The organism is Geodermatophilus sp. SYSU D00079 (genome assembly GCF_054050635.1).
This window is the reverse complement of sequence record NZ_JBJGZS010000011.1, coordinates 1-111,673: the sequence shown is the minus strand read 5'-3', so window position 1 is coordinate 111,673 and position 111,673 is coordinate 1. Positions and strand designations below refer to the sequence as shown.

Sequence of the window (111,673 nt, the reverse complement as noted above, 5' to 3'; positions counted from 1 at the left end):
CGCGACCAGGCCGAAGAGGCCGAGCTCCTCGCCGATGGCCGCGGCGATGAAGTCGCTCTTGGCGACCGGCACCTGGTCCGGGCGGCCGCCGCCGAGACCGGCGCCGAACAGACCGCCGGTGCCCAGCCCGAACAGCGACTGCACCAGCTGGTAGCCGGAGCCGTCGCGGTACTCGAAGGGGCTCAGCCAGACGTCGACGCGGGCCTGCACGTGGGTGAACACCTGGTAGGCGATCAGCGCCGCCCCGGCGAAGAGGCCGAGGCCGATGAGCAGCCAGCTGGCGCGCTCGGTGGCGACGTACAGCATCACCACGAAGATGCCGAACAGCAGCAGCGAGCTGCCGAGGTCGCGCTCGAAGACCAGTACGAGGATCGACAGCGCCCAGGCCACCAGCACCGGCCCGAGGTCACGGGCGCGCGGCAGCTCCAGGCCGGCCACCCGGCGGCTGGCCAGCGCGAGCACGTCGCGCTTGTCGACCAGGTAGGCGGCGAAGAAGACGATCAGGCAGATCTTGGCGAACTCGCCGGGCTGGATGCTGAAGCCGGCGAGCCGGATCCAGATCTTGGCGCCGTTGACCTCCGACAGCGACGACGGCAGCACCGCGGGGATCGCGAGCAGCACCAGCCCGACCAGGGCCAGGGTGTAGGCGAACCGGGACAGCACCCGGTGGTCGCGCAGCACGACCAGGACGGCGACGAACAGGGCGACGCCGAGGGTGGCCCACACCAGCTGGACGGGGGCGTCCTCGCGGGTGGCGCTGTCGACCTGCTCGGCGGCGAGGTCCAGCCGGTGGATCACCGACAGCCCCAGCCCGGTCAGCAGCGCCACCGCCGGCAGCAGCAGCGGGTCGGCGTAGGGCGCCAGCTTGCGGACCACGACGTGGACGACCGCCCACAGCGCGGCGAACCACCCGCCGAAGGTGAGCAGCTCCGGGCGCAGCGACCCGGTGATGGTCAGGTCGACGATGCCCTGCGCGACGAGGGTGATGAGGACGGCGAAGGCCAGCAGCGCCAGCTCGGTGTTCCGCCGCGTCGGCGGGGCGGCACCCGCCGCGTTCGCACGGGGGTCCGTGGACGGGCCGGTCGTCACTTCGCCTCCCGGCAGTCCACTCCGGGCTCGGGCGCCGGCGTCGACCGCTCGGACGCGGTGGCCTCGGAGGTCGTCTCCGCCGGGACCGTCGGCGGCACGAGCCCGCCGGGTGCCGGGACGCCGTCGGGAGCCGGGGTCGGAGTGGCGGTGGGCGAGGACGACGGCAGGGACCGCGCGCTGCCGTCGTCGTCCGCGCTCGGGCACACGGGCAGGCGCTGGGCGCGCAGCATGGCGACGATCCGGTCGGCGTGGTCGCCGTCGGTGGCGTCGATGCCCCGGCGCACCTTGCTCGCGTCGGCCTGGGTGAGGTCGCCGACGGCCAGGTCTGTCACGTCGGCCACCCGGTTGAGCTCGACGCCCAGCAGGGCGGTGTCGATGCCGCGGAAGACGGTGACCCGCTCGCCGGCGGAGGTGTCCTCGACGCCGACGAACCAGTTCGACAGCACCCACAGGTAGGCGCCCACCGCGAGGGCGGCCGCGAGCAGCAGCGCTCCCAGGCCCCACAGCAGCCGGCGCCGACGGCGCCCGGGCGGCGGGGCGGCGACGGCGCTGGCGCCCGCACCGGACGGCGGCGGGGGCGTCGGGGGCGGGTCGGCGAGGGCGGCCCGGCCGGCCGCCGAGCGGGGGTCGACCTCGCGCTGGCCGATGTTGTCGCCGGCGGCACCGTCGACCACGGGGTCCACCGGCGCGGTGCCGTGCCCGCCGTCCTCGACGACGTCGGCGACGATGACGGTGATGTTGTCCGGGCCGCCGCTGCGCAGGGCGAGCTCGATGAGCCGGTCGGCGGTGGCCTGCGGGTCCGGGTCCTGCAGGGCGGCGGCGAGGGTCTCCTCGCTCACCACGCCGGACAGGCCGTCGGAGCACAGCAGGTAGCGGTCGCCGGCGCGCGCCTCCCGCATCGACAGGTAGGGGTCGACCTCCTGCCCGTTCAGCGCGCGCAGCAGCAGCGAGCGCTGGGGGTGGTGGTTGGCCTCCTCCGGCGTGATCCGGCCGTCGTCGATCAGCGTCTGCACGAACGTGTCGTCGTGGGTGATCTGGGTGAGGACGCCGTCGCGCAGCAGGTAGGCGCGGGAGTCGCCGATGTGGCACAGGGCCAGCCGGCCACCGGCGAACAGGACGGCGGTCAGCGTCGTCCCCATGCCCTCCAGCTGCGGGGACTCGCGGATCACCTCGCGCAGGTGCTCGCTGCCGTCGAAGACGGCCTCGCGCATCGCCTGCAGCATGTCGCCGGACGGCGCGTCGTCGTCCAGGTGCTCCAGGGCGGCGATGACCACCTTGCTGGCGACGTCGCCGGCGGCGTGGCCACCCATGCCGTCGGCGACGGCCAGCAGCCGCGGGCCGGCGTACACCGAGTCCTGGTTGTTGCCGCGGACCAGGCCGCGGTCGGACCGGGCCGCGTAGCGCAGCACGAGGGTCATGAACGCAGCTCCAGGGCCGTCTGGCCGATGCGGATCGGCTGACCGGGGGCGACCAGCAGCGGGCCCTGCACGCGCTGCTGGTCGAGGTAGGTGCCGTTGGTGGAGCCGAGGTCCTCGACGTACCACTGGCCGCCGCGGTTGGTGAGCCGGGCGTGGCGGGAGCTGGCGAAGTCGTCGGTGAGCACGAGCGTGGAGTCGTCGGCCCGGCCGATGAGGATCGGCTGGTCACCCAGCGTGATCTTGGTGCCGGTGAGCGGCCCCGCGGTGACCACCAGCGTCTTGGGCCCGCGGTTCTTCTTCTGCTTGCCGGTGGCCGCGCGCGGGGGCACCGACGCCACCCGCCCGGCCCGGCCACCGAACAGGTCGGCGCGGACGACGCGGAAGGCGGCGAAGATGAACAGCCACAGCAGCAGCAGGAAGCCGAAGCGGAAGATCTGCAGCACGATCTCGGCCGTCATCGCAGAACCTGCTTCACGCGCCGTCCTGCCGGTACACCAGCACGGAGTGACCGATGCGGATCACGTCACCGTCGGACAGCGGCTGCCGGGTGATGCGGCGGCCGTTGACCAGGGTGCCGTTGGTCGAGCCGAGGTCCTCGGCGATCGCGGTGGCCCCGTCGAGCACGACGTCGACGTGCTTGCGGCTCACCCCGGTGTCCGGCAGTCGGATGTCGGCGTCGGTGCCGCGGCCGATGACGTTGCGCCCGGTGGTCAGCTCGTGCCGGGTGCCCGGGCCGTCGACCAGCAGGACGTGGGTGACGCCCGGCCGGGAGCCGGCCCGCCCGACCACCGAGGACGGCTGCTGCCGGCCGGTGTCGGTGGCCATCCGGCCCTGCAGCGGGGGCAGCGGCGGGACGCCGCCGGTGGGCAGGGGCGCCGGGACGTCGTCGGCACGGGTGCTGCCGCGTGCCGGGTCGGCCACGTGCGAGCTGACCTCGAAGACCCCGGTGGGCAGCGCGTCGTCGCGCTCGAGCCGCACCTGGACGGCGTCGAAGACCTGGTAGCCCTCGGCGTCGATGTGCTCGGAGACCATGTCGGCGAGCTGGGCGGCCAGCTGCTCGGACCACTCGGCGAGGTGGTCGTAGTCGGTGGGGCCGAGCCGGACGTCGTAGACGTTGGGCGCCAGCACCCGGCCCTCGCCCATGACCGAGCGCTGCTCGTCGGCCTCACGGGTCAGGGCCTTGGCGATCTCCGCGGGGTGCACCTTGCCCTTGAAGAGCCGGGCGAAGGCCAGCCCGACCATCCCCTCCAGCCGTCGCTCGAAGCGCTGCAGCACACCCACAGTCGCTCCCTTGCGCTCGCCCGGACGTCCGATCTGCCACCGTTGATCGTAGCCGGGTGCGCGGCCCCGGACCGGCCAGTGACCGTCCGACGCCCCGGACGCGCCGCGTCCGTGCGGGGTCCGGGTGCCCCCCTCCTCGGGTGTCCCCGGACGTGCTGCTAGGGTTCTTCCTCGCCAGGGCAAGTGGCGGAATGGCAGACGCGCACGGTTCAGGTCCGTGTGTCCGAGAGGACGTGGGGGTTCAACTCCCCCCTTGCCCACCGGCACGACGACGCGGCCCCGGGGTCCATGACCCCGGGGCCGCGTCGCGTCTGTGGACCGGTGGACGGTGGCGCTCAGGGGAGCCGGGGGCGGTCGTCCCCGGCGTCCCGGCGGTTGCTGGTGATCGTCTGCGCGAGCAGGACCGCACCCCACGGGCCGATGACCCAGATCGGCCACGGGTACAGCAGCTCGCCCGAGCCGATCGAGGTGGCCAGCCACACGGTCAGCACGATGACGGCGGTCGCCAGCCAGTTGCGCCACGCCGCCGCCTTCGACGGCCCGCCGGACCAGCCGCCCCACGAGCCGGCGTGGCTGATGCCGTGCCCCGTCGGCGCAGATGCCGGAGCGGCGGGCTCGGTGCGGCGCGCGACCGGTGCCGGCAGGTCGGCCGTGAGCTCGGCCAGCTCGCCGTACGTGCGGGCGGCGTAGGCGCGGGCCAGCCGGTCGTCGTACTCGTCCACCCTCAGCCGGCCGGCGGCCATGTGCTCGCCCAGTTGGGCGGCGACAGCCGCGCGGTCGGCGTCGGCGGCGCGCAGGTGCGGGTCGGGCATCGGTGACCTTCCTGTTCCGGGGGCTCCAGTCTCGTCCGCAGGCCCCCGCCCGGTCCACTGACGTCCGTCACCCGTTCCACGTGGAACCCGTCAGGTCCGCTCGGTGCGGGTCAGCCCGCGGCCGGCCCGCCACGACGAGATGACCAGCGCCGTCTTCTCGTCGTTGAGCGCGGTGAGCACCACCTGCTCCAGGTCGACGCGGAACAGCTCGAAGCTGCCCGGGCCGTCGGGGACCCCGGCCGCAGCGGTGTAGCGCTGCCACTCGTCGGCGTCGGTCACCTCGGTCGCCCGACCGGAGAGCTTCGCGTCGGCGGTGAAGGTGTCCGGCTCGTCGCTGCCGCTGTGCAGGGCGAAGCGTGGGTCGCGGCGCAGGTCGGCGAACTTCACCGACTGCGGCATGCCCGCCAGCCAGGGCTCGCCCAGCACGAACTGCATCTCGATGCCGCTCACCCTCGGTGCGCCGTCGGCCCGCAGCGTGGCGAGCACCTTGTGCCGGTGGGCGTCGAAGGTCGCGCGCACCCGGGCCGCGAACTCCGGTTCGGCTGCTGCCACGTCCGCGAAGGAGGCCATGCGCGGGATGGTGCACCCGGACGCCGACAGATGGGACGCCTGCACCGTCGAGATCCCGCGATCTCGCACCTCGCCGGGGCGACCGGCGTACGAGATCGCGGGATCTCGACCGGAGGGTGGGGCGGGCGCTCAGCCGGCGGGTGGGGCGGCCTCGGCGGCCAGGTGCCGGCCGATCACCATGCGCTGGATCTGGTTGGTGCCCTCGAAGATCTGCATGACCTTCGCCTCGCGCATGTACCGCTCCACGGGGAACTCGCGGGTGTACCCGGCGCCCCCGAGCACCTGGACGGCGTCGGTGGTGACCTTCATGGCCGCGTCGGTGGCCACGAGCTTGGCGATGCTGGCCTGGCGGGCGTAGGGCCGGCCGGCGTCCTTGCGGCGGGCCGCGACCAGGTAGGTGGCCCGGGCGGACTCGACGGCGGCGGCCATGTCGGCGAGGAGGAACGCCACGCCCTGGTGGTCGACGATCCGCCGGCCGAAGGCCTCGCGCTCCAGCGCGTAGCCGACGGCGACGTCCAGGGCGGACTGGGCCAGCCCGACGGCGACCGCGCTGACGCCCAGGCGGCCGGAGTCCAGCGCGGCGAGGGCGATGCCCAGGCCCCGGCCGCGCTCGCCGACCAGCCGGTCGGCCGGGATCGGGACGTCGTCCAGCCGGATCGCGGCCGTCGTCGACCCGGTCAGCCCCATCTTCTCCTCGGGGCGCGCGGCGGAGAACCCGGCGAGGTCGGGGGTGAGGTGGAAGCAGGAGATGCCGCGGTCCCCGTCGTCCGGCGTCCGGAGGAAGGTGGAGTAGAAGTCCGCGTGCCCGCCGTGGGTGACCCAGGCCTTCTCGCCCCGGGCCACCCACCCGTCGTCGGTGGTCTTCGCGGCGGCACGCATGGCGGCCGGGTCGGACCCGGCGTGCGCCTCCGACAGGCAGTAGGCCCCGAGCAGCCGCCCGCCGACCATCTCCGGCAGCAGGTCCCGGCGCTGGGCGTCGGTCCCGAAGCGGTCGACGGGGAAGCAGGACAGCGTGTGGACGCTGACGCCGAGGGCCACGCTCGCCCAGCGGGCGGCGAGCTCCTCCACCACCTGCAGGTAGACCTCGTAGGGCTGGCCGCCACCGCCGACGTCCTCCCCGAAGGGCAGGCCGAGCAGGCCGGCGTCACCGAGGACCCGGAACACCTCGCGCGGGAAGCGCTCCTCGCGCTCGTACTGCGCGGCCTTGGGCGCGAGCTCCGCGTCGGCGATCTCGCGGGTGAGGGCGAGGAGGTCGGCGGCCTCCTCGGTGGGCAGTTCGCGGTCGACCGGCACGGCGTCTCCTCCTCGGAGCTGTACTGACGTCGGTACGACAGTACTGTTCCGCGTCCAGGTGGATGCTGGCTCGCCGGGAGGTGTCATGGCGGTGGAGATCGCGGGCGCGCCGTCCGGCCGGCTGACCCGCCGGCAGGCCGAGCTGCTCGACCAGCTCGAGGAGCTGTTCCTCGCCGAGGGCTTCGCGGGGTTCACCCTCGAGAACCTCGCCGTCCGGCTGCACTGCTCCAAGAGCACGCTCTACGCGCTGGCCGGGAGCAAGGAGCAGCTGGCCTCCCGGGTGATCCGGCACTTCTTCCGCAAGGCCACCGCCGCCGTCGAGGCCGGGACGGCGACCGAGGAGGACCCCGCCCTGCGGGTGACCGCCTACCTGTCCGCCGTCGCGCGCGCCCTGGCACCGGCCGGCCCGGCCTTCTACCGCGACCTGGACGCCTTCGCCCCCGGCCGGGCGGTCTACGAGCAGAACACCGCCCGGGCCGCCGAGCGCGTCCAGGAGCTGATCGCCGAGGGCGTGGCGCAGGGCCGGTTCCGGGAGGTGCACCCGGCGCTGGTCGCCGACACCGTCTCCACCCTGGTGTTCCGCATCGGCCGCGGCGACACCGCCCGGGCCACCGGTCTGGACGACGCCGCCGCCTACCGGGAGCTGGCCGCCCTGCTGCTGCACGGCATCAGCCTGTGACGATCGACGGCGTGCAGATCGAGCGGGCGGTGTGGGACGACGAGGACGTGCAGCGGCTGACCGCTGCCCAGCAGGCGGAGCTCCGGGCGCGGTACGACGGGGCGGGGGAGCCCGGCACCCCGCCGTCGGCCGCTGACGTGAGCGTGGTGCTCGTGGCCCGGGACCCCGACGGGACGGCGGTCGGCTGCGGTGCGCTGCGGGCGCTGGAGACCGGGGTCGCCGAGCTCAAGCGGATGTACGTCGTGCCGGCGGCGCGCGGCCGGGGGGTGTCCCGGCGGCTGCTCGCCGCCCTCGAGGCCGAGGCGGGAGCCCGCGGCTGGAGGACGCTGCGGCTGGAGACCGGCCCCAGGCAGCCCGAGGCGATCGGGCTGTACGAGAGCGCCGGCTACCGGCCGATCGACGCCTTCGGCGGCTACCTGGACGCCGTCGACTCGCTGTTCTACGAGCGGGTGCTCCGACCGGCCTGACCGGTCGGTGGTCAGGCCGGGCGGTGGTCAGGCCGGGAGGAGGTCGTCGTCCTCGTCGGGCAGCGTCCACGCCAGGTGCCAGTAGGGCAGCAGCGAGGCGGTGAGCCACAGCAGGAAGCCGAGGCAGAGGGCGAGGGCGGTGTGCCCGGTGCCGGCGGCGAGGGCGATGCCCCCTGCCCAGGCGGTGAGGGTGAGCCCGTGCATCGGCCAGCCGACCCGGCTGTGTGAGTGCTCGCGCATGCCCCGCTGGTGCTCGTCGAGCGAGTGCCGCGCGCGGTCGAAGACCCCGCGGATGCCGAGGTTGAGCAGGGAGTGCAGCGGGATCAGCAGCAGCATCCCCGCCGTCCACGCCAGGTAGTAGGCCGTGGTCCAGCCCGCATCGGTGAGGGCGGCGGCGAGCGTGGCGGCGACGAGGGCGGTCATCAGTGCCGCCTCGGCCAGGACCGCGCGGTGCCGGGCCCGGCGGGTGCGGGTCCAGGCGTACCGCTCGTCCTCGAAGGCGCGGGCCAGGTGGGTCTGCTCGGGCGGGGTCGTCACGTCGTCCTCCGGGACAGCTCGGATCCGATCGGGGGCAGCGGGTCGAGGGAGAAGACGGCCTCGACCGGGAGGCCGAAGAAGCGGGCGATGCGCAGGGCCAGGGCCAGCGACGGGCTGTACTCCCCGCGCTCGAGGTAGCCGATGGTCTGCGGGTGGACCCCGACGCCGTCGGCCAGTTCCTTGCGGCTCACCCGGCGCTCCGCCCGGAGCACCGCGATGCGGTCGTGGACCTTGTCCGCCTCGGCGCGGGGTTGGCGACCCATGCTGCACTTCGTAGCAGTAATGCTATGAACAGTGCAAGTCCTGTACCGGTTCCTGCGACGACGCGGAGCTCTGTGGTGGGGTGACCGCCATGAGCGGGACGTGGCCGGCGATCGCGCCGGTCGAGGTGGAGATCGCGGCCGGCGCCGCGCGGCTGGCCGTCGACCTGCGCGGCGGGGGGCTGCGCGCGCTGACCGTCGGCGGCCGCGAGGTGCTCGACGGCTACCCGGCCGGCACGGTGCCGTCGGGACGACGCGGCGGCCTGCTGCTGCCGTGGCCCAACCGGCTGCGCGAGGGCCGCTGGAGCTGGGCGGGGCGGGAGCTCCAGCTCGACGTCGCGGCCCCCGGGACGCCGAACGCCGCGCACGGGCTGCTGTCCTGGCAGCCGTTCGCGGTGCTGTCCCGGCTCCCCGACGCCGTCACGGTGGGCACCGTGCTGGAGCCGCGGCCGGGTTACCCGTTCCGGCTCGCCGTCGCCGTCGACCACACGCTGCGGGCCGAGGGCCTGACGGTCACGGTCCGGGTCCACAACGTCTCCGCGGAGCCGGCGCCCCTCGGCGTCGGGATGCACCCCTACCTCGCCGTCGGCGCGCGGGAGGACGGCGGGGTCGCGGACGCCGAGCTGCACCTGCCCGCCCGCACGGAGCTCGTCGTCGACGAGGGCGGCCTGCCCACCGGCGAGCGGCGTCCCTTCGACGGCGCCGTCGGCCGGATCGGGGACCGGGCCATCGACACCCCCCTCACCGACCTGGAGCGGGACGCCGACGGCTGGGCCCGCGTCCGGCTGAGCGGCCCGGCCGGTGCGCTCGAGCTGGCCGTCGACCGCTCCTGGCCCTGGCTGCAGGTGTTCACCGGCGACTCGCTGCCGGCCGGCCAGCGGCGGCGCAGCGTGGCGGTCGAGCCGATGACCTGCCCGCCCAACGCCCTGGCCGACGGCGTCGACCTCGTCGTCCTGGAGCCCGGCGCGGACTGGGCCGGCACCTGGACCCTCACCTGGGAGGCCTGACGTGCGCGTCGCGGAGCTGTGGCGGTACCCGGTGAAGTCGCTGCAGGGCGAGCGTCTGGCCGCCGCCGACGTCGGCGCCGAGGGGCTGGCCGGGGACCGGCAGTGGGCGCTGTTCGACGTCGGGAGCGGTCTCGGGCTCACCGCCCGCCGGGTGCCCGACCTGCTCTTCGCGGCCGGCCGGCTGCGCGCCGACGGACAGGTGGAGGTCGTGCTGCCCGACGGCACCGTCACCGCCGAGGACGCCGTGCTGTCGGCCTGGCTGGGGCGCCCGGTGACGCTCCGGGCCGCGGCGGACGCCCCCGGCGACCGCCGGTACGAGAACCCCTTCGAGGTCGAGGACGACGGCGAGTACGGCTGGGACGCCTTCACCGGCGCCGGCGGGGCCTTCCACGACAGCTCCCGCATCCGCGTCTCGCTGGTGTCCACCGGCACGCTGGGCACCTGGGACCGGCGGCGGTTCCGCGCGAACGTCCTGCTGGACGGCGACGGGGAGGACGCGCTGGTGGGCCGGCGGGTGCGGCTGGGCGGGGCCGAGCTGGACGTCGGCGGGCACATCGACCGCTGCGTGATGGTGACCCGCCCGCAGCCCGGCGGCATCGGCCGGGACACGTCGGTGCTCAAGACGGTGCACCGGGAGCGCGGCGGCACCCTGGCGGTCGGGGCGCTGGTGGCCCGGCCGGGACGGGTGGCCGTCGGCGACGAGCTGCACCAGCTCGGGGGAGGATGACCGCCGTGCGCACCGTCGAGCTCCGTCCGGGCGAGGAGTCGATCCGGCTGGGGCAGCTGCTGAAGCTGGTCGACGCCGTCCCGACCGGCGCCCAGGTCAAGGACGTCCTGCTCACCGGTGGCGTGCGGGTCAACGGGGAGCCCGAGGAGCGCCGCGGCCGCCAGGTCCGCCGCGGTGACGTGGTGAGCATCGAGGGCATGGAGGACGTCGTCGTCGGCTGACGCCGCGGGGGCATCGCAGCGGGCGCCAGCGAGCGAGGAGCGGACCGTGGCGCGGGAGACGACAGCTGTCGTGGTGGGTCAGCGCGCGTTCCACGTGGAACTGCGAGGCTTGCGGCCATGACGCGCGTGCCCCACCTGTCGGCCCGCCTGCAGGGCTTCGGGACGACGGTCTTCGCCGAGATGAGCGCGCTCGCCGTCGCCACGGGGTCGATCAACCTCGGCCAGGGCTTCCCGGACTACCCCGGCCCGCCCGAGGTGCTCGACGTCGCCCGGGCCGCCATCGGCACCCCGCACGACCAGTACCCGCCCGGCCCGGGCATCCCCGAGCTGCGGGCGGCGATCGCCGACCACGTGGAGCGCTTCGGCGGGCACGCCTACGACCCGGCCGACGAGGTGCTGGTCACCGCGGGCGCCACCGAGGCGCTGTCGGCCGCGCTGCTGGCGCTGCTGGAGCCCGGCGACGAGGTCGTCCTGTTCGAGCCGATGTACGACTGCTACGCCGCGGGGATCGCGATGGCCGGCGGCGTGGCGCGGCCGGTGCCGCTGCGGCCGCCGGAGTCCGGCGCCGGCGCGTGGACGTTCGACCCCGCGGAGCTGCGCGCCGCGGTGACCCCGCGGGCGCGGCTGCTGCTGCTCAACACCCCGCACAACCCCACCGGCAAGGTCTTCACCCGCACGGAGCTCGGCACGCTGGCGGCGCTGGCGATGGAGCACGAGCTGCTGGTGCTCACCGACGAGGTCTACGAGCACCTGGTGTTCTCCGGCAGCCGGCACGCCTCGCTGGCCACCTTCCCCGGCATGCGGGAGCGGACCCTCGTGGTCAGCAGCGCCGGCAAGACGTTCAACGTCACCGGCTGGAAGGTGGGCTGGATCTGCGGGCCGGCGCCGCTGGTGTCCGCCGTCCGGACCGCCAAGCAGTTCCTCACCTACGTCAACGCCGGCCCCTTCCAGCCGGCGGTCGCGGCCGGGTTGCAGCTGCCGGACGAGTACTTCGAGCAGGTCGCGACCGACCTCGAGTACCGGCGCGACGTGCTGGTGCAGGGGCTGGCCGAGGCCGGGCTGCCGGTGGTCAGCCCCGAGGCGACCTACTTCGCGACCGTCGACGTCCGGCCGGTGCAGCCCGACGGGGACGGCGTGGCGTTCTGCCGGGCGCTCCCCGAGCGCGCGGGTGTCGTCGCCATCCCGACCGTGGTCTTCTACGACCCGGCGCACGCGCACCTGGGCCGCCACCTCGTGCGCTTCGCCTTCTGCAAGGGCGACGCCGTGCTCGGCGAGGCGGTGGAGCGGTTGGGGAGGATGAGGTCGTGAGGATCGCAGCGGTACAGCACGACATCGTCTGGGAGGACCGGGCGGCGAACTTCGCGCGGCTGGCCCCGCAGGTGGCCCGCGCGGTCGGGGCGGGCGCGGAGTTCGTGCTGCTCAGCGAGACGTTCTCGACCGGCTTCACGATGACGCCGGGCATCGGCGAACCCGAGGGCGGCCCGTCGTCGCAGTGGCTCGCCGAGCAGGCGGCGCGGCACGGGGTGTGGGTGGCCGGCAGCTGCCCGGAGGTCGCCCCGGACCCGGGCGGTGCGGGCGGGGGGACCGCGGAGCTGCCCTACAACTCGTTGGTGCTGGCAGGGCCCGACGGCACCGTGCACCGGTACCGGAAGCTGCACCCGTTCACCCACGGCGGCGAGCACGAGCGCTTCCGCGCCGGCGAGAAGCCGCTGACGGTGGAGATCGGTGGCCTGCGGATCACCCCGTTCATCTGCTACGACCTGCGCTTCGCCGACGTCTTCTGGGCCGCGGCGCTGGACACCGACGTCTACCTGGTGACGGCGAACTGGCCGGCCCGCCGCCGGCACCACTGGCAGACGCTGCTGCGGGCGCGGGCGATCGAGAACCAGGCCTACGTGGTCGGCTGCAACCGGGTGGGGGTGGCCGGCGACGGCACCGAGCACGCCGGCGACAGCGTGGTGGTCAGCCCGATGGGGGAGCTGCTGGCCACGGCCGCGGGGGTCGAGACGGTCGTCCTGGCCGACGTCGACCCCGCCGAGGTGGCCGCCACCCGCGACCAGCTCCGCTTCCTGCCCGACCGCCGCTCCTGAGCGGGGGCTGTGGGCGCAGGGGACCTGCGCCCACGGCCTCCGGTGCTCAGCGGACCCGCTCCTCGTCGACGACGATCTGCTCGCGCTGCACCTGCTCGGTGACCTGCTCCTGGCTGGTCACGACGTCGGTGCGCAGCCGCACCCGTTCGATCGGCACGACCTCGACCGAGACGACCGGCCGCTCGGCGTGCAGCACGATCTCGTCGGGCAGCCCGCCCGCGCCGCCGGACGACGCCGCCGCAGGGGCCGCCCGGTCCGGGTCGGCCGCCAGGGACTCCCCGGGCCCCGGGTCGGGGGCGTCGACGGGCACCTGCTCCACCCGGATCTCCTCGCGCCGGATCGGCACGGTGATCGTCACCTGCTCGGTGACCACGTACTTGACCAGGCGGGCCCGGGTGGTGGCCACGCGCTCGGTGCCGACCCGCAGCTGCTCCTCGCTGCGGGTCATCGCACCGTCGGCGGTGGCCGCGCCGGCGGGGGCGGGATCCGCAGCGGCACCGGGCACGGCGGCCGTGGCCGCGCCGGCGGGCGGCTGCACCGAGACCGCCCGCACCGTCTGCTCGTCCCGGCCCGCCCCGGGGACGGCGCCGCCCGCCCCGGGGACCCCGCCGCCGGCCGCGGGGACAGCGCCGCCGGCCGCGGGGACAGCGCCCTCGGCGGCCCCTGTGGCCCCGGCGCCGTCCCGCCCGGTGTCCTCCCAGCCGGCGGCGGGAGCGGCCGTGGTCCCGCCGGGCGTGGTCTGCTCGCCGGCCCTGGTCCGCTCGTCGGTCGTCGTGCCCTCCGCGGCACCCGCCTCGTAGTGCCGGCGCAGCAGGGCCTCGGCGTCGGGGTCGAGGTGCTCGTCGGAGACCTGCGGTGCGCTGCGGACGGCGTCCCGCGTGACGGGCAGCTGCAGGGCGCCGTCGGTGAACGTGGCCTCGGCGGCCGGGACGACGGAGTGCCGGGTGCCGAACAGGCCGGTGGACACCGCGACCCAGGTGGGGGCGCCCGTCCGGTCGTCGGTGAAGAAGTGCTCGACGGTGCCGATCTTCTGGCCGTCGGGGCCGTAGGCGGTGCTGCCGATGGCCGCGGACAGTTCTCGCTCGCTCAACATGGGCCGGCTCCCCTCGTCGGGAGGCCCGGCGCTGGGCGCTCCCACGAGCAGCGTGCCCAGCCGGGGCGTCCGGTGAACATCGGGACGGCGGACCGGCGCAGGCCCCCGACGCCGTGCTGACCAGGGCGGACCTGGCCTACCGTGGCGGCCGTGACCACCGAGCACCTGGAGATCGAGCGCAAGTTCGAGGCCGAGGAGTCCTTCGCGCTGCCCGACCTGGCCGGTGTCGGCGGGATCGCCTCGGTGGGTGAGCCGGAGAGCCACGAGCTCGAGGCCACCTACTACGACACCGCCGACCTGCGCCTGCTCCGCTCGCGGGTGACGCTGCGCCGCCGCACCGGTGGCCCGGACGCCGGCTGGCACGTGAAGCTCCCCGCGGGAGCCGGCGCCCGGCGGGAGCTGCACCAGCCGCTGGGCCGCGCCTCCCGCACGGTGCCCAGGGCCGTGCTGGCGCCCGTCCTCGGCCAGCTCGGCACGGCCGCCCCGGCACCGGTCGCCAGCCTGCGCACCCGCCGTGTGGTGCACCCCCTGCTCGACGGCGAGGGCCGGGTGCTGGCCGAGGTCGCCGACGACGTCGTCCTCGGCACCGCGCTGGCCACCGGCCCCGGTGAGCCGGCGACCGTCACGAGCTGGCGGGAGGTCGAGGTCGAGCTCGTCGACGGGGACGCCGCGCTGCTCGAGGCCGTCACCGAGCGGCTGCTCAGCGCCGGTGCGCGGGTGTCCGCGCTGCCCTCCAAGGTCGGCCGGGTGCTCGACGGCCGGCTCCCGGCGGCGGACGCGCCGGCCGTGCCGGACGAGGGCGGGAAGACGAAGAAGAAGAAGGACGGGAAGCGCGGGAAGGGCGGGAAGAGCCGGAAGGGCGGGGACGGGGCGGCGGAGGGGCCGACGGCCGGGGACGTCGTCCTCGCGGCGGTCGCCACCCAGCTGGCCGCGCTCCGCGAGGCCGACCTGGCCGTCCGCACCGGTCAGGAGGAGGGCGTCCACGACCTGCGCGTCGCCTGCCGGCGGCTGCGCAGCATCCTGGCCGCCTTCCGCCCCGTGCTGGACCGCGAGCGCACCGACCCGCTGCGCGACGAGCTGCGGTGGGTGGGGGAGCAGCTGTCCGCCGCGCGGGACGGCGAGGTGGCGCTGGCCCACCTGCGCGCGCTGGTCGCCGCCCAGCCGGTGGAGCTGGTGCTGGGCCCGGTCGCCGCCCGCCTCCAGCAGACGGCCGTCGCCGACCACGAGGCCGGCGCCCGGAAGGTCACCCGGGCCCTGACCGACCGCCGCTACCTGCGGCTGCTCGACGCCCTGGAGGGCCTGCAGACCGACCGGCCGCTCACCGCGGCGGCGGCCGACCCGGCGCCGCGTGTGGCGGCCGACGCCGTCCGGCGCACCGGCAAGCGGCTGCGGCGGGCGGTGGCGGCGGCGCGGGCGCTGGAGGGGGCGGAGCGGGAGCACGCGCTGCACGCGGTCCGCAAGGCCGCCAAGCGGGTGCGCTACACCGCGGAGGTCGCCGCCGAGGTGCTGGGGACGCCGGCGGAGGACCTCGTCGACAGCCTGAGGCAGGTCCAGGAGGCGCTGGGCACCGTCCAGGACACCGTCGTCACCCGCGCCTACTGCACCCGCCTCGGGCTGGCCGCGTTCGCGGCGGGTGAGAACGCCTGGACCCTCGGCCGGCTGCACGGTCTGGAGGAGGCGCGGGCGGCCCGCGCCGCGGACGAGTTCTGGGCGCTGGAGCCGTCACTGGCGACGGTGGTCCGCGCGGCGTCGCGGGCCGGCTGAGGTCCTCCCGCAGGATCGCGGTACCACCCACCCACGGATGAGCGAGGTCCGCACTGTCCATCCTCGGCCTGCTCGGCTTCGGCACGGTCGTGCTGCTCGCCCTGCTGATCCTGCACGGCTACCTGTGGTGGCGGCTGGTGCGCAGCACCACGCGGCCCGGCCGGGCTCGTCGGCGCCTCACCCTCGCCCTGCTGCTGCTGGCCGCGCTCCCGCTGCTGGCCGTCTTCCTCCGGGGGGACGGCGCCGGCGCGGTCGCCGCCGACTGGGTCGGCTTCGCGTGGCTGGGCGTGGCCTTCTACACGTTCCTGACGCTGCTCGCCCTCGAGCCGGTACGCCTGCTGCTGCGGCGGTGGACCGGCAGCCGGCGGGCGGACGTCGTCGCGACCCCGGTGGCGGTCGTGCCGGGCGGCGCCGCGCCCGAGCAGCCTGACCCCGACGACGCGGGGGTGGCCCCGGGCCGGCCGGCCGATGACGACGTCGTCGACCCGTCCCGGCGGCTGTTCGTCGCGCGCGGACTGGCGCTGACCGCCGGCGCGGTCGCGCTCGGCACCGCCGGCACGGGCGCCTACCTGGCCAACTCCGCGCCGGTCGTCCGCCGGGTGCCGGTGACGCTGGCCGGGCTGGACCCGGCCCTCGACGGCCTGCGGATCGTCACCTTCTCCGACGGCCACCTGTCCACGACCTACGGTGGCCGGCGCTTCGAGCGGCTGGTGGAGATCGTCAACGCCCAGCAGCCGGACGTCGTGGCCATCGTCGGTGACCTGGTCGACGACGAGGTCGACGACCTGCGCGAGGACGTCGCCCCGCTGGCCGACCTGGTCAGCGACCAGGGCGTCTACTTCGTGACCGGCAACCACGAGTACTTCGTCGACACCACGGCCTGGCTGCGGCACCTGCCCACCCTCGGGGTGCAGGTGCTGCGCAACGAACGGGTGGCGATCCGCCGCGGCAGCGCCTCCTTCGACCTGGCCGGGATCGACGACCGGACGGCGGACCGCTCCGGGCTGCCCGGCCACGGCGCCGACCTCGACGCCGCGCTCGACGGCCGCGACGACGGCACGCCGGTCGTCCTGCTCGCCCACCAGCCGGTGATGGTGGAGCAGGCCCGGGCGGCCGGCGTGGACCTGCAGCTGTCCGGGCACACCCACGGCGGCCAGCTGTGGCCCTTCGACTACGCCATCCGCCTGGACCAGCCGGCCGTGCAGGGGTACTCGCGGGTCGGCGACACCCAGCTCTACGTCACGCCGGGGGCGGGGTTCTGGGGGCCGCCCATGCGGATCGGCGCCCGCCCGGAGGTGTCGGTGATCGAGCTGCGGGCGCCGTAGGTCACAGCTCCCGGAGGGCGTCCAGCACCTGCTCGGCGACGTCCTCCAACGGCACCTTCCCCTCGCCCTCGGCCCAGCGGACCAGGATCTGGGTGTAGGCCGACAGGCTGGCGGTGACCACGATGCCGGGGACGATCGACCGGTCGTCGGGCTCGACGACGTCGAGCACCATCTCCGCGGTGGCCCGCTCGAACGTCGCCGCCCGGGTCTGCAGGCCCGGGGTGGTGACCACGATCCGCCAGCGCTCGAGCATCTCGTCGCGGTCCGGGCCCTGGATGCTGCCCAGCCAGCCGAGGATGCCCTGGCGCATCCGCTGGGCGAGCGGCAGCCCCTGGTCCTGCGCGCCCAGCGCCTGCTCGACCTCGCGGACGTCCGGCATCGGCAGGACGATGTGCTCCTTGCTCGGGAAGTGGTCGTAGAACGTCGGGACCGACACCTTCGCCGACGCCGCGATCTGGCCGACGGTCACCGCGTCGTAGCCGTGCTCGGCGAACAACCGCATGGCCGTGGTGTAGATCCGCCGGTGGGTCGCCTGGCGGCGGCGGGTGCGGGGGTCCTGCGGCTCGGTCACAAGCGACCATCCTCCGGTCACCCGGGTGCGGGATGCGCACGTACCCCCGCGGTCGGCCTCCCAACCTCGGCGTCGGCACACTGGGTCCCGTGCGGCTGACCATCCGGGTGCGGCCCGGCGCCGGCCGGACGGCGGTCGGGGGCAGCCACGACGGTGCACTCGTCGTCCGGGTGGCCGCCCGGCCCGTGGACGGGCAGGCCACCGAGGCGGCGCTGGCCGCGGTCGCCGGCGCGCTGGGTGTGCGGCGCCGGCAGGTGAGCCTGGTGAGCGGCGCCACCAGCCGCACCAAGGTGGTGGACGTCGACGGCGCCGACCCCGCCCGGCTGGCCGCGCTCATGACGCCCTCCCCCGACTGAGACAGACGTCTCAGACGACCAGACGTCTACTCGTCCAGTACCTTTGCGGCGTGACCAGCGCCGGATCGGGACCGAAGTACCTCGCGGTCCGCGAACACCTGCGCCGCCGGGTGTCCGCGCTGCCCGAGCACACCCTGCTGCCGCCCGAACCGCTGCTGTGCGCCGAGTACGGGGTCAGCCGGATCACCCTGCGCCGCGCCGTCGACGGGCTCGTGGCCGACGGGCACCTGGTGCGCGAGCAGGGCCGCGGCACCTACGTCACCCGCCCGCCGATCCGCCACGAGTACCGCGAGAGCTTCGTGCACCGGATCGCCGGGTTCAACTCGGTCATGACCGAGCAGGGCGCCCAGGTCGGCACCACCGTGCTGACCCAGCGGATCGTGCCCGTGCAGCCCCCGATCGCCGCCGAGCTGGGCCTGGAGCCGGCGACCGACGTGGTCGAGCTGGTCCGGCTGCGCAGCGTCGACGGCACCCCGAACCACGTCGCGCACAGCTTCATGGCGGCGTCGGTCTACCCGCGGGCCGCCGAGGAGGACTTCAGCGAGGGGTCGCTCTACGACTTCCTGCGGCGCGAGTACTCCGCCGACCTCGCCCACGCCCGCATCGTGGTCGACGTGGGCACCGCCGCCCCGGACGAGGCCGAGGTCCTGGGGGTGATCGCCGGCTCGCCGCTGCTCGTCGTCCGGACGACGGTGCGCGACAGTGCCGGTCACCCGCAGGTGCACAGCTACTCGCGGCTGCGTCCCGACGTCAGCCAGGTGGAGTTCGAGGTCTCCGTCGGCGGCCGCTGACGCGGACCCGTGCGGCGCTCCGGACCGGTTCGCCGCCGGCGGGCCCCTCGCCGGGGCCGACTACCGTCGGGCGGACGACCGGGCCGTTCCTGCCCGCGCCGAGCCACGTCCCGGAGGTCCCATGCCGCAACCGGTCACCGCCAGCGGCACCCGCGAGGTGCCCTACGACCGGAGCCGGGTGTGGCGGGCGCTCGCCGTCCTCGCGCCCTACTGCGCCGTGTGCGACGTCTCCTACCTCGTCGACGGCTCCGGGTCACCGGGCCGCGGGACGACGTTCGTCTGCGTGCCGGGCCGGCTGGCCGGCGACGCGCAGCCGCCGGCCGGGGCGCCCCGGGGGGAGATCGTCGACTGGGAGCCCGGACGGGCCGTGACGACCCGGCTGGAGCTCACGCCGGAGACCTGGACCACCCGCATCGAGCTCGCCGACGCCGGGGCGGCCGCCACCCGCGTGACGATCACCGTCACCCACGAGCCCAGGAGCGGCAACCGGCTCGTCCAGCGGCTGGTGCGCGGCGGCGTGCGGCAGATGGTCCAGCGCACCGTCGACGGGGAGCTGGACAAGCTGCCCGCGCACGTGGACCTGTTGTCCCGGGGCTGAGCGAGGGCCACGATCGGGTGACCGGCAGGTGTGCCGCAGTGATCTTGGGGTAGCCACCTCGCCGAATGGGTCCGCCGACTGGGGCGGGCCCGCGAGCGCAAGGGAGAGCACCATGATCTGGGACATCCTCGGGCTCATCGTCGTCGGCCTCATCATCGGAGCGCTGGCCCGCCTCCTCAAGCCGGGCAAGCAGCAGATGAGCATCCTCGCCACGATGGTGCTCGGTGTCATCGGCGCGCTGATCGGCGGCTTCATCGCCAGCCTGATCGGCACCGGCGACATCTTCGAGCTGAACATCCTCGGCTTCATCCTCGCCGTGGTGGCCGCCGTGATCCTGGTCGGCGTCTACGCGGGCATGTCGGGCGGCCGCAACCGCGCCGTCCGCTGACCCCCGGCCCCGGGGCCTCGGCCGACCCTCAGAGGTCGACCGAGTCCCCGGGGGCCAGCCGGCTGTAGGGGGTCGGCGTGCCCGGCCCCCGCTCGCCGAGCATCCCGCCCACGACACCCAGCCCGGTCTCGTTGAGCAGCCCGTCGTGCACGGCGAACGCCTGGTCGGCGTCCACGGCCCGGACGTAGTCGATGACCTCCGAGACCTTCGACCACGGCGCGTGCACCGGCAGCAGCAGGGTCGAGACCGGCTCCCCCGGCACCGTCAGCGCGTCGCCGGGGTGGAACACCTGACCCCCGACGAGGAACCCGACGTTCGGGATCCGCGGCAGGTCGGGGTGGATCACCGCGTGCAGCTCGCCGTGCACGGTCACGTCGAAGCCGGCCACCGTCACCGCGTCCCCGTCGCCCACGACGTGCACGCGCGTGCCCAGGCCCTCGAGCTGACCGGCCACCGACCGGTTCGTCCAGACCTCCAGCGCCGGATCGGCGTCCATCGCCGCGCGCAGGACGTCCGGGGCGAAGTGGTCGAAGTGCTCGTGGGTCACCAGCACCGCACTGGCTCCGTCGAGGGCCGAGGGGTCGGTGAAGGCCCCCGGGTCGATGACCAGCCGCCGGTCGTCCTCCCCGAGGACGACGCAGGCGTGGCCGTGCTTGGTCAGCTCCATGTCCCCACCTCCATGACCGCATCCTGCCCGGCGGGCGACCGACCGGCGATCGGGTGCCCCGTCTCACCCCTCCGGGGGAGACCGTGACGCCGGGCCGTGTCCCCGGTCCGCCGGTCTGCCGACCTCCTGGGCATGAGCACCCACACCCTCGCCCGGACCGTCGTCGCCGCCCGCAGCCGGGCCCACGGCCCCACCGCCGCCCTGTGGCACGCGGTGGAGCTGTACCGCCCGACCGCCGAGGTCGACGGCGCGTGCGAGCTGAGCCTGTGCGGGTCGCTGGCCCGGGTCGTGGTCGAGCAGCCCTGGCCGGCGACCACCCGCGACGTCTGCCCGGCCTGCGTCGTCCTCACCCGGTGAGGGCCTGCGGCGCCCCGTCGCCCGCGGGCCCGTGACGGGGTCCGGCAGGGGGTCGTCAGGCGCCGTCGGCCAGTTCCGCCCGCAGCCGGGCCAGCAGGTCCGACCGGCTGCTGGCGCCCAGCCGCTGCCGCATCCGCGACACGTGGTGCTCCACCGTCTTGGCCGAGATGTAGAGCCGCCCGCCGATCTCCCGGTAGGTCTGCCCCGCCACGACCAGCTGCGCCACCTCCCGCTCCCGCTCGCTGAGCACCCCGCCCGGCGCGGCCGGTGCGGGCGTCGGCGCGGGGGTCGGGTCGCCCGCCGCCCGCGGTGCGGGCACCGCCGGCCCGGCCTCGCACCCGGCGCTGTCGGCCAGTGACCGGGCGCAGCCCAGCAGCACCGCGCGGGCCTTCTGGTCCACCGTCCGCGCCGCGGCCTGCCCGGCCAGCCGGGAACCGTCCCAGCCCAGCCCGACCGCGGTGAGCTCCTCGGCCGCGGTCACCACGCTCGCCGCGTCCACGTCACCGGTCAGCACCCGCATCCACGACCGCCCCGCCCGGGCCAGCGTCGCCGCGTAGGGGCTGGTCCGCGCCGCGGCCACCAGCGCCGCCGCGTGCGGCCGGAGACCGTCCGGGTCGTCGGTGAGGATCGCCGCCTGCGCACCGCTCCAGTGCAGCGAGGTCGCCCACAGCTGCGGGTCCCCCAGCCGCGCCAGCAGGGCCTGTGCCTCCGCCAGGTGCGGACGCAGCCGGTCGCCGTCCTGCAGCCGGGCGGCGGCCACCACGAGCTCCCCCAGGGGCAGCAGCGTGAACAGGTCGACCGGGTGGCGGACCACCGCCTCCCGCGCCTTCACCCACGCCCGCACCAGCGCCGGCACGTCGCTGCTGCGGCGGGCCAGCCCCACCTCCAGGGCCTGCAGGAACACGTCGTCGCGCGGCTCGAGCTGTGCCGCCCCGTCACGGGCGGCGTCCATGTGCTCGCGGGCGCGGGTCATCCGGCCGGCCAGCATCGCGATCCAGGCCAGCAGCAGGCGGTGCCGCGGCCGGCACGGCGCCCCGCCCAGGTCGGCGTCCACGGCCCGCTGCAGCACCGACTCGGCCACCCCCAGCTCCCCGCTGTGCAGGGCGACCAGCGCGGCCAGGGCCGCCGGGGTGTCGACCAGCAGCGCGGTGCGGCCGACCGGCTCCAGCAGCGCCGCGGCACGGGTCAGCGTGGACAGCGCCGCGGCGATGTCGTCGGCGGCGTTCTCCCCGGTGCGCAGGGACTGCAGCACCCCCTGGGCCGTCAGCTCCTCGCTCACCGACAGCACGCTCGGCACCCCGGCGGCCACCCGCGCGCCGTCGAGGACGGCGGCCGCCTCCCCCGGTTCCCCGGTGGCGAGCAGGGCCAGCGCCGCCGAGCCCGCCCGGTCCGGTCCGGCCAGCCGGCACAGCGCGGCGGCCCGGGTCAGCAGCCCCCGCTGCGCCAGCACGGCCGCGGCCACCCCGGCGGCGCGGGCCCGGTCCGGCGCCGCCGGGTCGGTCAGCGCGGTGTCGGCCCACTGCAGGGCGCCGTCGAGGTCCCCGGCCAGCGCCGCGGCCTGGGCCCGCCGCGCGGCCAGTCCCGCCACCGGCGCGCCGGTGCGCGCGGCCGCCCCGAGCAGCTCGCCGGCCAGCGCGGGGTCGGCGGCCAGGGCGGCCTCCCCGTGCCGCTCCAGCAGCCGCGCGGCCTCCGTGTCGCGCACCCGGTCGGCGGCCAGGCGGCGGGCGAGCTCCACGGGCTCCTCACCGCGCTCGACCAGCAGCGCCAGGAGCTGCCGGCGGGTGCGGCGGGTGACGTCCGGTGGGGTCGCGTCCAGCAGCAGCTGGGCGACCAGGGGCACGACGGCGCCGCTGGGCAGCAGCAGGCCGCTGGCCCGGCCGGCGGTGACCAGCTCCGCCGCGTGACCGGGGAGCACGCCGAGCACCCCGCCGAGCACGTCGTCGTCCAGCGGTGCACCGGCGGCGACCGCGTGCAGCAGCGCCCGCGTCCCCTCGTCGACGGTGGCCAGCTGCGTCCGGACCCGGTCGGCGACCTCCTCCGGGACGGCGGTGCGCACCAGCCGGCCGTCCCCGCCGCCGCGGCGGGCCAGCGCGCGCAGCACCGGGTGCACCAGCGCGGGCAGCCCTCCGGTCCGGGCGAGGACGGCGTCCACCAGCTCGGGGGTCGCGGCCGCACCGAGCTGCTCGCGTGCCCAGCCCCGCACCGTGGCGCGGTCGGCGTGGCCGAGGACGACGGTGCGCCGGTCGGCACCGAGCTCGGTCAGCAGCGCGGTGAGCGGTGCCGGGCGGGGCCACGGCCGGTGGGCCAGCGCGATCCGCGCGCCGGGGCGGCCCCCGAGCGCGGCGAGCCCGGCCGCGGCCGGCCCGGACAGCCGGTGGGCGTCGTCGACGACGACGGCGAACTCCGCCGGCAGCCCGGTGGGGTCCTCCGGGACGCCGTCGAGCACCACGACCCCCGACCGCCGCCACGCGGTGGCCAGCTCGCCCAGGAGGTGGGTCTTCCCGGTGCCGCCGGGGCCCTGCACGGTCACCGTGGCCGGACCCGCCGCGACGAGACCGGGCACCGCGGCAGTCGCGGCGGGCAGGGTGCCCGTCGCGCAGACGTCGGCGATCACAGCAGGTCCGTGTCCAGCTCGATGATGCGCTCGGGCGCCGGCTCGGTGGCCGGCGGCGGGGTCGGGTCGGGCGCGGGGGCCGTCGGCTCGGGCTCCGGCTCCGGCTCCGGCTCCGGCTCCGGCTCGGGCGCCGGGTCGGTGACGGGGCCGGGGTCCGGGGTCGGGTCGGGCTCGGGGGTCGGGTCGGGCTCGGGGTCGGTGGTCGGCGGCGGCGTCGTGCCCGGTGCCGTCGTGCCCGGCGCGGTCGTGCCAGGGGCGCTCGTCCCCGGTGCCGTCGTGCCGGGGGTCGTCGTGCCGGGGGCCGTCGTGCCGGGGGCCACGGTGCCGGCCGGCGTCAGCGGCCCGGTGCTGCCGCCGGTCGACCCCGTCCCCGGGCGGGCCGGTGCGGGGGAGGGGGCGCCGGTCGTCCCGGCCGCGCTGCTCCGCGCGGCGGTGGTGATGGCCGCGACCAGGCTGGTCCGGGGCCGGGGGCTGTCGGCGGCGCCCGGGGTGCTGCCACCCGCCGCCGCCCCGCCGCGGCTGCCGGGGGCCGCCGGCGTCGCCGGCTGGGCCGCGGCCTCGGCGGACGGGGCGCTGTCGACCTCCGCGGTGCCGGTGGCGATCACCTGCCCGCCCCCGTCGCTCTCCTCCGCGGTCCGGGTGGGAGCGGGATCGGAGCCCAGGACGGCGGCCAGGGCCGGAGGCACGACCAGCAGCCCCAGCAGCGCGCCGCCGACCACCGCGCCGCGCCGCACCCGGGAGCTCCGCTGCGGTCGCGTCGTCCCACCGGGCCGGCGGGACGCCGGGCCCTGCGCGGTCGGGGGCCGCCGGTCCGCCCCGGGCGCCGGGACGTCCCCCGCGGGAGGCGTGGCGGCGGGCTCGGCCGGGACGGCCGCCATCAGCTCCTCGGCGACGAGGGCGTCGGCGGCCAGGGCGGCGGCGCCGAGCGCCACGGTGAGCGCCGGCTCCGCGGTGACGACCAGCGGCCGGTCCAGCTCGCCGGAGAGCACCTCGGCCACCAGCGGCACCCGCACCCCGCCGCCGGTCAGGACGACGGCGTCGAGGTCGGCCGGCTCGAGACCGGCGGCGGCCACGGCGTCCTGGAGTGTGGTCACCGACTCCCGCACGGGGCCGGCGAGGACCTCGTCGAGCTCCTCGCGGGTGAGCCGGACCGGTCCGTCCGACGCCTGGGTGGCCACGTCGACGGTGGTCCGGGCGGACAGCGCCTCCTTGGCCGCCGTGCAGGCCGCCCGGAGCCCGGCCGCCCCGGTCGCACCCGCCGGCGTCGCCCCGGAGCCGAGCACGTGGGCGAGGACCGCGTCGTCGACGTCGCGCCCGCCCCACGCCCGGGGCTCCGGGGGGAGGCCCCGGTGCCCCAGGGGCTCGTCGTCCGTGGGCCCGACGACGGCGGTGTCGAGCGTGCTCGCGCCCAGGTCGTAGACGGCCACGGTCGGCTCGGGCGCCAGGCCCCCGGTGACCACGTGGTGGTGGACGGCGGCGACGGCACTGGAGACGAGGGAGAAGCGCGGCACGCCGGCGGCCTCCAGGGCCCGGGCGAGCACGGCGCGGCGGTGCCGGCCCCAGGACGGCGGGACGGTGACCACCGTCCACGCGTCGGATCGCCCCTCCTGCCCGGCGGCCGCCTCGCGCACCCGCTGGACGACCTCGGCCGCGAGGTCGGCGGCGGGCACGGGCCGCTCCCCGGCGTACACCGGCTCCGGGGCACCCACCCGGGCCAGGACGTGGGCGACGGTGACCCCGCCGGGCACCGGCGCCAGCGCGACCTCGCCGTCGGGCCCGACCGCCACGTCGGCGGGCAGGGTGGTCCCGTGACCGCCGAGCGGCAGCGGCCGTGCCGTCGCCTCCCCCGTCGGGTCCTTGGCACACACCGCCGCCGAGATCGTCCCGTCGCCGATGTCGATGCCGAGCCCGTACTCGTCCTCGCGCACAGGTAGCCCCCTGGTTCCCCATCACGTCCCGGGGCCCCCGCGTTGGACCTCCCGGTCCAGCGAACGTATGGCCCGCCCACCCCATCTGTCTCATGCGGACCACCCGACGGACGAGTGCGGACCGTAAGTGGGGGGCGACACCCCGCAGCCCCTAACGGGGAGTCAGCGCACACCCCCCATTCGGGTGATGTGACGAGGGGGACATCCCCCGATGCCGGGGACGGCGGCCCGCGGCTGGACTGCGGTCGCCAGCCGGCCGAGATCGCGGACGGCTCGAGACCCAGGAGTGCCAGCCATGTCGACCCTCGCCAGCTCCCTGCTCGACTTCATCCTCGACCTCTTCCGCGACCCCGAGAAGGCGGCCGCGTACGAGGCCGCGCCGCAGGCCACGCTGGACGCCGCCGGCCTGACCGACGTCTCGCCCAGCGACGTCGCCGACCTGATGCCGATGGTCGCCGACTACTCGACCGTGGGCTGGAGCGGCGGCCGCGGCGACTCCTGCGACGGCGACGACCGGTCCGGGCTGGTCGCCGGCGCGTCGCACCGCCCCTCGCGGGACGAGGACGACGACGACCGGGGCTCCTACCGCCCGGTGCACGACCGGGACGAGGACCGCGACTCCGCCCGGGACGACGACGGCCCCGGCCACGGCGGCTCGCACGGCGGGCACCACGCCCCCGCCGCCGGGCAGGAGACGGTGGTCATCACCCACCTGCAGAACATCCAGTACACGAACCACGACACCCACGTGTCGGTCGACGCCTCGCACAACATCTGGGTGAGCGGCGACGCGCAGGCGATCTTCGGCGACGTCGAGGGCGACGTCTCGCAGATCGACAACTCCGGGGGCATCTACGTCGGCGACGACCTCGAGGTCGAGGACTCCGAGATCGTGGTGGACTCCAGCGACAACTCGGTGGAGGACTCCTACAACGAGAGCACCGACGTCTCCGGCGACGGCAACGCGGTGGGCACGGGCAACGACGTCGAGACCGACATCGACACCGACGTCGACGTCGAGAACTCCGGCAACACCCAGCACGGCGACGGCAACGTGTCCGGCAACGGCAACGCCACCGACAACTCCACGGACACCGACGTGGACCTCGAGGTGGAGGACTCGTTCAACGAGGACAACTCCGACAACTCCGACAACTCGACGAACACCGACGTGGACATCGACGGCTCGTTCAACGAGGACAACTCGGACAACTCGACGAACACCGACGTGGACGTCGAGATCGAGGACTCCTTCCAGGACAACTCCGACGACGACGGCTTCGACGTCGACGACTCGGGCAACGACAACTCGACCACCGACAACTCGGTGGAGGTCGAGGACTCCTTCACGGTGGAGGACTCCTTCACCGTCGAGGACTCCTTCCAGGCGGAGGAGAACGTCGAGATCCGTGAGGCCGAGGTCGACGACGTGACCGTCTGACCCCCGCACACCGCGCCCGGCCCGGGTGTCCTCCACGGACACCCGGGCCCGGTCGCGCTCCATCGCCGTCCCCGGTGGTAAGACCGGGTCCCAGGGAGGTGGCCGTGGTCACGTCAGCACAGGTGCTCGACCGGGCGCTGGCGCTCGCGCAGGTCTGCGAGCGGCCGGACCTGCACCGGCGGCTGGTCCAGGCGCGGGCGCGCAGCGAGACCCCGGGCGTGCGCGTCCTGGTCGTCGGCGAGCCCAAGCAGGGCAAGAGCTCGCTGGTCAACGCGCTGGTCGGGGCCCCCGTCTGCCCGGTGGCCGACGACGTGGCCACCGTCGTCCCCACGGTGGTGCGGGCGGGGGAGCAGCCACGGGCCACGCTCGTGCTCACCGCCGGGGCCGCGCCGGCCGGGCCGGTCGACGACGTGCCCACCGAGCGGGTGCCGGTGCCGATCGAGCAGGTGGCGGCCCGGGTGACCGGGGCGGGCACCGAGCGGCTGCTGCAGGCCGAGGTGGAGCTGCCGCGGCAGCTGCTGGCCGGCGGTCTGGAGCTGGTCGACACCGCGGGGGTCGGGGGGGTGGGGGTGGCCCGCGCGCTGCGCACGGTCGACCTGCTGCCCAGCGCGGACGCCGTCGTGCTGGTCACCGACGCCAGCCAGGAGTTCACCGCCCCGGAGATGGCCTTCCTCGAGCAGGCGCGGGCGCTGTGCCCGACCGTCGTGTGCGTCCTCACCAAGACCGACGCCTGCCCCGAGTGGCGGACCGTCGCCGAGCTGGACCGCGCCCACCTGGCCGGCCGGGGCATCGAGGCGCCGCTGTTCTGCGTCTCCTCCGCGCTCGCCCAGCTGGCGGTGCAGCACCGTGACCGCGAGCTGCACGAGGAGTCGGGCATCGCCGCTCTGGTCACCCACCTGCGCCGGGAGGTGGTCGACCGCGCCGAGACGCTGGCCCGCCGCTCCCTGGTCCACGACCTGGCGGCGGTCACCGAGCACCTGTCCCTCGCCGTCCGCTCGGAGCTGGCCGGGCTGCAGGACCCGGCCGGCCGGGAGGAGCTCGTGCGTGGCCTGGAGGAGGCCAAGGCGGCCGCCGACGACCTGCGCCGGCGCTCGGCCCGCTGGCAGCAGGTGCTCGGGGACGGCGTCACCGACCTCATGAGCGACATCGACTTCGACCTGCGCGACCGGTCCCGGGTGGTGACCCGCGAGGCCGAGGAGGCGATCGACGCCCAGGACCCCGGCCCGGCGTGGGGCGAGCTGGCCGAGTGGCTGGACCGCCGCGTCGCCGCCGCCGTCGCCGACAGCTACGTGTGGGCCGAGCAGCGCTCGGAGTGGCTGGCCGAGCGGGTCATCGAGCAGTTCGCCCGGGACGGCGGCGCCGCGGTCCCGGCCCTGTCGGTCGGGGCGGCCGGCGACGCGCTGGAGAGCCTGGTCGACCTGCCCGACATCGACGACGGGGCGATGACCCTGCGCGAGCGCACCCTGATCGGCCTGCGCGGCTCCTACACCGGCGTGCTCATGACCGGCCTGGTCACCAGCCTGGCCGGGATGGCGATCATCAACCCGGTCTCGCTGGCCGCGGGCGTGCTGCTCGGCCGCAAGGCCTACAACGACGACAAGAAGCAGCGGATCGCGCGCCGGCAGGCCGAGGCGAAGGCGGTGGTCCGCCGGCACCTGGACGAGGTGGTGTTCCAGGTCGGCAAGCAGCTCAAGGACCGGCTGCGCACCGTGCAGCGCACGCTGCGCGACCTCATCACCGACACCGCCGAGGAGATGTCGCGCTCCCTGGCCGACGCCGTGACCGCCGCCCAGCGGTCGACCAAGGAGGCCACCGCCGAGCGCGACGCCCGCATCCGGTCGCTGCGGCTGCGCCTCGAGCAGCTCGACCGGCTCGCCGCCGACGTCCGCCTGCTGGACCGGGTGGCGGTGCCCGCCGCATGAGCACGGTGGGGACGGCGGGGGTGGGCACGGTGCTCGACGACGTCCGGGGGCTCCTGGACGACGCGGTGGAGCGCTACCGCGACGTCCCTGCGGTGGCCGGGCGGCTGGCTGCCCAGCGGCGGCGGCTGGACGAGCCGCTGCGGCTGGCGCTGGTCGGCCGGGTCAAGTCGGGGAAGTCCACGCTGCTCAACGCGCTCGTGGGCGCGCGGGTGGCGCCCACCGACGCCGGTGAGTGCACCCGCGTCGTGACCCTCTACCGCCACGGCGCGACCCCGCGGGTGCAGCTGTGCGGCGTCGACGGCGCCGTGCGGGCTCTCCCGGTCCGCCGGGCCGACGGTGGCCTGCAGCTGGACCTGGGTGGCACCCCGGTCGAGGAGGTCGAGCACCTGCTCGTGGAGTGGCCGGCCGCCGACCTGCTGCCGGCGACCGTGGTCGACACCCCGGGGATCTCCTCGCTGTCGGCGGGCACCAGCGCGCGGACCCGCACCTTCCTGGACGCCGGGGAGGGGCCCTCGGGCGCCGACGCCGTCGTCTTCCTCACCCGGCAGCCGCAACCGGAGGACGTCGCCGTCCTCGCCGGCTTCCAGGAGGACTCCGGCGCCGCGGGCGCGCACACCACCACGATCACCGTGCTCTCGCGCGCCGACGAGGTCGGCGCCGGGCGGCTGGACGCCCTCCACGCCGCCGGGGCGGTCGCGCGCCGGATGTCGGAGGACCCCGCGCTGCAGGCGGTCAGCTCGGCGGTGGTGCCGGTCGCCGGTCTGCTGGCCCTGGCCGGGCGCACGCTGCGCCACGGGGACTTCGTCGCCCTGCGGACCCTCGCCGGCGCCGACCAGCAGCAGGTGGCGGGGATGCTGCTGACCGCCGACCGGTTCACCCGGCCGGAGGCGCCGGTCCCGCTGACGGCCGACGTCCGGGCCTCGCTGCTGGAGCGGCTGGGCCTGTTCGGGGTCCGGCTGTCGCTCACCCTCATCCGCGCCGGCGTCGCCGACGCCTCGGCGCTCGCCGACGAGCTGCTGCGCCGCAGCGGCCTGACCGAGCTGCAGCGGCTGCTCCGCGTCCACCTCACCGCCCGGGGCGACCAGCTCAAGGCCGGGACGGCGCTGCGCCTGCTGGCCGGGGTCCTCGCCGAGCACCCGGTCGAGGGGGCCGACGAGCTGCGCGCGGGCGTGGAGCGGGTCCGGCTGGCCGCCCGGGAGCTCGACGAGCTGGAGCTGCTGGCCCGGACCCGCGGGGCGGGGAGCCCGCTGCCGGAGACCCTGCGCCCCGACGCGGACCGGCTGCTCGGCGCCGAGGGCACCACCCCGGCAGCGCGGCTGGGGCTGCCGGAGGACACCGCCGCCGCCGACCTGCGGGCAGCGGCCCGGGCCGCGCTGGACCGGTGGCGGGCGGCCGCCGACGACCCGCTGGCGGCCCGGGCGACCGCGGACGCGGCCGCGCTGGTGGTCCGGACGTGCGAGGCGCTGCTGGCCGGGCTCGACGGCTGGCGCTCAGCGCCCGGCGGCTCCGCCGGCGCCGCCGCGGAAGAAGGCCCGCGAGCTGCGGGTGAGCAGCGGCAGCAGGGCGAGGAGGAGGAGCCCGCCGGCGACCAGTAGGGCCACCCGGTCCACGTCGGCGTCCCCGGCGACCAGGCTCTGCGCCACGTCGAGGACCACCAGCGCCGGCAGCGCGGTCAGCAGCAGCGCCCAGCGGGCCCAGGCGCGCCGGCGCAGGAGCAGGACCACCCACACCAGGGAGAGCAGGACCACCAGGGTCACGCCGCCGGTGACCACGGCGATCGTGGCCCGCACCCCCTCGGCGACGACCGCGGCAGGCGCGGTCGGGTCGTCGGCGGTCGCGGTGGCGGTCAGCCGGTCGCGGAGCGCCGCGTGGTCGAGCAGGGCGGCCCCCACGCCGGTCAGCGCGGCCAGGCAGCCGGCGCCCACCAGTGCCGCGGTGGCCCGCACGGTGGCGGGGCGGGGCAGGGGGGTGCGGCCGAGCGGCGGCGCGATGTCGCTGGTGGTCGCGGGGCGCGGGGGCGGCAGCTGCTGGGCCACGTTGCCGGTCATGACCACCCGCCGCGGGGCGGGCAGGTGGACCTCCGGCGGGGCGGTGGGCCGGCTGCGGGCCCCTCCGGCCGTGTCGCGTCCCCCCGATGGCCGAGCCAGCTCCGTCACGTGTCCCCCTCGCTGACGACGATGTCCGCCGGAGCCTGTCACCGGAGCGGCCAGGTACCGGACGGTCACGCGCCGCAGTCGGCCGGGCGCTCTCGTGTCGACACCGCGAGCAGCGCCGGCACTGCGGTCAGTGACCGGTGAAGCGGGGTGCGCGCTTCTCCAGGAACGCCTCGACCGCCTCGCGGTGGTCGGCGGTCCGGCCCAGCTCCTTCTGCAGCCGCGCCTCCAGGGCGAGGGTGTCCTCGAGGGAGTCGGTGGCCGCGGTGGCGAGCACGGTCTTCAGCGCGCGGTAGGCGGCGGTGGGCCCGGCGGCCAGGCGGCCGGCCAGGGCCCGCGCCTCGGGCAGCACCTGCTCGGGCTCGACGACGCGGTGCACCAGGCCCCACATCGCGGCGGTCTCGGCCGGGAAGGCGTCCGGGAGCAGCAGGATCTCCGCCGCCCGCGAGCCCCCGACGCAGTGCACCAGCCGCGAGGCCAGCGCCGAGTCGCTGGACAGCCCGATGCCGGCGAAGGCGGTGGTGAACTTCGCGCCGGCCGCGGCGATCCGCAGGTCCCCCGCGAGCGCGATGCCCAGGCCCGCCCCGGCGCAGGCCCCGTTGACGGCCACCACGACCGGCACCCGCAGCGCGGCCAGGGCCAGCACCAGCGGGTTGTACTCGTCCTCGACCACCGACAGCGACGTCGCGGCGTCCCCCCTCAGGGCCTCCACGTGCTGGGCGAGGTCCTGCCCCACGCAGAACGCCCGGCCGGTGCCGGTGAGCACGATCGCCCGCACCGAACCGTCCGCGCCGACCTCCCGGACGACGTCGAGCAGCTCGCGGCGGGACTGGTGCGTGAGCCCGGCCCGCAGCATGGTGATGGTGGCGACGCCGTCGGCGTCCTCGCGGGTCACGGTCTCGGGCATCGTCGCCCCACCTCGTCTCTGGTCGATGCGCGTGTGCGGCAGGGCGAGATCGCGCGATCTCGCACGGCTCCCGCGGCGGGAGCGTACGAGATCGCGCGATCTCGACCGGGCGGGTCAGCCGGAGGCCGGCTGCGCCGACGCGGCCTGGTCGCGCAGCTCCCGGCGGAGGATCTTGCCGGTCACCGTCTTGGGCAGCTCGTCGATGACCTCCACCTGCCGCGGGTACTTGTAGGCGGCCATGCGCTCCCGGCAGTGCGCGATGAGCTCCTCCGGCGTCACCTGGGCGCCCGACCGGAGGCTGACGAACGCCTTGACGGTCTCCCCGCGCTTCTCGTCGGGCACGCCGACGACCGCGGACTCGCGCACCGCCGGGTGCTCGGCCAGGACGTCCTCGACCTCCCGGGGCCAGACCTTGTACCCCGAGGCGTTGATCATGTCCTTCTTGCGGTCGACGATGAACACCCAGCCCTCGGGGCTCATGAACCCGACGTCGCCGCTCTTGAGCGCACCCCCGGGCAGGTTGGCCGCGGTCTCCTCGGGCTTGCCCCAGTAGCCGGCGACGACCTGCGGCCCCTCGGCCACGATCTCGCCGACCTCGCCCAGCGGCAGGTCCGCCCCGTCGTCGTCCTGGATGCGGACCACGGTGCTCGGCGCCGGCACCCCGACCGACAGCGCACCCGACGTCGGGTCCACCGGGGACGGCGAGCCGAACGGCGTCACCGTCATCGGCGAGGTCGTCTCGGTCAGGCCGTAGGCGTTGTGCACCTGGACGCCGGTGGCCTCCAGGAACGCCTTCTCCGCCGTCGGCGAGATCGCCGCGCCCCCGGAGTACACGGAGGTGAACGAGGCGAAGTGGTCCCGCGTGAACCCCGGCGCGTTGAGCAGCGCGTTGAACGCGGTGATGGCGCCGATGGTGAACGTCGGCCGGTGCTCGAGGAAGGCGTCGAGGACCACCTGCGGCTCGAACCGGTAGGCGAGGACCAGCGGGGCCGGCACGAGCATGCTCACCGCGATGTGCCCGATGAGCCCGGTGATGTGGAACAGCGGGGCGATGCCGAAGATCGCGCCGTCCCGCCCCGCACGCGCCCAGTCCCGGTAGACCTGCGCGGTGAACACCACGTTCCGGTGGGTGTTCATCGCGCCCTTGGGCACGCCGGTGGTCCCGGAGGTGTAGGTCAGGAAGGCGACGTCGTCCGGGCCGAGGCGGACCGGCGGCGGCTCCTCCCCGCGGTGCCGCTCGACGAACTCCAGCAGGTCGGTCGTGCCCTCGTGCCGCTGCCGCCGCGTCGCGGCGAACAGGCGCGGGTCGTCGCGGGTCTGGAAGTCCAGCTCGCTGGTGGTGAGGACCAGGCGCACGTCGGTGTCGGGCACGACCTCCCGCGCGACCTCGTCGTAGAGGGCCTCCAGCGAGACCAGCACCGTGGCCCCGGAGTCCCGGAGCAGGTAGGACAGCTCCCGCTTCCGGCTCATCGGGTTGATGGAGACCATGACGCCGCCGGCCTTCCAGGTCGCCACCATCGCGATGACGAACTGGGGCACGTTCTGCAGGTACACGGCCAGCCGGTCGCCGGCGGTGAAGCCGTTGGCCAGCAGCCCCGCGGCCAGCGCGTCGCTGAGCTCGTCGAGCTCCCGCCGGGAGACGGTGCCGTCGAAGTACCGCAGCGCGTCGCCGTCCGGGTCCCGCGCGAGCCCCGCCCGGAACACCTCCAGCGCGTTGTCGGACTCGATGTCGTAGTCGGCCGGCTGGCCCTCCTCGTAGAGGGCCAGCCACGGCCGGTCGGTGTAGGTGGTCATCTCACTTGATCGCGAGCGGGTTGACCGGGGAGCCGGTGGCGCGGTGCACCTTCAGCGGCGCGGCCGCGTAGAGGAACGTGTACTGCCGGTCCGCGGCGCAGTCCTCGCCCAGCTGCTCCAGGTCGCAGATCTCGGTCAGGGCGACGCCGAGGTTGCGCATCAGCGCGCAGTGCAGCGGCAGGGCGGTGCCGTTGTTCGGGTCGTAGGTGACCTCGTTGGCGATGGTGTCGGTGACCAGGTTGGGGATCTCCATGTCCTGGAACCAGCGCACCAGCTCGGGGCTGTAGACCAGGCCCGGCTCGTTGAAGCCCTCGTAGAACGCCTCGCCCTGGTCGTGGAACAGCTGCAGGAAGTTGGTCCGGATGACCAGGATGTCGTGCTTCTCGATCCGGGTGCCCTGGGCCTCGGCGCAGGCCATGAGGTCCTCGTGGCTGAACGTCTCGCCCTTGTCCAGGGTCGGCTTCCCGCGGAAGCGGGCCATGTCGAGCAGGATGCCGCGGCCGACCACGCCGCGCTGGGCGATCGCCTCGACGCTGGCCTTCTCCATGCCGCCGACCGTCGTCCGGGCGTCGTAGCCGTTCCAGATCTGCCCGCCGTACCAGACGTGGCCGAGGGCGTCGTACTGCGTGGAGCCCTGGAGGAAGGCGTTGATCTTGTCGTCGGCGTAGTGCAGGCCGCCGGGGAACTGCGGGGCGTCGGGGGAGTCCCACGAGGACTCGTCGAGGATCATCGTCCGCTCCGCCGGCGAGCGGCCCGGCCACACCGGGTCGCCCTTCGGGTCGCCGATCAGCCGCTGCAGCGTAAAGACCTTGCCCTGCTCCACGTGCCGGATGCCGCGCATGACCTCCTCGGCGGTCAGGTAGTTGAGCGAGCCGACCTCGTCGTCCGGCCCCCACTTGCCCCAGTTGGTGGGCGCGTCGGCCAGCACCTCGGTCATGTCCGGGACGGCGGAGGGCGCGGTGGGGGCCTGCTCCTCGGCCTGCTCGGCTGCGTTGGTCATCGGGGGACCGTCCTCTCGGCTCTGGGAGGTGTCCGGCGGCCCGGACCGGCCGCCGCTGTGTCCACCGTCACAGTCGCCGGTTGCGCCTGGCAAGCGTTGCCCGCGTCCGGATCGCGACGAGTGCAACGTCGGCGCAACGCCAGGTCCCGGGACCTCCCGCCACCCGGGACGGGTGACCGACCCGACGACCGGGACGTCCTGGGTAAGGTGGGACGAGCGGTTCGCGGCGACCGAGGCGGAGCTGGAACAGCACCGGTCCGGCGAGGGTTGGGTCCTCTGCGACCAGCTCACCCAGGAGCAGTTGCGCGGTCTGAGCGACAGCACCACCGCGCTGACCGAGTCCGTCAGCCAGGTCGCTGCGGTCGTCGCCGACCGCTGATGCGCGCAGTGAGAGAGCCATGAGCGAACCGACGTCCCCTGCCCGCGGCCTGTCCCGCCGCCGCCTGCTCGGCCTCGTCGGCGCCGGCACGGCGGGGGTGGTCGCCGCGGGAGCCGCGGGCGGCGCGATCGGGCGGGCCACCGCCGACGGGGCCGCCCCCGCCGGAGCCGCGGGCGCCGCACCGGAGGACGCCGTCGCCTTCACCGGCGTCCACCAGGCCGGCATCGTCACCCCGGCCCAGGACCGGCTGCACTTCGTCGCCTTCGACGTCACCACCGACAGCCGCGAGGACCTCGTCGAGCTGCTGCGGACGTGGACGGCGGCGGCACGGCGGATGACCGCGGGCCAGGACGCCGGGCCGGTCGGTGCGCTGGAGGGCGAGCCGCACGCCCCACCCGACGACACCGGCGAGGCGATCGGCCTGCCGGCGTCCGGGCTCACGCTCACCGTGGGGTTCGGCCCGACGCTGTTCACCACCGCCGACGGCACCGACCGGTTCGGCCTGGCCGACCGGCGGCCCGCGCCGCTGGTCGAGCTGCCGGCCTTCCCCGGCGACCAGCTCGACCCGGCGATCAGCGGCGGCGACCTGTGCGTGCAGGCCTGCGCGAACGACCCGCAGGTCGCGGTGCACGCCGTCCGCAACCTCGTGCGCCTGGGCGCGGGCGTGGTGCGGGTGCGCTGGTCGCAGCTGGGCTTCGGCCGGACGTCGTCCACCACCACGGGTCAGGCCACGCCCCGCAACCTCTTCGGGTTCAAGGACGGCACGGCCAACCTCAAGGCGGAGAACACCGCCACCCTCGACCGCTTCGTGTGGGTCGGGGAGGACGGCGGCTGGATGGCCGGCGGCACCTACCTGGTGACCCGGCGGATCCGGATGCTCATCGAGCCGTGGGACACCTCCTCGCTGCGCGAGCAGGAGCAGACCATCGGCCGCACGAAGGGTGCCGGGGCCCCGCTGGGGCAGCGGGCGGAGTTCGACCCGGTCGACTTCACCGCGCGGGTGGACGGCGAGCCCGCCATCCCGGAGACCTCGCACGTCTTCCTGGCCCACCCCACCAACGCCGGGACGGCGATCCTGCGGCGCGGTTACAGCTTCGTCGACGGCTCCGACGACCTGGGCCGTCTCGACGCGGGGCTGTTCTTCATCGCCTTCCAGAACGACCCGGGGACCGGCTTCGTCCAGGTGCAGCGCAACCTGCGCAGCGACGCGATGAACGAGTACATCCGGCACACCTCCTCGGCCGTCTTCGCCTGCCCGCCGGGTGTCCGGGACGACGACGACTGGTGGGGGCGCGCCCTCTTCGAGGCGTGACCGTCTCGTGACGGAACGTCCCCACCAAATGACCCTCTGACCTGGGAGGATGGACCCGGACGGCTCGCGCCCGGGCCGTCCGGTCGGACCTCCGCCACCGGCGTCCACAGGGACACGCCCGGGATGCGGTCGGCGACCGGACGCATGTGTAGTCGCGGCGGGCGCGGGACATCCAGACCCGGGGGACGCCGGCGCCCCCGGGCCGAGGACCAGGCAGGCAAGGGGTGAGCCACCGTGGTGGAGCCGGGTCGGCGCGCCCTCGGGGAGCGCTACGAACTCGCCTCGCTGATCGCCGCCGGTGGCATGGGTCAGGTGTGGCGGGGCGTGGACGCCCTGCTGGGCCGTCCGGTCGCGGTGAAGGTGCTGCGCAGCGAGTACACCGGTGACCCCACCTTCCGGGCCCGCTTCCGCGCCGAGGCCCAGCACGCCGCCGCGCTGAGCCACCCCCACATCGCCGCCGTCTACGACTACGGGGAGACCGAGGCCGCCGACGGGAGCGGCGAGACGCTCGCCTACCTGGTCATGGAGCTGGTCGAGGGCGAGCCGCTCTCGGCGGTGCTGCGCCGGGAGACCCGGCTGGACGCGTCGACCACCCTCGACCTGCTGCAGCAGACCGCCTCCGCGCTGGCCGAGGCGCACCGGGTCGGCCTGGTGCACCGGGACGTCAAGCCGGGCAACATCCTGGTCCGCGCCGACGGCAGCGTGAAGATCACCGACTTCGGCATCGCCTGGTCGGCCGGGAGCGTGCCGCTGACCCGCACCGGGCAGGTCATCGGCACCCCGCAGTACCTCTCGCCCGAGGTCGCCGAGGGCCACCACGCCATGCCGGCCAGCGACGTCTACGCGCTCGGCCTCGTGGGCTACGAGTGCCTCACCGGGCACCCGGCCTTCGACGGCGACAACGCCGTCACCATCGCCCTCAAGCAGGTGCGGGAGGACCCGGCGCCGCTGCCGGAGGACCTCCCCGGCGAGGTGCGCACCCTCATCCGGCGCGCCCTGTGCAAGAACCCCACCGCCCGCATCCCCGACGGCGCGGCGTTCGTCGCGGCCATCGAGGACGTGCGTGCCGGTCGGCCGCAGCCGGAGCCCCCGCCCACCTGCGCCGTCCCCCTCCCGCCGCCGCCACCCTCGTCGACCGGGGACCAGGCGGCGGTGCCGGGCGGGCTGCCCTCCCCGCGCAGCGCCAGCCCCGCGGTGGCCCGCACCACCAGCCCGCCGGCGCCGCGGCGGCGCGGGGCGGCCGCGCTGCTCGTGCCCCTGCTGGCCCTGCTGCTGGGCGCCGGCACCGCGGGCGCGGTCTTCGTCGCCGTCGCCGGGGACGGCGGCCCGACGCCGGTGGTCGCGGCCCAGACCGACGACGCGCAGATCGTGCTCGACGCCGCCGACTACGTGGGCCGGCGCGTGGACGAGGCCGCGCTGTCCCTCTCCGCGCTGGGGCTGCTCGTGTCACGCCAGGAGGAGGTGACCGCCGACGCCGTGCCCGGCCTCGTCACCGCCCTGGACCCGGCCGGGGTGCCGCTGGCGGCCGGCGACGAGGTCGTCGTCGTGTTCGCCGTCGCCCCGCCGTCCTCGCGGGCGCCGGGCCGCAGCTCGACGGTGGTGACCGGCGGCGGGGGCGAGCGCGCGGCCGCGCCGCCGGTCGAGCCGGAGGAGCAGCCCCAGGCGACGACCCCGGCGCCGCCCCCCACCACGACCCCGCCCCCGACGACGCCCGCGCCGCTGCCGGGGGCCACCGCGCCGCCGACGACGACCGCACCCACCACGACGCCGCCGCCGTCGACGACCGCACCCAGCACGACCGCGCCGTCGGCGACCACCGGGGCGCCGTCGACGTCCACCTCGACCGCGGCGGCGTCGTCCCCGTCCCACCACGACGACTGGGACGACGACTGACCCGCTGACCAGGGCGCCCGCCGGGGCGCCGCTCGCGGCCTAGGCCGAAGGGCGGGGGTCCGCCGGGAGGTCGGTTCCGGCGCCCGGTGGCAGGCTGGACCGGTCGGGGTCGGCGAGGAGCGGGGGGCGCGGGTGGTCGAGCCGGAGCGGCGCACGCTCGGCGGCCGCTACGCGCTGGAGGGGCTGCTCGCCACCGGCGGGATGGGCCAGGTGTGGCGGGCCCGCGACCTGCTCCTGGACCGGGCCGTCGCGGTCAAGGTGCTGCGCAGCGAGTACACCGGCGACCCCACCTTCCTCGCCCGCTTCCGCGCGGAGGCGCAGCTCACCGCCCGCCTGCTGCACCCCGGCATCGCCGCGCTGCACGACTACGGCGAGAGCACCTCGGCCGACGGCGAGGCGCTGGCCTACCTGGTCATGGAGCTGGTGGAGGGCGAGTCGCTGTCGGCGCTGCTGGCGCGCGAGGGGCGGCTCGGCCCCGAACGCACCCTCGACGTCGTCGGCCGGACCGCCGACGCGCTGGCCGCGGCGCACGCGGCCGGTGTGGTGCACCGCGACGTGAAGCCGGGCAACGTGCTGCTGGGCGACGACGGCTCGGTGAAGATCACCGACTTCGGCATCGCCTGGTCGGCCTCCAGCGTGCCGCTCACCAGCACCGGCCAGGTGGTCGGCACCGCCCACTACCTGTCCCCGGAGCAGGCGGCCGGGGCGAAGGCCGGTCCGGCCAGCGACGTCTACGCGCTGGGCATGATCGCCTACGAGTGCCTGGCCGGCCGCCGCGCGTTCGACGGCGAGAACCCCGTGCAGATCGCCCTCGCCCAGGTGCGTGACGAGCCCGACCCGCTGCCGGACGACGTCCCGGAGCCGGTACGCACCCTCGTCGCGCACGCGCTGGTCAAGGACCCCGCCCGCCGGTTCCCCGACGGCGCCGCGTTCCGGGACGCCGTCGACGACGTCCGGGCGGGCCGGGCGCTGCCGCCGGCACCCCCACCCACCGCGGCGTTCCCCGTCCCCGGAGCGCCGGCCCCGCGCCGCCGCCGGCTGCTGGTGCCGGTGGCCGCGCTGCTCCTCGGCGCCGGGATCGGCGTCGGTCTGCTCGAGGTCACCGGCGGTGAGACCGGGGTGCCGGTGGCCGTCGCCGACCCGGGGACCGGCTCCGTCGCGCCCCCGGACGACGGCGTGCTGCTCACCGCCGCGCCCTACCTCGGCCGGCCGGTGGACGAGGTGGAGGCGGAGCTGGCCGCGCTGGGGTTGCGCGTGCAGCGCGCGCCGGAGGAGCGGGCCGACGTCCCGGCCGGGCTGGTGACCGGGCTCGGTCCCGTGGGCGCGCTGGCCCGGGGCGACCTCGTGACGCTGTCGGTGGCGGTGGCCCCGCCCGTCGTGCCGGCGGCGCCGGCACCCCCGTCGTCGCCGGCCGGTGCCGGGGCGGGGGCGCCGGCGGAGGAGGTGCGCAGCGCACCGGGGCCGGCGGACGCCGGGACGGGCACCGGACCCTCCGCGGTCGGAACCGGCGGTGGGGACGTCGCCGCCGGCGCCCCGGCCGGCGTCCCGGCCGGTGGGGACGCCGGCGACCGCGACCCGGAGAGCGCGGACGGCTCGGACGGGTCGGGCGACGGTAACGACCCCGGGGACGGCGGGGGTGGCGGGCGGTCCGACGACGAGTCCGACGACGAGTCCGATGACGAGGGCACCCCGGGGAACGGCGGCAACGGCAACGGCGGAGGGAACGGGGGAGGGAACGGCAACGGCGGAGGGAACGGGAACGGCGGAGGGAACGGGAACGGCGGAGGGAACGGCAACGGGAACGGCCGTGGCAACGGCGGAGGCAACGGGAACGGCAACGGGAACCGCTGACGCCGGACGGCGTCCGAGGGCCTGCGGCGGCCGGCTGCCGGTGCCGGGAGGAGCTCGGGGTCGCCTCAGCCGCGACGGGTCGGGGCGGTGACCCAGAGCGCCGCCCCCAGCGCGGCCAGCGCGGCGGTGAGGAGGAAGCCGCGGTCGCTGTCGGCCCGCGGCAGCACCACGAGCACCCAGAAGGCGGCCAGGCCGGTCAGCCCGCCCGCGGCCACCTTCCACGCCGTGCCCTGACCCAGCCGGTCGCCGAGGAGGCGGCCGGCCGACGGCAGCAGCCCGAGCAGGGTGGCGAGCGTGGCGAAGGCCGACCACAGCGGCACCGTCGTCCAGGAGGAGTCGGTGCCGGAGCGCAGCGCCAGGCCCAGCTGGAGCAGCACGAGGCTCGCGGCGGTGAGGCCGGCGCCGGCCAGCGCGGCACGCTGAGCGGGGGTGCGCGGCGCGCGCGGGGCCTTGGCCGGGGCGGGCGGGGGTGGCGTGCCGGCGCCGGGCAGACTGGGGACGAACTCGACCGGCCCGGTCGGCTGCACGGGCTGCTCGGTGGCCACCGGCGCGACCGGCTCGGCCGGCGGGACGTCGGTCCGCGGGAGCTGCTGCGTGCCCGCCGCCGTGGCCCCGCCCACCGGGATCTCCTGCGTCCCCGTGGGAGCGACGGGCTGGGGGCTGGTCGTGGGGTGGCTCACGGCTCTCCTCGTTCGCGCGGGCCGGGTCAGCGGCGCCGGACCAGTTCGTCCCCGGCACGGTAACGGCGGGTGCGGTCGCGGCCCGGGAGGCGCCCGGCGGGTCCGGCGCCCCGGGCGCGGCGGCCGCGGGCCATCACTAGGGTCGGCCGGGTGGGCGCTCGCGCAGGCATCGTCGTCACCGGTACCGAGGTCCTCACCGGGCGGGTGACCGACCGCAACGGGCCCTGGCTGGCCGAGCAGCTGCGACTGCTGGGGGTGGACGTCGGCACCGTGCTCGTGGTCGGCGACCGGGCCGACGACCTCCGTGCCGCACTGCGCTTCCTCTCCGGTGAGGACGTCGTCATCACCACCGGGGGGCTCGGCCCCACGGCCGACGACCTCACCGCGGAGATCGTCGGCGACGCGCAGGGCCGGCCGGTCGCCCTCGACCCGGAGGTGGAGCGGCACGTCGCCGGCATCGTCGAGGGGCTCATGGACGGCCGCGGGTTCCGCGCCGACGCCGAGGCCACGGCCGCCGGCGTCCGCAAGCAGGCCATGGTCCCGGCCGGCGCCACGGTGCTGCCGCCGGTCGGGACGGCGCCGGGGCTCGTCGTCCCGCCGGGGGAGGGGAGGGACGGGCCGCTGGTCGTCGTCCTGCCCGGCCCGCCCTCCGAGCTCCAGGGCATGTGGCCGGCCGCGCTGGCCGACGAGCAGGTGCAGCGGGCGCTGGCCGGCCGCAGCGAGCTGCGGCAGGAGACGGTGCGGCTGTGGGGGACGCTGGAGTCGCAGCTGGCCGCCACCCTCCGCGAGCACGAGTTCCCCGGCCTGGAGATCACGACCTGCCTCCGGGACGGCGAGCTGGAGATCGTGACCCGCTTCGGGCCCGAGGCCCAGCCGGTGTACGACCGACTGGTCGAGGCGGTGCGGACGGCGCACGGGGAGCACCTGTTCTCCACCGGCCCGACCGTGGACGACCTGGTGGCCGGGGCGCTCGGTGACCGCGGGCTCACCGTCGCGACCGCCGAGTCGTGCACCAGCGGGCTGCTCGTGGCCCGGCTGACCGAGCGGCCCGGGTCCTCGGCGTGGGTGCTCGGCGGGGTGGCGTCCTACGCGAACTCGGCCAAGGAGGCACTGGTCGGCGTCCCGGCGGAGCTGCTCGAGCAGCACGGTGCGGTCAGCACCCAGGTGGCGGCGGCGCTGGCCGAGGGGGCGCGGGAGCGGTTCGGCGCCGACGTCGGCATCGGCATCACCGGCATCGCCGGCCCCGGTGGCGGGACGCCGGACAAGCCGGTCGGCACCGTGCACCTGTGCGCGGTCGGTCCGGACGGGCGGCAGCCGCGGTCGGTCGTCCTGCCCGGGTCGCGGTCCGCGGTGCGCCAGCGATCGGTGACCCTCGCGATGCACATGCTGCGGCAGCTCCTGCTCGGCGGCCCACCGGCGTGACCGTGCTGACCCTGCACGCGACGGGCCCCGAGCCGCCGGCCGAGGTGTGGGAGCGCTATGCGGTGCCGGCCCGATGGCCGGGGTGGGCGCCGCAGATCACCGCGGTCGAGTTCCCCGTCGCGCGGCTGGCCTCCGGGTCGCGCGGCCGGGTCCGGACCCCGCTGGGCCTGGCGCTGCCCTTCGTCGTCGACGCGGTGGACGAGGCGGCACGACGGTGGTCGTGGACCGTGTCGGTGGGCCCGGTGCGGCTGCGGCTGCTGCACTGGGTGGCCGAGGGGCCGGACGGCGGCAGCACGACCGGCCTGCGGATCGACGGCCCGGCGCCGCTGGTGCTGGGCTACGCGCCCCTGGCGCGTCTCGCGATCGGCCGCCTGGTCCGCCCGCTGGGCTGAGGCGGGCGCGGCGTCGCTGTGACGAGCGGGCGCGGGTGTGCTCGTGCTCGGTTCAGAGGAGCAGGCCGGCGACCTCACCGCGGGGTGTCCAACCGTTGACCATGCCGTTGTCCCCTGCGATCCGCACACGCCCCGGCTCCTCGGCCACCACGCGGTGCAGCCACCAGCGGCCGTCCACGCGGACCAGTGCCACTCGACCGGTCAGGGGCTCGTCGCGCGACGGACGCCGCAGTCGCACGCGCTGGACGACCCGCACCGCCGGCCGCATCGACGTACCGAGTGCCGTGAACCAGTCCTCTTCGGCGCCGCCACGGAGCCAACGCGCCACGGCAGCCATCGTCCGCTGGGATGCCAACCGTGGACCGCGCACCCCCGCATCGTGCCCGTGGGCACCGGTGCGACACGACCGCCCCGGGGCGGCAGACACCGCGCGCCGGTCGCGTTCCACGTGGAACCGAGCCGTCGTACGGTCCGCGCATGGGCGTCACGCACGAGGTCACCAACCAGGTCCCCCCGCTGGCCGGGCACGACCCGATCGCCGGGGACGCCGTGCTCAGCGAGGCCTGTCTGCGGCACGCCGACCAGTCCACGCTCGACTCGCTCAAGGCCCTGGGTGCGCTGACCGGCAGCGAGCAGGCCCAGGAGTGGGGCCGGCTGGCCGACGAGAACCCGCCCCGTCTCCGGACCCACGACCGCTACGGCCACCGGGTCGACGAGGTCGAGTTCCACCCGGCCTGGCACGAGCTCATGCGCACCGCGTTCGAGCACGGCCTCGCCGGCGCCCCGTGGCACCGGGACCCCGCCCACCGGGACCCGCACGCGCACGTCCGCCGCGCCGTCGGCTACCTCGGCTGGACGCAGGTCGAGATGGGCCACGCCTGCCCGGTGACGATGACCTACGCGGTCGTCCCGGCGCTGCGGACCGCCCCGGAGCTCGCCGCCAGGTACGAGCCCGGCCTGACCGCGCCGGCCTACGAGTTCGGCCTGACCGAGCCGACCGGCAAGCGCGGCCTGGTCGCCGGCATGGGGATGACCGAGAAGCAGGGCGGCTCCGACGTCCGGGCCAACACCACCCGCGCCGTCCCGAACGCGGACGGGACGTACGCCCTGACCGGCCACAAGTGGTTCACCAGCGCCCCGATGAGCGACCTCTTCCTGGTGCTCGCGCAGCTCCCCGAGGGGGTCTCGTGTTTCCTCGTGCCCCGTGTCCTGCCCGACGGCACGCGCAACGTCTTCCGGCTGCAGCGCCTCAAGGACAAGCTCGGCGACCGCTCCAACGCCTCCAGCGAGGTCGAGTTCGAGGGGACGACGGCATGGCTGGTGGGCGAGCCCGGTCGCGGCGTCCCCACGATCATCGAGATGGTCAACACGACGCGGCTGGACTGCGTCCTCGGGTCGGCCGCCACGGTGCGCGCCGCGCTCACGCAGGCGATCCACCACGCCCGGCACCGGCGGGCGTTCGGCGCCCTGCTGGTCGACCAGCCGCTCATGCGCAACGTGCTGGCCGACCTCGCCGTGGAGAGCGAGGCGGCCACCGCGCTGGCCGTCCGGCTGGCCGCCGCCGTGGACGCGGGGGAGTCCGCGTTCCTCCGGCTGGCCGGCGCGGCGGCGAAGTTCTGGGTCTGCAAACGCACCCCCACCGCGGTCGCCGAGGCGCTGGAGGTGCTCGGCGGCAACGGGTACGTCGAGGAGTCCGGCCTGCCCCGGCTCTACCGCCAGGCGCCGCTGAACTCCATCTGGGAGGGCTCCGGCAACGTCATCGCGCTCGACGTCCTCCGGGCCCTGGGCCGCTCCTCGGAGTCGCTGGCCGCCGTCCGCGCGGAGCTGGACCTCGCCCGCGGCGCCGACCGGCGCCTCGACGGGGCCGTCGCCCGGCTCTCCGCCGAGCTCGCCGACGCCGACGGCCTGCCCGTGCGGGCCCGCCGCGTGGCCGGTCTGCTCGCGCTGTGCCTGCAGGGGTCGCTGCTGGTGCGGTCGGCGCCACCGGAGGTCGCCGACGCCTTCTGTGCCACCCGGCTCGGGGGCGACTGGGGACCGGTGCTGGGCACGCTGCCCGCCGACGCCGCCCTGACCAGCATCGTCGATCGGGCGACCGTTCCGTCTCCCTGAATTACACGCGTGCCGTTACCCTCGGTGGTGCGACATACGCCGTTGCGCCGCCCGCCGGGCGGGTGGTGGTGTGGCCCTGGAGGAGAGGGGCCGACAGCCGCAGGGGGAAGAGGAAGCGGGCAGGGTGCACCGACACGTCCACGCGGGGGCTACGGCCGATCCCCTGTCGGCGGTGCCCGACGCCGTCTACCGCCTCGACGCCGAGGGCCGCTTCACCTACGTGAACGCCGCCGCCGCCGGGCTGCTCGGCCGCGCGGTGCACGACCTGGTCGGCCAGGACTCCCTCGAGTGCTTCCCCGAGGCCCGCGGCACCGCGCTGGAGGAGCGCTACCGCGCCGCCCTCGCCGACGGTCGGGCCCGCACCGTCGAGTTCCACTACCGCCCGCGCGACCGGTGGTACGAGGCCCGGGTCTTCCCCGGCCCCGACGGCCTCACCGTCTTCCTCCGGGACGTCGACGAGGAGCGCCGGCGCCGCCGCGCCCGCGACCAGGAGCTCGCCCAGCTCACCGCCGTCCTCGACGGCCTCCCCTCGCCCACGGTCCTGCTCGACCACACCGGCCGCATCGTGTCGGCCAACCGGCGGTGGAGCGCGGCGTCGGAGCTCGTGCAGCGCTCCGGGTACCAGCCGGCCAGGGTGGGCGACGACTACCTCGCGGTCTTCTCGCAGAGCATCCACGGGGAGGACCGGGAGGTGATCGTCCGCGGCGTCGGCGAGCTGCTGGCCGGCGGCCCCGGGGTGTCCGACCGGTCGTTCACCCACGACTACGCGCACGCGCTCGACGAGGAGCACGCCTGGTTCCGCCTGCAGGCGGCGCGGGTCGAGGACTCCGGTCGCGTCGTGGTCACCCACATCGACATCACCGAGCGGGTCCGCGACCAGGAGGCGCTCGCGTGGCAGGCCAGCCACGACGACCTCACCGGGCTGCCCAACCGCTCCCGGCTGCTGGCCCTGATCGGCGAGGCGCTGGCCGAACCCGGTGGCCGGGCGGCGCTGCTGTTCCTCGACCTCGACGGGTTCAAGACCGTCAACGACTCCCTCGGCCACGCCGTCGGCGACGAGCTGCTGCGGCAGGTCGGTGCCCGCCTGTCCGACCAGGTGCGCCCGACCGACAGCGTGGGCCGGCTCGGCGGCGACCAGTTCCTGGTCCTCGCCCGCCACTGCGACACCTCCGAGGCCGCGGCGCTCGCCTTCCGGCTGCAGACGTCGTTCACCCGGCCGTTCCTGGCCTCCGGCATCTCCGTACCGCTGTCGGTCAGCATCGGCGTCGCCGCCGCCCAGCCCGGCGTCCGCCAGGCCCACCAGCTGCTCAGCGATGCCGACGCGGCCGCCTACGCCGCCAAGGGCGCCGGTCGCGACCGCATCCACCTGTTCTCCCCCGGGCTGCGCGACGCGGCGCGGTGGCGGCTGGAGGTGGCCAACCGGCTCCGCGACGGCGCGGTCGACCAGTTCGTCGTCCACTACCAGCCGGTGGTCCGCGTCGACACGGGCGAGGTCGACGGGGTGGAGGCGCTGCTGCGCTGGCAGCACCCGGAACGGGGCCTGCTCTCCCCCGACGCCTTCCTCTCCGTCGCCGAGGAGACCGGCCAGCTCATCCCGATCACCCGCTGGCTGCTCACGGAGACGACCCGGCAGGCCGCCCAGTGGGAGGCCGAGGGCCTGCGGCTGCGCATGTCGGTGAACATCAGCGCCCGGCACTTCTCCGCCGAGACGCTGGTCCGCGACGTCCGCGTGGCGCTGCACGACTCCGGGCTGCCGGCCGAGCGGCTCGTGCTCGAGCTGACCGAGACCAGCGTCGCCGAGGACCCGACCCGCGCCGAGGACCAGCTGTCGGTGCTGCGCAACTCCGGCGTCCGGGTGGCGATCGACGACTTCGGGACCGGCTGGTCCTCCCTCGCCCAGCTGCTCGCGCTGCCGATCGGCACGCTGAAGATCGACCGCTCGCTGCTGACCGCGGCCGCCCGGCTGGCCGCCGGGGGCACCGGTGCGGTGCTCGCCGCGATCGTCTCCCTCGCCCGCACCCTGGGCATCCGCTCGGTGGCCGAGGGCGTCGAGACCGCCGAGCACCTGCAGATGGTCCGCGAGGCCGGGTGCGACATGGCCCAGGGCTACCTCCTGGCCCGCCCGATGCCCGCCGGGGAGGTCATGCGCTGGGCCTCCCGGGTCCGCGAGGCCGGCGGTGACTCCTGCGCCCTCGCCCTGCAGGGGCACAGCCGCTGAGCCGTCCCGTGTCCGCACCGCCGGCGGCCGGGGACGGCGGGTCCCGGCTGCGCCGCCGCACCCGCCGCGCCACCGCCCCCGCCGGGCCGCCGCGTCCGGCGGGTGTCCCGTCGGCGGTGCCGTCGGTGACCGGGCAGACTGCCCCCGTGACCGACCTGGACCTCGCCGGCGAACCGGCAGCCGAGGACACCCAGCCGCAGGGCCGGGCCCGCCCGGCGCTGGACCTGCTCATCTGGGACGCGCCCAACATCGACATGACCCTGTCGACGGTGATCGGCGCCCGGCCCACCGCGGCGTCCCGGCCCCGGTTCGACGCCATCGCGGCGTGGTTCGTCGAGGGCGCCGGCGACCCCGGTGCCCCCGACGCCCCCGAGGTCGAGGCCTGCGTCTTCGCCAACATCCCGCCGGTCGTCGGCTCGCTGCAGCGCTGGGTGGAGGCACTGCGCAACTTCGGGTTCGCCGTCTTCGCCCGGCCCAAGACCCAGCCCGACGACGACATCGACCAGGACATGCTCGACCACATCGCCGTCCGGCAGCACAGCCACCGGCTGCGCCGGCTCGTGGTCTTCTCCGGAGACGGGCGCAACTTCGCCGAGCCGCTGGAGGAGCTGGCCCGCACCGGCACCCAGGTCGTCGTCGTCGCGTTCAGCGAGGTGGCCGGCTACGCGATCGGCTCGGACCTGCTCGAGTTCATCGACATCGAGGACGTGCCCGGCGCGTTCGTCGAGCCGCTGGACCGGGTCCGCCTCGACGCCCTGCCGCCCGACGGCGCCTGGCTGCGGCCCACCCGCAGCCTGCGCGAGTTCGTGTCGGGCTTCCTGCGCCGCAACGGCTGACGGTGCCCGAGGACGGGGCCGGCCCGGTCCTCGCCGAGGAGCTCCTGGTGCCCGGCGAGACCTGCTGGCGGGTGGAGCGCGCCGACCGGCACGCGGTGTTCGTCGACGCCGCCGACTACTTCGCCGCGCTCAAGGGGGCGGTGCTGCGGGCCCAGCGGCGGGTGCTGTTCATCGGCTGGGACTTCGACCCGCGGATCCGCATGGACCCCCGCCGGTCGGGACGCCGGCACTCCGGGGCCCGCCGGGCGGACAAGCTGGGCCGGGTCCTGGAGGACGCCGTCCGGGCCAACCCGCAGCTGGAGATCGGCGTCCTGATGTGGGACTACGGGATGGTCGTCGGCCTGGGCCGGGGGCTGGCGCCGATCGTCTGGCTCAACCGGCGCACCCCCGAGCGGCTGACGCTGACCGTCGACACCCACCACCCCGTCGGCGGTGCCCACCACCAGAAGATCGTGGTCATCGACGACTGCCTCGCCTTCGCCGGCGGCATCGACGTCACCGCCGACCGCTGGGACACCCCCGAGCACCTCGACCGGCAGCCGCTGCGCCGCCGCCCCTCCACGCACCGTCCCACCGGCCCGTGGCACGACGTCACCAGCCTGGTGTCCGGCCCGGCCGCCCGGGCGCTCGGTGACCTCGCGCGGGAGCGCTGGGCCAGCGGCACCGGCCGCAGCCTCGAGCCGGTCCCCGACGTCGAGGCGTGCTGGCCGCCGGAGGTCGAGCCGCTCCTGACCGACGTCGACGTCGCCATCTCCCGCACCCGCCCCGAGCACGGCGGGCAGAGCCTCGTGCACGAGGTGGAGCTGCTGTGGCTGGCCGCGATCGCCGCCGCCCGGCGCACCGTGTACGTGGAGAGCCAGTACTTCGCCAACCGGCGGGTCGCCGAGGCGATCGCCGAGCGGCTGCGGGAGGACGACGGGCCGGAGTTCGTCGTCGTCAACCCGGAGAGCGCCGACGGCTGGCTGGAGGAGAAGGCGATGGGCACCGCCCGCGCCAAGCTCCTGGCGCTGGTCGCCGACGCCGACGTCCACGGCCGGTTCCGGCTGTACGTGCCGGTCACCGTCGGACGGCGGCCGGTCTACGTGCACGCCAAGGTGCTCGTCGTCGACGACCGGCTGCTGCGGATCGGCTCGGCCAACCTCAACAACCGCTCCATGGGGCTGGACACCGAGTGCGACCTGTCGATCGAGGCCCGCGACGGCGACCCGCGCCGCGACGAGCTCGCCGGGACGATCACCGGCCTGCGGGACCGCCTGCTCGGCGAGCACCTGGGCGTGCCGCCGGCGGACGTCGCCGCGACGGTGGCCGCGTGCGGCGGCTCCCTCCTGGCTGCGGTGGAGCGGCTGCGCCGGCCGCAGGGACGCTCGCTGGTGCCGTTCACACCCCCCGAGCTCGGTCCGCTGGAGCGGGTGCTGGCCGACACCGAGCTCCTGGACGCCGAGCGGACGCCGAACCGCTGGCAGCGGGTCCGCCGCAGCTTCCGGCCGCGGGTCCGCCGCGCCCGCGGACGGTGACCGGCACGATGGGCCGGTGGACGGCGCCTGGCAGGAGACCCCGACCCTCCGCGGCCGGCGGGTGGTGCTGGTCCCGCTGACCGAGCAGCACGCCGACGGGTGGCTGGCCGCCGCCGACGGCGACGTCTTCACGCACCTGACCATCCCGCGGCCGGTCACCCGGCCGGACGCGGCCGCGCAGATCGCCGCCGCCCGCGCCGAGCCGGACCGGCGTCCCCTCGCCCAGCTCGACCCGGCGACCGGTGCCTTCCTCGGCACCACCAGCTGCTACGACGTCGACGAGGCCCGCCGCGCGCTGGCCATCGGTCACACCTGGCTGGCCGCGGGCGCCCAGCGCACCGGGGTGAACCGCGAGGCCAAGCTGCTGCTGCTGACCCACGCCTTCGAGCACCTGGGCGCCGTCCGCGTCGTCTGGCACACCGACGAGCGCAACGCGCGGTCGAGGGCGGCCATCGCCGCCCTCGGCGCCGCCGAGGAGGGCCGGCTGCGCAAGCACCGCCTCCGCCGCGACGGGACCTGGCGGACGACGGTGCAGTTCGCCATGACCGACGACGACTGGCCGGCCGCCCGGGCGCGGCTGCGCGCCTCCCTCGACGGGGGTGTCGCCCCCCGTCCCTGAGCGTCGTCCGGCGCGGTGGCGGTTACGGTCTCCTGACGGCGTCCCCGAGGCGCCGTGGAACCGGAACGGAGACCGATGAGCACCCCCGGCGTCGACCACCCGATGCAGGACAGCGAGGCCGAGATCAGCACGGCGTCGCGCAGCCTGTCGGTCAGCGCCCGGGTGGAGTCGACCGGCCCCACCGCCGTGGTGGTCCGCCCGTCGGCCGGCGAGTACGTCGAGCAGACCGTGGTCCGGGTCGGCGAGCAGGTGTCGGTGTTCTGGATGGGCCCCGAGGGCGGCCGTTCCCTGATGGCCGAGGTCACCACCGTGCAGCGCGGCGCGGTGCCGCGCTGGCACCTGGCGGTCACCTCGCCGGCGGAGGAGACCCAGCGGCGGACGGCGGTGCGCGCCCGCGTCTGCCTCCCGGTGCTCGCGGCGGTCAACGGGGTGGACGTCGAGGGCGAGACCCTGGACTTCAGCGAGGCCGGGTGCCGCGCCGTGGTGGAGGCCTACGGCAACCCGCCGCTGCCCGGCGCCCGCATGGGCCTGACGCTGGAGCTGGAGAGCGGCGTGCTGGCCACCGTGGCCGAGGTCGTGCGCCAGCAGACCCGGGCCTCCCGCTGGCACCTCTCCCTCCGCTTCGTCGACCTGGCCGAGAAGGAGCAGGACCGGCTGCGGCGGCGGGTGTTCCAGGCGCTGCGCGAGGAGCGCGCCCGCCAGTCGGACGCGGTGCTCGCCGACTAACAACCGCCTCACCGGGATAGACCCCGGGGATGACCCTCCCCGCGCGGCTGCCCGACGCCCTGGCCGCGTTGCGGGACGCCGTCGCCGCGGCCCCCCTCGGCTTGTCCGCGCCCGCCGCCGACCGGGCCCGCCGCGCCGCCCGCGGCGTGGTCGAGCAGGTCGACGACTACCTGCTGCCCCGGCTGCGCGACCTCGACGCCCCGCTGCTGACCGTCGTCGGCGGCTCCACCGGCGCCGGCAAGTCCACGCTGGTCAACAGCCTGGTGGGTGCCCCCGTCACCACCGCCGGGGTGCTGCGGCCCACCACCCGCGCGCCCGTGCTGGTCTGCGCGCGGGCCGACACCGCCGCCTTCTCCGGCGACCGGGTGCTCCCCGGCCTGGCCCGGGTGACCGGCGGCGCCGGGGGCCCCGGCACCCTGCAGCTCGTGCCACGGGACGACGTCCCGCCCGGCCTGGCGGTGCTGGACGCGCCGGACGTCGACTCGGTGGTGGAGTCCAACCGGGAGCTCGCCGCGCAGCTCCTGGCCGCCGCCGACCTGTGGGTCTTCGTCACCACCGCGGCCCGCTACGCCGACGCCGTCCCCTGGGACCTCCTGCGGACCGCGCAGGAGCGGGGCACCGCGCTGGCCGTCGTCCTGGACCGCGTGCCGCCGGGCGCTGCGGCGGAGATCGCCCCCGACCTGGAGGGGATGCTCCAGCGGGCCGGGCTGGCCGGCGCCCGGCTGTTCGTCGTCGAGGAGCGCCCGCTCGTCGACGGCTTCCTCCCCGACGAGCAGGTGGCCCCGCTGCGGCAGTGGCTGCACGCCCTCGCCGCCGACCAGGAGCAGCGCGCCGCCGTCGTCCGCCAGACGCTCACCGGTGCGCTGGCCAGCCTGGAGGAGCGGGTGGCCGGCATCGCCGCCGCGGTGGACGAGCAGGTGGGGGCGGCCGCGGCGCTGCGCGACGCCGCCGCGGCCGCCTACACCGCCGCCTACGAGGGCATCGACGAGGGCGTGCGCAGCGGCAGCCTGCTGCGCGGTGAGGTGCTCGCCCGCTGGCAGGAGTTCGTCGGCACCGGCGAGTGGATGCGCTCCCTGCAGACCTCGATCGGCCGGCTGCGCGACCGGGTGACCGCCGCGCTGACCGGCCGCGCCTCCCCGGCCGACGACCTCACCGGCGCCCTGGAGTCCAGCGTGGAGACCCTGCTGCGCGCCGAGGCCGACCGCGCCGCCGAGCGGACGGTCACCGCCTGGCGGGCGCTGCCGGGCGGCCCGGGCCTGCTGGCCGCCGCCGACGAGGACCTCGAGCGGGTCTCCGACGACTTCCCCGAGGCGGCGTCGGCGCAGGTCCGCGACTGGCAGGGGTACGTGCTGGACCTCGTCCGCGAGGAGGGCGCCGGCAAGCGCACCCGCGCCCGCGTCCTGTCCTGGGGCGTCAACGGGGCCGGTGCCGTCGTCATGGTCGCCGTCTTCGCGCAGACCGGCGGGCTCACCGGGGGCGAGGTCGCGGTGGCCGGGGGGACGACGGCGGTCGGCCAGCGGCTGCTGGAGGCGGTCTTCGGGGACGCCGCCGTCCGGTCGCTGGCTGCCCGCGCCCGGGAGGACCTCCAGGCCCGCGCCGACACCCTCCTCCGGTACGAGCAGGGCCGCTTCGACGACCTGGTCGACGCCGCGGCGCCGGGCCCGGACGACGCCGGGCGGTTGCGGGCCGCCGCCGCTGCCCTCACCGCGGCACGGGCGGGGGCATGAGCCGGCGGAGGCCGCCGCTGGCCGACCGGCTGGCGGCCCTGCGCGAGGCCGTCGAGGTGGCCGAGGAGCGGCTGGAGGTGCCGGAGGTCGCGCAGGCGCGGGCGCTGCTGGCCAAGGCCGGCGCGCGGGAGGCGCTGGGCGACGCCACCGTGGTCGCGCTGGCCGGGGCCACCGGCAGCGGCAAGTCCACGCTGTTCAACGCGCTGTCGGGCAGCGAGGTCAGCACACCCGGCGTCCGCCGGCCGACGACCGGCGTCGCGCACGCCACCGTCTGGGGCGCGGACGGCGCCGACCGGCTGCTCGACTGGCTGGAGGTGCCCCGCCGGCACCGGCACGCCCCCGAGCCGGCCCTCGACGGGCTGGTGCTGCTCGACCTCCCCGACCACGACAGCATCAAGCTGGAGCACCGGCTCGAGGTCGACCGGCTGGTGCAGCTGGTCGACGTGCTGGTGTGGGTGCTCGACCCGGAGAAGTACGCCGACGCCGCCGTCCACGAGCGGTACCTGGTGCCGCTGGCCGGGCACGCCGGGGTGCTGCTGGTCGTCCTCAACCAGGTCGACCGGCTCGACCCGGCGTCCGCCCGCGCCTGCCTGACCGACCTGCGCGCCCTGCTGGACCGGGAGGGCCTGGCCGGGACGCCGCTGCTGGCCGTCTCCGCCCGCACGGGCACCGGCGTGGGGGAGCTGCGCGCGGAGCTGGCCACGCGGGTCTCCGCCCGCCGGGCGGCCACCGACCGGCTCACCGCCGACGTGCGGGCCGCGGCGGGCGCGCTGTCGGCCCAGTGCGGGGACGGCGGCGGCCCGGGGGTCGGCCGGGGGGACCGCGAGCAGCTCACCGAGGCCCTGGCCGACGCGGCGGGGGTGCCGGCGGTGGCCGGCGCCGTGGAGCGCTCGGTCCGGCGCAGCGGGACGGCGGCCACCGGCTGGCCCCTGGTGCGGTGGACCCGCAAGCTGCGGGCCGACCCGCTCGACCGGCTGCACCTGGGCGCGGCGCAGGACGGGCAGGGAACGGCGCGCACGTCGCTGCCGGCCGCGGGCGCGGTGCAGAAGGCCGCGGTGACCCGGGCCGTGCGGCAGGCCCGCGAGTCCGCCGGCGAGGGCCTGCCGCAGGCGTGGCGGGACGACCTGCGGCGCACGGTGGAGGTCTCCGAGGAGCGCCTGGCCGACGAGCTCGACCGCGCGGTGGCCGGCACCGACCTCGGCCCGCAGCGCACCCCCCTGTGGCAGCGGGGCGTGGGCGGCCTGCAGTGGCTGCTCGTGCTCGTGGCCCTGGCCGGGGCGCTGTGGCTGCTGGCGCTGGTGGCCCTGGGCTTCTTCCAGCTGGACGACGTCGTCCCGCTGCCCCGGGTGGAGGGGCTGCCGTTGCCGACGCTGCTGCTGGTCGGCGGGCTGCTGGCCGGGGCGCTGCTGGCGCTCGTGGCCCGGCCGCTGGTCGGGGCGCGGGCCCGCCGCCTCGCCCGCCGGGCGACGCAGCGGCTGGAGGCCGCGGTCGACGTGGTCGCGCAGGAGGAGGTGCTCGCGCCGATGGCGGCGGTGCGGGAGGACCACGCCCGCTTCTGCGCGGCGGTCACGAGGGCCGGGAGGTAGCCCGGGGCCCGACCCCTACTCCCGCGGGACCTCCGGGGCCCGCGGCTCGGGGACGCGGTCGTGGGCGGCCTCGATCGGCTGCCGGCCGTTGGGCAGGCGGGCCCAGACGTGCTTGCGGCCCGGGCGGCCCTCCCAGCCGTAGTCGCTGGACAGCTGGGCCACCAGGTGCAGCCCCATGCCGCCGAGCGCGGGGTCCCGGTCGACCGCGGGCACGGGCGGCCGCTCGGGCGCCTCGTCGCTGAGGTCGAGCAGCCAGCCCTCGGGGCCGGCGACCACGAGGGCACGGACGGCGCCGCCGCCGTGGCGCAGGGCGTTGGACGCCAGCTCCTCGAAGACCAGCAGCAGGCCGTCGCGGGCGTCCTCGGTGGAGGACGAGGAGACCGACGGGTGCGCGATGCGGGCCCGCAGGTCCGACCGGACCCGGGAGACGACGTGCATCGTCTCCAGCTGCCAGTGCCAGACGTCGCCGGGCACGGAGGGGACCGGTGCCTGCGGCCACGGCTCCTGGCCCACAGCGACCTCCTCCGCCGATGCTGAGCGTCAGCCGGCCGGTCGTCCGGCCGACCCCCATCCTGGCCGACGGGAGCCGGTCGCGCAGCGGCGGGGGCCCGAAGCCGGTGGGGCGTTCCCGGAGACCCGTGCCGGACGGCAGACTGACCGCCGTGGAGGAACTCTGGCGTGCCCTGAGCCGGGTGGTCCTCGCCGACCGCGCGCTCGACGACGTCCTCGGCGAGGTCACCGCCATCGCCGCCCGCAGCATCCCCGGCACGGAGTCGTCCTCGATCACGCTGATCCGCGGGGACAAGGCGTTCACCGCGGCCCACCACGGCGAGATGGCGCTGGCGGCCGACGAGCTGCAGTACGAGCAGGGGTACGGGCCGTGCATGGACGCCGGCCGCGGGGGCGTGGTGCTCCGCATCGACGACATGGCCACCGAGCAGCGCTGGCCGGACTACGTGGCCCGCGTGCAGGCCATCGGCGTCCGCAGTTCGCTGTCGATCCCGCTGCCCTACCAGGGCAACTCGATCGGGGCGCTGAACAACTACGCGTCCGCGCCGGAGGCCTTCGCCACCCCGCAGTCGCTCGCCGCAGCCCTCGAGGTGGCCGACGCCGTGGCCGTCGCGGTGGCCAACGCCGACGCCCACGACCGGCTGGGCGAGCAGGCGCGCAACCTGCGGCTGGCGATGGAGTCCCGCGCGGTCATCGAGCAGGCCAAGGGCGTGCTCATGGCGCAGCGGCACGTCGACGCGGACCAGGCGTTCGAGGTGCTGCGGGACGCCTCCCAGCGCTACAACCGCAAGCTGCGCGACATCGCCGGCGGCATCGTGGCCTCGGTGCAGGACCGCCCGGTCAGCTGACCGCCCGGGCCAGCCCCTCCAGCCGGCCGACCAGGAACTCCACCGCCGCCGGGCTGTCCACGGTCTCGGCGACGTCGACGGCGGTGGGGGAGTCGGACACGCGGCGGCGGTCGACCAGCGTCTGCCCGCGGCCGGCGCCCAGGGTGGTGTCGACGACGACGTCCCGCCGCACCGTGCCCAGCGTGCCCGGCACGATCGCCTCCGTCAGCGCCAGCGCGTCGTGGACGACGACGCCCGAGGTGCCGTACGCCGAGCGGGCGTGGTCCACGTACTGCTGCAGGACGGCCGCCGCGGTGGCGCCCACCGGCCCGGCCGCGGCGAACCGGGCGATCCCCTCGGCGTCGAGGACGGTGGGCAGGGTGACGTCGAGCCCGACGAGGACGGTGGGGACGCCCGAGCCGAGCACCCGCTGGGCGGCCTCGGGATCGGCCCACACGTTGAACTCGGCGGCGGCGGTGACGTTGCCGCCGCGGGCCGCGGACCCGCCCATGAGCACCAGGCGGCCGATCCGCTCGGCGGCCTCCGGGTAGGTCGCCAGCAGCAGCGCGATGTTCGTCCACGGTCCGATCGCGGCCACGGTCACCGGCGTGTCGGCCTGCAGCAGCAGCTCGGCGAGGGCGACGACGGCCGGCCGGGGGTCCGCGGCCACCGGTGAGGGGGCGAGCTCCACCCCGCCGAGGCCGGTGGACCCGTGCACGTGACCGGCCCGCTCGGGCTGCCGGTACACCAGCGAGTCGCGGGCGCCGGCGGCCACCGGGACGTCGGAGCGCCCGGCCAGGTGCAGCACGCGCAGCGCGTTGTCCGTGGTCTGCACCAGGTCGACGTTGCCGTGCACCGTGGTGACCAGCCGCAGGTCCACCTCCGGGCTGCCCAGCGCCAGCAGGATCGCCAGCGCGTCGTCGATGCCGGGGTCGGTGTCGATCACCAGGGGGGTGCGGTCGGCCACCGCGCCATCCTGTCAGCCGGTGGGAGCCGTCTCGGCGGACCGCGACCGGTCCTGGCGCCGGCGGGTGGCCTGGGTGCCCAGGTGCAGCAGCACGCCGACGGCCAGCAGGATGCCGGCGCGCAGCCAGGTGCCGGCCTCCTGCTGCCAGAGCAGGAGCAGGCACGAGCCGATGGCGAGCACCGGCACCACCACCGGGGCGCGGAAGTGCGGCGCGTCGACCCGGTCGCGGCGCAGCACCAGCACCGCGGTGTTCGTGCTGAGGAAGACCAGCAGGAGCAGCAGGACGACGGTGTTGGCCAGCGCGGCCAGCGTGCCGGTCGCGGTCAGCACCATCGCGACCGCCGTCGTGACCACGATCGCCACCCACGGCGTGCGCCGGTGCGGCAGCACGCGGCCCAGGCCGCGCGGCAGCAGGCCCTGGTCGGCCATGCCGAACGCCATCCGGCTGGCCATGATCATCGTGAGCAGCGCCCCGTTGGCCACCGCCACCAGCGCGATCGCGCTGAACAGCTGGTCGGGGATGCCCGCGTCGGCGGCGCGCACCACCTCCAGCAGCGGGCCGCTGGAGCCGGCCAGCTCCTCCGGCGGCAGCACCGCGGTCGCCGCGAGGCCGACCAGCACGTACACGACGCCGGCGGTCAGCAGCGCGCCGAACAGCGCCCGCGGGTAGACCCGGCGCACGTCGCGCACCTCCTCGGCGATGTTCGCCGAGGTCTCGAAGCCGACGAAGGAGTAGTAGGCCAGCAGCGCCGCGGCCAGCACGGCGGACGCGGCGGACACCCCGGGCGGGAACTCCACGACCCGGCCGGGATCGCCGTCCCCCCGACCCAGGACGACGGCCCCGAGGACGACGACCAGCACCAGGCCCGAGGTCTCCACGAGCGTCATGACCATGTTGGCGCGCAGCGACTCCTGGATGCCGCGGGCGTTGAGCAGCGCCACCAGCACGAGGAACGCCAGCGCGGCCGGGGTGGCCGGCACGTCGAGGAAGACGCCGAGGTAGTCGCCGGCGAAGGCCAGGGCGAGCCCGGCGGCGCTGGTCACCCCGGCGGCGAGCATGCAGAAGCCGACGAGGAACGCCACGACCGGACGCCCGAACGCCCGCTCGGCGAACACCGCCGAGCCGCCGGCCCGCGGGTACTTGGTGACCAGCTCGGCGTAGGAGGCCGCGGTCAGCAGCGCCAGCACGAGCGCCACGGCCAGGGGGACCCACACCGCCCCGCCCACCTCGGCGGCCACCTCGCCCACCAGCGCGTACACGCCGGCGCCGAGGACGTCGCCGAGGATGAACAGGTACAGCAGCCGGCCGCTGACGGCGCGGCGCAGCTTCGTGGTGGGTTCGGCCTGGTCGGTCACCGGTCGAGTCTGGGCAGCCCCGCGGGCCCCGGCAAGCCGGCGCGGTGGCCCCCTGCACGGGGGCGGACACGCCGGGCCCCGGGGCGTGTCCCGGGGTGACCGACGCGCTGACCAGGGGCTTCCACGCTCGGCACGGCACGGCTTGTCGACAAGGTCCCGCCGCGGGGGAGGGGTGACCGGCCGGCCCGGGGAGCCCTCACAACGGTTCGGTCACGCGCCCTCCAGGACGTGTCCGGGAACGCCGTCCGGGAGGGCCGCCGTCCCTACCTTTCCCCTTGTCCGCGGCACCTTCCCCGCCGCGGCGACACCTGCAGGAGGACGGCATGGCGATGGACCGGGCACCGGTGCTCCGCTCGTCGCGCGTGTCCGACGACCTCAGCCTGAGCGGCCTGCTCGACGTGCTCGAGCGGGCCGACGACCTGCCGCTGCGCGGCCGGCCCCGGCCGACCCGGGCCGCGGTGCTGCGGCCCGGGCAGGCACGCACCGCCCGCGGCGTCCGTCCGCTCCCGCCCGCCCGTCCCGTGCCGGTCCCGCGGCCACGTCCGGCCGTGGCGCCGGCGCCGGTCGCCCCGCCGGAGCCGGCGGTCGTGGCCGAGCCGCGCCCGGGCCTGGGCGCCCGGCTGCGCGCGGTCCCCCGCGGCCTGGGTGCCCGGCTGCGCACGCTGACCCGTCGCCTGGCGCTCTGGGGCGCCGGGCCCGGTGGCGCCCACCTCGCCTGGGGGCGCCCCGTCGCCCCGGCCCCGCGTGCCGACGGCCCGGTGCTCCTCACCGAGCTGCCCAGCACGCCCACGATCCGGCCCGCGGCGCCTTCCCCCGCCGCGGCGCTGCTCCCGGCCCGGACTCCCCGGCCGGTCGCCCTCCCCCGCGTCCCGGTGGTCCCCCCGCTCGCCCGGCAGGTGCCGGCACCGCGGCCCACCCCCTCCCCGGGAACCGCGCCGGCGGGGCACCGCCCTCGGAGCGCACGGGCCTCCGGCCTGGCCCGGGCGCGCGGTGACCCGCGGCCCCCACCGGCCCGGGGACAGCCACCCGGCTGACCCCAGCGCGACCACGGCCCTGCCGCGGACGCCGTCCTCCGCACCGCCTGCCGGCCGCCGGCCGCCGGTTCCCGCCCCTCGCCCGGGAACCGCACCCCGTCGCCCCGGCACCGGTCCTCCGTACTCCTGGCCGACCCCGCACCGCCCGGTCGTCCCCTCCGACGCAGCGCCTGCGCCGGCCCCGCCGTCCCGCACCACCGGTCCCCGCCTCGACCCCCCGCCGACTGCGCTCCGACGCAGTGCGCGGACCCTCCAGGGAGGCGCGGACCGCTGGTCGGCCGGCCGCCGGCACCAGGTCCCGCCGGACCGGGACGCCCCGTCCCGCCGCACCCGCGCCCCCGGGTCCGCCGGCACCGACGGAGGCGCTGCGGGGGACCGAGCCGCCGGCCCGCCGCCGGCGACCGGGAGTCGACGGAGCGACCGGTCCGACCGGCCCGGGACCGGGCCGGCAGGCACCGCGACGCTGGACGCCCGCGAGCGCAGGACGTGCCCTCGTGCCGGCGGACGACGCATCCGCCCTCCCCGCCGAGACGGCGGGCGCCCCTCCCGGACCGGGGCGCCCGCCGTCTCGTCGTACCCGGGGCGTATCCATCCGGTCACCGGCTCGTTCCCCACGGTGGAGGGCACTGCTCCCCGGAGCGGTCCTCCGTCCCGGTCCCGCCTCCCCTGACCCCGGGGGCGGGACCTGCCGATGCGGTGACGGTTGCGACACAGGAGTTGGCGGGAGCGCCGTCGCCATGAGAGAAAGGGGAGCCGGCCCGTGCGTCCGGAGAGCCCCCAGGTGGTGCCGACGAGGCCGTGTCCCGTCGGTTCCCCTCTCGTCCGGCCCAGGAATGCGAGAGAGTCGACCGTGAGCCCGGACCGGCCGCGCCTGGGCGACGGCCGCCCCCCCACCGAGCTCGCGGCCGCGCGCCTGCGGCAGGAGCTCGCGATCGAGGCAGCCGGCATCGGCAGCTTCGACTGGGACCTGGTCACCGGGCGGCTGGTGTGGGACGACCGCCTGCTGGCGATCTTCGGTTACACCCGGGACGGCTTCGACGGCAGCATCGACGCGTTCGCCGCGCGGCTGCACCCCGACGACGCCGCGCGGACGCTCGAGTCGCTGCAGCACGCGATCGAGACCTGCGGCGACTACGAGGCGGAGTTCCGGGTCGTCCTGCCCACCGGGGAGACCCGCTGGGTGCAGGGTCGCGGCCGGGCCCTGACCGACGAGCGGGGCGCCGCGGTCCGGCTGCTCGGTGCCGGCTACGACACCACCAACCACCGGCAGGCCGACGCCCGGGTGGCCCGGGTGCTGGAGGCGATGAACGCCGCCTTCTTCGCCCTCGACCGCGAGTGGCGGTTCACCTACGTCAACGCCGAGGCCGAGCGGGTGCTCGGCCGCCCCCGCGAGGAGCTGCTCGGCGGCGACATCTGGGAGCTCTACCCGGCTGCCGTCGACAGCGACTTCGAGGTGAACTACCGCGGCGCGGCGGCGACCGGCGAGGAGCGGGTCTTCGAGGCCCACTACCCTGCCCCCCTCGACGCCTGGTACGAGGTGCGGGCCTGGCCGGGCCCCGACGGGCTCTCGGTCTACTTCCTCGACGTCACCGAGCGGCGGGCGGCGCAGGCGCGGGCCCGGGACAGCGCCGCGCGCCTGGCCGTGATCGCCGAGGTGAGCGCCATGACCGGCGGCACGCTCACCGCCGGGGAGGGCGAGGAGGCCGCCCTGCAGCGGCTGGCCGAGGCGGTCGTGCCGGTGCTGGGGGACTGGGTGATCGTCAGCCTCTCCGGTGAGGACGGCCGCATGCGCGACGTCGCGACCTGGCACCGGGACCCGGCCGAGCGCGCCACCGTGGCCCGCTACGCCGACCTGAGGCTGGCGTCGATCCGGCCGGACGCGCCCGTCCTGCGGGCCCTGGCCAGTGGCCGGACGCTGACCGTGGACGACGTCGGCGCGGCGGTGGGCCACACCCTCCCCCCGGGCGAGGTCAGCGACGTGTTCTGGCGGCTGGCGCCGCGGTCGGCGGTCACCCTGCCGCTGTCGGCCCGCGGCCGGACCCTCGGCGCGCTGAGCATCTACCGCTCGGCCGACCGGCCGGGAGCCGACGCCGACGACGTGGCCGCCGCCCAGGAGGTCGCCTCCCGGGTGGCCCTGGCGATCGACAGCGCCCGCCTGTACCAGCAGCAGCGCGGGCTGGCCGAGGGGCTGCAGCGCAGCCTGCTCACCGATCCGCCGGCGCCGGACTCCGCCGAGATCGTGGTCCGGTACCGGCCCGCGGTGGAGGCCGCCGAGGTGGGCGGCGACTGGTACGACGCCTTCCTGCAGCCCGGCGGGGCGGCGGTGCTGGTCATCGGCGACGTCGTGGGCCACGACACCGCGGCCGCGGCGGCCATGGGGCAGCTGCGCGGGCTGCTGCGCGGCATCGCCTACCGCCAGGGGATCGGACCCGCCCAGGTGCTCAGCGACCTCGACGCCGCCGTCCAGGGGCTGGGCATGCCCACGATGGCGACCGCTGCCGTCGCCCGCGTCGAGCAGACCCCGGAGCAGCGCGCGGCCGGCCTGACCAGCCTGCGCTGGTCCAACGCCGGGCACCCGCCGCCGCTGCTGCTGCACGACGACGGGCGGGTGGAGGAGCTCGTGGCCGGCCGCCCGGAGCTCATGCTCGGCGTGGACCCGTCCGCACGGCGCACCGAGAGCGTGGTGACCTTCCGGCGGGGCGCGACCGTGCTGCTGTACACCGACGGCCTCGTCGAGGGCCGGGACCTGCCGCTGGACGACGGCATCGCCCGCCTGCGGACGGCGCTGGAGGAGCTGGGTGCCCTGCCGCTGGAGGAGTTCTGCGACGCCGTCATCGAGCGTCTGCGCCCCTCGGGGCTGCAGGACGACATCGCCCTCGTGGCGATCCGCCTGCACCCCCAGGACTAGCGGGGACCCCGGCGCGGCACCCGGTCGCGGGCGCCCGCGGTGTCACGGCGCGAGGACGGCCCAGACGTGCTTGGCGCCGGCGGCGGTGTACCAGCCGTGCGACGTGGCCAGCTCGGCGATCAGGTAGAGGCCCAGCCCGCCCTCGCTCGGGTCGCGGCCCACCGCGGGGGACGGGGGCGTGCTGACGGCGGTGTCGGAGACCTCGATCAGCCAGCAGTCGCCGGTCGTGCGCACCGCGGCCCGCACCTGGCCACCACCGTGCCGGAGCGCGTTGGAGGCCATCTCGTCCAGTGCCAGGACCAGCCGGTCGCGGAGGTCGGCCAGCCCGGGGTCTCTGAGGTGCCGGCGCAGGTCGGCGCGCACGCCGGGGAGCTCCGCGACGGCGGCGAGTTCCCAGGTCAGCGCCTCGCGGGCGGGCGGGGGGGTCGCGGACGGCCACACCGGCCCGGCCGTCTCCCGTGTCACGCCGTCGGTCCCCTCACGTGCTCGACATCGCCCGGAGGGCGTAGCGGTGCCCGTCCCGCTGGCGGGCCGAACACCTGCGTATGCGCCCGGTGGAGTGCCGTTAAACCTGGCTGTTACCGGTGTCACACGGCGGCCATCTCGGCCAGCTTCCGGACCGTGTTCCAGTTCCGCCCCGTGCCCTCGACGCCGAGCAGGGCGTCCCACCGCCAGGCACCCAGCGGGGTGGCGCTGACGCCGTCGGGCAACCACAGGAACAGCTCCCGGCCGACCACGCGGTACGCGCCGACGTCGGCCGGGGGCAGCGCCGCGACCCGCTCGGGGTCCGGGGCCCGCGGGAGGAAGGTCACGAGGTACCGGGCCGGGTCGGTCGCGACGTCGCCCAGCGGATCGGCGGCCACGAGGGCGGCCACCTCCGCCCCGGTGCGGACGACGACGGGCACCGGGGCGCCGAAGCGCTCGCGCACGGCCGCCGCGACGTCGTCCACCAGCTCGGCCTCGCCGAGGGAGCTGTCCAGGACGACGTTGCCGCTGCGCAGGTGGGTGCGGACGTCCCGGTGGCCGCGGGCGGTGAGGGCCTCGCGGAGGTCGGCCATCCCGATCTGCCGGGCGCGGCCGACGTTGATGCCGCGCAGCAGGACGACGTAGCGGGTGCCCACGTCCGGGACCGTAGCGGCGCGGGACGCCCGGGCCGGTCACCCGAGCAGCGGGTCCCACGTGCCGAGCGCCACGCTGGTGACGACCGCCGCGACGCAGACCGCGGCCGCGGCGGCGACGAACCAGCCGTCGCTGCGCCGCAGCACCGACCCGCGGGCGTTGGTGCGCCGCACGCCGGAGTCGAAACCCCGGGCGTCCATGGCGGTGGCCAGCCGGGTGCCGCGGCGCAGCGCGGCCACCAGCAGAGCGAAGGCGGTGCCGGCGAACAGCCGGGCCGCGGCGACCGGGTTCGCGCCGGCGGCCACGCCGCGGGCGCGGCGGGCCGAGCGGATGGTCTCCCACTCCGCGGCCAGCAGCGGCACCAGCCGCAGCGCGGCCAGCGCGCCGTAGGCGAACCGGGTGGACACCCGCCAGTGCACGGTGAGCGCGTCGGCCAGCCGCACCGGGTCGGTCGAGGCCACGAGCAGCACCCCGGGCAGCGCCAGCGCCACCACCCGCAGCCCCCAGGTGGCGCCGCTGAGCCACGCGGCCGCGCCGTCCAGCGCCCCAAAGGCGACGTTGACCCACGCCACGCCGGCCGCGCTCAGCAGCAGCGGCCAGGTGCGCCGCAGCACCTCGCGGGGACGGGTGAGCCCGGCGGCGGGCAGCAGCGCGAGCTCCGCGGCGAGCAGGACCGCCGGGGTCACCAGGTCGCCGCTGACCAGCAGCACCGCCGTCACCAGGGCGATGGCGGAGAGCTGGGCCACCGGGTTGACCGCCGACAGCGGGACGGGACGGGCCGGGCCGAGCGCGAGCGGGGCGGTCACGGCACGGCCACCGGTGCGCCGAGGGGGAGGACGTCGTCGGCCAGCGCGGCGACGACCGCGGCGTCGTGGGTGACCAGGCACAGCGCCCGCTCGCCGTCCTGCTGCTCGGCGAGCAGCGCGACCAGCCCGGCCCAGGTGTCGCGGTCCTGCCCGAAGGTCGGCTCGTCGAGGACCAGCACCCGCGGGCGGGTGGCCAGCGCCGTGGCGACCGACAGCCGCCGCTGCTGGCCGCCGGAGAGGGTGAACGGGTTGGCCTCGGCCAGCGGGGCCAGGCCGAGCCGCTCGAGCAACTCCTCGGCGGTGGCGTGGGCCTGCGCGGCGCCGGCCCCGGACCGCAGCGGCCCCAGCGACAGCTCGTCGCGGACCCGGCCGGTGAGGAACTGGTGCTCCGGGTGCTGGAACACCGTCCCGATCCGTTCCACCAGCTCCGCCGCCGGCCAGCGCGACGGCGGCCGGCCGGGACGGCGCAGGCCCGCGGTGAGCGCCGGCGCGGCGGTGACCTGCCCGGTGGTGGGCGCGCGCAACCCGGCCAGCAGCAGCGCCAGCGTGGACTTGCCGGTGCCGTTGGGGCCGGTCACCGCCAGCGTCCGGCCGGCGCGGAGGACGGCGTCGGTCGGCGGCAGCGCGGGGACGGCGGACCCGCGGTGGGTGTACCCGGCGGCGGCGGCGGTGAGCAGCGGCTCGCCGGGCGGGTGCGGGCAGCGGTCGGGGAAGCGCAGCGGCGCCGGCGTCCACCCGGCCCCGTGCTCGACGGCGCCACCGCTCGGGAGCAGCTCCACGACCCGGTCGACCAGCGGCAGCCAGCCCTCGATGTCGTGGTCGACGACGACCAGCGTGGCGCCGCGGCCGGCGACGGCCCGGGTGACCGCGCCGCGGACCAGTTCGGCGCCGGCGGGGTCCAGCTGGGCGGTCGGCTCGTCCAGCAGCAGCAGCCCCGGCCGCGGGGCGAGGGCACCGGCCAGCACCAGCCGCTGCTTCTGCCCGCCGGACAGCGCCCCGGTCGGCCGGTCGCGGCCGAGGTCGAAGCCGACCGCGTCCAGCGCCGCGTCGACGGCCGGCCAGATCACCGCGGGCGGCGCGCCGGCGTTCTCCAGCCCGAAGGCGACGTCGTCCCCGGCGCGGGTCATGACCAGCTGCGCGTCGGGGTCCTGGAAGACCATGCCGACCCGCTGCCGCCTCCGGTCCGGCGGGACGCCGTCGACGGTGAGCACGCCGACGGCGTCGCCGCTCTCGGGGTCCAGCAGCCCGCCCAGGGCGCGCAGCAGCGTGGACTTGCCCGACCCCGAGGCGCCGGTGAGCAGCACTCGCTCACCCGGCTCGATCCGCAGGTCGACGTCGCGCACGGCCCACGCGCGGCGGGTGGCGTGCCGGAACCCCCACCCGGCCAGCGCGACGGCGGCCGGGCCGGTGCCGTTCAGTGCCGGGTGCGGCCGGAGGCGAACGACGACAGCGCGCCGCTGGCCGCCAGCGCCCGGGTCAGCAGCACGCTGCCCACGCCGGCGACGACCGCGGTGCCGGCCACGACGAGGCCGACGTAGGTCGTCTTCCAGCCCGCGGTCCAGTCGGGGTAGTAGTAGAAGAGGTCGAGGACGGCGGCCATCGCCCCGGCCAGCACCGCCGACAGCAGCGCGGGCACCCAGCCGAACCAGCGGTACCGGAACGCGGCGAACCCGGCCTCACCGGCCAGGCCCTGCAGGATGCCGTAGACGATCGTCGTCGTCCCCCAGGCGGAGCCGAGCAGCGCGGAGACCACCGCCGCGACCAGCTCGGCGAACAGACCGGCGCCGGGCTTGCGGACCACCAGCGGCGCGAGCACCGCCGGCACCAGCCAGACGCCGTACATGAAGGCCTGCCCGGGCGGGAAGGCGGCGAACGCCGTCCCGGTGCCGGCCCACAGCAGGCCCCAGGCCCAGAAGACGACGCCGAAGGCGACGCCGAGGACGGCGGTGACGACGATGTCGACGGTGCGCCAGCGGCCGGGGCGGCCCCGGGTGGGCGCAGCCGACGACGGACGGACGGCCTGCTCGGCCATGTTCTTCCTCCAGACTCCCTGCGCCGGCATGACCCGGATCAGGTTCGAGGGTCTGCGGGATCCCGCACTCTCAGCGCCGAGGCGCTCCCCTGCTGTGTGTTCGGTTGTGCCGCCCAGCCTAGACCGCTGCGCCGGTGCCGCCGTCCGGCCGCTCCCCCGCCGGCTCCGGCGCGGCCCCCACGACGGCGAGATCCCGCGATCTCGCACGCCCCGGGGCTCCGGGACGTGCGAGATCGCGGGATCTCGCCAGAGGGGGAGGGGCCGCCTCAGCCGAGGACGAAGCCCAGGAGCAGGTGCCCGTTGAGGCCGATGATCAGCGCGGCCACGACCGCGCCGGCGATCGTGGTGACCGGCCGGTTCACCCAGTTGCCCATGACCGAGCGGCGGGAGGTCAGCCACAGCAGCGGGACGAGGGCGAAGGGGATGCCGAAGGAGAGCACGACCTGCGACCAGACCAGCGCGGTCGTCGGGTCCCCGCCCAGCACGAGCACCGCCAGCGCCGGGGCCAGGGTGATCAGCCGGCGGGCCAGCACCGGGATGTGGCGGCGCAGGAACCCCGCCATGACCACCTGCCCGGCGTGGGTGCCGACCGAGGAGGAGGCGAACCCCGACGCCAGCAGCGCGACGGCGAAGGCCAGCGCCGCCCCGGTGCCCAGCTGGTCGCCGAGCCCGGCGTGCACGCTCTCCAGCGACTCGATGCCGTCGTCGGCGGTGAACAGCTGCGCGGCGATGACCAGCATCGCGGCGTTGACCAGCCCGGCCAGGCCCATGGCCACCAGGACGTCGATCCGCTGGGCCTTGAGCAGCCGGCGCCGGCCGCTCTCGGTGCGCCCGGCGGTGACGACGTCGCCGTAGCGGCCCGGGGTGAGCGCGGAGTGCACGTAGATGACGTGCGGCATGACCGTGGCGCCCAGGATGCCGGTGGCCAGCAGCAGGCTCTCCGACCCGGAGAACGACGGCACCATGCCCGAGGCGACCCCGCCGGCGTCGACGCCGGAGCTGACCAGCGTGTAACCGAAGCCCAGGCCGATGACCAGCAGCAGCCCGGCGATGACCCGCTCGAAGGGCCGGTGCCCGCGGGACTGCGCGGCCAGCAGCACGAACGCGACCACGGCGGTGATGACCCCGCCGATCGGCAGCGGCACCCCGAACAGCAGGTTCAGCGCCACCGCGCCGCCGACGATCTCGGCCAGGTCGGTGGCGATGGCCACCGCCTCGGCCTGCACCCACAGCCCCTTGGTGACCGGGCGGGGCAGGTTCTCCCGGCACAGGGTGGCCAGGTCGCGCCCGGTCGCCAGCCCGAGCTTGGCGGTCAGCGACTGGATGAGCATCGCCATGAGGTTCGCCGCGACGATGACCCACAGCAGCGTGTAGCCGAAGGAGGCGCCGCCGGAGAAGTTGGTCGCGAAGTTGCCCGGGTCCACGTAGGCCACCGCGGCCACGAACGCCGGCCCCAGCAGGGGCCAGATCCGGCGGCGGCTGCCCGGTGCCGGCCTCCGTTCGGGCGAGCCGACCAGGGTGGTCGGGAGGACTGCGGCCTCGGTCTTCGACAGGTACACGGCGGCCTCGCAGCGGTGCGACGGTGGATGGGCACTCCTCGCTGTGCCCGCGCCCGCTGACACGCCGGGGCCAACGTGTGGCCCCCGGGGGCCGAGGTGAGGCTGTCCTACGCGGTGCCGTGGTCCCGCCGCTCCGCCGCGGCGACGAGCGCCCCGATCCGGCGGGCGTGCGCGCCGTGCCAGTAGACCCGGTCGCACGCCGGGCAGCGGGAGAACGCGTCGTAGCTGCGGCGGGTGCCCGGCGGCAGGCGGTCGGCGACCGCCGCCTTGGCCACCGGCGCCAGCGGCGCGCCGCAGGCGGTGCAGCGGGTCAGCGGGGCCAGCAGGGGGGCGAACCGGTCGAGGACGTCGGCCAGCTGGTCGTCGGGCCGGCTGCCGCGCACCAGCGCGCCCCGGACCAGGGCCTGGCGCATGAGCAGCCCGCGGTCCTGGGTGAGCAGGGCGCGCTCCTCGGCGTTCGCGCGCTCGACCAGCTCCGGGTCGTCGGCGTCGTTGGACCAGGCCGCGTCGACCCCGAGCAGCCGCAGCCGCCGGGCCAGCGCCCCCAGCCCGACGTCGAGGAGGAAGCCGCCCGGCGGTGCGGGCTGGGGCCGGGGCAGGGGGACGACGTCGACCACGCCGTCCCGGTGCACGCGGGCCTCCGGGCCGGCGGGGACGCCGTCCAGCCGCACCCCGCCCACCTCCGTCGGCGGGACGCCGGCGGCCCGCAGCACGTGCCCGAGCGTGGCGTCGGGGTCGAAGGCCAGCCGCCGCTCGCGGGACGGGCGGTCCCGCGGGCGGAGGAGGAAGGCCAGCTCCGGCGGCACCCGGACGACGACGGCCACGACTCACGCGACGACGCGGAGGGTCTCCATCGACGGGTCCGCGGCGTCCGGGACCAGCATCCCCGCCTGCACGCCGCTGGTCAGGTAGTCGACGGCCTCCTGGGTGATCCGCTCGCCGGGCGCCAGCACCGGCACGCCCGGCGGGTAGGGGCTGACCAGCTCGGCGGCCACCCGCCCGACCGCCTGGGCCGCGGGCACCTGTTCCACGCGGGCGAAGAACGCCTCCCGGGGCGTCATGACCTGCTCCAGCTCGAGGCCCTGCGGCGAGGGGAGGTCCACCCGCGGCGGGCGCTCCATCGACGCGGCACCCTCCACCAGGGCCCGCATCGCGTCCAGCAGCGCCTTCTCCGTCTCGTCGTCGTCGGCGTGGGTGATGCGGACGTTGATCCGCAGGGTGTCCGCCGACCCGACGTCCACGTGGCAGGCGGCGCGCAGCCAGTCACCGGCCTGGAAGCCGGTGATGCCCAGACCCCGGACGTCGACGGTGATCGCCAGCGGGTCGACGTCGAAGGCGCCGCCGGTGCCGATCACCTCCCGGCCCATGACCGCCAGGCCGGGCAGCGCGGCCAGCTCCGCCCGGATCCGCCCGGCCCGCTCGATCGCCGTCCCCAGCAGCTGCTCGCCCTGCTCGACCATGTGCCGCCGCCACCCGTCGAGGGTGAGGTAGACCAGCGACGAGGAGCTCGTGGTGCCCAGCAGGTCCTCCCGCTGCTCGAGCACCTCCGGGTCCACGCGCGAGCCCTTGAGGTGGAACACCGAGCTCTGCTCGATCGCCGCACCCATCTTGTGCACGCTGGTGACGACGACGTCGGCGCCGGCGTCCATGCCCCAGGCCGGCAGGTCGGGGTGGAACGGGAGGTGCGCGCCCCACGCCTCGTCGACGATCAGCGGGAGGTCCCGCTCGTGGCAGGCCTCCGCGACGCCGGCGATGTCGGCGCAGGTGCCCCAGTCGGTCGGGGTGATCAGCAGCATGCCCTTCGCGCCGGGGTGGGCCGCCAGGGCGCGGCGGACGTCCTCGGGCTCCGGCGGGTGGGCCAGGTGCCGGTCGGCGTCGAGGTGCGGGTGCACCCAGACCGGGCGGATGCCGCTGATGATCAGGCCCGCGACCACGGACTTGTGCGCGTTGCGGCTGACCAGCAGCTCCTCACCGGGACCGGCGACGGAGATCATGGCGCTCTTCACCGACAGCGAGCTGCCGCAGGTGGAGAAGAAGGCCCTGTCGGCGTCGACGGCGTCGGCCATGAGGTCCTCGGCCTGGCTGGTGACGCCCTGGGACTCCCGGCGGTCGTCCAGACCGTTGAGCGAGAGGACGTCGGAGGCGAACACGCCCTCGCCGACGACCTCGACCACCCGCGGGTCCGCGCCGCGGCCCTGCTTGTGACCGGGCGGGCCGAAGACGACGTCGCCTCGGCGGCGGAACTCCTGGAGGGCCTCGAGGACGGGCACGCGTGAGTGGTCCATGGGCCCACCCCTACCCGGACGGGCCGGACAGATACTTGAACAATCAACCAAACAGGGGCAGACTGACGCGCAGTCGTCCAAGGGAGCACCGTCATGCCGGTCCAGCGCCTCAACCACGCCGTCCTCTACGTCCGCGACGTCGCCCGCAGCCACGCCTTCTACCGGGACGTGCTCGGTTTCCGGGCGAAGATGGAGATCCCCGGTGCGGCGGTCTTCCTGCAGGCGGAGGGGTCGTCGAACGACCACGACCTCGGGCTGTTCCAGATCGGCGCGGGCGCCGGGGCCTCCGAGGCCGGCCGGCGCACCGTCGGGCTCTACCACCTGGCCTGGGAGGTCGACACCCTCGCCGAGCTGGCCCGCATCCGCGACGCGCTGCTGCAGGCCGGCGCGCTGGTCGGCATGTCCGACCACGTGACCACCAAGGCGCTCTACGCGCACGACCCCGACGGGCTGGAGTTCGAGGTCTCCTGGCTGCTGCCGGCCGAGGCCATCACCCCCGAGCTGATGGAGGGGGCGGCGACGACCTCGCCGCTGGACCTCGACCGCGAGATCGCCCGCTACGGCGCCCACACGCGCGGCGGCGTCGGGGTCTCGGTCCCCGCCTGACGGGAGGTCCCTGCCCCCACCGCCCGCACGCCCGCGGCGGGATCCCGCAGGGGGCCGGGTGTCAGGATCTCCCCCCGTGGAACCGGTCGAGCTGAGCGCCGGCGCGCTGCGCCTGCGGTCCTGGCGTGCCGACGACGCCGACGACGTCCTGGCCGCGATGCAGGACGCGCTGCTGCGCCGGTGGAACGCCGTCCCCGCCACCACCCGCGAGGACGCCGTGGCGTTCCTGCTCCGGCGGGCCGACTGGTCCGCCGGTGACCACGCCGCGTGGGCCGTGGTCGACGCCGGCGCCGGCACCCTGCTCGGGTCGGTGTCGCTGCACTCGATCGACCGGGCGCAGGCCGGCGCCTCGGTCGGGTACTGGACGGTGCCCGCCGCCCGCGGTCGCGGGGTGGCCCCGCGGGCGGTGGACGCCGCCTGCCGCTGGGCGTTCGCCGACCTGGGCGTCGACCGGGTGGAGCTGTGCCACGCCGTGGCCAACCCGGCCTCGGGGCGGGTCGCGGAGAAGGCCGGGTTCACGGTCGAGGGCCGGCTGCGCCGCTCCTACCGCTACGGCGACGGCGTCAAGTACGACGAGCTGCTGTGGGGGCGGCTCTCCGACGACCCGGCCCCCGACCTGGGCTGACCGTCCGGTCCCGCACCGACCCGCCGCGGACGGTCGACGCGACGTCGGCGCGCCCGCTGCCGATGAGTCCGGGGCCGCGGCGGGGTCGTACTGGTGAGCGCACTCCGGCCGACCCGGGACAGCACCGGTCGACCGTCGGGACCCGGCCCGTCCCTCCCCGCCACCCGCCCTCCGCGGAGGAGTACGACCATGACCACCACCGCCCGCACCGCGCAGGCACCGGACCGCACCCTCGCCCTGGTCACCCGCGACGTCGTCCTGCTCGTCGCCCGGGTCGGCCTCGGCGTCCTGATGCTGGCGCACGCGAAGCTCGAGTACGACTTCGGCGGCAGCCTGGCCGGGGTCGGGGCGATGTTCGAGCAGGCCGGCGTCCCCCTGGGCTCCCTCACCGGCCCGGCCAACGTGCTCTTCGAGCTGGTCGGCGGGATCGCGGTGATCGTCGGGGCCGCGGTCCCGCTCGTCGGGGTGCTGATGGCGCTGAACATGGTGGGCGCCTGGGTGTTCGTGCACACCAGCGGGCTGTTCGCCATGGACCACAACGGCCCCGAGCTGGTCATCGCCCTCGGCCTGCTGAGCCTCGTCCTCGCCGTGACCGGCTCCGGCCGGTTCGGGGTGGACCACCTCGTCCTCCGTCGCCTCCGTCGGCCGCGCGCCGCCCGCTGACGCACGCGGCGAGCGGTCGGGCTTGACGGGACGGCCGCTGACATCTGAGATGTCAGTTGTGTCCCTCGCTCCCGTCGGCCGGGTCCTGCTGCGGGACCTCGCCCTGACCCGCATCCGGGCGGCGATCGTCTCCGGCGACCTCGAGCCCGGCGCGGTGGTCAAGGACGCCGAGCTGGCCACGCGACTGGGCCTGTCGGTCGCCCCCGTGCGGGCGGCGCTGGCCCGCCTCGCCGACGAGGGCCTGGTCGAGGCCAAGCCGCAGAGCCACACCCGGGTCACCCCGCTGCGGGTGCGGGAGGTGCGCGACGCCGCGGTCGTCGTCCGGGCGATGCACGAGCTGGCCGCCCGGGAGGCGGTGCCGCTCACCACCGCGGAGGACCTCGCCGCCATGCGGGCGGCCAACGAGCGGTTCGCCGCCGCGCTCGCCGCGGGGGACGCCGACGCCGCCCTCGCCGCGGACGACGACCTGCACGACGTCCTGCTCGCCCGCTGCGGGAACGGTGCGCTCACCGCCACCGTCGCCCGCCTCACCCCCGCCGTCCGCCGGCTGGAGCGCCGGCGCTTCGCCACCGCGCACGGCCGGGAGTCCGTCGGCCTGCACGACCGCCTGATCGCCGCCTGCGCGGCGGCCGACGTCGACGCCGCCGTCGCCACGACGACCGAGATCTGGACGGCGCTGCTGTCCGAACTGGAGGAGACCGATGACCAGCCTCGCTGACCACCCCCGCCACCCGCTGCTCTTCGGCCCCTCGCCGGTGCACCGGCTGGACCGGCTGACCGGGCACCTCGGCGGCGCCGCGATCTGGGCCAAGCGGGAGGACGTGAACTCCGGCATCGCCTTCGGCGGCAACAAGACCCGCAAGCTGGAGTACCTCGTCGCCGACGCGCTGGCGCAGGGCTGCGACACGCTGGTCTCCATCGGCGGCGTCCAGAGCAACCACACCCGGCAGGTGGCCGCGGTCGCCGCGCGGGTGGGCCTGAGGTGCGTGCTCGTCCAGGAGAGCTGGGTCGACTGGCCCGACGCGGTCTACGACAAGGTCGGCAACATCCTGATCAGCCGGCTGGCCGGGGCCGACGTCCGGCTGGTCAAGGCCGGGTTCGGCATCGGGTTCAAGGAGAGCTGGGAGGCCGCGCTCGCCGAGATCGAGGCGCGCGGCGGCAAGCCCTATGCCATCCCGGCCGGGGCGTCGGACCACCCGCTGGGCGGGCTCGGCTTCGCCGGCTGGGCGGAGGAGGTCGCCGCCCAGGAGGCCGAGCTCGGCGTCTTCTTCGACACCGTCGTCGTCTGCTCGGTCACCGGCTCGACGCAGGCCGGCATGGTCGCGGGGTTCGCGAAGCTGGAGGAGGACGGCGCCCGGCCGCGGCGGGTGCTCGGCGTCGACGCCAGCGCCAAGCCGGCCGAGACCCGCGACCAGGTGCTGCGCATCGCCCAGCGCACCGGGCAGCTGATCGGCCTGCGCCGCGAGCTGACCCTGGACGACGTCGAGCTCGACGAGCGCTACCACGCCGGGGTCTACGGCATCCCCGACGAGACGACGATCCGCGCGATGGAGCTGGCCGCGCGCACCGAGGGCATGGTCACCGACCCGGTCTACGAGGGGAAGTCGATGGCCGCGCTGGTCGACCTCGTCGGTCGGCGCGAGATCGACCCGTCGTCCACCGTGCTCTACGCCCACCTCGGCGGGCAGCCCGCGCTCAACGGCTACAGCGCGCTGTTCTCCTGACACCGGAGGCCGAGGGGCGAGGGGTCCTCGCCCCTCGGCCTCCACTCACGCGCCGAGCAGGTCGGCCGCCGAGCCGTCGAGGGCGTCGAGCGCGTCGCGGATGCGGCGCTCCTCGAACGAGAAGTGCGACTCCAGGATCGCGGCGAGACCGTCGAGCTCCCCGGTCAGCCGCGGGCCGTCGCCGCCGGCGGCCAGCTCGCCGGCGATCTGCTCCACGCGCAGCACGATGCCGGAGATCATCGCGTGGTCCTCGGCCATCTTCGCCAGCACCGGCCGCAGCTCGGGGAACCGCTCGGCCAGGGCGGGGAAGGCGCCGGCGTCCTCGCCGGTGTGGTGTCGGGTGAGGGCCGCGCAGAACGCGAGGCAGTGCACCGTCAGCGGACGCCGGGCGTCCGGCGCGGCGCGGGGGTCCGGCGCGGCGCGGGGGTCCGCCGCGGCCTGCAGGCGCCGCAGCTGCGCGCGCAGGTCGTCGTGGACGCGGGTCAGTTCCGCCCCGAGCGCGGCGGCGCGGGAACGGTCGGGGGCGTGCTCGGAGGAGGTCGTCGGCATGGGGTCCTGTCCAGGAGAGGGGTCTCCCGGCGGCGGTCGCCGCCGGGGGCGGGGACAGGACGGCAGGCGGGCCGCGGGCCCGCCCGGCGCTCAGCCGTCTGCCGGGACCCCGATCCGTGCGCGGCGCGAGGCCGACCCGGCAGTCACGGGCGGCAGGGTAGCGACGGCCCGCCCGGCGCGGCAACGCCCCGGGCGCACGGAGCCGCTCACAGCGGGACGGCGAGCTCCTGGCGGTCCAGCGCCTCGCTCAGGTCGGCCCGCCACGGGGCGAGGCCGGCGCCGGCCAGGACGACGTCCCGGACGAACGCGTGCCACACCGGCGCCCGCCGCACCATGCTGTGCCCCCCGGCGATGGTGAACCGCGCGATGCGGGCGCCGGCCTGCGACGCCCGGACGGCGAAGTCGGCCGAGAGCGCGGCGGGCACCCAGCGGTCGCCCCGGCCGTGCAGCACCGCCACCGTGCGGTCGCGCAGGTGCTCCACCGGCTCCCCGGGCGGGGTCCACGGGGCCAGCGCGCAGACGGCGCGCACGGAGTCGTCCCCGCCGGCGCGCAGCACCGCCCGGCCGCCCATCGAGTGGCCCACCAGCACCACGGGGACGTCGCCGTGGCGCCCCCTGACCTCGTCCAGCGTCCACCGCAGGTCGGCGTAGGCGTCGGCCGCCGGGCCGTTCCACCCGGCCACCCGGTACCGCAGGAGGTAGGTGCCCAGCCCGCGGTCGGCGCCCGCGGCGCGGACGAACTGCTCGATCGCCCGCATGCGCAGCAGGGACAGCGCCCGCTCGCGCGGCGGCTCCACGCTGGCGACCGTGCCGCCGTGGCAGAAGACCGCCAGCGCCCGCACCGGGCCGGACGCCGGGACGTGCTCCAGGGCCGGGACGTCGCCCGCGGTCACCGGCGACGGCGCCCGCCGCGCAGGGCGGCGCGGGCCCGGTCGCCGAGGTCCCCGGTGCGGAGCAGGCCCCGGGTCAGCGCCGTCGGCCCGGTCCGGCGCTCCAGCGACCGGCCGATCCGGCGGAGCAGGCCGGTGGCGAGCGGGACGACGACGGTGAGCACCAGCCACGTGCGGAGACGGCGGGTCAGGAACAGCCACATGCCCCCAGACTGCCCCGGACGGTGCCCGCTCAGTCGGGGTCGGGGGCCAGCCGGACCACCATCTTCCCGGTGTTGCCCCCGCGCAGGAGGTCGAGGAAGGCCGGCACCGCGTTCTCGATGCCCTGGTACTCGGTCTCCCGGACGACGAGGTCACCGGCGCGCAGCCAGCCAGCGACCGTGTCGGTGAACTCCTCCCGCAGGTCGGTGTGGTCCCCGACGAGGAAGCCGCGCAGGGTGAGCCGCCTGCCCACCATCAGCGACATGTTCCGGGGGCCGGGCGGCGGCTCCACCGCGTTGTAGCCGGAGATCGACCCGCACAGCGCGGCCCGCCCGTGCACCCGCAGCGCGCCGATCGCCGCCTCCAGGTGCTCACCCCCGACGTTGTCGAAGAAGACGTCGACGCCGTCGGGCGCGGCGGCGCGCAGCAGCTCCGCGACGGGCCCCTCGTGGTAGTCGAAGGCGGCGCTGAACCCCAGCTCGCCGGTGAGCCAGGCGACCTTCTCCGGGCTGCCGGCGCTGCCCACGACCGACCCCGCGCCGCGCAGCCGGGCGAACTGCCCGACCAGGCTGCCGACGGCCCCGGCCGCGCCCGACACGAACACGTCGTCGCCCGCGCGGAACCCGGCCACCCGGAACAGCCCGGTGTACGCGGTGAGCCCCGGCATCCCGAGGACGCCGAGGAACCACGACGGTGGGACGTCGGTGAGCGAGGGCAGCCGGCTCACCGCGGCGGCGTCGAGGACGGCGACCTCGCGCCAGGCGGCGTCGGTGAGCACCAGCGCCCCCTCGGGCAGGTCGGGCGCGCGCGAGGCGACCACCCGGCCCACGGCGCCGCCCTTCATCACCTCGCCGACCTCCCACGGCGGGGCGTAGGACGGCCCCGGCCGCATCCGCCCGCGCATGTAGGGGTCCACCGACATCGCGACCACCCGGACGACGACCTGCCCCTCGGCCGGCTCGGGCACCGGCACCTCGACCAGCCGGAAGTCCTCCGGCGTCGGCTCACCGTGCGGCCGGGCCGCCAGGTGCCACTCCCGGGTCGTCGTGCTCACGGGCCCTCCTGCGCTGTCGTCGTCCTCCGCCCGATCCTGCTCCCGCGGCCGCCTCCCCGCCGATCGGTGGTGCACGACCGGCCCCCGGTCGACGGGCCTGCTGTCCTCCCCGGCCAGGGCCCGGCGTCTGCCCCCGCTGCATCCCCTCCTCCCCGTCGAGATCACCGCATCTCGTACGGTTCCGGGACCGTGGACATGCGAGATCACGGGATCTCGACGGGAGGGGGTGGCGTGCCCGACGGCGTGCCCGACCCCGTGACCGACGTGGTGGACCTGTTCGCGCAGCTGCGGCGGGAGCCGGACGTCGAGGCGCCGGACCTGGTCGCCGTCGACGCGACCGACCGGCTGCTGCTCGACGAGGCGGCCCCGGCGCTCGCCGCGGCCGGCCCCGGTGACCTCGCCGTCGTCGACGACAGCTACGGCGCGCTCACCCTGGGCGCGGTGGCCGCTGGTGCCCGCGACGTCCGGGTCGCCCAGGACCTGCTGGTCGGCGAGCTGGCGCTGGCCCGCAACGCCGAGCGAACCGGCCTGACCGGCGCCCACCGCAGCCTGCCGCTCGGGCCGGAGCTGTTCACCGGCGCCCGGGTGGTCCTGGTCAAGGCGCCCCGGTCGCTGGACGCGCTGCGGGAGATCGCCGAGCTCGCGGCCGGGGCCGATCCGGGGGTCACCGTCCTCGTCGGCGGCCGGGTCAAGCACATGACCCGCGCGATGAACGACGTCCTGCGGGCCTCCTTCACCGACGTGTCGGCCACGCTGGCCCGGCAGAAGTCCCGGGTGCTGGTGGCGCGCGGGCCGCGGGACGGCGTCCGGCCGTCCTTCCCGCGCCGCCAGGTGCACGCCGACCTCGGCCTCACCGTCTGCGCGCACGGGGCGGCGTTCGCCGGCACGCGGGTCGACGTCGGGACGCGGGCGCTGCTGGCCACGCTGGACCGCGCCGCCCCGGACGCCGGGACCGCCCTGGACCTCGGCTGCGGCACCGGGGTGCTCGCCACCGCCCTGGCCCTGGCCCGCCCCGGGATCGCCGTCACCGCCAGCGACCAGTCCGCGGCCGCGGTCGCCTCCGCGCGCGCCACGGCGGAGGCCAACGGCGTGGCCGACCGCGTGCGGGTGACCCGGGACGACGCGGCCGCCACCGTCGCCGGGGCGAGCGTCGACCTGGTCGTGTGCAACCCGCCGTTCCACGTGGGCGCGGCCGTCGTGACCGCCGCCGCCGACCGGCTGTTCGCCGCGGCCGGCCGGGTGCTGCGCCCGGGCGGGGAGTTGTGGACGGTCTACAACAACCAGCTGCCGCACCGGGCGGCGCTGCGCCGGCTGGTCGGGCCCACGCGGGTCGCGGCGTCCGACCGCCGCTTCACCGTCACCGTCTCCACCCGGCGCTGAAGCAGGGCCACAGGGCACTGGCCGGGCCCCGCGGTGCGGGCCACGGTGCGGGGGCATGACGACGACCGAGACCCCGCCCGCGGGCACCGCCGCCGCGCTCGCCGAGCGCCTCCTCGCCGGGGTGGCCGCCACCCTCGACCTCGCCGCCGTCCACCTGGGCGTCGAGCTGGGCTGGTACCGCGCGCTGAGCGACGCCCCGGCCACGGTCCCCGAGCTCGCCGAGCGCACCGGCACCGCGCCCCGCTACGCCCGGGAGTGGCTCGAGCACCAAGCGGTGGCCGGCATCCTCACCGTGGACGACGCCGCGGCCGAGCCCGACCGGCGCCGGTACACGTTCCCCGCCGAGTACCGCGGCGTGCTGGTCGACGAGCTGGACCTCTCCTACACGCCCCCGTTCGCCCGCCTGGCGTTGGCGGCGTCGCGCAACGTGCCCCGCCTGCTCGAGGTGTACCGCACCGGAGGGGGGCTGAGCTGGGCGGAGATGGGCCCCGACGCCCGGGAGGCGCAGGGGGACGCCAACCGCCCGTACTTCCTCGGGCCGATGGCGACCGAGGACCTCCCGCGGGTGCCCGGCGTCGACGCCGCGCTCCAGGCCGGGGGCCGGGTGGCCGACGTCGGCTGCGGCATGGGCTGGTCGGCGATCGGGATCGCACGGGCGTACCCGCGGGCCCGGGTGGACGGCTTCGACATCGACGAGCCCTCCGTCGCGCAGGCCCGGCGCAACGCCGAGCAGGCGGGGGTGGCCGACCGCGTGCGGTTCACCGCCGGGGACGCCGCGAGCGCGGGGGAGCAGGGCGGCTACGACCTGGTGACGGCGTTCGAGTGCGTCCACGACATGCCCGACCCCGTCGCCGTCCTCGGCGCCATGCGGCGCATGGCCGGGCCCGACGGCACCGTGCTCGTCGTCGACGAGCGGGTGGCCGAGCGGTTCACCGCGCCCGGCGACGAGACCGAGCGGCTGATGTACGGCTACAGCCTGACCTGCTGCCTGCCCGACGGGCTCGCCACGCGGCCGTCGGCGGGCACCGGCACGGTCATGCGGCCGGCCACGCTGGAGCGGTACGCCCGGGAGGCGGGCTTCGCGGGGATCGACGTCCTGCCGATCGACAACGACTTCTTCCGCTTCTACCGGCTGGTCGGGGAAGCCCCGCCACATTCCGGAACGACGAAGTCCATGAACATCGAAGGAGTTCCGCTGTAGTCGCTCCACCGACGTGCCGATCGAGGAGCCAACGGTGCGCACCTCCGCGCCGATCGCCGCGACGCAGGAGTGCCCCATGGCGCGCAACCTCTGGTCGGACCGTCCCCTGGGCGTCAAGCTCTCCGCCCTCGTCGCCGCCGGGGCCGTCGCCCTGTCGGTCTTCGCCGTCCTGACCGTGCAGGCCCTGCGGGAGACCGGGGCGCGCACCGACGAGCTGCTGGTGACCACCCGCGCCACCGCGGCCGCCCTGGAGGCGGACATGATGCACGACGCCGTCCGGGGCGACGTGCTGCAGGCGCTGCTCGACGGCCCGGCCGGCGGGACGGCGGCGGCCGACCTCGCCACGCACGACGCCACCCTGCGCGAGGTCCTCGCCGCGGTGGCCGGCGCCGGCCTGGACGCCGGGGTCGCCGCGGCCGTGGCCGAGGTCACCCCGGAGGTCGAGGCCTACCTCGCCGCTGCCGGCCGGATCGTCCCCCTCGCCGCCGTCGACCCGGCCGCCGCCCGCGCGGCCTACCCGTCCTTCGCCGCGTCGTTCGCCGCCCTCGAGGACGAGCTGCCCGCCGTCGGTGCCGCCGTCGACGAGGCCGCCGCGGCCGCCGCCGGGGCCAGCGCCGAGCAGCGGGGGACGGCGATCACGCTGTCGGTGCTGGTCGCCGTCGGCGGGGTGCTGGTCCTGGCCGGGCTGGGCTGGGTCGTGACGCGGTCGGTCGTCGGGCCGCTGCGCCGGGTGGGTGCGGTCCTGGCCGGGCTGGCCGAGGGGGACCTGCGCGGCGTCACCGGCGTCCGCAGCCGCGACGAGGTCGGCCGGATGGCCGCGGCCCTCGAGACCTCGCTGGACCACCTGCGCGGCGTGGTGACCACCATCGGCGACACCACGACGACGCTGGCCTCGGCGACCGAGGAGCTCGCCGTGACCGCGCAGGACATGACCCGGCTGGCCGACGAGTCGGCGGTGCAGAGCGAGGTGGTCGCCGACGCGGCCGGGCAGGTGTCGCGCAACGTGCAGACCGTGGCCGCGGGCTCGGAGGAGATGGGCGCCTCGATCGGCGAGATCGCGCGCAACGCCGGGGAGGTGGCCCGGGTGGCCGGCCAGGCGGTCACCGTCGCCGACGGCACGACGGCGACCGTCGCCAAGCTGGGGGAGTCCTCGCGGGAGATCGCCGGCGTGGTGCAGGTCATCACCGCGATCGCCGAGCAGACCAACCTCCTGGCGCTCAACGCGACCATCGAGGCGGCCCGCGCCGGGGAGGCGGGCAAGGGCTTCGCCGTGGTCGCGAACGAGGTCAAGGAGCTCGCCCAGGAGACCGCCAAGGCCACGCAGACCATCACCGCGCGGGTCGAGGCGATCCAGGCCGACACCGGCGGGGCGGTGCGGGCCATCGGGGAGATCGGCCGGATCATCGGGCTGATCAACGACTCGCAGGGCACCATCGCCGCCGCCGTCGAGGAGCAGACGGCGACCACCACGGAGATGAACCGCAACGTCGCCGAGGCGGCGGTCTCGGCCGGCCGGATCGCGGAGAACATCACCGCCGTCGCCGGGGCGGCCGGGGCGACGACCCGCGCGATGACCGACGCCCGGACGGCGATGGACGAGGTCGCCCGCATGGCGGCGACGCTCAGCTCGGCGGTGGGCCGCTTCCGCTACTGAGCCGGGCCACGGCAGGCTGGGCCCATGACCACGCCGCGCGCGCTGCCCCCCGCCGTCCGCAGGGTCCTGCCCTGGCTGCTGGCCTGGTGGGCCCTGCAGGGGGTGGTCGCCCTGACCGGCCGGCTGGTGGCCCGCCGCAAGGACGAGGGTGACGAGAGCACCGCCGGCATCCGGCGGGTGGTCGCGGTCGGTGGCGTGCAGCTGCGGCCGGTCAACCCCGAGCTCACACGGGTGCGGCTGGACGTGGTCATGGGCGGCGGCGACCTCGACCTCACGGCGCTGGAGCGGGTGCCCGGCGGCATCGACCTCACCGTGCGCGTCCTCATGGGCGGGGTGTCGGTGCGGGTCCCGGCCGGCTGGCGGGTGTGGTGGGCCTCCCGCGGCGTCGGCGGGGTCGGTCCCGACCGCGGTGCCGGCGTCGAGCGCACCGACGACGAGCGCGGCGCGGACCTGCGCATCCACGCCGGCGTGCTCTTCGGCGGGGTGGGCGTCACGGGGACGTAGTCAGCCCGGGCCCGGCGTCCCCGGCCAGGCGGCCTCGGCGGGCGGGACGTCGTCGCGCAGCACGGTGCCCTCGATGAGCCCGTAGGGGCGGTCCTCGGCGCGGTAGACCACGTCGGGGTTGTCCAGCCCGAACGCCGAGAGGTCGGCCAGGACGTGGTGCCGGTTCGGCATCGACATCCGCACCTCGGCGACGTCGGGGAACCGCTGCAGCACCGCCTCGCCCATCGCGTACAGCGTCTGCTGCAGCGCGAGGGAGTGCGTGGCGGCGAAGGTCTCCAGCAGGACGGTGCGCACGCCGGAGAACACGGCGTCGAAGTCCGGGTCGAGGGTGGTGTAGCGCCAGCGGGCGGTGACGGCGGTGGCCAGGATCCGGTCCCGGGTCTCGGCCAGCGTCGTGTAGCGGTCCCGCGGGAAGCCGGAGAACTCCGAGCCGGTGGTCTTGAGGACGACGAGGTCGGTCAGGCCGGCGAGCACGTGCACGGCGTCCCCGTCCACGGTCACCACCGCCGTCCGGACCTCCGCGCCGTCGCGGCGGAAGGCGTGCTCGTGCGGCCGGCCGCCGACGGGGATCGGAGCCCAGCCGGCGGAGTCGACCACCACCCGGGCGCCGGTGATCCACGGGTACGCGCCGGCGAGGTGGCGGGCCAGCCGCAGGCCGAAGGACTCGATCGCGCCGACGCCGTCGCGGGCGAAGGCGAGGACGGTGTTCTTCTGGGTGTCGGTCGGCAGCACGTGGGCGTTGTCGCCGGCCGTGTGCGCGGCGGTGAAGTCGCCGCGCAGGCTGGTGCTGACGGTGAGGTCGGCCAGGGTGTGCCGCGGGCGGCTGCGGTCGACGGCGACCACCCGGACCTCCGCCTTGCCGTACTGGTTCGGCCCGAGCCGGATCGCCATGCGCGACTGTTGCACGTGGAACGTCGCGGGCGGGCGCTCAGCTGCCGCGGTAGGTGGAGTAGGCGAACGGGGCCAGCAGCAGGGGCACGTGGTGGCGCTCGGCGGGCTCCCGGACGTCGAAGGAGAGGACGACCTCCGGGTAGAAGGTCTCCCGCCCCTGCCCGGTGAACCACGGGCCGGTGGCGAACACCAGCCGGTGGGTGCCGGCCCCGGTGGCCCCCTCCACGAGCCGGCAGCGGCCGTCGGCGTCGGTGACGCCCTCGGCGACCAGCTCCGCGTCGGCGTACAGCCGCACGGCGATGCCCGCGGCGGGCCGGCCGCGCACCGAGTCCAGCACGTGCGTGGAGACGCTCACCCCAGGAGCTCCCGCATCCGCAGCCCGGTGATCTGCGCCAGCTGCTCGGTGGCCTCGGCCCGCTCGGCCGCCTCGTCGGCGCCGAGCCGGCGGTGCAGCTCGGCGAGCACCTCCTCCGGTGACCGGCCCGCGGCCCGGATGAGGAAGACGTGGCCGAAGCGCTCCTCGTAGCGGCGGTTGCCCTCGGCGAGGGCGGCTCGCGTGTCGGCGTCCGCCCCGCCCAGCGCCTCCTGCTCGCGGCGGGAGGCCGCCGCCTCGGGGGATGCGCCCTCCGGCCGCTCGCCGATCCGCGGGTGCACCGTCATCGCCAGCTGCACCTCCTCCCACGGCAGGCCGCGGACCACCTGCTCGGCCCGGGCCACCAGGGCGTCGGCGTCCGGGTAGGGGCGGCCGGCGACCACCTCGGCGGCGAACCGCGGCGCGGCGTTGCAGGCCCGCAGCTGCTGGACGGCACGGTCGGCGGTCTCGGTGTTGAAGGCCTCCAGGGCTCCCATGTGCCGAGGATGCCAGCGCCGGCGCGGCCGTGGCAGGGTCGCCCGATGGGGCTGGACGACGCGGTCTACGCGGAGCTGGACCGCCGGCTGGCACCGGTCGACGCCGCCCGGCGGGCCGCCTACCCCGGCGAGCGCGCCGGCCGGCAGCCCGTGCACACCTGCTACGTGCCGGCCGACGCGGTGCGGCCCGGCCTCGCCGCGGCGTGGGGGACGGCGGCCCTCGCCGCCCTCGACGAGCACGGCCTCCCCGACCTGGGCCTGGACCCCGCCCTCGTGACGCAGGTGCTGCCGCGGGTGCGGGCCAAGCTGTCCGCCGAGCCGGTCGAGGACCTCCGGGTGGACGCCGAGGACGGCTACCACGGCGGCCCCGAGGCGGAGGACGACGACGTGCGGCGGGCGGCGGCCGCGGTGGCCGCCGACCTGGCCGCCGGCAGCGGGCCGCGGTCGGTGGGCATCCGGGCGGGGTCCCTGGAGGAGGCCACCCGGCGCCGCGGCGTCCGCAGCCTCGACCTCTTCCTCGCGGGCCTGGCGGGCGTGGCCGTCCGGGCGACCGTCACCCTCCCCAAGGTCACCGGCGCCGAGCAGGTGCGCGCGTTCCTGCCGGTGCTCGACGCGCTGGAGGCCGCGCACGGCGTCGCGCTGGACCTCGAGCTGCAGGTCGAGACCCCGCAGGCGGTGGTCGGCGCCGACGGCGCGGTGACCGCCGCCGTGCTGGTGCACGCGGCCGGGCCCCGGCTGACCGGGCTGCACTTCGGCACCTACGACTACACCGCGGCCCTGGGTGTCCCGGCGGCCGCCCAGGCCTCCGACCACCCGGTGGCGGACTTCGCGGAGCACGTGGTGCAGGTGGCCGTCGCCGGCACCGGCGCCCGCGCCGTCGACGGCTCCAGCAACGTGCTGCCGGTCGGCTCCCGGGAGCAGGTGCACGCGGCCTGGCGGCGGCACGCCGGGCTGGTGCGACGGGCGCTGGAGCGCGGCCTGGCGCAGGGGTGGGACCTGCACCCCGCCCAGCTGGTCACCCGGTACGTCGCCACCTACGCCTCCGCCCGGGCCGCCCTCCCGGACGCCGCGGCCCGGCTGCGCGCCTACCTGGACCGCGCCGGCGGCGGTGTCCTCGACGAGCCGGCGACCGCCCGGGCGCTGGCCACGGTGCTGCTGCGCGGACTGGACTGCGGCGCGCTCGACGCCGAGGAGGTGCGGGCCGGCACCGGGGCCGGACGGGACGTGCTGGACCGGCTCGCCGGGCGCTCCGCCGCCCTCCCCCGTGGCGGCGGCGGCGCTCTCCCGCCACCTACCATCCCCTCGTGAGCGCAGGGTGACCGAGCACGAACGGGGCTGGTCGCTGTTCGCCGGCGGGGGCGAGGTCGGCCGCGCGATGGCCGAGCGCGACTGGACGCAGACCCCGCTCGGCCCGCCCGACACCTGGCCCCCGGAGCTGCGCAACGTCGTCCGGGTGCTGCTGACGTCCCGGTTCCCGATGTGGGCGGCGTGGGGCCCGGAGCTCACCTTCTTCTACAACGACGCCTACAAGCATGACACCCTGCAGGGCAAGCACCCGTGGGCCCTGGGCCGCCCGGCGTCGGAGGTCTGGTCGGAGATCTGGCACGACATCGGCCCGCGCGTCCGGTCGGTGCTCGACACCGCCGTCGCCACCTGGGACGAGGACCTGCTGCTCTTCCTGGAGCGCAGCGGGTACCCGGAGGAGACGTACCACACCTTCTCCTACAGCCCGCTCGGCTCCGGCGACGGTGGCGCCGAGGGCATGCTCTGCGTGGTCACCGAGAACACCGAGCGGGTGGTCGGCGAGCGACGCATGGCCGCCCTCCGGGACCTCGCCGCGGCCATCGCGACCAGCCGCACCCGCGACGACGTCCTCGCCGCCGCCTGCGAGCAGCTGGGCCGCGACCCCGCCGACCTGCCGTTCAGCCTCACCTACCTGTTCGACGCGACCGGCACGGCCCGGCTCGGCTGCGCCTCCGGGATCGACGCGGGCTCGGCCGCGGCCCCGGAGGTCATCGCGCCGGGGGACGACGTCTGGCCGCTGGAGCGGGTCCTGGCCGGTGAGCACGTGCTGGTGGAGGACGTCGACCGGCGCTTCCCCGGCCTGCCCACCGGGGCCTGGCAGCGGCCGCCGACGCAGGCGGTCGCCGTCCCGATCGCCTCCTCCGCGAGCGACGCCGGGCCGGTCTCGGGCTTCCTCGTCGCCGGGCTCAACCCGCACCGCCGCTACGACGACCGCTACCGCGGGTTCATCGAGCTCGTCGGCAACCAGATCGCCTCCGGCCTGCTCAACGCCGGCAGCTACGAGGCCGAGCGCAACCGCGCGGAGGCGCTGGCCGAGCTCGACCGCGCCAAGACCGACTTCTTCAGCAACGTCAGCCACGAGTTCCGCACCCCGCTGACGCTCATCGCCGGGCCGGTCGCCGAGCTGCGGGGCAACCCCACGGCCCAGGCCGACCCCCGGATCCGCGAGGAGCTGGAGGTCATCGAGCGCAACGCGCTGCGGCTGGGCAAGCTGGTCAACACCCTGCTGGACTTCTCCCGCATCCAGGCCGGGCGCATCGACGCCCGGTTCGAGCCGGTCGACCTCGCCGTCACGACCGCCGAGCTGGCCAGCGTCTTCCGCTCGGCAGTGACCCGCGCCGGACTGGCCTTCACCGTCGACTGCCCGCCGGTGCGCGAACCGGTGCACGTCGACCGGGACATGTGGGAGAAGGTCGTCCTCAACCTGCTCTCCAACGCGCTGAAGTTCACCTTCACCGGCGGCATCACCGTGCGGGTCCGGCGCGACGGCGCAGCGGTGCGGCTGACCGTGGCCGACACCGGCACCGGCATCCCGCCCGAGGAGCTGCCCCGCCTCTTCGAGCGCTTCCACCGCGTCACCGACGCCCGTGGCCGCTCCGGTGAGGGCAGCGGCATCGGCCTGGCCATGGTCCGCGAGCTGGTGGCGCTGCACGGCGGCAGCGTCGACGTCGAGAGCACCCCGGGCGTCGGGACGACCTTCACGGTCACGGTGCCCCTCGGCACCGCGCACCTGCCCGCCGACCGGCTGGCCGACCCGGCGCCCGAGGCCCCCGGGGTGTCGCCGGCCGCGGCGCCGTTCCTCACCGAGGCCCTGCGCTGGGTGCCCGACGGCGACGGCGCGGGGGCGCCGGAGGTCCCCGGGCCGCCCGGCGACGCCGCCGGCCGCGTGCTGGTCGCCGACGACAACGCCGACATGCGCGCCTACGTGGTGCGGCTGCTGGCCCCCCGCTACGCCGTCCGCGCCGTCGCCGACGGCCGGCAGGCGCTGGAGGCGGCCCTCGCCGACCCGCCGGACCTCGTCGTCAGCGACGTGATGATGCCGGGGCTCGACGGCGTCGAGCTGCTCGCCGCCCTCCGCGCCGACCCCCGGACGGCGCGGGTGCCGGTGGTGCTGCTGTCCGCGCGGGCCGGTGAGGAGGCCGCGGTCGAGGGGCTGGCCGCCGGCGCCGACGACTACCTGGTCAAGCCGTTCTCCGCCCAGGAGCTGGTCGCCCGCGTCGACGCCCACCTGCACCTGGGCCAGGCCCGCCGGGCCGCCGAGGAGCGGTTCACCGCGATGGCCGACCTCGCCCCGGCCCTGATCTGGGTGGCCGACGCCGCGGGCCGGCGGACGTTCGTCAACCGCGGCTGGACGCAGTTCACCGGCCGGCCGGAGCGGGAGGAGCTCGGGGAGGGCTGGGCCGACCGGCTGCACCCGGAGGACCGCGACCGGTACGCCGCCGCGGTCGCCGACGCCGGCGTGCGCCGGGAGGGCTGGGAGGTCGAGTTCCGGCTGCGGCGGGCCGACGGCGCCTACCACTGGCTGCTGGAGCGCGCGGTGCCGTTGGGCACGGACGACGCCCCCGCCGGGTACGTCGGGAGCTGCACCGACGTCAACGCGCGGATCCGGGAGACCGAGCGGCAGACGCTGCTGGCCGAGGTCGGGGCCACGATGGACCGGGAGACCACGGTGGACGGGCGGGTCGCCGCGCTCGCCCGGCTGGTCGTCGGCAGCCGGCTGGCCGACCTGTGCACCGTGCGGCTGGTGCGGGACGACGGCCGGCTCCGCTGGGCCGGCATCGCCGGCATGGACGCCACGACCGAGGCCGCGCTGGCCGATCTGGACCCCGACGTCGGGGTGGGCCCGGAGGTGGTCCGGCGCGGCCGCCCGGTCGTGCACGCCACCCTGGCGGGGGCGACCGACCTCGGCGAGGACCACCCGGCGGTCGCGCCGCCGCTCGCGGTCGCCTCGGTGCTCGCGCTCCCGCTCACCGTGCGCGGCCGCGTGCTCGCCGTCCTCGCCCTGGGCCGGCGGGGCGACGCGCCGCCCTACACCGAGGACGACCGGGCCCTGCTCGAGGAGGTCGCCGCCCGCGCCGCCCTCGCCGTGGACAACGCCATGCTGCTCGCCGACGAGCGCGCCGCGGCCCACCGGCTGGCGCTGCTGCACCGGGCCACCGCGGAGCTGTCGGCGGCGACCACGCCGGTCGAGGTCGCCACGGCGGCCGCCGGCCACCTGCGCGCCCTCACCGGCCCCGACAGCCGGGTCGCCGTCTACGAGCTGGACGGTTCCCACCGCGGGCTGTCGGCGCTGGCCATCAGCGGCGGCAGCGAGGAGGGCCGGCGCCGGTGGAGCAGCCTGCCGCTGTCGGCCCCGCTGGTGGCCACGAACGCGGTCACCGAGCGCCGCTCCATCTGGGTCGAGGACGTCGCCGGCCTGCCGGCGCACGGACGCGCGCTGGCTCCCGAGCTGGCCGAGTCGCTGCAGGCCTTCGGGCTGGCGGCGAACGTCGGCATCCCGCTGGTCGTCGCCGGCCGGGTGGTGGGCGTCCTCGCCGTCGCCTGGCCCACGGTGCAGCGCTTCTCCGCGGTCGACCGCGCCATGCTGCTGGCCGTCGCCGAGCAGTGCGCCCAGGCGCTGGACCGCGCCCGGCTGTTCCGGGCCGAGCGGGGCATCGCCGAGACGCTGCAGCTGAGCCTCCTGCCGGCGGAGCTGCCGCGGCTGGACCGGCTGGCGCTGGCGGCGCACTACCTGCCCGGCGCGGAGGGCGCCCAGGCCGGCGGCGACTGGTACGACGTCGTCGAGCTCCCCGACGGCCGTGTGGCGATCGCCGTCGGTGACGTCGTCGGCCAGGGGCCGGCGGCGGCGGCCGTCATGGGCCAGCTGCGCAGCGCGCTGTCGACCGCCCTGCTGCAGGGCTGCGGCCCGGCCGAGGCGCTGGAACTGCTGGACCGCTTCGCCGCCCGGCTGCCGGGCGCACTGGCCTCCACGGCCGCCTGCCTCGTCGTCGACCCCGCCGCCGGGACCGTCCGGTGGGCGCGGGCCGGCCACCTGCCGCCGCTGCTGCTGGTCCCGGGCGGCGGCCGGTTCCTGGACGACGCCGGCTCCGGCGCGGTGCTGGGCGCCCCCGGCCGTCCGCCCTACCGCGAGGGCACCACGGAGGTCCCGCCGGGGGCGACCCTGCTGCTCTACACCGACGGCCTGGTCGAGCGGCGCGGTGAGGTCCTCGACGAGGGGCTGGACCGGGTCCGCGCCGCGGCCGCCCGGCACGCCGCGGCCGACCCCGTGCGACTGACCACCCGGCTGCTGGCCGACGTCCTGGCCGACACCGAGCAGCCCGACGACGTCGCCGTGATCGCCGCCCGCGTGCTGCCGGCGCCGCTGGAGGCACGGCTGCCGGCCGACCCGGCGCGCCTGTCGGGCGTCCGGCGGGCCGTGGCGGCCTGGACGGCGACGGCCGGGGTGCCCGAGGAGGTCGCCGAGGACCTGCAGCTGGCACTGGGCGAGGCGCTGGCCAACGCCGTCGAGCACGCCTACGCGGCCGGCGACGGCGCGGGGGAGTGCTCCTACCGGCTGGCCCGGGACGCCGACGGCGGCCTCCGGGTGGAGGTCCGCGACACCGGCGCGTGGCGACCACCGCCCGCGGACAAGGGCTACCGGGGGCGGGGCCTGGAGCTCATCCACGCGCTCGGCTCCGACGTCGAGATCGGCCACACCGCCGGAGGCACCGCCGTCCGGTTCCGGCTGGCCCCCGGCGTCGGGGCCGGGACCGTCTCGCGCCCGCGGTCCTCCCCGACCGAGGACGGCGGCGGTGGCGCGCAGCTGCTGGTCCACGACGAGCCGGGCGAGGTGCGCCTGGAGGTGCGGGGCGAGCTCGACCTCGCCACCGCCGGGCCGGTGCGCGTGGAGCTGCTGCGCTGCCTCGACCGGCTGCCACCCGGCTCCGCGGCGGTCCTGGACCTGGGAGCCACCACCTACCTGGCCAGCGCGGGGGTGGGCCTGGTGCTGGAGGCCCTCGCCCGTGCGGGTGATGCGGGCGTCGGGCTCGACGTCCGGACGCGCGAGGGAACGGCGCCGGCGCGCATACTCGACCTGGCCGGGGTGGGGAGACAGCCCGCCGGAACAGCCGTGCCGCCGTCCTCGTGACGACGCGCCGAGCCCTCCCCGGCAGCGGGGACCCGGCCTGCGTGTACCAGGATGTCGGAGCTGTCGGCCGGAGCGACCCGGCCAGGAAGAGGTCGGGGACCGTGCACCCAGGGGCACACGAGCGCATCGCGCCGCGCGGCTCCGTCGACCCCGGGGTCGGGCTCCGGCACGCGGCCGGGGTCGTGGACAGCCCGGCCGACCTGCTCGCGATCGCCCTGCCGTTCCTCGAGGAGGGCCTGCGTGCCGGCGACCTGGTCGGGCTGGCCTGCCCGCCGGAGACCGTGGCCCTCGTCTGCGACGCGCTGGGCGAGCGCGGCGCGGCCCTGACCAGTGACCCCGGGTTGAGCCTGCTGGGAGCGCGCGCCCCCGATGCCATGGGCGCCCTCCGGACCCTCGCGGCGCGCGCGGCGGAGCACCCGTCGGGCCGGCTGCGCGTCCTCTCCGAGGTCGACTTCGGCGACGACCCGGCGGACTGGCGCGAGGGGCAGCGGTTCGAGGCGGCGTGCAACCGGGTGCTGCAGGACAGCCCGATCTCCGCGGTGTGCCTCTACGACCGGCGACGGCTGCCGCGCCCCGTGGTCGACAGCGCCGCGGCCACCCACGACTCGCTGGTGAGTGGGGGGACCTGGACCCCCAACCCGGCCTTCCAGGAGCCGGCGGCCTACATCGCGGGCCTGCCCGTGCCCCGCGAGCCGGTCGAGGACCTCCCGCCGCTGCTCGCGGTCGACGACGCCCCCACCCTCGCCGGGCTGCGCCACCGCATCGGCGACGTGCTCGCCGACGCCGTCCCCGACGCCGAGCAGCGCGCGGACCTCCACCTGGCCACCAGCGAGATCGCCGCCAACGCGTTCCGGCACGGCCGGCGGCCGGTCTCGGCACGGGTCTGGGGCGACGACCGCCGCATCGTGTGCGCCATCACCGACGCCGGGGACCGGTTCGACGACCCGCTGGCCGGTTTCCAGCCCGCCCACGGCGACGACCTCGGCCTCGGCGGGATGGGCCTGTGGCTGGCCCGCAAGCTGTGGGACGCCGTCGACCTGCTGCCCGGCCCGGCGGGGTTCACCGTCCGCCTCAGCACCCGGTTGCACTGAGGGTGCCCGGGGCTTGACGCCGGGATACCTCACTGCTGAGGTACCGGTGTGATCGTGGTGACGGCGGCGGGCGGGCAGACCGGCACCGCCGTCGTCCGTGCCCTCCGCGACCGGGGCGAGCAGGTGCGCGCGGTGGTCTCCCGGCCCCGCCCACGCCCCGAGCTCGACGCCCTGGGGGCCGAGGTGGTCGTCGCCGAGCTCACCCAGCCGCTGCCGTGGGCCGACGTCCTCGCCGGGGCCGACGCCCTGTACCTCATCTGGCCCAACTTCGACCCCGACGAGGCCGAGGGGGCCCAGGCGCTGTTCGGCGAGGCGCGGCGGGCCGGCGTCCCCCGCGTGGTCTACCACTCGGTGCTGCGGCCGCAGGCGCGCGCGATGCCCCACCACGCCGCCAAGGACCGCGTCGAGCAGGCCCTGGACACCGCCGGCCTGGCCTGGCGGGTCCTGCAGCCGTGCGCCTACGCCCAGAACCTGGACGAGCAGGTGGCCGAGGCGGCGCGCACCGGCCGGCTGCGCAGCACGTGGGGGCTGCGCACGGGGCAGTCGCTGGTCGACCTCGCCGACGTCGCCCAGGCCGCCGCCGTGCTCCTCACCGAGGACGGGCTGGACGGCGGCACCTTCGAGGCGGTCGGGCCCGAGGCCCTGACCGCGCCCCGGATCGCCGAGCTGATCGGGGAGCGGCTCGGGCGCGAGGTGGTCGCCGAGGACGTCGTCCCCCGGGGCGCGGTGCCGGAGGCCTACGCCGGGCGCTGCCGCCGGCTGATGTTCGACCACTACCGGGCGCACGGCTTCACCGGCAGCCCGCGGGTGCTGACCGCCCTGCTCGGCCGCCCACCGCGCAGCTACGCCGACCACCTGGCCGACGTGGCCCTGCCGGCATGAGCGCCGACGGTCGCCCGGCGGAGGACGCCGTCGACCTGATCCTCACCCAGTGGGCCCGGGAGCGCCCCGACCTCGACTGCACCCCGATGGGCGTGATCGGCCGGATCACCCAGCTGCAGCGGGAGGTCTTCCTCGCCCAGCGGGCCACCTTCGCCCGGCACGGGCTGGACGCGCCGTCCTTCGACGTGCTGGCCGCCCTGCGCCGGGCCGGCGCGCCCTACCAGCTCACGCCGACCGCGCTGATGCGCACCGCGCTGGTCACCTCCGGGGCGATCACCCAGCGGCTGGACCGGCTCGAGGAGAAGGGCCTGATCACGCGGGAACGCAGCGAGGCCGACGGGCGGGCCGTCGTCGTCACGCTGACCGAGGCCGGCCGTGCCGCGCTGGACGCCGCCCTGCCCGACCACCTGGAGACCGAGCGCCGGCTGCTCGAGGGGCTCTCCGGCGGCGACCGCGCGCTGCTGGCCGACCTGCTGCGCCGCCTGCTGGTCGCCCTGGGCCGCACACCGCAGCAGCCCTGACGTCAGATCCCGGGGACGTCCTCCGGGTGCAGGTCCGCGCGCACCCGCACGAAGCGCAGCGGGTGGCGGAAGACGCCGGCCTGCAGCGCGGCGTCCGCGCTGACCTCGACGACGACGTCGGGCCGCACCCGGGTGAGCGGCACCGACAGCCGTCCGCCGCCGAAGCGGCCGGTGCCGATGCGGTCCGGCCAGGGGTGGTCGTCCGCGGCCGGCCGCAGCACCGCGGCGAGCTCGGCGGCGTGGGCGGGGGACAGCGGGCTGGTGCGGCCGACCACGACCAGCTCGCCGTCCCGGTAGCGGCCGGCCACCAGCTGGCTGGGCCGCTCGAGGGGGCCGATGACACCGCCGGCGAGCACCTCCGTGGTCTCCCAGGACTTCACCTTCACCCACTCGCGACGGCCCGGGGCGTAGCGGGTGCCGGCGCCCTTGGCGACCAGCCCCTCGACGCCGGCGACGCGCCAGTCGGCCGACCACTGCCGGGCCTCGGCGGGGTCGGTGGTGACGGGGGAGAGCTGCATCGGGGGCGCCCAGCGCGCCGCGACCTCCTCCAGCGCCGCGCGCCGCTCGCGCAGCCGGCGCGGGCGCAGGTCGGCACCGCCGAGGGCGAGCAGGTCGAAGGCGACGTAGGAGGCGGGGGCGGTGGCGACGAGGGCGCCGATGCGGCCCGGCGGGGTCACCAGCCGGCGCTGCAGCAGGCCGAAGTCCAGCCGGGTGCCGTTCCAGACGACCACCTCGCCGTCGACCACGGTGCCGGGTGGCACCTGGGCGACGGCGGCGGCGACGACGTCCGGGAAGCGGTCGGTGAGGTCGCGGCCCTGCTTGGACCACACCCGGGTGCTGCCGCCGGTGCGGACGACGACCAGCCGGTAGCCGTCCCACTTGGGCTCGTAGAGGACGCCGCCGGGCAGCGCGTCGGGCCGCGGGAGGTCCCGGACCGGCTTGGCCAGCTCCACCACGACCGGCCCGGCGAGCTCGGGCGGCACGTCGGGCAACCCGGGCACGGACAGCGGCACGTCGGCCAGCCTGAGGCGTCGGGAGCCGCCGCGGAGCGCGCTGAACTGCGCCTTCACCCGTTCGTGGCGGGTCGCCACCCTCCGCGAGGACGCCGGCGGGACGCACGCCCCGGCTGCCGGGTCGGGTGACGGCTCAGCTCCGCTCGGCCGCCAGGCGGTCGGCGAGGGTGCCGGCGAAGTCCTCGGCGACGGCGAGCTCGGCGCGCAGCGCGTCCACCCGCACCCGGGCGGCCTCGTGGAACACCCGCAGCCGGTCGACCAGCCGGCTGCGGTCCGGTCCGGCGGCTGCGAGGTCGGCGAGCAGCGTGAGCAGCTCGCGCATCTCCTCCAGGGAGAACCCGAGCGGCTTCATCCGCTTGACGACCTCGAGGCGGGCGACGTCGTCGTCGCTGTAGAGCCGGAAGCCGCCCTCGCTGCGGCTAGTCGGCACGACCAGCCCGGCCTCCTCGTAGAAGCGGATGGTGCGCAGGCTCAGGCCGGTGCGCTCGGCCACCTGCCCGATCTGCACGAGTCGCGGCGCCATCAGTGCGCCCCGCTGAGCCGGCCGGTGTGCCGGTCGAAGCGGTCCGCGGAGTGGCCCTGCAGTCCGACGATCTCGACGCGCTTGCCGCGGGTCTCGTACTTGTGCGTGATCGCGTCGAGCGTCGCGACCGTGGAGGCGTCCCAGACGTGGGCCCGCGACAGGTCGATGACCACGCGCGCCGGGTCGTCGGCGTACTCGAACTGCGTGTAGAGGTCGTTGCTGGAGGCGAAGAACAGCGCCCCGTCGACGGAGTAGCGCGCGGTCCCGTCGTCGACGACACGGGTGACGTCGACGAGGTGGGCGATGCGCCGGGCGAAGAGCACGCAGGCCACGAGGACGCCGACGCCCACACCGATGGCGAGGTTGTGGGTGAGCAGGGTGCCTGCGACGGTCGTGAGCATCACGGTGGTCTCGCTCTTGGGCATCCGGTGGATCGTCTGCAGGCTGTGCCAGTCGAAGGTCGCGATCGACACGAAGACCATCACGGCGACCAGCGCGGCCATGGGGATGACGGCGACGACGTCGCCGAGCGCCACCACCAGGACCAGCAGGAAGACCCCGGCCAGGAAGGTGGACAACCGGGTGCGGGCGCCGGCCGACTTCACGTTGATCATCGTCTGGCCGATCATGGCGCAGCCGCCCATGCCGCCGAAGAAGCCGGTGACGACGTTGGCGACGCCCTGGCCCCACGACTCGCGGGTCTTGTCCGAGTGGGTGTCGGTGATGTCGTCGACCAGCTTCGCGGTCATCAGCGACTCCATCAGCCCGACGAAGGCGATGCCGAGGGCGTAGGGCGCGAGGACCCGCAGCGTCTCCCAGGTCAGCGGGACGTCGGGGAACACCAGCGACGGGAGACTGTCGGGCAGCGCGCCCTCGTCGCCGACGTCGGGCACGTCCAGGCCGGCGACCACGGTCATCACCGTGAGCACCACGATCGCCACCAGCGGCGCCGGGACCGCTGTGGTGAGCCGCGGGAACAGGAAGATGATCGCCAGCCCCGCCGCCACCATCGGGTAGACCAGCCAGGGCACGTCGACCAGGTGCGTGATCTGCGCGCTGAAGATCAGGATCGCCAGCGCGTTGACGAAGCCGACCATCACGCTGCGCGGGACGAACCGCATCAGCCGCGCCACCCCGGCCGCGGCCAGCAGGATCTGCAGGACCCCGCCCAGGACCACCGCGGCGATCAGGTACTGCAGGCCGTGCGACGCCACCAGCGGGGCGATCACCAGGGCGATCGCGCCGGTGGCGGCGCTGATCATCGCCGGGCGGCCGCCGGTGAAGGCGATGACGACGGCCATGGTGAACGAGGCGAACAGCCCCACCCGGGGGTCGACCCCGGCGAGGATCGAGAAGCTGATCGCCTCGGGGATCAGCGCGAGGGCGACCACGAGGCCGGCCAGCACCTCGGTGCGGGCGACCGTGGGCGACAGCCAGGCGGGGCGCGTCAGGTGGGGGGTGCGCAGGGAGGACATGCCACCGATCTCGGGTCGTGCGCCGTCCGCCGGGCTCAGCGGCGGGGAAGGGCGGGGAGCGGGCGCGCCGCGGGCTCACTCCCCGGGCGCCGAGTCGCCGTCCAGCCTACGGGAACTCTCCGGTTACGTGAGAGGAGGGTGCTGCGTCCTCGCTCACGTCGGCGCGGCGCCGGCCCGGTCCACCTCGAGCAGCACGCAGGCGTCCTCGCCCTGCCCCCGCCTCACCCCGGAGGAGGTGACCGGTCGCCCCGCCCGGGGGACCATGGGGGAGATGACCGAGCGCAAGCCGACCGGGATGTCGTTCCAGACCTGGGTGGAGTCGCAGATCAGCCAGGGCCTGGCCCGGGGCGACTTCGAGGGTCTGGCCGGTGCCGGCAAGCCGCTGCCCCGCCGGGACCGCGAGGAGACCGCCTACGACTGGGCGGTGGCCAAGGCCCGCCGGGAGGGCGTGGACACCGGCGCGATGCTGCCGCCGGGGCTGGCGTTGCGCAGGGAGCGCGACGAGCTGCCGGCCCGCGTCGGGGGCCTGGGGTCCGAGGACGCCGTCCGCGCCCTGGCCGAGGACTACAACGCCCGCGTCCAGGCCTTCTGGCGTCGTCCGCAGGAGAGCCGGTGGGCGCCGGTCCCCGGCCTGGCCGACGTCGACGCGCTGGTCGCGCACTGGCGGGCCACCCGTCCTCCGCCGGCGCCGCCGCCCGAGCCGGCGCCCCCGGCGGTGCGCCGCCGCTGGTGGCACCGGCGCGGGGCCTGACCGGCCAGGATCGACGCATGCGATTCATCCTCGAGGTGGACCTCGACGCCGGCGCCCTCGCCGGCGACGACCGGGCCGCGGAGCTGGGCCGGATCCTGCGCTACTGGGGCGGGAGCATGGGGCAGGTGACGCTGGAGCCCGGCGCCCGCCAGGACCTCTACGACAGCGCCTACACCCCGGTGGGCACCTGGCGGGTCGAGGAGGCCTGACACGACGGGACCGGCGACCCCGCCGCCCCGGGTGGAGGCGGGCGGGACCACCGGTCCCGGCGGGCGGTCAGGCGGCAGTGGGCACCCGGTCGAGGAAGCCCAGCACCGTCCGGATCCGGCCGTCGCCGTCGGTCACCGCGACGTCGAAGCCGGCGATCGGGGCGTCCTGCCCCTCCGGTCCGAGGATCCACGTGAAACGGAGCTGGTCGTGGTGGGCGTCCACCGGGCCGGCGAGGCGGAACACGAAGCCGGGGAACTGGCCCTGGACGGCGGCGATGGTCGCCTCGATCTCCGCGTGCCCGGTCACGTCGGCCAGCGGGTCGGTGTAGCGGGCGTCCTCGGTGAACACCTCGGCGACCGCGGCGCGGCGGGCGGCGGGGTCGGTGGCGTTCCAGGCGGCCAGGTAGCGCTCGGCGAGCTGCGGGGTGGCGGTCATGTCGGATCTCCTCGACTCGGTCCGGCTCAGGAACGGCGCAGGCCGGCGGCCTGCAGCACGGCGAAGGCGGCGACGACGACGGCCTGGAGGAGCAGCCAGACGACGCCGGTGGTGGTGGGCGTGCCGGTGCCGGCGAGCACGACGGCGACCGAGCCGGCCGCCCAGATCGCGTTGGCCGCGACGACGGCCCGGACGGCGGAGGGCACCGGGCGGGCCGCGACGGAGCCCACGGCGACGGTGAACGCCAGCAGGAAGACGCCGGCGCCGCGCAGCCAGTCGGAGGGCAGGCCGAGGAGCCCGGCGAGGGGGGACGCGGCGAGGACGTACGCCGCGCCGTTGAGCCCGGTGACGACGGCGTCGAGTCGCAGCGCCGGCCGGAGCAGGGACGGAGGTGCGGGGCGGGTGGTGGTGGTCATGGGGACCACCGTGGCCGCGCCGCGGGGGCGGGTCGATTACCTCCGAGGTAGGCGACGCCGGGGACGTCCGTCACTAGCGTCCCGGGCATGACGGCCGTGGAGACCCGGACCCCCGTGGGCGCCCTGCTGCGCGACTGGCGGCAGCGGCGTCGGCTCAGCCAGCTGGACCTCGCCAGCGACGCCGGCGTCTCCGCCCGCCACCTGAGCTTCGTGGAGACCGGCCGGGCGCGGCCCAGCCGGGAGATGGTGCTGCACCTCGCCGAGCAGCTGGAGGTGCCGCTGCGGGAGCGCAACGAGCTGCTGCTGGCGGCCGGGTACGCCCCGGTCTACGGGCGCCGGCGGCTGGAGGACCCCGACATGTCCGCCGTCCGGACGGCGCTGGACCACGTGCTGGCCGCCTACGAGCCCTACCCGGCCGTGGTCGTGGACCGGGCCTGGCAGCTGGTGGCCGGCAACCGCAGCCTCGCGCTGCTCACCGAGGGCGCCGAGCCCGCGCTGCTGGAGCCGCCGGTGAACGTGCTGCGGCTGGGCCTGCACCCGCGCGGTCTGGCGCCGCGGATCCTGAACCTGCCGCAGTGGCGCACCGCCCTGCTGACCCGGCTGGCCCGCGAGGCGCACCTGACCGCCGATCCGGGGCTGGCCGCGCTGCACCGGGAGCTGGCGGCGCTGCCCGGTGGGTCCGACCGGCGGCCACCGGACGGGATCGCCGTCCCGCTGCGGATCCGGTCCGGGGACGACGTCCTGTCCTTCCTCAGCACCGTGACCACGTTCGGCACGGCGGTGGACCTCACCGCGGCGGAGCTGTCGGTCGAGGCGTTCCTGCCCGCCGACGCGCACACCGCCGAGGTGCTGCGAGCGCGGTCCGCACCGACCGGCCCCTGACCCCCCGCGGCGCTCGTGCTCTGCCCACCGGGGTGGGCAGAGCACGAGCACGCCGGGAGGGACCCCTACAGGACGTCGAACTCGTTGAACGCCGCGCCGCCGGAGAGGGTGGCGTAGCCCGGGCCGCGGTCGAAGAACGGCTCCTCGCCGGTGCGGGCGGCCCGCAGCTCGTCGCGCAGCGCCGTGGTCGCGGCCTCGTCGGCGGTGCCGTCCTCGCGCACGACCACGCCGTAGTCCTCCCGGGCGCCGGTCACCGACACCTTGCGCCAGGCGATGTCCCGCAGGACCTCCTCCACGGGACGCTCCAGCGGGTCGCCCCAGCCGCCGCCGCCCGTCGTCCGGATGCGGACCACGGTGCCGGCCTTGAGCGGCTCGGCGTCGGCGAGCGCGTCGACCTCGTGCTCGTCGGGGCCGCCCGGGTCGACGGTGATCTGGAACGGCCGGCCGGCCTTGCCGCCCTTGACCCCCCAGCAGGCGAGGATCGAGCGGTCGGCGATCGACATGAAGTGCGCGTCGCGGAGCACCCGGATGTGCTTCTCGTACCCGCAGCCACCGCGGTAGCGGCCGGGGCCGCCGGAGTCCACCGCCAGCCCGAGCCGCTCCACCCGCAGCGGGAAGCGGCCCTCGGTGAACTCCGTGGGCAGGTTCCGCGAGTCCGGGACGACGTGGATGGTGTCCTCGCCGTCGGCGTAGTAGCGCCCGCCCGAGCCGCCGCCCAGCACCTCGCGCATGAGGTAGGGCTGGCCGTCGGAGTCCGTGCCGTAGACGCCGGTGTAGCGGATCGTCTCCTGGTCGGCGGGCATCCGGCCGCCGGTGGCCTTGGCCAGCACCCCGGCGAGGACGCCGAGCAGCCGCAGGATGACGAAGGTCCGGGCGTTGGTGGGCGCCGGGAAGATCGGCGTGAGCAGCGTGCCCTTCTCCGGGAACCGCATCTCGATCAGCGGGACGACGCCCTCGTTGACGTCCAGCTCGGCCATGCGCTCGGGCGTCTCGGCCAGGTTGCGCAGGATCGGCGCGAGCCACTTCTTGAGGAAGTTGCCGTCGGCGTAGTCACCGCAGTGGTTGATGGGGCCCTTGGCCTGCGGACCGGTCCCGGTGAAGTCGATGACCAGCGGGGTCTCCTTCGAGGAGTCCATGGTCAGCGTGATCCGCTGGCGGTGCAGCTGGGGCTCCTCCACGCCGTCGTGCTCGGCGTAGTCCTCCCAGACGTAGGTGCCGTCGGGGATCTGCGACAGGATCTCCCGCCGGTACACCTCGGTGGAGTTGGCCAGGATCGCGTCGAAGCAGGCCTCGACCGCCTCGACCCCGTACCGGTCGAACAGCTCCCCGAGCCGGCGGGCACCGGCCAGGCAGGCCGAGCACTCGGCGTCGAGGTCGGCGGCCAGCGAGTCGGGCATCCGCGAGTTGCGCGTCATGATCTTCAGCGCGCTCTCGTTGGGCACGCCGCGGTCCCACAGCTTGATCGGGGGGACCATCAGCCCCTCCTCGTACACGCTGGTCGCCGCCGACGGCATCGAGCCGGGCACCGCGCCGCCGATGTCGTCGTGGTGGCCGAACGCCTGGATGAAGGCGACGACCTGCGCGCGCCCGTCGACCTCGGCGAACACCGGCACGGTGACGCACAGGTCGGGCAGGTGGCCGATGCCCCCCTCGGACAGGTAGACGTCGTTGTGGAAGAAGACGTCGCCGACGTTCATCTCGTCGATCGGGTAGTCGCGCACCACCGGGTGCACGAGCGCTGAGTACGAGCGGCCGGTGAGCTTGCGCAGCTGGCGGTCGTGGATGCCGGCGCGGAAGTCGTGGGCGTCGCGGATCATCGGCGACCGCGAGGTGCGCCCGATGGAGGTCTCGACCTCCTTCTCGATCGCGGCCAGGGTGCCGGCCACGATCTCGACGAGCACCGGGTCGGCGGCGACCTTGCCGTCCGTGAGCGTCCCGCTACGGCCATTGTGGCCACTGTGGCCGGTCATCGGTTCGACTCCTTCGTGAGCAGCAGGTTGCCGTGGGTGTCGACGGTGGCGAGGAAGCCCGGGTGCACGGGCACCGTCGAGCCGAACTCCTCGATGATCGCCGGGCCGGTCACGACGTCGCCCGGGCCGAGGTCGGGCCGGTTGTAGGTCGGGGTGTCGACCCAGTCGTCGAAGAACACCCGCCGCGAGCCGGTGACGGCACGGTCCGTCCCGCCGTCCTTCGCGGCGAGCTCGACCATGTCCGGGCGGCGGATCGGGCCGATGCCGCTCACCCGGAGGTTCACCCACTCCACGGCCTGGCGCGGGTCGTCGGCGAAGTCGTAGCCGTAGAGCTGGCGGTGGGCGGCGTGGAAGGCCTGCGCGACCGCCTCGGCCGCGGCGGCGTCCAGCTCGCCGTCGGCCACCGGGACGCGCACCTCGAACGCCTGCCCGACGTAGCGCAGGTCGGCGGTGCGCTGCATCCGCTGCTGGTCGCGGGTGAAGCCCTCCCCGTCCAGCGCCACCTGGGCCTGGCCCTCCAGGTCGGCGTAGACCGCCTGCACGCGGCCGAGGTCCAGGTCGGTGTGCCGGCTGACCACGGTCTGCACGTAGTCGTTGCGGACGTCGACGGTGAGCAGCCCGAACGCGCTGACGTTGCCCGGGTTCGGCGGCACGAGGGTGCGCGGCAGGTTGAGGATGTCCATGAGCCGGCAGGCCAGCAGCGAGCCGGAGCCGCCGAACGTGGTGAGCGTGAAGTCGCGGACGTCGAGGCCGCGGGCGACGGTCACCTGGCGCAGCGCGTTGGCCTGGTTCCACGCGGAGATCTCGAGGATGCCGGTGGCGGTCTTCTCCAGCGACAGGTCCAGCTTCCCGCCCAGCTGCTCGAGCCCGTCGCGGGCGGCGTCCACCGACAGCGGGATCTCACCGCCCAGCAGGTGCGGGGGGATCCGGCCGAGGACGACGTGCGCGTCGGTCACGGTCGGCTGGTCGCCGCCGCTCGGGTAGCACATGGGGCCCGGGTCGGCGCCGGCGGACTTGGGGCCGACCTTGAGCGTCCCCTCGGGGGAGAGCCAGGCGATCGAGCCGCCGCCGGCCCCCACGGTGACGACGTCGATCATCGGGATCTTCGACGGGTACTCGCCGACCGAGCCCTCGGTGGTGAGCGTCGGCTCCCCGTCGATGACCACCGTGACGTCGGTGGAGGTGCCGCCGCCGTCGCAGGTCAGCACCCGGTCGAAGCCGGCGGTGCCCGCGATGAGCGCCGCGCCGAGGGCGCCGGCCGCGGGGCCGGACAGCATCGTGGTGATCGGCTGGTGCACGACCTCGCCGGCGGACAGCACGCCGCCGTTGCTCTTCATGACGTAGAACGGCACGTCCGGGGCGATCTCGTCCAGGCGGGTGCGGATGTTGGTGACGTACGCGCCCACCTTGGGCTTGACCGCGGCGTCCACCAGCGTGGTGACCGAGCGCTCGTACTCCCGGTACTCGCGCAGCACCTGGCTGGACAGCGAGACCACGGCGCCGGGGTGCTCCTCGCGGATGACCTCGAGCATGCGGCGCTCGTGGGCGTCGTCCGCGTAGGCGTGCAGGAAGCAGACGCCGAGGGTGGTGATGCCGGCGTCCCGGAAGAAGCGGGCCGCGGCGCGGGCGTCGTCCTCGTCGAAGGGCCGGACCTCCTCGCCCCTGTGGTCCAGGCGGCCGCGCACCGTGCGCACCAGGTCGGCGGGCACGATCCGCGGCGGCTTGACCCAGAAGTAGCTGTTGCCGTAGCCGTCGGGCACCGACTGGCGGGCGATCTCCAGCACCGACTCGTAGCCCTCGGTGGTGATGAACCCGATCCGGTCGAGCTTGCCCTCGAGCAGCTGGTTGGTGGCGACCGTCGTCCCGTGGCTGACGGCGGTGACCGCCTCGCCGGACAGGCCCATCAGGTCCAGCACCTTGCGGACGCCGGTGAGGAAGCCCTCGGCGGGGTCGGCGGGCGTGGACGGCGTCTTGGTGGTGGTGGTCTGACCGGTCTCCTCGTCCACCGCGACGACGTCGGTGAACGTCCCCCCGGTGTCGATGCCGATGCGGACCCGGCGGGGTGGCGCACTCATGGCCGATACCTTAGCGCTGAGATACCGCTGGGCGGAAGGTGCGGCCGGAAGTCGCCGGCGGCCGGTGTCAGCCGCCCTCGACCGGGCCGGCCGCCCGCCCGGGGTCCTCGCCCTCGTCCTCGCGCGGGGGAACGGCCGGGCCCGGGCGCTCGACGTCGTCGGTGCCCGGGGCGGCGTCCTCGTCGCCGTCGTACAACGCGTCGTCCGGTGCCAGGAAGGCGTCGTCAGGGCCGGTCATGGCAGCTCCCTCGGTCGGGCTCGGCGGGCGGGTACCCGTCCCCCGCGCGGTTCGTGCACCCATCGTGGCCTCACGGGGGCCCGGACGACGACCCGTGCGCGGACGGTGGCGGCGGGAGTGTGATCGTGGTCTCATGCCGGGACCGCGCCGGGGGGCGCGACGAGGAGGCGGTCGGGTGGAGCCCTCCCTGTCCGAGGCGTTCGTCGCCGCGACGGGCGCGCTGCTGACCGTGATCGCCGCCGACGGCCGGATCCTGCTCGCCAACCCGGCGGTCCAGCGGTTCACCGGCCGCTCGGCCGAGGAGCTGCTGGGCCGCTTCTTCTGGGAGGTGTGGGTCCTGCCCGAGCACGTCGAGCTGGCCAGGGACGCCATCACCCGGGCGATCGCCACCGGCACGGCGCACCCCCAGGAGGCCGACTGGCTGACCGGGGACGGCGGCCGGCGACGGGTGGCCATGCACAACGACGTGCTGCGCGACTGCTCCGGTCGCCCCTACGCCGTGGCCACCCTCGGCATCGACGTCACCGACCAGCGGCAGCGGGAGGCCCGGCTGCACGAGCGGGCCGAGACCGACCGGCTGACCGGCATCCCGCACCGCGGCGCGCTCTTCGACAGCCTCCGCCGGCACCTGGACCCGGTCGACGGGGCCGGCTGCACGGTGCTCTTCTGCGACCTGGACCGGTTCAAGCTGGTCAACGACGACCACGGGCACGGGGTGGGTGACCGCGTGCTCAGCGAGGTCGCGGCCCGGCTGGCGCAGCTGGTGCGCCCGGGGGAGCTCGTGGCCCGCTTCGGCGGCGACGAGTTCGTCCTGCTCGTGCCGGGCGACGACCCCGAGCGGGTGGGGGCCCTCGCCGGCCACGTGGTCACCGCGCTGGCCGCGCCGTTCGAGGCCACGTGCGGGTCGCTGTCGATCGGGGTCAGCGTCGGCGCGGCGGTGGGCCGGCCCGGCGAACCCCCCGACGACCTCATCGCCCGCGCCGACCGCGCCATGTACGGCAGCAAGACCCACCGGCGCCGGCGCACGGCCGGCGACCGCGCCGGTCAGCGCTGAGGCCGGCCGATGCCCACCGCGTAGAGCACCGCGAGGACCGCACCCGGGGGGCCGGCGACCCACAGCCACCACGGGTACACGAACTCGGCGGTGGTGAGCGAGACCAGGCCCCACACCACCAGGTTCACCGCCACGACGCTGGCCCAGATGATGGCCAGGACCCGCATGGTCGTGCCGGCGGCGCCGTCGCTGAACACCCGGCCCAGCGGGGGCGGGGACGGCGGCGGTGGCGGCGGCTCGGGCAGGTCGCGGGTGACCCGGGCCAGGTCGCCGCGGGTGCGTGCCGCCCACACCGTCTGCACCCGCGCGTCGAACTCGTGCAGGTCCAGCTGGCCGGCGGCCACCGCCCGGCGCAGCCGCTCCTGGACCGCGGCCCGCTCGGGGTCGGAGACGCGCATCTCGTCCGGGCGCACGGGCTCGTCCACGGCCCGATCGTGGCACCCGCGGCCCGCCGGGTGCGCGGTCGGCGACCCCCGGCGCGTCGGGCGCCGATCGCCGCGCACCGGCACCGATGAGTCCGTGGCGTCGGGGCGGTCCGATCCTCGTGGTCGACACGAACGGGTACGACGTCACGGACGAGGGGACGCCGCTGCCGCTGCCGGCGTCCATCGGCGCACCTGCCACCGGTGCGCTCCTGCACCGCGGCGTCCGGGACCTCGGGGACCTGACGTCGCTCAGCGAGCGGGAGGTGCTCTCCTGGCACGGCGTCGGCCCGAAGGCGGTCTCCCGTCTCCGCGAGGCCCTGGCCGAGCAGGGCCTCGCCTTCGCCGGCTGAGTGGCGTCGGGGCGGAGGCGCTCAGCGGCGGTACCGGACGGGGCTCTCCTGGACGTAGGGCGAGTCGGTCCGGTCCCCGTCCGGGTGCGCCGCGGTGTCCCACCCCTGGTCGGCGACCGCGAGCGCGGCCGGGCTCCAGGCGGACCCGCCGGCGGCGACCACCCTGACGTGCTCCGGGAGGTCGCCCGGGTCGCCCTCCTTGAGCAGGTAGCCGGCCGCGCCCAGGGTGCGTGCCTCGCGGGCGGTGGCCGGGGTGAGGGCGCCGGTGAGGACGACGACGCGGACCCCCGGGTGCGCGCCGAGGACCTGCCGGGTGGCCTCGATGCCGTCGACGCAGGGCATCTTCAGGTCCATCAGCACCACGTCCGGCCGGGTGCGGCCGACCGCGTCGAGGACCTGGCTGCCGTCCGAGCACTGCCCGACGACCTCGATGTCGTCGGTGCCGGAGAACAGGTCGACGAGCGCGTCGCGGATGAGCGCGTGGTCGTCGGCGATGAGCACCCTGATCGACATCGATCCCCCTGGTCGGCCCCCGCTGGGAGGTGACCAGCGCCCGCCGATCGTCGACGACCGCGCGCGGCACCGGCAGCCCTGTCGTGGGGTGGTCGCACCCCGGATCCGGGGGGTGTCGTCACCCGCGCGTGGCCGCGGTGCCCTCCGGTGGACGGCGGGTCACTCCGCGTCGGCCTGCCAGAGGTCGGGGCCGAAGACCTCGTACTGGATGTCGCGGGTGGCCACGCCGCGGTCGATGAGGGCGTTGCGCACGGCCTTCATGAACGGCAGCGGGCCGCAGAGGTAGTAGACGGCGTCGTCGGGCAGGTCGACCTCGGCGAGGTCGACCTGGCCCTCGTGCACGCCGTCCACCGGGGTGCTGCACTCCGCCCCCCGCTCGAACCACACGTGCAGCTTCCCGTCGGCCAGGGCCTTGACGTCGTCGGCCACCTGCTGGCGCAGCGCCCACGAGGCCTCGTCGACGTCGGCGTGCAGCAGGGTGACGTCGAGGTGCGAGCCGGCCGCGACGAGGTGGGAGATCATCCCGGCCATCGGGGTGATGCCGATGCCGGCGCTGGCGAAGACCGCCGGCCGGGAGTCGTCGAGCACGACGTCACCGAACGGCAGCGACATGGTGACGGTGTCGCCGACGTCGACGTGGTCGTGCAGCAGGGTGGACACCTCGCCGTCGGGCTTGCCGCCGCCGTGCACCCGCTTCACCGCGAACGAGCGGTGCTCGCCGTCGTCGGCGCGGGTGAGGCTGTACTGCCGGGGTTGCAGGATGCCGTCGGGCACCGGCACCTGCACGGTGACGTACTGGCCGGGCAGGGAGGTCTTCACCAGGCGGTCGTCGATGCGCTTGACGGTGAAGACGACGACGTCGTCGGTCTCCCGCCGCTTCTCGATGACCTCCCAGTCGCGCCACACGATCTCCGGCCGGACGCCGCGCGCGCTGTACAGGCCGCGTTCCTGGTTGATCAGCGCCCGGGCCATCAGCCAGTAGACCTCGTCCCAGGCGGCGGCCACCTCGGGGGTGACGGCGTCGCCGAGGACGTCGGCGATGGCCCAGAACAGGTTGTCGTGCACGACCTGGTACTGGTCGGGGCGGATGCCCAGCGAGGCGTGCTTGTGGGCGACCCGGTTCAGCAGCTGCTCGGGGAGCCGGTCGGGGTGGTTGACCAGCGCGCTGGCGAACACCGCCACCGAGCCGGCCAGGGCCTGCTGCTGGGTGCCCTCGGCCTGGTTGCCGCGGTTGAAGACGCCGTCGAGCAGCTGCGGGTGCTCGCCGAAGAGGTGCGCGTAGAAGCGTTGCGCGATCTCGCCGATGTGCTCGCCGACCACGGGCAGGGTGGCCTCGATGACGGGCCGGGACTTCTCGGACAGCACGACGGCTACCTCCCCCTCAGCTGGCGTGACGGACGCGTCACCTCCGGACCCCGTAACCCCCCGTGGCGTGCGTTACGCATGGATCCGGGCGCGGGGTGCCCTCAGTCGTCGGTCAGGCTGCGCAGGATCCGCGCCAGCGTCGCCCGGTCGGCGGGGTCGAGCCGGGCGAACAGGTCGCGGCTGTCGGCCGCCCGCGCGGCGGCGACCTCGCGCTGCACCTGCCGGCCGGTGGGGGTCGGCGCCAGGACGACGGCCCGCCGGTCGGTCGGGTCGGGGCTGCGCTCGACCAGCCCGCGGGCCTGCAGGGCGTCGGCGACCTCCGTGGCCGAGCGCGGGGCGATGTGCAGGGCCTCGGCGAGGTCGGAGAGGCGGACGCCGTCGCGCTCGCAGACGACGCGCAGCGCGCGGGCGTGGTGGGGGAGCAGCTCCCACGGGGCCAGGGTCTCCCGCCAGCGCCGCCGCTGGGTGCGGGCGGCCCGCATGAGCAGCTCGCCCAGCGAGGCGTCGTCGTCCGGCACGCGGGAATCGTACCCAGTGCCGTACGGTTACCTCATCGTGAGGGAACCTCAGTAATCTGCGAGGACGAGGTGGAGGTGGTCGTCGTCGACGACGGGATGAGAGGGCCGGGTGGCGGCGGGGGCGGGCGTTCGGGACGCACCGTCGACCCTGCCGACCGGGCCCAGCTGGAGCGCTCCCCGGTGCCGCTGCGCCGGGTGACCGCGCTGTTCGCGCCGTACCGCTGGCAGGTGGCCACGGTGGTGGTGCTCATCGTGGCCGCGTCGGCCGTGGCGCTGGCCTCGCCGTTCCTGGTGCGCCTGGTCATCGACGAGGCGCTGCCGCAGCAGGACGTGCGGTTGCTGGCCTGGGCGGTGGCCGGGATGCTCGCGGTCGCCGCCACCACCGCCGTCCTCGGGGTGGTGCAGACGTGGCTGTCCACGACCGTCGGGCAGCGGGTCATGCACGGCCTGCGCACCGCGGTCTTCACCCACCTGCAACGCCAGTCGCTGGGCTTCTTCACCCGCACCCGCGGTGGGGAGGTGCAGTCCCGGCTGACCAACGACATCGCCGGCATGCAGTCGGTGGTGACCTCGACCGCCACCTCGCTGGCCTCCAACGCCACCACCGTGATCGGCACGGTCGTCGCGATGGTGGCGCTGTCGTGGCGGCTGGCGCTGCTCTCCCTCGTCGTCCTGCCGCCGGCGGTGCTGCTCACCCGGCGGGTGGCGCGGATGCGCCGGCGGGTCACCGCGCAGCGGCAGCGGCGCCTGGCCGACCTGCACGCGCAGGTGGAGGAGGGTCTGTCGATCAGTGGCGTGCTGCTGGGCAAGACCCTCGGCGCGGGCCCGGCCCAGTCGCGGCGGTTCGCCGACACCTCCGAGGACCTCGTCGGCCTCGAGGTGCGCTCCCAGCTGGCCGGCCGCTGGCGGATGGCCACGATGAGCATCGTCTTCGCGGGCATCCCGGCGGTGGTCTACCTGGCCGCGGGCCTGCCGGCGACCTCCGGCGGGATGACGATCGGCACGCTGGTCGCCTTCACCACGCTGCAGGCCGCGCTGTTCCGCCCGCTCATGCAGCTGCTGGACGTCGGGGTCACGGTGACCAGCTCGATGGCGCTGTTCAGCCGCGTCTTCGAGTACCTGGACCTGCCGGTGGAGATCGACGACCCAGCCGCCCCCGTGCCGCTGGACCCGGCCGCCGTCCGCGGCGAGGTGCGCTTCGAGGGCGTGTCCTACACCTACCCCGACGGGCACCGGCCGGCGCTGGACGGCGTCGACCTGGCCGTGCCCGCGGGCTCGACGCTGGCGCTGGTGGGCCAGACCGGCTCGGGCAAGAGCACCCTGGCCTCCCTGGTCGCGCGGCTGGCCGACCCGACCACCGGGCGCGTCACGATCGACGGGGTCGACGTCCGCGACCTGTCGCTGGCCACGCTCGCGCAGGTCGTGGGGGTCGTGGCCCAGGAGACCTACCTGCTGCACACGACGGTGCGGGAGAACCTGCGGCACGCCCGCCCCGGCGCCACCGACGCCGAGATCGTCGACGCCGCCCGCCGCGCGCAGGTGCACGACGTGATCGCCGCCCTGCCCGACGGCTACGACACCGTGGTCGGCGCGCGCGGGCACCGGTTCTCCGGCGGGGAGAAGCAGCGGCTGGCCATCGCCCGCACCCTGCTGCGCGACCCGCGGGTGCTGGTGCTCGACGAGGCGACCAGCGCGCTGGACACCGCGACCGAGCGGGCCGTGCAGGCGGCGCTCGACGAGGCCAGCCGCGGCCGGACGACGATCACCATCGCCCACCGGCTGTCCACCATCCGCGACGCCGACCGCATCGCCGTCCTGGCCGGGGGCCGCCTGGTGGAGTCCGGCACCCACGAGGAGCTGCTGGCCGCCGGCGGCCGCTACGCCGAGCTGGTCGCGGCCGCCGACCGGGACGTCGCCCTGGCCGCCTGAGCGGCCGGCGACACCTCACACGTCGGTGATCGCGTAGCTGCGGATCTTCCGGTAGAGGGAGCTGCGGGCCATGCCCAGCGAGGCGGCCGCGTGCACCCGGTTGCCGCCGCACCGCTGCAGCGCACGGACGATCGTGTCGCGTTCCGCCGTCTCGATCGCGGTGAGCGTGCGACCGCCGGCGGTGCGGCAGAAGCCGGGCAGGTCCTCCGGCTGGATCTCCCCCACCGGCCGGGCCTGCAGGGCCGTGCGGAGGGCCTCCCGCAGTTGCGTGGTGTTCCCCGGCCACCCGTAGCGGCCGATCAGCCGGCTGGTCTCCGGGTGCAGCCGGACCCTCCGGCCGGGGGCCAGGTCGGCCAGCAGACGCGCCACCACCAGCGGGAGGTCCTCGCCGCGGAAGCGCAGCGGCGGCACGGTCACCGCCTGGTCGAAGTGCCCCAGCAGCGCCTGGAACGGCAGCCCGGCGCCGACGCCCTCGGTGGCCACCGTGGCCGCGACGACGGAGCGCCCCCGGTCCGGCGAGGCGAGGAACGCCCCGACGCGATCGGTGGCGGCGGCGTCCAGCCGGTCGAGGTCACCCAGGACGACGAGCGTGGCGCCGCCGCCACGGTCGAGGTCCAGGTCCGCGGGATCCTCCCCGGCCGCCACGGTCACCACCGTCCCCGAGGGGTGGGCCCGGAGGAACAGCTCGCCGACCAGCGTGCGCCGCCCGGTGCCCGGCTCACCCATGACCAGCACGGAGTCCCCCCGGTCGAGGGCGGCGGCCACCTGCGTGCACGCCGCCACCCACGCCGGCGACCGGCCGCCGGCAGGGAGGTCGTCCGGACGCCGCGCCCCGTCGTGCGGGGCGTCCCGGGGGGCCGGGACGGGCGGCGTCCGGCGGCCGGGGTCGTCGTCGAGCAGCAGCACGACGCCGGCGACCTCCTCGCCGACGACGACGCGCCGCGCGCGCACCCGCACCCGGCGGCCGGAGGCGAGGGTGACCGTCTCGCGCACCCGGTCACGGGAGTCCATGAGGAACAGCGCGTGCTGGTGGATCGCGGACTGCTCGGCGACGGTGAACAGCTGCTGCGCCCGTTGGTTCACCATCAGTGACCCGCCGACCGCCATGACCGCCTGCCGGGGGCGGGCGTCGAACCGGGCGAACACCTCGAACAGCGCCCGCTTGGCGTGCCCGCGGTCCCGCAGCAGGTTCTGCCCGATGTCGGCGGCGGCGCGCCGGACCAGCGTGTGCATCAGCGGCGTCCAGCTCTCGGCCAGCGAGCTGACGTCCAGCACCCCCTCGACCCGGCCCGTGACCGGGTCGAGCACCGGCGCTCCCGTGCAGGCGAACTTCACCAGCGCCTCGGTGAAGTGCTCCGCGCCCACGACGGCGACCGAGGACCCGGCCTCGAAGACGGTCCCGATGCCGTTGGTGCCGACGCCGCCCTCGGCGAAGCTGAACCCGGCGGTGAAGTCGACCCGGTCGAGCAGCCGGCCCACGGACGTCGAGCAGTCCAGCCGGTGCACGATGCGCGCCTGTGCGTCGGACAGCGCGATCGCGATCGGGACGTCGACCATCTCCTCGGCCAGCCGCGCGATGACCGGCCGGGCGCACCGGACCAGCCGGGAGTCCAGGTCGACGTCCTCGTGGAAGGTGATCCGGTACTCGTCGGCGTCCACGCCGGCGTCCTGGCTGCGCACCCAGGACGCCGTCACCAGCTCCCGGACGCCCGCCGCCGCCTCCGGGCCGCGCTCGAGGAACTCGGCCCGGGCCGCCGCCACGCGCAGCCGGTCCTCCTGACCCTGGTGCATGCCACCTCCACGCCAGACCCGTCCGCCCGTCGCCGGGCGGTGTCCGAGCAGGGACGCCGGGGACCGGCGCCGCCGTCACCGGCGCGCGGTGCCCCACCCACCGTCCCGCCCGGCCGGACTGTCCCAACTTGGGACGCCGCGACCAGGTGGGACGCCGGTGGGATGTGCATCGCGGCAGTGACGCAGACCACAGACGGGAAGGTAGTTCAGAGATGAGCGTCGACACAGCGACGGCGGCCCGCGACGAGGGCACCACCGGCGTCCAGGAGCTCGACGCCGTGGTCATCGGCGCCGGGGTGGCCGGCCTCTACCAGTTGCACCAGCTGCGCGAGCTCGGCCTGCGGGTGCGGGCCTACGACGCGGCCGCTGACGTGGGCGGGACGTGGTTCTGGAACCGCTACCCCGGCGCGCGGTTCGACTCCGAGGCCTACATCTACCAGTACCTGTTCGACGAGGACCTGTACAAGGACTGGAGCTGGAGCCAGCGCTTCCCCGGACAGCCCGAGATCGAGCAGTGGATGCACTACGTCACCGACCGGCTGGACCTGCGCCGTGACATCCGGTTCTCCACCACCGTGACCAGCGCCCGCTTCGACGAGGAGCGCGGCCGGTGGACCGTCGAGACCGACCGGGGCGAGACGATCGACACCCAGTTCCTCGTCACCTGCGCCGGCATGCTCTCCGCGCCACTGACCGACCTGTTCCCCGGGCAGGCCGACTTCCGCGGCACGCTCGTGCACACCTCCCGCTACCCCGCCGAGGGCGTCGAGCTCGAGGGCAGGCGGGTCGGGGTCGTCGGCATCGGCGCGACCGGCATCCAGGTCATCCAGACCATCGCGGGCCGGGCCGGGCACCTGACCGTCTTCGCCCGCACACCGCAGTACGCCCTGCCCATGAAGAACCCGCGCTTCGGGCCGGAGGACGTCGCCGCCTACAAGGCGCGCTTCCCGGAGCTGCGCGAGACCCTCCCGCGCACCTTCACCGGCTTCGAGTACGACTTCGAGCACTCGTACGGCGACCTGACCCCGGAGCAGCGGCGCGAGCTCCTCGAGGAGATCTACGACAACGGCTCGCTGAAGCTGTGGCTGGCCTCGTTCCCCGAGATCTTCTTCGACGAGGCGGCCAGCGAGGAGGTCTCGGAGTTCGTCCGGGAGAAGATGCGGGCGCGTCTGCGCCACGACCCGCACCTGTGCGACGTGCTGGTCCCCACCGACTACGGGTTCGGCACCCACCGGGTCCCGCTGGAGACCGACTACCTGGAGGTCTACCTGCGGCCGGAGGTCGAGCTGGTCGGCGTCCGGGACAACCCGATCGTGCGCGTCGTCCCGCAGGGGCTGCAGCTGGAGGACGGCACCGTCCACGAGCTCGACGTGATCGTCCTGGCGACCGGTTTCGACGCCGGCACCGGAGCACTCACCCGCATCGACATCCGCGGCCGGGGCGGTCGCTCCCTCACCGAGGACTGGGGCCGCGACATCCGCACCACGATGGGCCTGATGGTCCACGGCTACCCGAACCTGCTCACCACCGCCGTCCCGCTGGCGCCGTCGGCCGCGCTGTGCAACATGACCACCTGCCTGCAGCAGCAGACCGAGTGGATCACCGACCTCGTCCGGTCGATGCGGGCCCAGGGCCGGACCGTCGTCGAGCCGACCGCGGACGCCGAGGACGCGTGGGTGGCCCACCACGACGAGACCGCGTCGGCCAACCTGATCTCCCGGACGTCGTCCTGGTACGTGGGCGCGAACGTCCCCGGGAAGCCCCGGCGCGTGCTGTCCTACACCGGCGGGGTGGGCACCTACCGGGAGAAGTGCGACGAGGTGGCCGCCGCCGGCTACCCCGGGTTCCAGTTCCGCTGACGCCCTGCGGTGCGCCGGGCCCCCGGTGCACCACCCCACCGAGCCACGGAGGAACGCCATGACGCAGACGACGCAGAGCTTCACGCAGGCAGCCGACGAGGTCCTCGACCGTGTGGTCCGTGCCGACGCGCCGGTCGCCGGGGTGGTCGCCATGGCCACCGACCGCGAGGGCGACCTGTACCAGGGGGCGGCCGGGGTCCGCCGACTCGGCGGGGACGTCGCCATGACCACCGACACGGTCTTCGCCCTGTTCTCGACCACCAAGGCCATCACGGCGACGGCGGCCCTGCAGCTGGTCGAGGAGGGCCGGCTGGACCTGGACGCGCCCGCCCGCACCTACGCCCCCGGCATCGGCGACCTCGAGGTGCTCGACGGCTTCGGCGACGACGGCGCGCCCCGGACCCGCGCTCCGAAGCGGGAGATCACCACCAGGCACCTGCTCACCCACACGGCCGGCTTCGGGTACGACTTCTTCAACGAGCACTACCACCGGCTGGCCACCGACCACGGCCAGCCCAGCGTCATCACCGCGACGAGGGCCTGCCTGCAGACCCCGCTGCTGTTCGACCCGGGCGAGCGGTGGGAGTACGGCAGCAACATCGACTGGGCCGGTCAGGTGGTCGAGGGCATCACCGGCGAGCGGCTCGGCGACGTCTTCGCCGCGCGGATCTTCCAGCCGCTGGGCATGACCGACACGTCCTTCGAGCTCGACGACCGGCTGCGGCAGCGCCGGGCGACGATGCACGCCCGCGGCGAGGACGGGTCGCTCACGCCGATGGACGACTTCGAGCTCCCCCAGCCGCCCGAGGCGCACATGGGCGGTCACGGCCTCTACGGCACGGTCGGGGACTACATGCGCTTCATCCGCATGTGGCTCAACGACGGCCGGGGGGAGGCCGGCACGGTTCTCCGGCCGGAGACCGTGCAGATGGCGGTGCAGAACCACCTCGGGGACCTCAAGGTGACGATGCTGCCCGGCGTCATCCCGTCGCTGTCCAACGACGCGGAGTTCTTCCCGGGGCTGTCGAAGTCCTGGTCGCTGCCGTTCATGGTCAACGACGAGCCGGCCCCCACCGGCCGTCCCGCCGGTGCGCTCGGCTGGGCGGGCCTGGCCAACCTCTTCTACTGGCTCGACCGGGACAACGGGGTCGGCGGCTTCTGGGCCACCCAGGTCCTGCCGTTCGGGGACGCCACCTCCTTCGGTGGCTACCTGGAGTTCGAGACGGCCCTGTACTCCTCGCTGCAGGGCTGACCACACGCCGCGGGGGGGGGGGGGGGGGGGGGGGGGGGGGGGGGGGGGGGGGGGGGGGGGGGGGGGGGGGGGGGGGGGGGGGGGGGGGGGGGGGGGGGGGGGGGGGGCGGGGTGCGCTGGGGGGTGG

The 111,673-nt window shown here is 76.2% G+C and carries 107 protein-coding genes, 1 tRNA gene and 1 riboswitch (1 of these 109 cut by a window edge); of the genes, 57 read left to right on the top strand and 51 right to left on the bottom strand.

The window, feature by feature from the left end; all coding sequences use genetic code 11:
- The 4 genes in view from ACI79E_RS11575 to ACI79E_RS11560 are tightly spaced (at most 13 nt apart) and all read right to left on the bottom strand, a layout consistent with a single transcriptional unit that may run on beyond the window.
- Window positions 1–1,089, bottom strand: the 5' portion of a protein-coding gene (locus ACI79E_RS11575; protein ID WP_456932689.1) for an FtsW/RodA/SpoVE family cell cycle protein. Its footprint begins 327 nt before the window's first position; only the first 1,089 of its 1,416 coding nucleotides appear in the window; its start codon is at window positions 1,087–1,089; its stop codon lies off the left edge, out of view.
- Window positions 1,086–2,507: a protein phosphatase 2C domain-containing protein gene (locus ACI79E_RS11570; RefSeq protein ID WP_456932688.1), complete on the bottom strand. Its 1,422-nt coding sequence runs from the start codon at window positions 2,505–2,507 to the stop codon at window positions 1,086–1,088. Before ACI79E_RS11570 ends, ACI79E_RS11575 begins: the two co-directional genes overlap by 4 nt.
- Window positions 2,504–2,965 carry an FHA domain-containing protein FhaB/FipA gene (locus tag ACI79E_RS11565; RefSeq protein ID WP_456932687.1) on the bottom strand — a complete coding sequence of 154 codons (462 nt, stop codon included), beginning with the start codon at window positions 2,963–2,965 and terminating at the stop codon, window positions 2,504–2,506. Before ACI79E_RS11565 ends, ACI79E_RS11570 begins: the two co-directional genes overlap by 4 nt.
- 13 nt (window positions 2,966–2,978) lie before the next feature.
- Window positions 2,979–3,788, bottom strand: coding sequence for an FhaA domain-containing protein (locus ACI79E_RS11560; protein ID WP_456932686.1), 810 nt, complete (start codon window positions 3,786–3,788; stop codon window positions 2,979–2,981).
- Window positions 3,789–3,965: 177 nt separating this feature from the next.
- Between ACI79E_RS11560 and ACI79E_RS11555 the strand changes: the two genes are divergently transcribed.
- Window positions 3,966–4,048, top strand: a tRNA-Leu gene (locus ACI79E_RS11555).
- 75 nt (window positions 4,049–4,123) lie between these two features.
- On the opposite strand, the gene ACI79E_RS11550 is transcribed toward ACI79E_RS11555, so the two are convergent.
- The 3 genes from ACI79E_RS11550 to ACI79E_RS11540 all read right to left on the bottom strand — a co-directional run bounded on the left by ACI79E_RS11550 (window position 4,124) and on the right by ACI79E_RS11540 (window position 6,463).
- Window positions 4,124–4,600: a DUF1707 SHOCT-like domain-containing protein gene (locus ACI79E_RS11550; protein WP_456932685.1), complete on the bottom strand. Its 477-nt coding sequence runs from the start codon at window positions 4,598–4,600 to the stop codon at window positions 4,124–4,126.
- A 90-nt stretch (window positions 4,601–4,690) separates the two neighbouring features.
- Window positions 4,691–5,170, bottom strand: coding sequence for a pyridoxamine 5'-phosphate oxidase family protein (locus tag ACI79E_RS11545; RefSeq protein WP_456932684.1), 480 nt, complete (start codon window positions 5,168–5,170; stop codon window positions 4,691–4,693).
- A 129-nt stretch (window positions 5,171–5,299) separates the two neighbouring features.
- A complete protein-coding gene (locus ACI79E_RS11540; protein ID WP_456932683.1) occupies window positions 5,300–6,463 on the bottom strand; it encodes an acyl-CoA dehydrogenase family protein in 1,164 nt (387 codons plus the stop codon).
- An 85-nt stretch (window positions 6,464–6,548) separates the two neighbouring features.
- On the opposite strand from ACI79E_RS11540, the gene ACI79E_RS11535 reads away from it, so the two are divergent.
- Both ACI79E_RS11535 and ACI79E_RS11530 read left to right on the top strand, forming a co-directional pair.
- Window positions 6,549–7,142 (top strand): TetR/AcrR family transcriptional regulator, encoded by a 594-nt coding sequence (locus tag ACI79E_RS11535; RefSeq protein WP_456932682.1) that lies wholly within the window; start codon window positions 6,549–6,551, stop codon window positions 7,140–7,142.
- Entirely contained in the window at window positions 7,139–7,609 is a 471-nt protein-coding gene (locus ACI79E_RS11530; RefSeq protein ID WP_456932681.1) for a GNAT family N-acetyltransferase, read from the top strand. Before ACI79E_RS11535 ends, ACI79E_RS11530 begins: the two co-directional genes overlap by 4 nt.
- 27 nt (window positions 7,610–7,636) lie before the next feature.
- On the opposite strand, the gene ACI79E_RS11525 is transcribed toward ACI79E_RS11530, so the two are convergent.
- Together ACI79E_RS11525 and ACI79E_RS11520 are read right to left on the bottom strand one after the other, a co-directional pair.
- Window positions 7,637–8,146, bottom strand: a complete 510-nt coding sequence (locus ACI79E_RS11525) for a hypothetical protein (protein ID WP_456932680.1) — start codon at window positions 8,144–8,146, stop codon at window positions 7,637–7,639.
- Window positions 8,143–8,409 carry a helix-turn-helix transcriptional regulator gene (locus tag ACI79E_RS11520; protein ID WP_456932679.1) on the bottom strand — a complete coding sequence of 89 codons (267 nt, stop codon included), beginning with the start codon at window positions 8,407–8,409 and terminating at the stop codon, window positions 8,143–8,145. The genes ACI79E_RS11525 and ACI79E_RS11520 overlap by 4 nt, the downstream gene beginning before the upstream one ends.
- Before the next feature lie 89 nt (window positions 8,410–8,498).
- Between ACI79E_RS11520 and ACI79E_RS11515 the strand changes: the two genes are divergently transcribed.
- The 5 genes from ACI79E_RS11515 to ACI79E_RS11495 all read left to right on the top strand — a co-directional run bounded on the left by ACI79E_RS11515 (window position 8,499) and on the right by ACI79E_RS11495 (window position 12,451).
- The gene (locus ACI79E_RS11515) at window positions 8,499–9,413 is read left to right on the top strand and encodes an aldose 1-epimerase family protein (protein ID WP_456932678.1); all 915 of its coding nucleotides are present in this window, start codon (window positions 8,499–8,501) and stop codon (window positions 9,411–9,413) included.
- Window position 9,414: 1 nt separating this feature from the next.
- Complete coding sequence (locus ACI79E_RS11510) at window positions 9,415–10,140, top strand: MOSC domain-containing protein (RefSeq protein ID WP_456932677.1); 726 nt, start codon at window positions 9,415–9,417, stop codon at window positions 10,138–10,140.
- Window positions 10,137–10,361 carry an RNA-binding S4 domain-containing protein gene (locus ACI79E_RS11505; RefSeq protein ID WP_456932676.1) on the top strand — a complete coding sequence of 75 codons (225 nt, stop codon included), beginning with the start codon at window positions 10,137–10,139 and terminating at the stop codon, window positions 10,359–10,361. The genes ACI79E_RS11510 and ACI79E_RS11505 overlap by 4 nt, the downstream gene beginning before the upstream one ends.
- Before the next feature lie 117 nt (window positions 10,362–10,478).
- Window positions 10,479–11,669 carry a pyridoxal phosphate-dependent aminotransferase gene (locus ACI79E_RS11500; protein WP_456932675.1) on the top strand — a complete coding sequence of 397 codons (1,191 nt, stop codon included), beginning with the start codon at window positions 10,479–10,481 and terminating at the stop codon, window positions 11,667–11,669.
- On the top strand, window positions 11,666–12,451 hold the full coding sequence (locus ACI79E_RS11495) for a nitrilase-related carbon-nitrogen hydrolase (RefSeq protein WP_456932674.1): 786 nt from the start codon (window positions 11,666–11,668) through the stop codon (window positions 12,449–12,451). The genes ACI79E_RS11500 and ACI79E_RS11495 overlap by 4 nt, the downstream gene beginning before the upstream one ends.
- 46 nt (window positions 12,452–12,497) lie before the next feature.
- On the opposite strand, the gene ACI79E_RS11490 is transcribed toward ACI79E_RS11495, so the two are convergent.
- Complete coding sequence (locus tag ACI79E_RS11490; RefSeq protein ID WP_456932673.1) at window positions 12,498–13,544, bottom strand: PRC and DUF2382 domain-containing protein; 1,047 nt, start codon at window positions 13,542–13,544, stop codon at window positions 12,498–12,500.
- 150 nt (window positions 13,545–13,694) lie between these two features.
- Between ACI79E_RS11490 and ACI79E_RS11485 the strand changes: the two genes are divergently transcribed.
- Both ACI79E_RS11485 and ACI79E_RS11480 read left to right on the top strand, forming a co-directional pair.
- Entirely contained in the window at window positions 13,695–15,308 is a 1,614-nt protein-coding gene (locus tag ACI79E_RS11485) for a CYTH and CHAD domain-containing protein (RefSeq protein ID WP_456932672.1), read from the top strand.
- An 89-nt stretch (window positions 15,309–15,397) separates the two neighbouring features.
- Window positions 15,398–16,633, top strand: a complete 1,236-nt coding sequence (locus ACI79E_RS11480) for a metallophosphoesterase (RefSeq protein WP_456932671.1) — start codon at window positions 15,398–15,400, stop codon at window positions 16,631–16,633.
- A 1-nt stretch (window position 16,634) separates the two neighbouring features.
- On the opposite strand, the gene ACI79E_RS11475 is transcribed toward ACI79E_RS11480, so the two are convergent.
- Entirely contained in the window at window positions 16,635–17,204 is a 570-nt protein-coding gene (locus ACI79E_RS11475; RefSeq protein WP_456932670.1) for a TetR/AcrR family transcriptional regulator, read from the bottom strand.
- Window positions 17,205–17,293: 89 nt separating this feature from the next.
- On the opposite strand from ACI79E_RS11475, the gene ACI79E_RS11470 reads away from it, so the two are divergent.
- From ACI79E_RS11470 to ACI79E_RS11455, 4 genes are all read left to right on the top strand, one after another.
- A complete protein-coding gene (locus tag ACI79E_RS11470) occupies window positions 17,294–17,560 on the top strand; it encodes a DUF167 domain-containing protein (RefSeq protein WP_456932669.1) in 267 nt (88 codons plus the stop codon).
- Between the two features lie 50 nt (window positions 17,561–17,610).
- Complete coding sequence (locus ACI79E_RS11465; protein WP_456932668.1) at window positions 17,611–18,351, top strand: GntR family transcriptional regulator; 741 nt, start codon at window positions 17,611–17,613, stop codon at window positions 18,349–18,351.
- Window positions 18,352–18,472: 121 nt separating this feature from the next.
- Complete coding sequence (locus ACI79E_RS11460) at window positions 18,473–18,949, top strand: SRPBCC family protein (protein WP_456932667.1); 477 nt, start codon at window positions 18,473–18,475, stop codon at window positions 18,947–18,949.
- A gap of 112 nt (window positions 18,950–19,061) precedes the next feature.
- Window positions 19,062–19,337 carry a GlsB/YeaQ/YmgE family stress response membrane protein gene (locus ACI79E_RS11455; protein WP_456932666.1) on the top strand — a complete coding sequence of 92 codons (276 nt, stop codon included), beginning with the start codon at window positions 19,062–19,064 and terminating at the stop codon, window positions 19,335–19,337.
- 28 nt (window positions 19,338–19,365) lie between these two features.
- On the opposite strand, the gene ACI79E_RS11450 is transcribed toward ACI79E_RS11455, so the two are convergent.
- Complete coding sequence (locus ACI79E_RS11450; protein ID WP_456932665.1) at window positions 19,366–20,004, bottom strand: MBL fold metallo-hydrolase; 639 nt, start codon at window positions 20,002–20,004, stop codon at window positions 19,366–19,368.
- Window positions 20,005–20,136: 132 nt separating this feature from the next.
- Here ACI79E_RS11450 and ACI79E_RS11445 point away from each other — a divergent pair, with 132 nt between their 5' ends.
- Window positions 20,137–20,361, top strand: coding sequence for a hypothetical protein (locus ACI79E_RS11445; RefSeq protein ID WP_456932664.1), 225 nt, complete (start codon window positions 20,137–20,139; stop codon window positions 20,359–20,361).
- 55 nt (window positions 20,362–20,416) lie between these two features.
- Here the strand turns inward: ACI79E_RS11445 and ACI79E_RS11440 are convergent, their stop codons facing one another.
- Both ACI79E_RS11440 and ACI79E_RS11435 read right to left on the bottom strand, forming a co-directional pair.
- Window positions 20,417–22,975 (bottom strand): LuxR C-terminal-related transcriptional regulator, encoded by a 2,559-nt coding sequence (locus ACI79E_RS11440; RefSeq protein ID WP_456932663.1) that lies wholly within the window; start codon window positions 22,973–22,975, stop codon window positions 20,417–20,419.
- Window positions 22,972–24,903: an Hsp70 family protein gene (locus ACI79E_RS11435; protein WP_456932662.1), complete on the bottom strand. Its 1,932-nt coding sequence runs from the start codon at window positions 24,901–24,903 to the stop codon at window positions 22,972–22,974. Before ACI79E_RS11435 ends, ACI79E_RS11440 begins: the two co-directional genes overlap by 4 nt.
- 295 nt (window positions 24,904–25,198) lie before the next feature.
- Here ACI79E_RS11435 and ACI79E_RS11430 point away from each other — a divergent pair, with 295 nt between their 5' ends.
- The 3 genes from ACI79E_RS11430 (at window position 25,199) to ACI79E_RS11420 (ending at window position 29,861) form a co-directional block, all read left to right on the top strand.
- The gene (locus ACI79E_RS11430) at window positions 25,199–26,344 is read left to right on the top strand and encodes an IniB N-terminal domain-containing protein (RefSeq protein WP_456932661.1); all 1,146 of its coding nucleotides are present in this window, start codon (window positions 25,199–25,201) and stop codon (window positions 26,342–26,344) included.
- A gap of 104 nt (window positions 26,345–26,448) precedes the next feature.
- A complete protein-coding gene (locus ACI79E_RS11425) occupies window positions 26,449–28,266 on the top strand; it encodes a dynamin family protein (RefSeq protein ID WP_456932660.1) in 1,818 nt (605 codons plus the stop codon).
- A complete protein-coding gene (locus ACI79E_RS11420) occupies window positions 28,263–29,861 on the top strand; it encodes a dynamin family protein (RefSeq protein ID WP_456932659.1) in 1,599 nt (532 codons plus the stop codon). The genes ACI79E_RS11425 and ACI79E_RS11420 overlap by 4 nt, the downstream gene beginning before the upstream one ends.
- On the opposite strand, the gene ACI79E_RS11415 is transcribed toward ACI79E_RS11420, so the two are convergent.
- From ACI79E_RS11415 to ACI79E_RS11400, 4 genes are all read right to left on the bottom strand, one after another.
- Complete coding sequence (locus ACI79E_RS11415) at window positions 29,757–30,422, bottom strand: hypothetical protein (protein WP_456932658.1); 666 nt, start codon at window positions 30,420–30,422, stop codon at window positions 29,757–29,759. The genes ACI79E_RS11420 and ACI79E_RS11415 overlap by 105 nt on opposite strands.
- Before the next feature lie 127 nt (window positions 30,423–30,549).
- Window positions 30,550–31,326 carry an enoyl-CoA hydratase-related protein gene (locus ACI79E_RS11410; RefSeq protein ID WP_456932657.1) on the bottom strand — a complete coding sequence of 259 codons (777 nt, stop codon included), beginning with the start codon at window positions 31,324–31,326 and terminating at the stop codon, window positions 30,550–30,552.
- A 114-nt stretch (window positions 31,327–31,440) separates the two neighbouring features.
- A complete protein-coding gene (locus ACI79E_RS11405; protein ID WP_456932656.1) occupies window positions 31,441–33,120 on the bottom strand; it encodes an AMP-binding protein in 1,680 nt (559 codons plus the stop codon).
- Between the two features lies 1 nt (window position 33,121).
- Window positions 33,122–34,120, bottom strand: coding sequence for a cyclase family protein (locus ACI79E_RS11400; RefSeq protein ID WP_456932655.1), 999 nt, complete (start codon window positions 34,118–34,120; stop codon window positions 33,122–33,124).
- A 172-nt stretch (window positions 34,121–34,292) separates the two neighbouring features.
- Between ACI79E_RS11400 and ACI79E_RS11395 the strand changes: the two genes are divergently transcribed.
- The 4 genes from ACI79E_RS11395 to ACI79E_RS11380 all read left to right on the top strand — a co-directional run bounded on the left by ACI79E_RS11395 (window position 34,293) and on the right by ACI79E_RS11380 (window position 39,555).
- Window positions 34,293–34,499: a hypothetical protein gene (locus tag ACI79E_RS11395; protein WP_456932654.1), complete on the top strand. Its 207-nt coding sequence runs from the start codon at window positions 34,293–34,295 to the stop codon at window positions 34,497–34,499.
- A gap of 19 nt (window positions 34,500–34,518) precedes the next feature.
- Window positions 34,519–35,811: an iron uptake transporter deferrochelatase/peroxidase subunit gene (gene efeB, locus ACI79E_RS11390; protein WP_456932653.1), complete on the top strand. Its 1,293-nt coding sequence runs from the start codon at window positions 34,519–34,521 to the stop codon at window positions 35,809–35,811.
- 234 nt (window positions 35,812–36,045) lie between these two features.
- Window positions 36,046–37,704: a serine/threonine-protein kinase gene (locus ACI79E_RS11385; protein WP_456932652.1), complete on the top strand. Its 1,659-nt coding sequence runs from the start codon at window positions 36,046–36,048 to the stop codon at window positions 37,702–37,704.
- Window positions 37,705–37,836: 132 nt separating this feature from the next.
- On the top strand, window positions 37,837–39,555 hold the full coding sequence (locus ACI79E_RS11380; RefSeq protein WP_456932651.1) for a protein kinase domain-containing protein: 1,719 nt from the start codon (window positions 37,837–37,839) through the stop codon (window positions 39,553–39,555).
- 65 nt (window positions 39,556–39,620) lie between these two features.
- Here ACI79E_RS11380 and ACI79E_RS11375 read toward each other — a convergent pair whose 3' ends face one another.
- A complete protein-coding gene (locus ACI79E_RS11375) occupies window positions 39,621–40,235 on the bottom strand; it encodes a hypothetical protein (RefSeq protein ID WP_456932650.1) in 615 nt (204 codons plus the stop codon).
- 150 nt (window positions 40,236–40,385) lie between these two features.
- Between ACI79E_RS11375 and ACI79E_RS11370 the strand changes: the two genes are divergently transcribed.
- Window positions 40,386–41,657 carry a competence/damage-inducible protein A gene (locus ACI79E_RS11370; RefSeq protein WP_456932649.1) on the top strand — a complete coding sequence of 424 codons (1,272 nt, stop codon included), beginning with the start codon at window positions 40,386–40,388 and terminating at the stop codon, window positions 41,655–41,657.
- Window positions 41,654–42,049 (top strand): SRPBCC family protein, encoded by a 396-nt coding sequence (locus ACI79E_RS11365; protein WP_456932648.1) that lies wholly within the window; start codon window positions 41,654–41,656, stop codon window positions 42,047–42,049. The genes ACI79E_RS11370 and ACI79E_RS11365 overlap by 4 nt, the downstream gene beginning before the upstream one ends.
- A gap of 52 nt (window positions 42,050–42,101) precedes the next feature.
- On the opposite strand, the gene ACI79E_RS11360 is transcribed toward ACI79E_RS11365, so the two are convergent.
- The gene (locus ACI79E_RS11360) at window positions 42,102–42,377 is read right to left on the bottom strand and encodes a hypothetical protein (RefSeq protein ID WP_456932647.1); all 276 of its coding nucleotides are present in this window, start codon (window positions 42,375–42,377) and stop codon (window positions 42,102–42,104) included.
- Between the two features lie 149 nt (window positions 42,378–42,526).
- Here ACI79E_RS11360 and ACI79E_RS11355 point away from each other — a divergent pair, with 149 nt between their 5' ends.
- The 8 genes from ACI79E_RS11355 to ACI79E_RS11320 all read left to right on the top strand — a co-directional run bounded on the left by ACI79E_RS11355 (window position 42,527) and on the right by ACI79E_RS11320 (window position 53,384).
- Window positions 42,527–44,158: an acyl-CoA dehydrogenase family protein gene (locus ACI79E_RS11355; RefSeq protein ID WP_456932646.1), complete on the top strand. Its 1,632-nt coding sequence runs from the start codon at window positions 42,527–42,529 to the stop codon at window positions 44,156–44,158.
- 172 nt (window positions 44,159–44,330) lie between these two features.
- Window positions 44,331–46,376 (top strand): EAL domain-containing protein, encoded by a 2,046-nt coding sequence (locus ACI79E_RS11350; protein WP_456932645.1) that lies wholly within the window; start codon window positions 44,331–44,333, stop codon window positions 46,374–46,376.
- Between the two features lie 146 nt (window positions 46,377–46,522).
- Window positions 46,523–47,212 carry an NYN domain-containing protein gene (locus ACI79E_RS11345; RefSeq protein WP_456932644.1) on the top strand — a complete coding sequence of 230 codons (690 nt, stop codon included), beginning with the start codon at window positions 46,523–46,525 and terminating at the stop codon, window positions 47,210–47,212.
- Between the two features lie 2 nt (window positions 47,213–47,214).
- Window positions 47,215–48,726, top strand: coding sequence for a phospholipase D-like domain-containing protein (locus ACI79E_RS11340; protein ID WP_456932643.1), 1,512 nt, complete (start codon window positions 47,215–47,217; stop codon window positions 48,724–48,726).
- A 16-nt stretch (window positions 48,727–48,742) separates the two neighbouring features.
- A complete protein-coding gene (locus ACI79E_RS11335; RefSeq protein ID WP_456932642.1) occupies window positions 48,743–49,345 on the top strand; it encodes a GNAT family N-acetyltransferase in 603 nt (200 codons plus the stop codon).
- A 75-nt stretch (window positions 49,346–49,420) separates the two neighbouring features.
- Window positions 49,421–50,071: a flagellar brake protein gene (locus ACI79E_RS11330; RefSeq protein WP_456932641.1), complete on the top strand. Its 651-nt coding sequence runs from the start codon at window positions 49,421–49,423 to the stop codon at window positions 50,069–50,071.
- Between the two features lie 29 nt (window positions 50,072–50,100).
- Window positions 50,101–51,798: an ABC transporter gene (locus tag ACI79E_RS11325; protein ID WP_456932640.1), complete on the top strand. Its 1,698-nt coding sequence runs from the start codon at window positions 50,101–50,103 to the stop codon at window positions 51,796–51,798.
- Window positions 51,795–53,384, top strand: coding sequence for a GTPase (locus tag ACI79E_RS11320; RefSeq protein ID WP_456932639.1), 1,590 nt, complete (start codon window positions 51,795–51,797; stop codon window positions 53,382–53,384). Before ACI79E_RS11325 ends, ACI79E_RS11320 begins: the two co-directional genes overlap by 4 nt.
- 15 nt (window positions 53,385–53,399) lie before the next feature.
- Here ACI79E_RS11320 and ACI79E_RS11315 read toward each other — a convergent pair whose 3' ends face one another.
- Window positions 53,400–53,897: an ATP-binding protein gene (locus ACI79E_RS11315; protein WP_456932638.1), complete on the bottom strand. Its 498-nt coding sequence runs from the start codon at window positions 53,895–53,897 to the stop codon at window positions 53,400–53,402.
- A gap of 149 nt (window positions 53,898–54,046) precedes the next feature.
- On the opposite strand from ACI79E_RS11315, the gene ACI79E_RS11310 reads away from it, so the two are divergent.
- Window positions 54,047–54,742: a GAF and ANTAR domain-containing protein gene (locus ACI79E_RS11310; RefSeq protein ID WP_456932637.1), complete on the top strand. Its 696-nt coding sequence runs from the start codon at window positions 54,047–54,049 to the stop codon at window positions 54,740–54,742.
- Here ACI79E_RS11310 and ACI79E_RS11305 read toward each other — a convergent pair.
- Window positions 54,735–55,688, bottom strand: a complete 954-nt coding sequence (locus ACI79E_RS11305; RefSeq protein WP_456932636.1) for a nucleoside hydrolase — start codon at window positions 55,686–55,688, stop codon at window positions 54,735–54,737. The two genes, ACI79E_RS11310 and ACI79E_RS11305, sit on opposite strands and share 8 nt — an antisense overlap.
- A 12-nt stretch (window positions 55,689–55,700) precedes the next feature.
- A complete protein-coding gene (locus tag ACI79E_RS11300) occupies window positions 55,701–57,044 on the bottom strand; it encodes an APC family permease (protein WP_456932635.1) in 1,344 nt (447 codons plus the stop codon).
- 323 nt (window positions 57,045–57,367) lie between these two features.
- Between ACI79E_RS11300 and ACI79E_RS11295 the strand changes: the two genes are divergently transcribed.
- The gene (locus ACI79E_RS11295; protein WP_456932634.1) at window positions 57,368–58,078 is read left to right on the top strand and encodes a hypothetical protein; all 711 of its coding nucleotides are present in this window, start codon (window positions 57,368–57,370) and stop codon (window positions 58,076–58,078) included.
- 850 nt (window positions 58,079–58,928) lie between these two features.
- The gene (locus tag ACI79E_RS11290; RefSeq protein WP_456932633.1) at window positions 58,929–60,986 is read left to right on the top strand and encodes a SpoIIE family protein phosphatase; all 2,058 of its coding nucleotides are present in this window, start codon (window positions 58,929–58,931) and stop codon (window positions 60,984–60,986) included.
- A 42-nt stretch (window positions 60,987–61,028) separates the two neighbouring features.
- On the opposite strand, the gene ACI79E_RS11285 is transcribed toward ACI79E_RS11290, so the two are convergent.
- From ACI79E_RS11285 to ACI79E_RS11250, 8 genes are all read right to left on the bottom strand, one after another.
- Window positions 61,029–61,451, bottom strand: coding sequence for an ATP-binding protein (locus tag ACI79E_RS11285; protein ID WP_456932632.1), 423 nt, complete (start codon window positions 61,449–61,451; stop codon window positions 61,029–61,031).
- Between the two features lie 122 nt (window positions 61,452–61,573).
- On the bottom strand, window positions 61,574–62,107 hold the full coding sequence (locus ACI79E_RS11280; RefSeq protein WP_456932631.1) for a DUF1697 domain-containing protein: 534 nt from the start codon (window positions 62,105–62,107) through the stop codon (window positions 61,574–61,576).
- Window positions 62,108–62,143: 36 nt separating this feature from the next.
- A complete protein-coding gene (locus ACI79E_RS11275) occupies window positions 62,144–62,911 on the bottom strand; it encodes an energy-coupling factor transporter transmembrane component T (RefSeq protein WP_456932630.1) in 768 nt (255 codons plus the stop codon).
- Window positions 62,908–64,254 (bottom strand): ABC transporter ATP-binding protein, encoded by a 1,347-nt coding sequence (locus ACI79E_RS11270; RefSeq protein ID WP_456932629.1) that lies wholly within the window; start codon window positions 64,252–64,254, stop codon window positions 62,908–62,910. Before ACI79E_RS11270 ends, ACI79E_RS11275 begins: the two co-directional genes overlap by 4 nt.
- Window positions 64,255–64,325: 71 nt before the next feature.
- Entirely contained in the window at window positions 64,326–64,973 is a 648-nt protein-coding gene (locus ACI79E_RS11265) for an ECF transporter S component (protein WP_456932628.1), read from the bottom strand.
- Window positions 64,941–65,044, bottom strand: a riboswitch (TPP riboswitch). It overlaps the preceding gene by 33 nt.
- A gap of 165 nt (window positions 65,045–65,209) precedes the next feature.
- A complete protein-coding gene (locus ACI79E_RS11260) occupies window positions 65,210–66,502 on the bottom strand; it encodes an Nramp family divalent metal transporter (RefSeq protein ID WP_456932627.1) in 1,293 nt (430 codons plus the stop codon).
- A gap of 107 nt (window positions 66,503–66,609) precedes the next feature.
- Window positions 66,610–67,326 (bottom strand): Mut7-C RNAse domain-containing protein, encoded by a 717-nt coding sequence (locus tag ACI79E_RS11255; RefSeq protein ID WP_456932626.1) that lies wholly within the window; start codon window positions 67,324–67,326, stop codon window positions 66,610–66,612.
- A gap of 3 nt (window positions 67,327–67,329) precedes the next feature.
- Window positions 67,330–68,787: an aminotransferase class I/II-fold pyridoxal phosphate-dependent enzyme gene (locus tag ACI79E_RS11250; RefSeq protein WP_456932625.1), complete on the bottom strand. Its 1,458-nt coding sequence runs from the start codon at window positions 68,785–68,787 to the stop codon at window positions 67,330–67,332.
- A 93-nt stretch (window positions 68,788–68,880) separates the two neighbouring features.
- Between ACI79E_RS11250 and ACI79E_RS11245 the strand changes: the two genes are divergently transcribed.
- The 5 genes from ACI79E_RS11245 to ACI79E_RS11225 all read left to right on the top strand — a co-directional run bounded on the left by ACI79E_RS11245 (window position 68,881) and on the right by ACI79E_RS11225 (window position 72,405).
- Entirely contained in the window at window positions 68,881–69,393 is a 513-nt protein-coding gene (locus ACI79E_RS11245; protein ID WP_456932624.1) for a VOC family protein, read from the top strand.
- A gap of 76 nt (window positions 69,394–69,469) precedes the next feature.
- Complete coding sequence (locus tag ACI79E_RS11240; RefSeq protein ID WP_456932623.1) at window positions 69,470–70,018, top strand: GNAT family N-acetyltransferase; 549 nt, start codon at window positions 69,470–69,472, stop codon at window positions 70,016–70,018.
- Between the two features lie 189 nt (window positions 70,019–70,207).
- Window positions 70,208–70,681, top strand: coding sequence for a DoxX family protein (locus ACI79E_RS11235; protein ID WP_456932622.1), 474 nt, complete (start codon window positions 70,208–70,210; stop codon window positions 70,679–70,681).
- A 58-nt stretch (window positions 70,682–70,739) separates the two neighbouring features.
- Window positions 70,740–71,399 (top strand): GntR family transcriptional regulator, encoded by a 660-nt coding sequence (locus ACI79E_RS11230; protein WP_456932621.1) that lies wholly within the window; start codon window positions 70,740–70,742, stop codon window positions 71,397–71,399.
- Window positions 71,383–72,405, top strand: a complete 1,023-nt coding sequence (locus ACI79E_RS11225) for a 1-aminocyclopropane-1-carboxylate deaminase (protein WP_456932620.1) — start codon at window positions 71,383–71,385, stop codon at window positions 72,403–72,405. Before ACI79E_RS11230 ends, ACI79E_RS11225 begins: the two co-directional genes overlap by 17 nt.
- Before the next feature lie 45 nt (window positions 72,406–72,450).
- Here ACI79E_RS11225 and ACI79E_RS11220 read toward each other — a convergent pair whose 3' ends face one another.
- The 4 genes from ACI79E_RS11220 to ACI79E_RS11205 all read right to left on the bottom strand — a co-directional run bounded on the left by ACI79E_RS11220 (window position 72,451) and on the right by ACI79E_RS11205 (window position 75,099).
- Window positions 72,451–72,954, bottom strand: a complete 504-nt coding sequence (locus ACI79E_RS11220; protein ID WP_456932619.1) for a hemerythrin domain-containing protein — start codon at window positions 72,952–72,954, stop codon at window positions 72,451–72,453.
- A gap of 206 nt (window positions 72,955–73,160) precedes the next feature.
- Window positions 73,161–73,847: an alpha/beta fold hydrolase gene (locus tag ACI79E_RS11215; protein WP_456932618.1), complete on the bottom strand. Its 687-nt coding sequence runs from the start codon at window positions 73,845–73,847 to the stop codon at window positions 73,161–73,163.
- Complete coding sequence (locus ACI79E_RS11210; RefSeq protein ID WP_456932617.1) at window positions 73,844–74,047, bottom strand: hypothetical protein; 204 nt, start codon at window positions 74,045–74,047, stop codon at window positions 73,844–73,846. Before ACI79E_RS11210 ends, ACI79E_RS11215 begins: the two co-directional genes overlap by 4 nt.
- Before the next feature lie 29 nt (window positions 74,048–74,076).
- Window positions 74,077–75,099, bottom strand: a complete 1,023-nt coding sequence (locus ACI79E_RS11205) for an NADP-dependent oxidoreductase (protein ID WP_456932616.1) — start codon at window positions 75,097–75,099, stop codon at window positions 74,077–74,079.
- Window positions 75,100–75,330: 231 nt separating this feature from the next.
- Here ACI79E_RS11205 and ACI79E_RS11200 point away from each other — a divergent pair, with 231 nt between their 5' ends.
- Genes ACI79E_RS11200 through ACI79E_RS11185 form a run of 4 tightly spaced genes read left to right on the top strand, consistent with a single transcriptional unit; the run spans window position 75,331 to window position 79,838 of the window.
- The gene (locus ACI79E_RS11200) at window positions 75,331–76,479 is read left to right on the top strand and encodes a class I SAM-dependent methyltransferase (RefSeq protein WP_456932615.1); all 1,149 of its coding nucleotides are present in this window, start codon (window positions 75,331–75,333) and stop codon (window positions 76,477–76,479) included.
- Between the two features lie 55 nt (window positions 76,480–76,534).
- Window positions 76,535–77,680, top strand: coding sequence for a class I SAM-dependent methyltransferase (locus ACI79E_RS11195; protein ID WP_456932614.1), 1,146 nt, complete (start codon window positions 76,535–76,537; stop codon window positions 77,678–77,680).
- Window positions 77,681–77,714: 34 nt separating this feature from the next.
- Window positions 77,715–79,334, top strand: a complete 1,620-nt coding sequence (locus ACI79E_RS11190) for a methyl-accepting chemotaxis protein (protein ID WP_456932613.1) — start codon at window positions 77,715–77,717, stop codon at window positions 79,332–79,334.
- A 24-nt stretch (window positions 79,335–79,358) separates the two neighbouring features.
- Window positions 79,359–79,838 carry a hypothetical protein gene (locus tag ACI79E_RS11185; RefSeq protein ID WP_456932612.1) on the top strand — a complete coding sequence of 160 codons (480 nt, stop codon included), beginning with the start codon at window positions 79,359–79,361 and terminating at the stop codon, window positions 79,836–79,838.
- Here the strand turns inward: ACI79E_RS11185 and pucL are convergent, their stop codons facing one another.
- Genes pucL through uraD form a run of 3 tightly spaced genes read right to left on the bottom strand, consistent with a single transcriptional unit; the run spans window position 79,839 to window position 81,578 of the window.
- On the bottom strand, window positions 79,839–80,729 hold the full coding sequence (gene pucL, locus ACI79E_RS11180; protein WP_456932611.1) for a factor-independent urate hydroxylase: 891 nt from the start codon (window positions 80,727–80,729) through the stop codon (window positions 79,839–79,841).
- A gap of 37 nt (window positions 80,730–80,766) precedes the next feature.
- The gene (gene uraH, locus ACI79E_RS11175) at window positions 80,767–81,084 is read right to left on the bottom strand and encodes a hydroxyisourate hydrolase (RefSeq protein WP_456932610.1); all 318 of its coding nucleotides are present in this window, start codon (window positions 81,082–81,084) and stop codon (window positions 80,767–80,769) included.
- Window positions 81,081–81,578, bottom strand: a complete 498-nt coding sequence (gene uraD, locus ACI79E_RS11170) for a 2-oxo-4-hydroxy-4-carboxy-5-ureidoimidazoline decarboxylase (protein ID WP_456932609.1) — start codon at window positions 81,576–81,578, stop codon at window positions 81,081–81,083. The genes uraH and uraD overlap by 4 nt, the downstream gene beginning before the upstream one ends.
- Window positions 81,579–81,623: 45 nt before the next feature.
- Here uraD and ACI79E_RS11165 point away from each other — a divergent pair, with 45 nt between their 5' ends.
- The 5 genes from ACI79E_RS11165 (at window position 81,624) to ACI79E_RS11145 (ending at window position 90,502) form a co-directional block, all read left to right on the top strand.
- Window positions 81,624–82,886 carry a DUF6986 family protein gene (locus tag ACI79E_RS11165; protein ID WP_456932608.1) on the top strand — a complete coding sequence of 421 codons (1,263 nt, stop codon included), beginning with the start codon at window positions 81,624–81,626 and terminating at the stop codon, window positions 82,884–82,886.
- A 7-nt stretch (window positions 82,887–82,893) separates the two neighbouring features.
- On the top strand, window positions 82,894–88,008 hold the full coding sequence (locus ACI79E_RS11160) for a SpoIIE family protein phosphatase (protein ID WP_456932607.1): 5,115 nt from the start codon (window positions 82,894–82,896) through the stop codon (window positions 88,006–88,008).
- A gap of 101 nt (window positions 88,009–88,109) precedes the next feature.
- Complete coding sequence (locus tag ACI79E_RS11155; RefSeq protein ID WP_456932606.1) at window positions 88,110–89,099, top strand: anti-sigma factor RsbA family regulatory protein; 990 nt, start codon at window positions 88,110–88,112, stop codon at window positions 89,097–89,099.
- Between the two features lie 48 nt (window positions 89,100–89,147).
- Window positions 89,148–89,981: an SDR family oxidoreductase gene (locus ACI79E_RS11150; protein ID WP_456932605.1), complete on the top strand. Its 834-nt coding sequence runs from the start codon at window positions 89,148–89,150 to the stop codon at window positions 89,979–89,981.
- A complete protein-coding gene (locus ACI79E_RS11145; RefSeq protein ID WP_456932604.1) occupies window positions 89,978–90,502 on the top strand; it encodes a MarR family winged helix-turn-helix transcriptional regulator in 525 nt (174 codons plus the stop codon). Before ACI79E_RS11150 ends, ACI79E_RS11145 begins: the two co-directional genes overlap by 4 nt.
- A gap of 2 nt (window positions 90,503–90,504) precedes the next feature.
- On the opposite strand, the gene ACI79E_RS11140 is transcribed toward ACI79E_RS11145, so the two are convergent.
- Genes ACI79E_RS11140 through ACI79E_RS11130 form a run of 3 tightly spaced genes read right to left on the bottom strand, consistent with a single transcriptional unit; the run spans window position 90,505 to window position 93,513 of the window.
- Entirely contained in the window at window positions 90,505–91,593 is a 1,089-nt protein-coding gene (locus ACI79E_RS11140; RefSeq protein WP_456932603.1) for an ATP-dependent DNA ligase, read from the bottom strand.
- Between the two features lie 55 nt (window positions 91,594–91,648).
- Entirely contained in the window at window positions 91,649–92,038 is a 390-nt protein-coding gene (locus ACI79E_RS11135) for a MerR family transcriptional regulator (RefSeq protein ID WP_456932602.1), read from the bottom strand.
- The gene (locus ACI79E_RS11130; protein ID WP_456932601.1) at window positions 92,038–93,513 is read right to left on the bottom strand and encodes a SulP family inorganic anion transporter; all 1,476 of its coding nucleotides are present in this window, start codon (window positions 93,511–93,513) and stop codon (window positions 92,038–92,040) included. Before ACI79E_RS11130 ends, ACI79E_RS11135 begins: the two co-directional genes overlap by 1 nt.
- Window positions 93,514–93,784: 271 nt before the next feature.
- Between ACI79E_RS11130 and ACI79E_RS11125 the strand changes: the two genes are divergently transcribed.
- Complete coding sequence (locus tag ACI79E_RS11125; protein ID WP_456932600.1) at window positions 93,785–94,264, top strand: DnaJ family domain-containing protein; 480 nt, start codon at window positions 93,785–93,787, stop codon at window positions 94,262–94,264.
- Between the two features lie 17 nt (window positions 94,265–94,281).
- Window positions 94,282–94,473: a hypothetical protein gene (locus ACI79E_RS11120; protein ID WP_456932599.1), complete on the top strand. Its 192-nt coding sequence runs from the start codon at window positions 94,282–94,284 to the stop codon at window positions 94,471–94,473.
- Window positions 94,474–94,540: 67 nt separating this feature from the next.
- On the opposite strand, the gene ACI79E_RS11115 is transcribed toward ACI79E_RS11120, so the two are convergent.
- Window positions 94,541–94,909, bottom strand: coding sequence for a nuclear transport factor 2 family protein (locus ACI79E_RS11115; protein WP_456932598.1), 369 nt, complete (start codon window positions 94,907–94,909; stop codon window positions 94,541–94,543).
- A gap of 26 nt (window positions 94,910–94,935) precedes the next feature.
- The gene (locus ACI79E_RS11110; RefSeq protein ID WP_456932597.1) at window positions 94,936–95,325 is read right to left on the bottom strand and encodes a hypothetical protein; all 390 of its coding nucleotides are present in this window, start codon (window positions 95,323–95,325) and stop codon (window positions 94,936–94,938) included.
- 87 nt (window positions 95,326–95,412) lie between these two features.
- Here ACI79E_RS11110 and ACI79E_RS11105 point away from each other — a divergent pair, with 87 nt between their 5' ends.
- Window positions 95,413–96,207, top strand: coding sequence for a helix-turn-helix domain-containing protein (locus tag ACI79E_RS11105; protein WP_456932596.1), 795 nt, complete (start codon window positions 95,413–95,415; stop codon window positions 96,205–96,207).
- A 65-nt stretch (window positions 96,208–96,272) separates the two neighbouring features.
- Here ACI79E_RS11105 and ACI79E_RS11100 read toward each other — a convergent pair whose 3' ends face one another.
- The 3 genes from ACI79E_RS11100 to ACI79E_RS11090 all read right to left on the bottom strand — a co-directional run bounded on the left by ACI79E_RS11100 (window position 96,273) and on the right by ACI79E_RS11090 (window position 100,490).
- A complete protein-coding gene (locus tag ACI79E_RS11100; RefSeq protein ID WP_456932595.1) occupies window positions 96,273–98,177 on the bottom strand; it encodes a hydantoinase B/oxoprolinase family protein in 1,905 nt (634 codons plus the stop codon).
- Window positions 98,174–100,252 (bottom strand): hydantoinase/oxoprolinase family protein, encoded by a 2,079-nt coding sequence (locus ACI79E_RS11095; protein ID WP_456932594.1) that lies wholly within the window; start codon window positions 100,250–100,252, stop codon window positions 98,174–98,176. Before ACI79E_RS11095 ends, ACI79E_RS11100 begins: the two co-directional genes overlap by 4 nt.
- 67 nt (window positions 100,253–100,319) lie before the next feature.
- Window positions 100,320–100,490 (bottom strand): hypothetical protein, encoded by a 171-nt coding sequence (locus tag ACI79E_RS11090; protein WP_456932593.1) that lies wholly within the window; start codon window positions 100,488–100,490, stop codon window positions 100,320–100,322.
- Between the two features lie 175 nt (window positions 100,491–100,665).
- Between ACI79E_RS11090 and ACI79E_RS11085 the strand changes: the two genes are divergently transcribed.
- Window positions 100,666–101,544, top strand: coding sequence for a GGDEF domain-containing protein (locus tag ACI79E_RS11085; RefSeq protein ID WP_456932592.1), 879 nt, complete (start codon window positions 100,666–100,668; stop codon window positions 101,542–101,544).
- On the opposite strand, the gene ACI79E_RS11080 is transcribed toward ACI79E_RS11085, so the two are convergent.
- Window positions 101,535–101,969, bottom strand: a complete 435-nt coding sequence (locus tag ACI79E_RS11080; protein ID WP_456932591.1) for a DUF1707 SHOCT-like domain-containing protein — start codon at window positions 101,967–101,969, stop codon at window positions 101,535–101,537. The genes ACI79E_RS11085 and ACI79E_RS11080 overlap by 10 nt on opposite strands.
- Window positions 101,970–102,088: 119 nt before the next feature.
- On the opposite strand from ACI79E_RS11080, the gene ACI79E_RS11075 reads away from it, so the two are divergent.
- On the top strand, window positions 102,089–102,319 hold the full coding sequence (locus ACI79E_RS11075) for a DNA-binding protein (protein ID WP_456932590.1): 231 nt from the start codon (window positions 102,089–102,091) through the stop codon (window positions 102,317–102,319).
- A 21-nt stretch (window positions 102,320–102,340) separates the two neighbouring features.
- On the opposite strand, the gene ACI79E_RS11070 is transcribed toward ACI79E_RS11075, so the two are convergent.
- The 3 genes from ACI79E_RS11070 to ACI79E_RS11060 form a co-directional block, all read right to left on the bottom strand.
- Window positions 102,341–102,832: a response regulator gene (locus tag ACI79E_RS11070; protein ID WP_456932589.1), complete on the bottom strand. Its 492-nt coding sequence runs from the start codon at window positions 102,830–102,832 to the stop codon at window positions 102,341–102,343.
- A 159-nt stretch (window positions 102,833–102,991) separates the two neighbouring features.
- Complete coding sequence (locus ACI79E_RS11065) at window positions 102,992–104,197, bottom strand: globin domain-containing protein (protein WP_456932588.1); 1,206 nt, start codon at window positions 104,195–104,197, stop codon at window positions 102,992–102,994.
- Window positions 104,198–104,298: 101 nt separating this feature from the next.
- Window positions 104,299–104,715: a MarR family winged helix-turn-helix transcriptional regulator gene (locus ACI79E_RS11060; RefSeq protein WP_456932587.1), complete on the bottom strand. Its 417-nt coding sequence runs from the start codon at window positions 104,713–104,715 to the stop codon at window positions 104,299–104,301.
- Between the two features lie 69 nt (window positions 104,716–104,784).
- Here ACI79E_RS11060 and ACI79E_RS11055 point away from each other — a divergent pair, with 69 nt between their 5' ends.
- The gene (locus ACI79E_RS11055) at window positions 104,785–106,644 is read left to right on the top strand and encodes an ABC transporter ATP-binding protein (protein WP_456932586.1); all 1,860 of its coding nucleotides are present in this window, start codon (window positions 104,785–104,787) and stop codon (window positions 106,642–106,644) included.
- Between the two features lie 15 nt (window positions 106,645–106,659).
- Here the strand turns inward: ACI79E_RS11055 and ACI79E_RS11050 are convergent, their stop codons facing one another.
- The gene (locus ACI79E_RS11050) at window positions 106,660–108,435 is read right to left on the bottom strand and encodes a sigma-54-dependent Fis family transcriptional regulator (RefSeq protein WP_456932585.1); all 1,776 of its coding nucleotides are present in this window, start codon (window positions 108,433–108,435) and stop codon (window positions 106,660–106,662) included.
- A 212-nt stretch (window positions 108,436–108,647) separates the two neighbouring features.
- Between ACI79E_RS11050 and ACI79E_RS11045 the strand changes: the two genes are divergently transcribed.
- Both ACI79E_RS11045 and ACI79E_RS11040 read left to right on the top strand, forming a co-directional pair.
- Window positions 108,648–110,294 carry a flavin-containing monooxygenase gene (locus ACI79E_RS11045; RefSeq protein WP_456932584.1) on the top strand — a complete coding sequence of 549 codons (1,647 nt, stop codon included), beginning with the start codon at window positions 108,648–108,650 and terminating at the stop codon, window positions 110,292–110,294.
- Between the two features lie 58 nt (window positions 110,295–110,352).
- Window positions 110,353–111,546, top strand: coding sequence for a serine hydrolase domain-containing protein (locus ACI79E_RS11040; RefSeq protein WP_456932583.1), 1,194 nt, complete (start codon window positions 110,353–110,355; stop codon window positions 111,544–111,546).
- Window positions 111,547–111,673 lie beyond the last annotated feature (127 nt).

What these genes read in the sequence shown, in the direction of transcription:
- ACI79E_RS11570 (WP_456932688.1), bottom strand. Translation starts at nt 2,507, where the DNA reads ATGACCCTCGTGCTGCGCTACGCGGCCCGGTCCGACCGCGGCCTGGTC.
- ACI79E_RS11565 (WP_456932687.1), bottom strand. Translation starts at nt 2,965, where the DNA reads ATGACGGCCGAGATCGTGCTGCAGATCTTCCGCTTCGGCTTCCTGCTG.
- ACI79E_RS11550 (WP_456932685.1), bottom strand. Translation starts at nt 4,600, where the DNA reads ATGCCCGACCCGCACCTGCGCGCCGCCGACGCCGACCGCGCGGCTGTC.
- ACI79E_RS11545 (WP_456932684.1), bottom strand. Translation starts at nt 5,170, where the DNA reads ATGGCCTCCTTCGCGGACGTGGCAGCAGCCGAACCGGAGTTCGCGGCC.
- ACI79E_RS11535 (WP_456932682.1), top strand. Translation starts at nt 6,549, where the DNA reads ATGGCGGTGGAGATCGCGGGCGCGCCGTCCGGCCGGCTGACCCGCCGG.
- ACI79E_RS11520 (WP_456932679.1), bottom strand. Translation starts at nt 8,409, where the DNA reads ATGGGTCGCCAACCCCGCGCCGAGGCGGACAAGGTCCACGACCGCATC.
- ACI79E_RS11515 (WP_456932678.1), top strand. Translation starts at nt 8,499, where the DNA reads ATGAGCGGGACGTGGCCGGCGATCGCGCCGGTCGAGGTGGAGATCGCG.
- ACI79E_RS11505 (WP_456932676.1), top strand. Translation starts at nt 10,137, where the DNA reads ATGACCGCCGTGCGCACCGTCGAGCTCCGTCCGGGCGAGGAGTCGATC.
- ACI79E_RS11500 (WP_456932675.1), top strand. Translation starts at nt 10,479, where the DNA reads ATGACGCGCGTGCCCCACCTGTCGGCCCGCCTGCAGGGCTTCGGGACG.
- ACI79E_RS11490 (WP_456932673.1), bottom strand. Translation starts at nt 13,544, where the DNA reads ATGTTGAGCGAGCGAGAACTGTCCGCGGCCATCGGCAGCACCGCCTAC.
- ACI79E_RS11460 (WP_456932667.1), top strand. Translation starts at nt 18,473, where the DNA reads ATGCCGCAACCGGTCACCGCCAGCGGCACCCGCGAGGTGCCCTACGAC.
- ACI79E_RS11455 (WP_456932666.1), top strand. Translation starts at nt 19,062, where the DNA reads ATGATCTGGGACATCCTCGGGCTCATCGTCGTCGGCCTCATCATCGGA.
- ACI79E_RS11450 (WP_456932665.1), bottom strand. Translation starts at nt 20,004, where the DNA reads ATGGAGCTGACCAAGCACGGCCACGCCTGCGTCGTCCTCGGGGAGGAC.
- ACI79E_RS11445 (WP_456932664.1), top strand. Translation starts at nt 20,137, where the DNA reads ATGAGCACCCACACCCTCGCCCGGACCGTCGTCGCCGCCCGCAGCCGG.
- ACI79E_RS11430 (WP_456932661.1), top strand. Translation starts at nt 25,199, where the DNA reads ATGTCGACCCTCGCCAGCTCCCTGCTCGACTTCATCCTCGACCTCTTC.
- ACI79E_RS11420 (WP_456932659.1), top strand. Translation starts at nt 28,263, where the DNA reads ATGAGCACGGTGGGGACGGCGGGGGTGGGCACGGTGCTCGACGACGTC.
- ACI79E_RS11410 (WP_456932657.1), bottom strand. Translation starts at nt 31,326, where the DNA reads ATGCCCGAGACCGTGACCCGCGAGGACGCCGACGGCGTCGCCACCATC.
- ACI79E_RS11405 (WP_456932656.1), bottom strand. Translation starts at nt 33,120, where the DNA reads ATGACCACCTACACCGACCGGCCGTGGCTGGCCCTCTACGAGGAGGGC.
- ACI79E_RS11400 (WP_456932655.1), bottom strand. Translation starts at nt 34,120, where the DNA reads ATGACCAACGCAGCCGAGCAGGCCGAGGAGCAGGCCCCCACCGCGCCC.
- efeB (WP_456932653.1), top strand. Translation starts at nt 34,519, where the DNA reads ATGAGCGAACCGACGTCCCCTGCCCGCGGCCTGTCCCGCCGCCGCCTG.
- ACI79E_RS11355 (WP_456932646.1), top strand. Translation starts at nt 42,527, where the DNA reads ATGGGCGTCACGCACGAGGTCACCAACCAGGTCCCCCCGCTGGCCGGG.
- ACI79E_RS11330 (WP_456932641.1), top strand. Translation starts at nt 49,421, where the DNA reads ATGAGCACCCCCGGCGTCGACCACCCGATGCAGGACAGCGAGGCCGAG.
- ACI79E_RS11325 (WP_456932640.1), top strand. Translation starts at nt 50,101, where the DNA reads ATGACCCTCCCCGCGCGGCTGCCCGACGCCCTGGCCGCGTTGCGGGAC.
- ACI79E_RS11320 (WP_456932639.1), top strand. Translation starts at nt 51,795, where the DNA reads ATGAGCCGGCGGAGGCCGCCGCTGGCCGACCGGCTGGCGGCCCTGCGC.
- ACI79E_RS11295 (WP_456932634.1), top strand. Translation starts at nt 57,368, where the DNA reads ATGGCGATGGACCGGGCACCGGTGCTCCGCTCGTCGCGCGTGTCCGAC.
- ACI79E_RS11265 (WP_456932628.1), bottom strand. Translation starts at nt 64,973, where the DNA reads ATGCCGGCGCAGGGAGTCTGGAGGAAGAACATGGCCGAGCAGGCCGTC.
- ACI79E_RS11250 (WP_456932625.1), bottom strand. Translation starts at nt 68,787, where the DNA reads ATGGACCACTCACGCGTGCCCGTCCTCGAGGCCCTCCAGGAGTTCCGC.
- ACI79E_RS11245 (WP_456932624.1), top strand. Translation starts at nt 68,881, where the DNA reads ATGCCGGTCCAGCGCCTCAACCACGCCGTCCTCTACGTCCGCGACGTC.
- ACI79E_RS11235 (WP_456932622.1), top strand. Translation starts at nt 70,208, where the DNA reads ATGACCACCACCGCCCGCACCGCGCAGGCACCGGACCGCACCCTCGCC.
- ACI79E_RS11225 (WP_456932620.1), top strand. Translation starts at nt 71,383, where the DNA reads ATGACCAGCCTCGCTGACCACCCCCGCCACCCGCTGCTCTTCGGCCCC.
- ACI79E_RS11220 (WP_456932619.1), bottom strand. Translation starts at nt 72,954, where the DNA reads ATGCCGACGACCTCCTCCGAGCACGCCCCCGACCGTTCCCGCGCCGCC.
- ACI79E_RS11210 (WP_456932617.1), bottom strand. Translation starts at nt 74,047, where the DNA reads ATGTGGCTGTTCCTGACCCGCCGTCTCCGCACGTGGCTGGTGCTCACC.
- ACI79E_RS11195 (WP_456932614.1), top strand. Translation starts at nt 76,535, where the DNA reads ATGACGACGACCGAGACCCCGCCCGCGGGCACCGCCGCCGCGCTCGCC.
- ACI79E_RS11185 (WP_456932612.1), top strand. Translation starts at nt 79,359, where the DNA reads ATGACCACGCCGCGCGCGCTGCCCCCCGCCGTCCGCAGGGTCCTGCCC.
- pucL (WP_456932611.1), bottom strand. Translation starts at nt 80,729, where the DNA reads ATGGCGATCCGGCTCGGGCCGAACCAGTACGGCAAGGCGGAGGTCCGG.
- uraD (WP_456932609.1), bottom strand. Translation starts at nt 81,578, where the DNA reads ATGGGAGCCCTGGAGGCCTTCAACACCGAGACCGCCGACCGTGCCGTC.
- ACI79E_RS11165 (WP_456932608.1), top strand. Translation starts at nt 81,624, where the DNA reads ATGGGGCTGGACGACGCGGTCTACGCGGAGCTGGACCGCCGGCTGGCA.
- ACI79E_RS11145 (WP_456932604.1), top strand. Translation starts at nt 89,978, where the DNA reads ATGAGCGCCGACGGTCGCCCGGCGGAGGACGCCGTCGACCTGATCCTC.
- ACI79E_RS11135 (WP_456932602.1), bottom strand. Translation starts at nt 92,038, where the DNA reads ATGGCGCCGCGACTCGTGCAGATCGGGCAGGTGGCCGAGCGCACCGGC.
- ACI79E_RS11130 (WP_456932601.1), bottom strand. Translation starts at nt 93,513, where the DNA reads ATGTCCTCCCTGCGCACCCCCCACCTGACGCGCCCCGCCTGGCTGTCG.
- ACI79E_RS11125 (WP_456932600.1), top strand. Translation starts at nt 93,785, where the DNA reads ATGACCGAGCGCAAGCCGACCGGGATGTCGTTCCAGACCTGGGTGGAG.
- ACI79E_RS11120 (WP_456932599.1), top strand. Translation starts at nt 94,282, where the DNA reads ATGCGATTCATCCTCGAGGTGGACCTCGACGCCGGCGCCCTCGCCGGC.
- ACI79E_RS11115 (WP_456932598.1), bottom strand. Translation starts at nt 94,909, where the DNA reads ATGACCGCCACCCCGCAGCTCGCCGAGCGCTACCTGGCCGCCTGGAAC.
- ACI79E_RS11110 (WP_456932597.1), bottom strand. Translation starts at nt 95,325, where the DNA reads ATGACCACCACCACCCGCCCCGCACCTCCGTCCCTGCTCCGGCCGGCG.
- ACI79E_RS11105 (WP_456932596.1), top strand. Translation starts at nt 95,413, where the DNA reads ATGACGGCCGTGGAGACCCGGACCCCCGTGGGCGCCCTGCTGCGCGAC.
- ACI79E_RS11100 (WP_456932595.1), bottom strand. Translation starts at nt 98,177, where the DNA reads ATGACCGGCCACAGTGGCCACAATGGCCGTAGCGGGACGCTCACGGAC.
- ACI79E_RS11095 (WP_456932594.1), bottom strand. Translation starts at nt 100,252, where the DNA reads ATGAGTGCGCCACCCCGCCGGGTCCGCATCGGCATCGACACCGGGGGG.
- ACI79E_RS11090 (WP_456932593.1), bottom strand. Translation starts at nt 100,490, where the DNA reads ATGACCGGCCCTGACGACGCCTTCCTGGCACCGGACGACGCGTTGTAC.
- ACI79E_RS11070 (WP_456932589.1), bottom strand. Translation starts at nt 102,832, where the DNA reads ATGTCGATCAGGGTGCTCATCGCCGACGACCACGCGCTCATCCGCGAC.
- ACI79E_RS11050 (WP_456932585.1), bottom strand. Translation starts at nt 108,435, where the DNA reads ATGCACCAGGGTCAGGAGGACCGGCTGCGCGTGGCGGCGGCCCGGGCC.
- ACI79E_RS11045 (WP_456932584.1), top strand. Translation starts at nt 108,648, where the DNA reads ATGAGCGTCGACACAGCGACGGCGGCCCGCGACGAGGGCACCACCGGC.
- ACI79E_RS11040 (WP_456932583.1), top strand. Translation starts at nt 110,353, where the DNA reads ATGACGCAGACGACGCAGAGCTTCACGCAGGCAGCCGACGAGGTCCTC.